The following is a 115,343-nucleotide window of genomic DNA, read 5'->3' on the forward strand; positions in this document are numbered from 1 at the left end:
GAACCTTGTTCAGGTTGATTAATTAGCCAAAATGCAGAAGCAATCACTGGATCTGCAAAACCTGAGGCATTGTTTAAATCAGTATCGCCAATTTGCGTATGCCGTACTGTTCCAAACGGTAAAATTATTTGAGGCGTTGCACGTAAACCAGCGATATCGGTGTAATGAATTAAGCGCGCGATACCGATATCCGATTTAGATTCAGCTCTGGTTTTTTCACCATTTTGGTAATAACCCTCCATTTGACTATGTTGATAATAGAACACACCTGCATTGGTGCCTTTTGGCAACGCGGTATAATCCCCCACGTTTACGTCAATCGCATGGCTATACTGTACAAACATGCCACTCAACATAAGAAGCAGGCTATTTTTATTGCTAAAACACATCATCTGTTCCCTTTAGTTTCAAGCATCCTTTTCACTACTCATTGCACTTGTTTAAATTTTGAATCAAAAATCAATCGATTTATCCATGACGAATCGACCATCTACTACACTTAATAAATCGATTGATAGATTTGTTTTAATCAAATATGAGCCATAGAATATTTGCAGTTAGCGTGCCAATATTTTTATAATTAATAATCATATACTTAAAATAATGTTACCTTTCCAATGTCCAATAAATGGACAGCATTGAGAATACACTGTCCAATCAATGGACAATCACTGGAAGCCTAAAACAAGGATGAGGGTTAGCGATGTTGACGAGTAGATGAAATATTCTCTAAACAATTAAATATGGCGTTTGTTGAACTGGCCGTGAACGATAAAGCGAAATTATGTTAATAAGACAAAAATTAAAATATAAGTTATTAAAAACATAATATATGACTAATCCTTAAATTTACTATTTTAATAAATCGTAAGATCAGAACATGAAAGCTATAACGAAGACTGCCATGAATTTGAGTAAATAAATCCAAATTATTAAATATAATTAAAAATTCAATTAAATTTGTCTTAATATAAGGTTTTATGTTTTAATCTCTATGTTCTTCATTCAATAACAATAATTGGACTCAGTATGACGAAACCTAAATTTTTACATGAATTACCAATTGAACAGTTAAAACAGATGTCTCAACAAGACATAAAGCAAACAATAAAAGCAGAACAGCTTTATTTTCGGCATAGGCCTAAAAAGATCTATTACCTTGCGGTAAATGGAGCTAAAAGCAAAAATGGTGGATTAGTTAAAGCGAGTGCATTGGTAGGAAGCTTCTTAGAGAATGGTGATGAGATTATCCATAGCCCTAACAACTCTGTAGCTATAAATATCTTTATCGGTAATAAGGCCCCAGAAGGCTTTTTGTACCAAGAAGGTGTTAATCATGGCTAAAGGTTTTGCAATTCATAACTCTATGACAAATCATGGAGGAATCATCCAAGCAACACAACAACGAACATCCCAAATGGGAAACCTATTTCTACGTGCTGGAGATGGTCACTTTTGCCCTAAGTGCAAATGTTGGTCTGAAATTGTTAAAAGCCATGATCATATTATTATGGATGGCAAAGCTGTTGCTTATGTTGATGACTTATTGACTTGTGGAGCTAAAATTTTACCTAAACAAGATCATGTTGTTGGAATAAGTCAAGGGGAAAACTATAGTAAGAATACAAATTCATCAAGCTTTTTAGCTCAAGGCTTAACTCTATATTCAGGTCAATATCAGTTAGTAAATAATTCAAATAATCAACCTTATAGCAATGTAAAATACATTGTTATCTATGCTGATGGTCATACTATTGAAGGTGTCACTGATGAAAATGGCATGACAGAAAAACTAGAACTTACAGAAAAAGCAGAAGATATTGAAATTAAACTTTTTGAGGCTGATTCATGGTAGATCGATATCAGACTACAACAACCAAAATTGCAAAAGTAGAAATTGTAAAATTAAAATCACCTATCCGCCTTATTATTTATGGTGGATCAAGGAAATCAAGTGATAATTCAGCATTTTTACATGCATCTAAAAACGTAATTAAAGATTATAAAAATGATTTACCTGTCAAAAGCTTTTTTATAAATAATGGTTCTAGGTCAGTGATTAGTGCATTAGAAACTCAAGAAAATAATACTGTTCAATCTCTTGATCTGTTTTGTCATGGCGATTCTGATGGACTTTACTATATTCTAGGCGCATCTTTAGATAAGACAATAACTCGCGAAGGGGTATTCAAGGGGAAGTTAGCGGCCAATATTTATAAAACTGTAATGATGGCTATTTGGCGAGGCTATGACTTTGATGGTAATCGAATTAAAAATCAAGCTGCTATTTCGAGCCTAAAACTTAGCGTATTTACAGAGCAGTCTAAAATTGAAATTCATGGCTGTAATACAGGTCGTGGCGACGATTGCTTTGCTTCTGAGCTATCATCCCAGCTATATAAGGCTGGGAAAAAACAAGGTGTTGTTATAGCACATGCTACATCGGCTAATCCAAATATTGATGGCACAACTACAGCCTCAGAGCAAGATTATCGACATGGTACTCGAATTATCTATTACAGAGGTAAAGCAGTTAAAACTGTAACAAATTCGGGGCGTATCACCGCAAATACTATAAAGGAAGCATTAGGTGGATAAATGTTAGGTTTAGAACTATCAGAAGCTCAATATTGGATTAATGTTTATGGCATTATTTTTTCTATATTAGTTATATCTCTGTCAATTAATTTTACCTTTTTTATTAACGACAAAATCAATAGATTCCTCTCAATCTTGATCTGTACTGCAATTATCACTCGTATCATAAATAGAGTCTTTGCTATTTCCTATATAGGTTTGATGGAACAAGAGCCATTATTGACTTTTATTTTCAAAGGAACAGATAAAAATATTTTTTCTGGAATGATTCCATTTGGTATCTCTTTAATTGCCTTAATCATCTTAATTGGACGATTAATCTATAACAGAAGAAAGAATATTTAACCTAACAAAAAACAATAGGGAGGCTAAATGGAAAGTTACGATTATTATATTACTGTTTATTCTGTAATTCTCACATTATTCATCGCTTCATTAAGTCTTAACTCTATTTTCTTTATAAAAGATAAAATTAATAAAGTACTCTCTTTTTTTGTCTTTACAGGTGTATATTCTTTAATTTTAAGTTACTTTTTTGAAAAATCTTCAATTGGTTATACACAACAAGAACTTTTACCAACGTTTATTTATAAAGGATATAATTCTCATATATTCCAAGGGAATACATATTTATTAATAACTTTAGTCCTTTTCATTCTATTAATTATAAGACTATTAATTAATAGAAAAACCCACATGGACAAGTAAAGGATAGAGCGTCTTGAATTTTTCAGGCTCTCTTTCAACTGAATTTATAAAAAAAGCTTTAGTATGGTGAAGTCGTGGAAAATTATGAATACTGGATTAACGTTTATTCTGCTGTTTTTTCAATATTAATTATATCTTTAAGCTTAAATTCTATTTTTTTTATAAAAGATAAAATTAATAAAGTTCTCTCTTTTTTTGTATTTACAGGTCTATATTCTTTAATTTTAAGCTACTTTTTTGGAAAAGCATTTATTGGTTACACTCAACAAGAATTGCCTTTTAAATTCATTTTTGAAGGCTATAGGGCTCACATCTTTCATGGAAATATATACCTATTAATAACTTTAGTCCTTTTCATTCTTTTAATTATAAGACTATTAATTAATAGAAAAAACGCACATCGACAAGTAAAGGATAGAGCATCTTGAATTTTTCAGGCTGTATTTCAGCTGAATCTATAAAAAATGCACTAGAGGACTGAATAAAAAATTACAATTAATTGCCAATATATTTATATATCGTTGTTCTTGAAATGTTTAAGCGTTTCGCTGTCCTTGCGATATTGCCATTTTCTTCTTGTAACACCTGCACAATCATTTGCTTGGTCAAGCTATTTAAGTTTTTATTTTCATCTAATATCAGTTGCTCACTTTGTTCATTAATCGCTAAATCAGCTTCAGGTAAATATAAATGATTTAAAATTTCACTGTCTTTAAACGCTGCGGATAGCTTCACCACATGAATTAATTCACGAATATTTCCTTCCCATGTGTGCCTATTAAATTGTTGTTCTACATGGCTCGACCATTGCGCTATGCCGAATTGATCCAGAACATGATGTAAAATGACCTGTTTATCTTGACGTAAGCGTAAGGGTTGTAAATGTACCTGAAAACCGCAAATACGATAATATAAATCACGGCGGAATGACTGCTGTTGTATTTTATTTTTTAAATCCTGATGTGTTGCACATAACAGTTTAAATGCTGATTTGATCGGTTTACGTCCTCCAACTCGATAGAACTGCTGATCTTGTAACACTCTTAAAATTTTCACTTGTAAATGTAAAGGCAAATCACCAATCTCATCGAGAAAGAGTATGCCTTGATCTGCCAGTTCAATTAAACCTTGTTCACCTTGCCGTTTAGCACCTGTAAAAGCGCCGCCTTCATAACCAAATAATTCTGCTTCAAGCAAATGATCTGGTATTGCACCACAATTAATTGAAATAAAAGGCAAATCCACATCAAGCCTCTGATGTAGCTGCTGAGCAAAATGATCCTTACCTGTGCCGGTTTCTCCGGTAATCAATACAGGAATATCGGCTTTTAATGCTTTCAGCGCTTGATCAAGCAAATGCTGTGTCGTGATTTTACTCGTTTTATTCTGCAACTGCCCATTCACACTACGTAGCTGGGCATAAAAAAATGCATGGTCAAAACTTTGAATTAAAAAACAATCACTCGAATTTAATGGATTCAAATGCTCAGTGAGTAAAAAATGATCCATTGGTTGCTGCAACAATTGCTCAATAGAGCAATTCAGCAATTTCAACGCCATTTGGTTGGCTTTGAGGATTTTTCCTGATTGATCCAGTACCATCATGCCCGTATAGGCATTGTCCAGCAAATCTTTGGAATGTTGAAAATAAAGGACCCGTTGATCAGGTTGTAGCGCTGCCTGAATAATCTTATTTTCCAAAATATAACTTTGGTAAAGTAAGTGACGCAACCAATTGCTCGCCAAAAGCCCTTGTGGTGAAGTGATATCTAAAGCGCCGAGCACATCACCACAGCCATTGAATATCGGAACCGATGCACAAGAATAATTTGAAAATTCGTCCAGATAATGTTGATGCCCTGTCATGATCATAGGCTGTTTAGACATCACACTACATGTCGGTGCAATCGCACCAAACACAGAGGGCTCAATAATACGACCCGTGCATAAATAATGATATTGGTCATCTAAATCAGGATTGTGACGTTCAGCAATAATTTTAAGCTGATGATTAATTAAGAAAACGATAACATCCTGTTGCCCAAATAAGCGCCAGACATCATTTAATACACCTTCAGCCAATGCGGCTAATTTTATATCGCCCTGTGAAAGGTCAGCGACAGGAAACTCGTGTAAGTCAGTGATTTTGGAGAAAGGACTTAAGCCCGAATTTTTTGCACTTTCCCAAAGCTGTAAAATAGGTGAATCTCGTTGCACAATCTCTGGTAGTTCTCCAGTATTGTAAAAGTTATATTTGATATTTTGCCAAGAAAATTCAGATAACCCATCCATAAGCCTATTCCAAATCCAGCAGTTGCTTTCGATCATCCCTTTGATGATCCCAATATAAAATCACCCTCTCTAGAATATGACAAGGGCTAAATACAATTAAATATGTAGCGCAAAATCTGCACCATCACAAAATCCCACACTGAGGTTTAAAATAAATATTGATGTAAATCACTTACGTTACACATTGGATACTGTCTTTAGATGCAGTCTAGACTTCATTCTTAAATGTTATTTTTCAATCTAAATAAAATGAAATCAAACAATATGTTTAATCAATGAAATCATAAATGGCGCAAATAACACCATGATGATCCCTGAAATAATCATGGATAGACTGGCAATCACCCCTTCTAACTCATGGCGTTGTCTTGCTCGCGCAATCCCCATCGCATGAGCGGCATTTCCTAGAGCAGCGCCTTGAGCAATACGGTTTTTATAGCGCATCCATAACAGTAAAAAATCACCAAATAACATCCCCACTAAGCCTGTTATGACCGTAAACAAGGGAATTAAACTGATTGAGCCGCCAATCTTTTCAGTCAACTCCAAAGCAAATGGAATAGAAATCGAACGTGCCAAAAGACTATTTTTCAAAATTTCGTCAAAATTGAATATACTTGCCAATAGCCAGCTACTTAAGATCCCCACCAGCATAGACACACTAGAACTGACGATTAAAACGAAAAAATACTGTTTGACGATCGCTCTATAACGAAATACAGGAATCGCAAATGCCACTGTAATTGGTCCTAACATGGCAACCAAATATTGGGTGTATAGGTAATAGTCTTGAAAGCGATGCTGAAATATAAAGATCAAAATAATACTGAGACTCGGTACCACAATAATCGGAGAAAAATATATTTTCTGGGTAAAAACAAATAAGTGCTTTGCCACGAAGTAACACAGTACCGTCCACAGCAAGTAAAAAATCCCCCACAACTCCGTCATTCCACATCATCCTGTTGCAAGAATATTTTCACCATCAACACAGAGCTTGCCATCACCAAAGCGGTACTGAGTAAAATCACCAGAAATATTTTCCAACCACTGATCAAAAGCAATTGCTGATACTGAATCACACCGACCACTGGCGGAATAAAAAACAGTAACAGCTCACCCAACAGAATATCTGCACCTAGACTCACCTTTTCCAAATTGAGCCATTGCATTTGCAATAAAATTAGCAATATAAAAAAACCTAAAACACCTGACGCAATGGGTAAATTCAACAGTTTTTGCAACATATATGCAAAACCCCAAATCGCTATAATCAAGCTGATTTGGTAGCTCGTGCGCTTGATGGTGGTTAACTCAGATATTGTATAAAACACTGTTATTTACATCCGTATATTCATCATGACTCAAGGTAAATTTAACGGTACATACCTTTTTCAACTTAAAATTGAGTGATATATCCGTAGTTTGCAGTGCATTAAAGAAAAAAAATAGCTACAAAAGCAGCCGATAAAAATATAACAGTTTAGCCATTTTTTAAAAATCTGTTATATTTTTTCTCCTCATTTTCTGTACCTACAGCCAATCTAAATTATGGTGCAAGATCATAGGGTCTGTTGAAAGGTCGGCGATAATTGCGACAACGCATGCCATTTATGAAATATCAACAAACCCTAACCATTATTTCTAAGTAGGTAGTTTTTATGGAACGATCTATTGTTTTTTCCAAACTTAATCATGACGGTCATGGGTCTATAGCGATCCAATGCCTCAAGCAACGATGGGGCATGCAATGAGTCTCGGATTAACTGCACTAGAACTGGCAAGAATTCAGTTTGCTTTCACTGTGTCTTTTCACATTATTTTCCCTGCAACCTCTATTGGTTTAGCCTGTTTCCTTGCACTGCTGGAATGGAAATGGTTGCGTACACAAAACCCTGTTTACAAAGACCTATTCAAATACTGGATTAAGATTTTTGCTGTTGCATTTGCTATGGGTGTTGTTTCAGGCATTGTCATGGCCTACCAGTTTGGTACCAACTGGAGTGAGTTCTCGCGTATCTCAGGGAGTGTGACGGGGCCATTACTCACCTATGAGGTTTTAAGCGCATTTTTCTTAGAAGCTGGCTTCTTAGGAATTATGCTTTTTGGTTGGGGCCGAGTCACCGCAAAAGCACATTTTTTTGCCACACTCATGGTCGCTATTGGAACCTGTATTTCAATGTTCTGGATTTTATCCTCCAACAGTTGGATGCAAACACCACAAGGTTTTGCAATTGAAAATGGCATCATTGTCCCGACGGACTGGTGGGCAATTGTATTTAACCCATCATTCCCCTATCGCTTTGCACATATGGCAACTGCTGCATTTTTAGTTTCCTCATTATTGGTTGTAGGCACAGCTGGCTGGCATCTGCTTAAAGGACGCCGTGATGAATTAATTAAAAAATCATTTTCTATGGGTTTATGGATGGTGTTGGTAACCTCTTGTTTACAAGTGGTTATTGGCGACAACCATGGTTTAAACACCTTGAAACACCAACCTGCGAAATTGGCAGCAATTGAAGGACACTGGGAAACCAACCGTGATCACGCGATGCCACTTTTGCTGTTTGCAACACCAGACATGCAACAAGAAAAAAATACGACTGAATTCGGTATTCCCTATTTAGGTAGTTTGATTCTAACCCACTCATTAGATGGCGAAGTTACTGGATTAAAGGATTTTGCAGCTGAAGATCGCCCAAATGTAGCTATCGTATTTTGGAGTTTCCGTGTCATGATAGGTCTTGGCATGTTAATGGTATTGCTATCCTTAACAGCCTTATGGCTACGCAAAAAGAATCGGCTATACGAGTCTACATGGTTTCATAAATTCGCCATTGTGATGGGTCCAACGGGTTATATCGCTTTACTCGCAGGTTGGGTTACTACGGAAGTGGGAAGACAGCCTTGGGTGGTTTATGGCGTGTTGCGTACCAAAGATGCGTTATCGCATACAGTAACAGCAGACCAAGTGGGACTCAGTCTGATCATTTTTGTACTGGTGTATACCGTTGTATTTGGTGCTGGGATTTATTATATGTTCAGACTCATGAAATCTGGACCTGAGTTTTTAACGCGTTTAGATCATGAAATAACCGGTTTAGGGCATTTTAAAACCCCATTACGACCACTCAGTGCTGTGGATGATCCAATCGATGGACAGCAACCGCCGCTAGATCAAAATAAGGAGAAACATCATGATTGATCTCGCTTTAATATGGGTCGGCATTATCGGTTTAGGTGTACTGATTTATGTGGTGATGGATGGCTTTGATTTAGGTATTGGAATTCTCTTTCCATTTATTCCAGACCGGCAAGAGCGTGATGTCATGATGAATACGGTCGCCCCTGTCTGGGATGGTAACGAAACATGGATGGTGCTTGGCGGTGCGGGATTATTTGCAGCCTTTCCGCTGGTCTATTCTACGGTACTCTCTGCTTTATACCTTCCCATTATCTTTATGGTGGTCGCATTGATTTTCCGTGGTGTTGCCTTCGAGTTCCGCTTTAAAGCAACTCGAACCAAATACTTATGGGATCAAGCCTTTATTTGGGGATCAATCTTATCTAGCTTTTTCCAAGGGGTTATCCTTGGTGCATATATCCAAGGTATTCAAACCACTGCGGGTATTTATAGTGGCGGTGTATGGGATTGGTTTACCCCTTTTTCACTTTTCACTGGTTTAGGTGTTGTGGTCATGTATGCCACTTTAGGTTGTGGCTGGTTGATTTTAAAAACGGAAGCGCGTTTACAAGACATCATGTATACGCTAATGCCAAAGCTGTTAATCACGTTAATGATTATTTTTGCTGCCGTCAGTATCTATACCCCGATCACACATCCTGAAATTGCCCAGCGCTGGTTTGCATCACCAAACCTTATCTATTTCAGCCCTGTGCCTATTTTAGTTGTACTCTTTTCTGGTTTAATTTTACATGCCTGTAAGCAACGACATGAGATCAAACCTTTTGTTTATACGCTGGCATTGGTTTTTCTGGCATTTACTGGATTTGTAATTAGTTTATGGCCAAACATCATTCCACCTTCAGTTTCAATTTGGCAAGCCGCTGCACCAGAATCAAGTCTTAAATTTACCTTGGTCGGTGCGGCAATTCTGATCCCAATTATTATCGCTTATACCTTCTTGTCTTATTGGGTTTTCCGAGACAAAGTCCGTATTGGTGATGAAGGCTATCATTGATCAAGGAGTTTTAGATGAACAAATACATCAAACAACTCAACCCTGCAACATGGTTTATTTTGTTGTGGTGTTTCGGTTTTGCAGCATTGGCTTTAATTGCGGGTTTGTTTAGATTAATGCTTAGTTTTGCCTATTAGGCATATACCTATTGATGATCTGACTAGCGAAGAAAGGATAAGCATTTAACTATGCTTATCCTTATTTATAGCCAAACCACCTAAATATTTATACAACTGATTTGCATCAAGTCATTGATCAGAAATGAAACTTAAGTATTTGTATAAACTTTTAGAAACTGCTGGTTATCAATTCACTTTTTGTGCTTTTGAAGCATAGATACTTATCCTACCGTGGGGCGACAAGGATGTCGCCGTTGAGCGGGGGTATATGAGCAAAAATAAAGCACTGCTTTGTTTGCAGCGCAAGAGCCCTGTTAAACGGAAGATTTTTGTCCCTTTTTATCTCTAAAAAGAGAGGCATCGCCTACGCAAAGATATTTAAACTTTGAATGTAAGGTGTGGCATTGCAAGCTTTTTAGAATCAAACAACTTATTTTCTCCATATAATTGATTTAATTAAAAATATTAATTAAGAGAAATTATATTCTTGTGTCTCAGTTTTTACAGGTTAACTATACTTGGACTCTTAAATATCCTGACTGCTAAAGATGATGCCCCTTATTTTTAATAGGGGCATCACTTGATTTATCGGATTAAGCAAAAATTAGAATTTAAAGGTATAGGTTGTGATAAAACGATTTTCCACAAAATCCTTGCCTGGCATATTTCCAACACCATATTTAATATCAGCATCAATATAGCGCCACTCTACCGCAAGACCTTTTAACCATCCTTCTGGAACAGTATAGTTTACAATCAAATTTTTCTCGGTTTCTTTATTATCCTTAAAACCAGCCCGATAAATGTCACTACCATTTAAATAACGCAAAGTTAACTTTAAGCCCGGTAGACCATGATCTTTAAAGTCATAACTATATAAGGCATGCCAAGTGAACTCTTTTGCTTTATAAAAAGCAATTGCAGACCAAGTCTGTAAATATCCTTGCGGAACATAACCATTTAAAAGAGGAATATTGTCCTCACCCATTTGTTTTTGTATACCAGCTAAAAATGTATTTGGGCCATTTTGCACACTCGCTTGTAATCCTAGAGATTGAACATCGATGTTTCCAAAATAAGCATCACCATCCTCTTTATAATTAAAATAGCGCGCATCTACTTTTAGCTTGGTCTCATTGACTTTTTCTGTATAAACCGCGTTGAAATAGTGTTGTTGATAAATATCTTCCAACTGACCAAACCAATATGAACCCGACAAGCTCGGCGTAAATTTATAGTCTAAGCCTATAAAATTTAAACCATCACTTCTTTTATTGGGATCTGTTGAGTTACCTAAAGTGAACTTTCTATATTCATCATCATCTCGGGCATTCACATGGGTAAAACGGCCTGCGGAAAGTTTTAAATTTTGAATGTCTTGACTTTCTAACATTGCTCCTGCATACGTCGTCACCAATTGCCGAGAATCATCAATAAATAAAACCGGTGTTTTTGGGAAAAGCTCACCGACTTTAAGTTCTGTATTTTGGTATTTAACTTTTAAGGTTGCACCTAATTTTAAATAATCTCGTGCTTGTTGAGCTTCGTCTTGATCATATTTAAAAACGGTATCTAAGCGCTCATCATAACGGTCATTTAAACGTAATGCATATTGGAAACCAAAATCTAAACCCACTTGCAAGGGTGTGTCGCTATAACCCGACTCAAAACGTCCAGATGCAGCCTGCGACCAACTCCCCAGATCATTCGTGGTATCTTCGAAGTCGCGCTCAATATAGAAATTACGTAAATAAATACTGGTTTTACTCTCTTCTAAAAACTCAGCATAAGCAGTATCTATACTCAAACATCCAAACAATGTATAAAGTGCAACTCGTTGAGTTCTATAAAGCAAATCTGGCTTTAACATGGGAAATCCTTTCCTGAATATTTGAAATTCTTGTTGTGTAAGTTCTAAGGTGATCTTTGTCTTATCCTCAAGACAAAGACTTTTGTACTCCCTTAAAATACAAATAAATTCAAACCGATATGGTTAAGGGAATTCATCACCACGATCAATTATCGGAATTATTAATGTAATTTTCCATGTACAAAGCGGTATATATTTATACCTTTTACATCATAGCAATGATATTTTAAAATAGATTAATGACTTCCACGTAGTAAACATCTATTAAGAAATTGAATTATAATAATTTATTAATTAATCAACTGCGTATTGAGATTACCATTATCAACAGGTAATTTCATAATAACAATTTTCCCCTTTGCTGAGATAAATATACCTTTTAAGTATTTAAAGATACCGAATTCAGTCTAGATAAGGCTATAACATTCAATTAAGGTATATAGAAGGATTCATCAACGAAGCAATATCAGGAGTGATGCTGGCTCAACTCATAACATCTCTTAAAAGTGATAACGTGATCCAGCATTATGGCAAGATTAAGGAGATAGCCATGACAGCCAATAATATTAGAATTTTCGAGACGGAAGAAGTACAGAATTTCATTAATCTACTCAGCGGACTTGAGCAAGAAGGTGGAAATCCTCGCACTAAGCAAATCGTTCATCGGGTGGTTTCTGACTTATTTAAGACCATTGAAGATTTAGAAATTTCTTCTGATGAATATTGGGCTGCAGTTGCATATTTAAACCAATTAGGCACCAGCCATGAAGCAGGCTTACTTTCTCCTGGTTTAGGCTTTGACCACTTCCTTGATATGCGTATGGATGCAATTGATGCTGCTTTGGGTATTGAGAACCCAACCCCGCGTACCATTGAAGGCCCACTTTATGTCGCAGGTGCCCCTGTTGCACAAGGTTTTGCCCGTATGGATGATGGCAGTGATCCAAATGGTCATACCCTGATTTTACACGGCACGATTTACGCGGCAGATGGCCAACCACTGCCAAATGCACAAGTAGAGATCTGGCATGCCAATACCAAAGGTTTCTATTCCCACTTTGATCCAACTGGCGAACAACAGCCTTTTAACATGCGTCGCACCATTATGACAGATGCTCAAGGTCAATATCGTGTACAAACCATTCTGCCTGCAGGTTATGGCTGTCCACCAGATGGCCCAACTCAACAATTATTGAATCAGTTAGGCCGCCATGGTAATCGCCCTGCACATATTCATTTCTTTGTAACAGCAGAAGGCCATCGCAAATTAACTACGCAAATTAACGTAGCTGGTGACCCATACACTTATGATGACTTCGCCTATGCAACACGTGAAGGTCTTGTGATTGACGCAATCGAACATACTGATGCAGCAACGATTCAAGCCAACGGTGTTGAAGGCCCATTTGCTGAAATGGTATTTGACCTCAAACTCAGTCACCTCGTAGATGGTGTTGATAACAATGTGGTTGACCGCCCTCGCCTACAAGCTTAATACAGCTAAAAGTCATATTGTGAATCTTGAAATCAGGCTAGCTGTAACGGTTTAGCCTGTTTTACTTTATGGAAAAGATATTTAAATGGATATTCATACTTTTGATGCAGCGACTAATCATGTTTTAGCCGCACTTCCTGAATACACGATACCATTGGCTCGGCTACGAGCCATTCTACAGGCAGGCCAATTTCCGACAGTGACAGTGATTGGTAAATATAATCATGGTAAAAGCCGACTGTTAAATGAGCTTATTGGTCAAGATATTTTCTCAGTAGCGGATAAACGAGAAACGGTAGCTCTCTCCGAACATCTGCAACATCATATCCGTTGGTTAGATGCACCAGGTTTAGATGCTGATGTGGCTACAATCGATGATCAACTTGCTCAAGATGCAATGTGGAATAAAGCCGATATTCGCCTAATGGTCCATTCAGTACGTGAGGGTGAGTTTGATCCTTATGAATTACATTTATTCCAGCAATTCGAGCAAGATGCAAAGCAAACTCAACGTCAAAGCTTACTGTTGCTTACCCAAATTGACCAAATTCCAGATCAAACCGTTTTAGCGCAGATTATCGATAGCATTCAAAATCAAGCACCAACTGCAACTGTACTACCTGTATCAGCTACACGGCACCGTCAAGGGATCGAAAATTCCAAACCTATACTGGTACAACGCAGTGGTATCCCCGAACTACAACACATACTTCATCAGATGCTTGAGCAAGTCCCCGCAATACGTCAATTTGAAAAAAAGCAGATCATTGTTGATCTAAAAATGCGCTTATCCCAGCAGCTAGAAAACATTCAAAGTAACATTCAGCAACTGACAGCAAGCTTACAGCAACAACGCCAAAATTTTGAGCGTGATCTCAATCAAATATTAGATAAAGTGAGTCAAGATTTACAGCCGGTCTTACAGATCTCTGGGCAGGATAATTCGCTAGAACCAGATTCTTTTGCCAATATGTATAAAGTGACCGCAGGCAAACGTGATCGTAACCGTATTCAAGTGGCTTATTCTCGTGCCTGTATCGAGATCAATAGCCATTTGGTGCGCTATGGTGTGATTGGTTTACCAGATACGCAAAAAAGTAATGTCCGTAGTCTAGATACGGTCATGGTTGCGGTGATGGGGGTCTCGGTCAAACTGCGTAAAGATCTCAATCTTATTTTTGTCGAAGAATCAGGTCGTGAACGTTTACGTAGTGAATTTGCCCATTATTTTGAATTGTCTTCTGATCGAATGGAGTTGCAACAACAATTACTTAACTTTCAGCAGCAACAGCAGCTCATCATACAAGCCCAGCAGGCATCAACCACTTTGGAGCTGGTATAATGACCGTCCATGATTCCCATGATTCGATTCAGACACTGATTGCGAGCACCCAAGCTTTTGATCAGCAGGAATCCGACATCATGCTACATTTAAATAAGATGCACACTTGGCATCAGCAACTGGCAATCAATCTCAATAAACAACGTATCAATCCGATTGGACTGACATCACATAGTCAGATTGCCCAAGACATTGCAACACTCAATTCGCAGCTTGAAAGTTATCTCAGCCATTGGGAAACACAATTAGAGACACTACATGCCGCCCAATCCATCGCAGATCATTTTGACGACAAGATTATTTTGCTGATTTTCGGAAAATTCAATGCTGGTAAAAGTTCATTCTGTAACGTATTGGCAGAGTGTTTTCATAGGCGTCAGGAAAGCATTGAATATTTTTATCTCGACTCAGGTGAAATTATTAAAAGTCAGGAGCGTTTTAAAGAAGGTGCCACAGAAACCACCACACGCTTACAAGGTGTTTGCTTAGCGGACAATCTCATTTTGCTGGATACTCCAGGACTCCATTCAGTTACGCCTGAAAATGCCGCATTAACTCAACGCTTTATGGATAGTGCAGATGGTGTCCTTTGGCTCAGTAGTTCCTCCTCACCCGGTCAGGTCAAAGAGTTAGCGGCTTTGGGTCAGGAATTACGTAGACATAAACCGTTATTGCCAGTGCTTACACGCAGTGATTATTTTGAAGAAGATGAAGTCGATGGTAATATTTGCCAGATTCTATGCAATAAAACGTCTGACCAACGTTATCTGCAAGAAACCGATGTTTATACTCGTGCTATTGACCAACTGATCGCAATGCAAGTTGATCCTGTACTGTTACAATCACCAATTTCAACCTCCTCTCAGATGTTGAAAAATGCGGATTTCAATGATCAGGCCATGCAAAATGCAGGTTTTAATCGTTTATTTGACGCTCTTCTACATTTAATCCAACCTGCTCTGGCTTATAAACAGCGTAAACCAGCGGAAGCCTTGTTACATCATTTACAAGAGCAAATTCTAGCCCCCTTACAACTTGAGGTTGTGCCACAACTACATCAATTACAACAGCAGCTAAGCAATGCCGTGAGCGCTTTAGCACAACATAAACAACAAATCATTACGCAAACATGGCGCAGTATGATTGCATCCCTGCCAAGCTTATTAGAGCAACATTCCGAACAGCAAGCATTGGATGAATTGTATAGTGAACTGACCCAACAGGCTCAACAGCTTCTATCACAACATATTGCTAATACTTTATCGGATTATCAACTGCAATATCCCCCTCTCAGTCCGTTACAGTTTGCTGAGCATCTGGCTTATGAAGTGATTTATGCCGATGATGCAACCGAGATCTTAGCCATTGGCCATGACCGTTTATATAGCGAGATCTCACATAGTTTGTGGCAAAAGCTTGATCTATATAGCGATGAAGTTATCGCACAATGCCAAGAACTGCTAAGCAATCTTCAAGAGCAAATTGCCACCATCCAGCAAGGCTTAATCAATGACGAACAGGAACTTCAATACATTGCGAATTCATTAAGAATGCAAGGATAAACACCGAAAATGTCATTTTAAAATCATTAACTCAATAGATCTCATTCATAAATCAAAAAAATGATCATGTTGAGTGAATCATATTGATATTGAAAGTCCCTTCTCCCGTTGGGAGAAGGCGAGGATGAAGGGATTTTATATTGATCTCAGTTCAAACATATACTCGATTAATCCCCATCCAGTTGAAGTGGAATCCCTTCTTCTTCAAAGACCTGTCGAATACACTCTAAAATCTTGGGTAAATAAGGGCTTTGATCCATATTTCTCACAGCTAATGAAATAGGACTATAGGCCTCTATATCCAAAATCGGAATATAGACCAGATTTTTCATGCCTATTTCACTGGCGCTTTCAGGAATAATGCATATCCCCTCCCCAGATGAAACCAAGCCCAAAGCCATATGGATTTCTCGAACTTCAACCATATCTTTCGGTACCAAGCCTAATTCGGTAAAAATGGATTGAATCAAGGTTGAAAAATTAGGCTTTTGTGTGGCTGGATAAGAAAAAATAGGTTCATTGATAATTTGCGATAAATAAATACCTTTATCAATATAACTGGTTAAATGATGATTTTTATGCGCGGCTAATTTTAATTTCTCTTTGTATAATAAAATGCGCTTAATCGATGGATCACTAATTCTTAAACGACCAAAGCCTAAATCTATTTTACCGAGTTTGAGTGCTTCGATTTGATCCTTGGTACTGTATTCAATCAGCTCAACCTGAATATCAGGGTTATTTTGACGAAATAAATAAATTACCTGAGGCAATAACGCATACAGCAATGAACTGACATAACCAATACGGACAATTGTATTCATTGAACTAATACGCTTCGCCATAGAGGTAGCTTGCGCAGTATGAGTCAAAATTTGTACCGCATGTTGGTAAAAGAATTGCCCTGCTTCTGTTGTTCTTACTGGACGTGTGCCACGCTCAAATAAAAGAATACCGAGTTCTTCTTCTAACTTTTGAATCTGACGGCTCAAGGGCGGTTGAGCAATACATAGTTTTTCTGCAGCTTTGGTAATACTCTGCTCTTCGACCACCGTAACGAAATAACGAAGATATCTTAATTCCATCTCTATAAATCCCTTTTATATACCTTTTAAGTATCTAAAAATACCAAAATCGGCCTAGTTAAAGATATTACATTAAATTAGGGTATATAAATAGATTGATACTTAAGAAATAACCACGATGTACAAGTCCATAGAAACGCTGTTAATCGAAATTCCAACGATACGTCCTCACAAGATGGCCGTTGCGACAATGCAAACCCAAACCTTGGTCCTGATTAAAATCACGACTGAAGATGGTTTAATTGGCTGGGGTGAAGCGACCACAATTGGCGGTTTAGGTTATGGCGAAGAAAGCCCTGAAAGTGTAAAAACCAATATTGAAACCTATTTTGCACCATTGTTAAAAACACTGTCTGGTGCCAATATTGCCCAAACAATGCAAGTGATCCATCGTAATATCAACGGTAATCGTTTTGCGAAATGTGCTGTTCAAACTGCATTATTAGATATTCAAGCGCAACGTTTAGGTCAACCTCTGAGTGAGATTCTAGGCGGTCGCTTACGTGACAGTATTCCTGTGCTTTGGGTTTTGGCGTCGGGCAATACCGAAAAAGACATTGCCGAAGCAGAAAAAATGATTGCGTTAAAACGCCACAATGTCTTTAAGTTAAAAATCGGTTCACGTCCTGTTGAACAAGATGTTGAGCATGTATTGGCAATCAAAAAAGCCTTGGGTGCAGACATCTCAATTCGTGTAGACGTTAACCGTGCTTGGTCTGAACTGAATGCAATTAAAGGGATTCAAATGCTTCAAGATGGTGGCGTTGACCTGATTGAACAGCCTTGTGCAATACATAATATTGATGCTATGCAACGTCTTAGCCGTAAGTTTGATATCGCGATCATGGCAGATGAGTCGTTAACTGGTCCACAAAGTGCTTATAACTTGGCAAAAAACAATGCAGCCTCAGTTTTTGCGGTAAAAGTTGCGCAATCTGGTGGTCTGATTGAAGCATGCGAAGTTGGCAAAATCGCCAATCTGGCAGGTATTGATCTTTATGGTGGCACTATGCTTGAAGGTCCTGTTGGAACAATTGCCTCAGCACATGCCTTCGCTACATTTAGCAATCTCGCAGCGGGAACTGAATTATTTGGCCCACTGCTACTGACCGAAGAGATTTTAAAAACACCGCTTCAATATGGCAATTTTGAGCTCAAAATTCCAACTGGTCCGGGCCTCGGCATTGAACTAGATGAAGACAAAATCGACAACCTACGTCGTCAATAATTCAAGGAGCTGACATGCTTTTCCAAGTACGAATGGATGTACACATCCCCCTCGATATGCCCGTCGAAAAAGCCAATGAAATTAAAGCAATTGAAAAGGCTTATTCACAAGATTTACAACGTCAAGGGAAATGGCGTCATATCTGGCGTATTACAGGCCAATACTCAAACACCAGTATTTTTGATGTAGAGAGCAATGAAGAACTCCACAATATTTTACAGGGATTGCCTTTATATCCTTATATGAATATCGAAGTGACTGCTTTAAACCGTCATCCGTCTTCAATTCGAGAAGATGACCATTAAGCAGCGGGTGTAAATTCATTGACCAAATAACTGTGAGATAAGTTCTTTCTCACAGTTTTTTAAGTTTCTATACATGTCTATCTTTGCTAATACGGCATGTATAGAAATTTAAAAACATGGATAAAAGGTTCGTCTTATGATTGATAAAAGTAAGCTCTCGTTGTCTGAGGTTCTATCTCAAATCAAAGATGGTGCAACCATTATGATTGGTGGCTTTGGAACAGCAGGACAGCCCGCAGAGCTGATCGATGGGCTGATTGAACTTGGCGTTAAAGATCTGGTGATTGTCAATAACAACGCAGGCAATGGCGATTACGGTCTAGCGAAACTGCTTAAATCAGGTGCAGTCCGTAAAATCATTTGTTCTTTCCCACGTCAGTCTGATTCTTGGGTATTTGATGAACTCTACCATGCAGGCAAGATCGAACTGGAACTGGTTCCTCAAGGTAATCTCGCCTGTCGTATTCAAGCCGCAGGGATGGGTTTAGGTGCAGTCTTTACCCCAACAGGCTTTGGTACATTATTGGCAGATGGTAAAGAAACCCGACATATCGATGGCAAAGACTACGTACTTGAATATCCGATTAAAGCAGACTTTGCACTGATTAAAGCACATCAAGGCGACCGTTGGGGCAACTTGGTTTATAACAAATCAGCACGTAACTTTGGTCCAATTATGGCGATGGCTGCAGATGTCACCATTGCACAGGTTTCAGAGGTGGTTGAACTGGGTCAGCTCGATCCTGAGCATATTATTACCCCAGGAATTTTTGTTCAGCATGTGGTTGCAGTTGATGCAGCCAATGGTAATGGAGAATAACAATGAGCTACCAAAAACTAAGCCGTGACCAAATTGCTGAACGTGTTGCCCAAGATATTCCCGATGGTGCATATGTCAATTTAGGTATTGGTTTACCGACCAAGATTTCAAAATACTTGCCAACAGACAAAGATGTATTCCTGCATTCTGAAAATGGTTTATTGGCTTTTGGTCCTCCACCCGCCAAAGGTGAAGAAGATCCTGAGCTGATTAACGCAGGCAAAGAATATGTCACCATGCTAACGGGTGGCTCGTTTTTCCATCACGGTGATTCTTTTGCCATGATGCGTGGTGGACATTTGGATATTGCTGTATTGGGTGCATTCCAAGTGGCGGCCAATGGCGACCTTGCCAATTGGCATACCGGTGCGGCGGATGCGATTCCTGCGGTAGGTGGTGCAATGGATTTGGCTGTAGGGGCCAAGAAAGTCTTTATCACCACAGACCATGTAACCAAGCAAGGTGAACCTAAGATTGTTGAAGAACTGAGCTATCCTGTGACAGGTAAGCATTGTGTTGATCGTATCTATACTGACTTATGTGTGATTGACGTGACCCCAGAGGGTTTAAAAGTGCTTGAAAAAGTTGCAGGTCTGAGCTTTGAAGAATTACAGGCTTTGACGGGTGCTCCATTGATTGATGCGACATAGGGATAATAAATCCCTCCCTTGCGGAATGATTAAATCTCCCCTAACCCCTCTTTATGAAAGAGGGGAACTTCTTCTTTTACAAAGAGGTGAGCTGCGGTAGTAGCAGCGCAAGGGAGATTATTTAAGGATATAAACAACATGAAAAACGCTTACATCATAGATGCCATCCGTACCCCATTTGGTCGTTATGCCGGTGGTCTTGCGCCAGTCCGTGCAGATGATCTTGGTGCTATTCCAATTCAAGCATTGATACAACGTAATCCAACAGTAGATTGGCAACAAGTCGATGATGTGATTTATGGCTGTGCCAATCAGGCCGGTGAAGACAACCGTAATGTCGGGCGTATGTCAGCATTATTGGCAGGTTTACCTTATCAAGTGCCAGCAACCACTGTGAACCGCCTATGTGGATCATCACTGGATGCGATTGCCATGGCAGCTCGCGCCATTAAAGCCAACGAAGCTGATTTAATCATTGCCGGTGGCGTAGAAAGCATGAGCCGTGCGCCATATGTGATGGGTAAGTCGGACAGTGCTTTTGGACGCAGTCAAAAGATTGAAGACACCACTATGGGCTGGCGCTTTATCAATCCAAAGCTCAAAGAATTGTATGGTGTGGACAGCATGCCACAAACTGCTGAAAACGTGGCAGAGCAATTCAATATTAACCGTGCGGATCAAGATCAGTTTGCGCTAAACAGCCAACAACGTACTGCGGCAGCACAAGCTCAAGGTTTTTTCAAAAATGAGATTGTGCCCGTCACTATTCCCCAGCGTAAAGGTGATGCTGTGCTTGTGGATACCGATGAACATCCACGTGCATCAACGACTTTAGCCGCACTGACAAAACTTAAAGGTGTGGTAAAAGCTGATGGCACGGTCACGGCGGGTAATGCATCGGGAATTAATGATGGTGCAGCGGCCTTATTGATTGCTTCAGATGAAGCTGTAGAAAAATACCAATTAAAACCACGTGGGAAAATTATTGCAGCAACCACTGTGGGGGTTGAACCAAGAATTATGGGCTTTGCACCCGCGCCTGCAATCAAGAAACTGCTTAAACAAGCCGATCTTAGTTTAGCGCAAATGGATGTGATTGAGCTAAATGAAGCCTTTGCTGCCCAAGCTTTGGCTGTCACCCGTGATTTAGGTTTGGCCGATGATGATGCACGCGTCAATCCCAATGGTGGCGCGATTGCTTTAGGTCATCCTTTGGGTGCATCAGGTGCCAGACTGGTGACCACTGCCTTAAATCAACTTGAACAGATCAAAGGTAAATATGCCCTATGTTCAATGTGTATCGGTGTCGGGCAAGGGATTGCACTCATTATTCAACGTGTTGATCAAAATTAAGGAACGAGCAATGCCAACTTTTCAATCAGCGGATGCACAGATTAATTATCAAAGTTTTGGAAACCCTAATTCCCCTGCACTGGTCTTTTCAAATTCCTTAGGGACCAACTATGGCATGTGGCAAAAGCAGTTCAATTATTTTAAAGAACGTTTTTTTGTCATTTGCTATGACACCCGTGGACATGGTTCTTCATCTGCGCCACAAGGTCCTTATACCTTGCCCCAATTGGCTGAAGATGTGATTCGATTACTGGATCATTTAAATATTGAAAAAGCCAGTTTCTGTGGCATTTCTATGGGGGGATTAACAGGTCAATGGTTAGCCATCCATTATCCACAACGATTTAATGCTGTTGTTATCAGTAATACCGCAGCAAAAATTGGACAAGAACAAGCATGGCTAGATCGTGCTCAACTAGTCCGAGAACAAGGTTTAACCAGCATCGCAGCAACCGCTGCATCACGTTGGTTTACAGGTCCCTTTATCCAAAGTCATCCTGCAATTGTCAATAATCTGTGTAACGACTTAAGTGCTGGCAGCGCAATAGGTTATGCCAATTGTTGTGAGGCTTTGGCTAAAGCGGATGTCCGCAATCAACTCAAAGATATCACGATTCCAGTTTTGGTCATTGCAGGGACGCAAGACCCTGTAACTACAGTTGCAGATGGGCAATTTATGCAACAGCACATTCCGCAATCCCAACTTGTGGAAATTCAAGCATCGCATATTTCAAATATTGAATGTCCTGAAGCATTCAATGCTGCACTTGAAAAATTCCTCTCTGAAATTCTTACGACTGAGTTTTGACACTTAATTTTTGACACAGCATAAAGGGATAGAACATATCCCTTTATTTTTTGGCATTTCACCAAGACTTGATAAAGCATATTTAAAATAAAATGATGAAATAAAACTCAGTACCAAACACTCTGAAATAGGCCTCTTTATTTAAAAGTATAAATATATACCCACAAAGTAATAGAAAATTACATATAAAAATAACAATCATTTTGTTTATTCAGGACCTGCATATCGATAAATCTGCTGTTTTTAGAAAACATCTAAAAGCATTTATTTCTCAACACTCTATTTCTCAACAATAATGAAAAGGATATTTCAATTGAAAAAAAAACCCTCAAATAATCAACTAAGCGATAGACACCACTTAATCAAATTAGGTGTTTTAAGTTGTTTATTGCTTGCGGGATGTAGTTCATCCTCTCGTTTAGAATCAAACCCAGTGCAAAAACAGGTCACGATTCAACGTGACAATTTTGGCACACCGCATGTCTATGCTAAGGACACTTATGGTCTTTTTTATGGCTATGCTTATGCAGTCGCAACTGATCGTTTATTTCAAATGGAAATGTCAAAACGTACAGGTTTAGGCACTGTTGCTGAAGTTCTCGGCCCTGATTATCTACAATATGATATTGCAACCCATAGTCGTTTTAATCCTGAACAGATTAAACAACAAATTGCCCGACTTTCTCCTGAAGATCGTGCCATTTTCGATGGCTATGCCGCTGGTTTTAATAAGCGTGTCCAAGAGGTCTTAGCCAATCCGGAGCTGTTGCCTAAAGAATTTATTGATTATGACTTTAAACCATCGACATGGCAGCAAGAAGATATCGCAATGGTCTGGGTGGGCTTAATTCTCAATCGCTTTTTTTCAGCCAGTTCAGAAGTCTCAAATTTAGATTTACTGACTCAACTACAAAAAGAAAAAGGTCCAGAAACAGGATTAAAAGTTTATCAGCAATTACGTTGGTTAGATGATCCGAGTGCTCCTACAATTATTCAATCTAAAGCAAAACCACAAGTTTTAGCACGTCAACAACACATGTTAAAAGGTATAGCCCCTATCTCAGACCAAGCAGCCAAAAACTATTTAGCTCAAGCGCGTATTGCATTGGGTAAAAGTGTGGTTGATGGCGTCCCTACAGCCAGTAATGCTTGGGTGGTCAAAGGAGATAAAACGGTAGAAGGCCAAACGGTTTTATATAATGGCCCTCAACAAGGCTGGTACACGCCTGCCATTACTTATGCGGTTGGGTTACATGGTGCGGGCTATAATCTCACAGGGATTACCCCTGTCGGTCTACCTGCAATTCTATTTGGAACCAATGGAAAAATTGCTTGGGGTTCAACTGTCGGTTCGCTTGATACCAATGACGTCTATCAACTCAGCTTAAATCCGAGTAATTCAAAACAGTACCGCTATCAAGGCAGTTATATTCCCTTTGAACATCAACAGATCAAAATTAAAGTCCGTAATCAACCAGACCATGTTTTAGATGTGTATCAAAGTAAACAAGGCTTTGTCAGCACATGGGATGAAAAAAATCATACCGCCTATGCACAAAAACGTAGCTGGGAAGGTGTAGAGATTGAAACATTACTGGGCTGGGCCAATGCAGCAAAAGCGAGCAACTGGCAAGAATTCCTAGATCAAGCCAAACGTGTCGCGGCTTCGATTACGTGGTTTTATGCCGATACCCAAAATAATATTGGTGTCGCTGCATTGGGTCGTTTACCGATCCGCCCTGAAAACCAGCATATTCAACTGCCTGCTCAAGGTGATGGCTCAATGGAATGGCAGGGTTTCTATGATTTCTCACATAATCCCAAAGCCTATAACCCTGAAAAAGGCTATATTAGCAGTTGGAACAATAAAGCTTATGCGGATTTACGTTCCGATTCCTCCAACTTCTCTCATGTTGACCGTGTCAATGAACTGATTGAACCCCTAGAAAGTAAAGCAAAATTAAGCCAACAAGACATTTGGGATATCAATAAAATGGGCGCTTGGTCGGATCTGAATGCGCGTTATTTTATTCCCTATATGGTCAAAGCTGCGCAAAGCCCGAACGCATCACCTTTAGCAAAGAAAATCGCACCGATATTGGCGAGTTGGGACTTCAAACTTCGTCCTGACAGTGAGGCTAAATTCTATCAAGGCGTAGCACCTGTCATTATGCGTACATGGCTCAATCAAATGATTGAATTGGTGCTTAAACCAAATTTATCTGAAAATATTTATGCGCGTTACACAGATACCCTTTACCCAGTAAATAATGACCCACGGAGTACACAACCTGCGAATGCATCTAAACTGATCTGGAATGCGCTGCAAGGCAAACAAGCCAGTGTTGCTCAAACCGTTGATTTCTTAAAAGGACAATCAGCAGATGATGTGGTGTTAACTGCCTTGGAAAACACCTTAATTCAGCTTTCAACACAATATCATTCAGATCAACCCAATGATTGGAAAATTCCTGTTGCCACAATGGGATTCTCCAACAAAAACTCAGTGGGTATTCCATGGGCTGATCAGGCGCATCAACAACAGCTGAGCACCTATGGGAATACAGGGAGTGCAACCTTTAGAGTGGTACTCAATCCCAATCACGTCAGCATGTGTTCAATTCTTGCACCAGGTCAAAGTGGATTTATTCATCGCAATGGAAAGACCGATGCACACTTTGCCGATCAGCTCCCATTATTTGAAAACTATCAATGTAAGGATGATGCGGTAAGCCAAAAGCAAATTGATCAAGCAACACAACAAAGTATGACTTTAACCTATTAATTTTTAATCGAAACAGCCCAATATATAGATATATTGGGCTGTTTCGATTTTAAAGCTTATCAAATCCATCATTTTTGAAAATGATGTACATACCGAAAAATCATACTGGTCCCTTGTGGTCGATTTTCTGCATCTTGTTCAAAATAAGCATTTGCAACAAGATGGTCATGGGGAGAAAAACTATACATCGCCCCTGGACCGATCGCCCATACCTGTTCACGTCGTCCTTTGACATTTTCACCATCCACCTGTGTATCTGTGATTTGATTGAGCCAATATCCATTTATTCCTAACCGAAGCTGTGGTGTGACTGCATAACTACTTTCAAAGTTGGCATGTAACGCTTGCCCAGCCTTTATGTCTTCAGCATTCCCAAAACTATAATTTGGATCATTATTCTTAAAGTTATAAAGATAGTGTAAGCGTGTCGAAAGTGTCCATTTGGGATTCAGCCAATAGGTTGCAGCCCAGTATGGATCAAGTGACACTGCATTGGCACCAGGGTTTATATCCTTATTATGATCATATTCACCTGTAGGTAAATTAATTTGAAATTCAAAACGATGGGAAAACTTAGGCCCGTCTTGCCCCATCACTGGATCAAATTGGATAAAAGGGCCGATAATAATGTCGCCTAGTCCCCTATTTGCTTTAATAGCTTGATTATTGAGGCCATCATCCACATCTACATGTGCCAGCACAGGAATCACCATATTTAAGCCAAGATTACCACTGCCCAATTTGATATCTGACATATAACTGATTTGCTGAACAATCGATTGATAATCAATCTCTGACTGAGGGAGTGCGATTTTGTTGCCATGTGTATCGCGAATACTATCCGCGCGATAATTCTGAAAATAGGTTTGTGCATACCAACCACTACCTGCTGGAACTGCACCGTCTACAAAACTCGATAGACCTAAATTCACAGTTGGCAGATCACTGGCAAAACTTGTATGCGTAATAAAAATCAGACCCAGTATTTTCTTATTCATCTTCAATATCCTTATTGTTGAGGCAAAATCCTCCTACAGGTAGCAATTGATGCTGCTACCTTTTTCTAACTGGATTTGCCAGTTTAAATAATATTGTGCATTTTTAATAACGGATCATCACTGACTTTAATTCAGTGTAATCCTCAATAAATGCGTCTGAAAATTCACGACCCAGACCAGACGCTTTGACACCACCAAAAGGAACGGCAGGATCAAGGAATGTGTGCATATTCACCCAGACTGAGCCTGCTTCAATTTGCGGAATGAGTCGCAAAGCTTTCGCCAAATCATTGGTCCATATACTTGCAGTTAAACCAAAACGAGAATGATTCATCATTGAAATTAACTCTTCATCACTTTCAAAAGCAATCACATCCACCACAGGTCCAAATGTTTCCTCAATAAATAATGGATCGTCAATACCCCGCACTGTTAATAAAGTTGGCTCTACAAAATAGCCTGTTCCTGCAATGACTTTACCACCACAAATGATTTGATTATTTTGATAAGCAAGATCCAGATAATGTTTAACCTTCTCAAAATGTGGCTTATTTGAAAGTGGACCAAACATAGAGGATTCATCCAGTGGTGAACCTATTTTAAATTGTTGAAGAGCTCCGGCTGCTTTTTGAATAAACTCTTCATATTTAGAGCAATGCACAAAAAAACGTTCTGGTGCTGCACACACTTGACCTTGATGGACAAAACTGGCTTGTAACAGTGTTGGTAAAATTTCATCGATTTGAGTATCCGCTAAAATCGCAGCTGCATTTTTTCCGCCTAGTTCTAAGCTGACACGGGTTAAATCGTTATGCATCGCTTGTTTACCAATCGCAATTCCTGTGGGTACAGAACCTGTAAACGAGACTTTTTTAATCTTTTTAGAGTCAATTAAATATTGGCCAGTTTCTCCTGTGCCTGTGACAATATTAATCACACCTGCGGGGATGCCTGCTTCTATTGCAAGCTCGGCTAAACGTAATAATGAAAGTGTTGTGAACTCACTAGGTTTAAGCACGATTGTACAACCCGTTGTCAATGCCGAACCAATCTTCCAACATCCGATCATCAAGGAAAAATTCCACGGCACGATTCCTGCCACAACCCCAACAGGTTGACGCACTGTATAAGCTGTATATTTTTCACCATTGGCTGAGGGAATAGAAGGTTGCATGGTTTGACCATGAATCTTGGTGGCCCAACCAGCAAAATATCTTAAAAACACGACAGTCTGAGCAACTTCTAAGTGTCGAGAAAGATTAATCAACTTGCCTGTAGTCAAAGTTTCTAGTTGTGCTAATTCCTCCGCATGCTGTTCAACCAGATCAGCAAGCTTATTCAGCTTTTGCCCACGCTCATAAGGTGATGTATTGGCCCAAGCATGTAGAAAAGCATCTTGCGCACTGTTTACAGCGGCCTCAACATCTAGTTTAGTCCCAATCGCAATACTTGAAACAGGCTGTTCCGTTGCTGGGTTAACCAGCTCAATTCGAGTACGCGTATCATCGACTTCAATATGTTGTCCATGAATAAAATGACCGTGTTGACGTTGCAAAAAAGTTTGGACACTCGCTAAAATTTGTACTTGGTTCATCTTGTTATCCTGTGTTCTATATAGAAATCTTGGCAATTTAGGTTCAGCAATCTCTATGAGATTCAATTATGCATTTAGAATAAAGTCAGCACCGCGCTCACCAATCATGATGGCAATGGCGTTGGTATTTCCACTTGGTACTTGTGGGCAAATGGAACAGTCAATCACGCGTAAATTTTGAAAACCATACACTTTAAGGGTTTGGTCAGTAACGGAGTCTTGTGAAGAATTGCCCATTTTACAGCTGCCTGCTGGATGGTAGACCGTTTTAATATTTTGACGCATCCACAGATCAATCGCAGCAATGTCATCGGGATCGATATTTGCTGGTTCAATAATATCTTTGACTATAGATTTTAATGCAGGCTGTTGTAGTAAACGCAGCCCTGCCTGAACCGCGCGAATATTGGCATCAATATCTTCTTGATGACCTAAATAGTTTGGATCAATGATCGGCAAAGCATTTGGGTCTTTACTGCTTAAACGTAAACTGCCTCGTGCTTTGGGTTGTACATGTCCAACCTTAATGGTGAGACCATGTTCTTGTGCCACTGCTTTTTCACCTGGCGTATTATCAAAATTATCCAGTACTGGCAAGAAATGGAACTGTACATCAGGTCGGCCATGGTTATTGGTATCAATAAAGCCACCGCCTTCTAAAATATTAGACGTTAATAAACCAGAACGGGTAAAGCGCCATTGTAAAAAGTGCCGTAGTGCTTTTAAACCTTGATCTTCCCCAAGCAAGCTATTCTTGGTTTTAACAGTTGCATTCACTGACATATGTAAATGATCATGAAAATTCTCACCCACAGGTAAGTCTTGAATACATTCAATGCCCAGTTCATTTAAATGCTGTTTTGGACCAATACCTGAGAGTAATAAAACTTTTGGACTACCAATTGCACCAGCACTGACAATAATTTCTTTGCTTGCGTGCACAGTAACAGTGGGTTTTCCAGCAATGCTATAGGTTACACCTGTCGCCCGACCAGCATGTGTTTCGATTTTATGAACCAGTGCATCGGTCACCACAGTAATATCTGCAAGATGTTCAACCGCTTTTAAATAGGTCTTTGCAGTGCTGGCTCTTTCACCATGCAGGGTTGTTGTTTGATAAAAGCCGACACCCGCTTGATCCCATCCATTGAGATCATTGACATATTTCATCCCCATTTGCTGACCTGCTTGAATACAGGCAAGTGTTAAAGGATGACGATAACGATTTTCACTGACAGGCAAAATACCCTCTTGTCCGTGATACTCATCCGCAAGGCTTTCATTTTTTTCAGCTTTTTTAAAAAATGGAAGCACATTTTGATAAGACCACTTGTTGCAGCCCCATTCAGATGCCCATAGATCATAATCCTGACGTTGTCCACGACAGTACACCATGCCATTGACAGAGCTCCCTCCGCCAAGGACTTTTCCTTGTGCAAGAATCATTTCACGATGATTACAATGTTTTTGTGGAACCGTCATATACGGCCATGATTTTTGTTGAAATACTTTGATCACTGTTGCTGGGATCGTATGGAACATACTATTGTCCTTCGTCCCCGCCTCTAAAACCAGCACTCGTCCTGCGTTTGCTTGTAATAATCGTGCTGCGACCACACAGCCTGCCGACCCTGCCCCAATAATAATATAGTCATATTCTGCTTGCATCATGCTTGCCTACTCATCCAATTCCTTGAATAAGATTTCACCATGATTGCAGCGGATGTTCTTGTTTAAACGTGACTCACTTTATGCAAAATTGTGACATTGACAGCAGATCTAAAAATTCATCGACTACACTTTTAAGCGATATTGTTTCGGTGAAAGCCCGATCATCTTACGGAACAATTTTGAGAAATGAGCACTGTCACCAAATCCCCACTTCAAAGCAATTTCAGTAATCGACAGACTTTTATTTTTGCCATCTTTTAATTCATACTGAATTTTTTCGATACGATGCATTTGAATAAACTTGTGTACAGATTGCTGTTGATGTTCAAATAATCGGTGTAAATGCCGAAGTGAAATCCCTAAGTGATTTGCGATCATTCGTGCATTTAAACTTTGCTGATTGAGATGCTCAAAAATAAATCGCTCTGCTTTTATTTTGAGATGACTGGAAATTTCAATATTTTTATAGTTAATTGTCGGTTTGATTAAAGCAATCAAGGCATCTTCAAAAGCATTACCATCCTCTTTTGCATACCAAAGTTCAATATTTTCAGGTGATAGGTTTTGCAACATACCTTTCAGCAAATGCCCACTCATATTAGAAGTATTTAATTTGCCAAAATGATCAACCGTAATGCCTTGCCTGAATAATTTCTCGCGCGATAAATGCACTGAAACATGACTAAATAAACCTTGTGGATACATATCAATCGTTTCATCAGGATCAAGTAAGGTAATCTCACCTTCATTTAAATCAATATTTTGATCTTTATAAACAATCCGCATCTTGCCTGTGTACTGAATCACCAAAAAGCAGAAACGATCTTTCACTCGATCAGGCATACCACTTTTTCTGCAAATATGACTGGCATTACTTTTTATAAAAGCAACCTCTGTCTCTCCCAGTAAAAAGAACTTTACTTCACCAATAAATAAATTATTCTGTTTATCAAAGGTCGTCTCAAAGTTACCACAAACCTTTTGAATAGATTGCTTCCACTGTACAATTTCATTTTCTTTAGCTTGATTCATATCCATTCCTCTTGGACAGATCGATTCAATAACTTGAATAGCTTTGCTTTGTCTTTTCCAACACCGTTAAAAATTCTATCTCAATCAATCCAAATAACCGACAAATTCATCTAGATGTTTGTCGGTCAGTTGATGATTATACAATCCCCGCAATATCCTTTAAAATTTTAATAAAAATTTCCTTTTCATTTTCAGGATATTTTTCAAAAACTTCATTTTGATGGCTATCGGCAATATCAAACAGATAATGTGCGGTTTTCTTGCCCTTTTCCGTTAACTTAAAAAAACCTTCCGTTTCAATCAATAAACCATCTTTTTTTAAGATAAGCGCAGCTTGTTCGATCTCACGCATCGGCATGGCAATATCACGTGGTAAATCTGCTTTATTGGATGCGGTACCACTGCCTAACACCAATAATAATCTTGCTTCACTGGTGCGAAATCCAGTGATTAACTGCTTCGGAATATAATCGGTCTGATAAAATTTAAACGCCCGACTCATTAAATAACAGACATTACTATATAAATGCCCTTGGTGTAATTCGCCTAAGTCTTCTGCTTCTACAGTATCTTTAAGCTGTAATAATGGATGAGGAATCACACCTGAATACGCTCCTTGGTGATACACCAACGGACTACGCCCTTGATCATGAAACTTAACGACTTTGCCAATAATAATCCAGTGATCACCACCTTCAATAATTTCATGTCGTTCACATTCAAACACTGCTGAACAATGGTCTAGAACTGGTGATTGACCTGCACCAACCTGATAACTTGTACCTTCATACTTATCGATATTGCGACGGGAAAATTTATTGGATAACTCAATTTGAGAACCCGATAAAATATTTACCGCAAAATGCGTAGCTTGCTCAAATACAGAAAAACTCGATGATTTTTTATCGATACTCCATAAAATGAGTGGCGGGTCTAAAGACACTGAGTTAAAACTATTTGCAGTGACTCCCACCTTCTCACCTTGTTCATTTTGTGCCGTCACAATGGTCACACCTGTGGCAAAATTACCCAATGCCCGTCTAAATTGCATTGGATCTATTTTGATTTCATCCATTGATTTTAATGAATTCATTATTCTCTCCTGAATCTTTTATCCTATTTAGCTCGGTATCTGAAATTGCTTAGTCCTGTTAAAAGCAATTAAATATCCAGTACCAATCGTGCTGACTTTGCACGGGAACAGCACACCAGTATTTGTTCATTACTGGCTTTTTCTTCATCAGTAAAATATACATCGCGATGATCAGGCTCACCTTCGATCACATCGCACATACAGGTTCCGCAGACGCCCTGTTCGCAAGACATTTCAATCTCAATCCCTTCACGTGCCAGTGCTTGCAGAATGGTTTCTTCGGCATTGACCATGATGATCTTGCCGCTACGCTCAGCAACAACTTCAAATGCATCACCGTTGGTTTCAACCTCAACCTGAAAATATTCCTTATGAATCTGTTGCTCAGGAAAATTTTGTGTCAAAGCCAAATTAATCACCCAATCCATAAATCCATTGGGACCACAGGTATAGATATGGCTTGCTTTGTCTATGTCCTGAATGGCAGATTGAAAAAACTCACGATGGCTGGCTCCTTCCGATTTAAAATGGAAGGTGGTAAAGGGCGCCAATACACTATTTCTAATTTCATCGACAAAGGCGCATTGCTCTGGGCTTGCCCCGCAATAATGCAATTCAAAAGATGCATTTTCTTGTACCAATTGATAGGCCATGGTGATCAAAGGAGTAATTCCAATCCCCCCACCCACCAGTACAGCATGTTTGGCTTTGACTAATGGAAACAGATTTTTTGGTTCACTGACCTGTATTTGCATACCATCTTTTAAATCTTCAAAAGCCGATACTGAACCACCACGCGATTCTGGATCACGTAAAATCCCCAGTCGGAATATGCCAACATCTTTTGGGTTTTGGCATAGTGAGTACTGACGCACCATACCATTGGGTAAGTGCACATCAATATGCGCACCTGCTTCAATTTTTGGTAATGTGGCAGAATTTGCAGATTCAAACTCCATGACTGCAACATTCCCACCTTCTATATGGCGGTTTCTGACAACCACGTTATAAAGTGTAGCCATGATTTATCTCCCTTTTATGCATCTCGCCCAAGGCTTAACGCATAAATAATCCACCGTTAATATCCCACGTCGCCCCAGTGACAAATGCAGCGCTTGGGCTTGCTAACAAGGCACAGGTTTCAGCAATAAATCCCATACTACCTAATGCTTTGACTGGGATATTTTGAATAAATTGCGCCATTTTTTCGTCAGATACCACACTGTGTACAATCGGTGATTCCATTGGCCCAGGTGCTATGGCGTTTACAGTCACGCCTTTAGCAGCAAACTCTTTGGCAAAGATTTTGGTCAAAGTCACAATTGCACCTTTAGTTGCAGCGTAGTGTGCTCCTGTTGCAGTACCTCCATTTTGTCCTGCCAATGAAGCCATATTGACGATACGACCATAGCCTTGATCAGCCATATATTTGCCAATAATCTGACACGCCTGAAAGGTTCCCCGCTGATTCACTTGGGTGATCCAGTCAAAGTCAGCTGCAGTAATCTCTAAAACTGGGGTTGCCTTGGTGACCGTCGCATTATTAATCAACACATCTAATTTGCTGAATTTTTGTTGAATCCACTGCACTGCGGCATGAAAATCTTGCTCAACTGAAATATCCAGTTTTAACGCAAACATATTCTCTGCATTAGGACTACGTGCTTTGGCATTTTCAGCCTTTTCTAAGCTGCTGGCAGAGACAATCACTTGATGCCCCTGTGCTGCAAAATATTCGGCGATCACATTCCCTAAACCAGATGCTGCGCCCGTGACTAAAACAACCTGTTTCATTTTTTGCGCTCCTAGAGGATGTAACTGATACCCGCCAAAGTATCGGTCGAGTTAACTAAGTTGATAATTTTACGATTGATCTTAAAGCCTTGTTCTGGATCACGAACCAAATGAAAAATCACATCTGCGGTGTAATGTTTTAAGCTTTCCTTACGGAATTCACGGAGGTTTTGTGCACAGCGTAAAATGATTTCACCATCCTCATCTTTTACGACACGGATACGTGACACGCTACGGACGGTATTGGCTTTGGGTGCAGTCGAAATCGCTTCACCATTTTCCAAACGTTCGACCCGTAATGTACGCATATGATTGTTGTCATAGGCATAGTTCAAATTGTTTTCATAATCCTTGAGTGTCGGATCAATCGGAATGATATACACGCCTTTTTCATTCCATAGATTGAGCCATTCACGGTATTCACTATGGTCTAACATGTCAGCTTCAGCCCAAACAAAAGCAGTCACTTCATTTAATAATTGCAAATTCATGTTCATGCTACTCTCCTTAAGCCGTCATCATCTTTTTCCACTGCTGATAAGCAGCGCGCATTCCAGTTTCTGCACTGACATCGCTTTTTAAGCCATCCTCAGTTTTTACTTCGCCGGGTAAACCACGGTTCAACATGATCCATAAATCCTGACCAGCATTGGCACCATGTTGCACACGTTCCCACGCTTCTGAGTCATCAGGCGTACCGAAACCAAATGGACCTTGGAAATGTTCATGTAGACGTAAGCGATATTGATTGGCAATCTGTGGACCACCATCCATCGTGATCACGGAATGATGAATTTCAGTTTCATTGACTGAAATCGGTTGCATAACACGGAAGAAGGCCATTGAACAGGCAATGTTCGGGAACAGGTTTAAGTTAAAACCAGAGCCCCCCACAGCGCGTACAATACGGCGTACTTCAAGTTCTTCATGCCCTTCATCACGTAACGCTTGTGCAAGCTCTTCAAAACGTTCCTGAATTGGGCGTTCCATCAACTCTTCATCTAAATCCACCAGCTCAGGAATCATCACCATGACACTGTGCCCATTACCTAAATCTTCAACATAGCCAGGTTGATTTTCAAAATTAAATAACTCTTCAGTCTTCTCATCGACTGAACTTAAGAATGACTTATGTACCAACGGAAAATGATAGGCATCGGTAGTATTTTCCAGCTGGATTTTCCAGTTGCCTGGGAAACGGAAACGATGTTCACCCAATACTTTAATTGGATAACCTGCGCCTTGTTTCATAAACAAATCAATCCATTTTTTCGCAGCGCCCAAGAAATCCGCTAAAGGTTCAATATCGTCTTTAAAGGTGGCGAAAATCATACCGTTGTATTCTTCAACACGTAGGCTAATCAATGGAAACTCTGATTTATCCAGACATTCACCATAACTTTCAGGTGAAGGTACACCACGTAATGAACCATCCAGTGCATAGCTCCATCCGTGATATGGGCAAACAAAACTGTTGGTTTTGCCTTTTTTATGTTCACATACCGTTGCTGCACGATGGCGACAACGATTGAGCAATACATGGACTTTTTTCTTACGGTCACGTACAACGACCACAGGTTGCTTACCAATATTAATAGTTTTATAGCTACCACCATCTGGAATTTCGCTGGCATGTGCCACCCAAACCCAAGTGCTGTAATAAATCTTTTCCATTTCATCATCAAAGACACGCGCATCTTTATATAAAGAGGTATGCGCACGATCACTTTGAACTAACTCGCTGTAATCAATATTAATATTCTGCATTGGAATAATACTGTTCATATCCATTATCCTTTTCAATTTATCCATAACTTATTGCTGAGACGGTACTGGCAATATCGCTGTACTGTTCCAGTGAGACACAGGGCGACTAAAAATATTTTCAGTCTGAAAATGTTTGATCTTCCATAGACCATCGGTTTGCTGTTTAAATTTCACGCTGAGTTTTGCGGCATTTAAATGGCTATCTCCATTGAGAAAGGTCGAGGTTTGCAACATCAACCAGCTTGCATTGGCCTGATCGCCTGCAATATAAATTTGTTCTGAGCTGACAAAATGCGCATTCATCAAAAAATGCGATTCGGTTTGGGTATAGCTTTTAAACATGTCAAAAATGGCTTGCCATGAAGCATGGCGACCAAAAGATTGCGCATATTTCTCACCAATTCCTTCCCAAATACTGTCCTGATCAAATAAATCCATTAATTCATTGAGGTCAGTCTTGGCATTTAATCCATCACAAATTTCCATGTAACGATGAATACAATTACGAATCGCATTTTGCGCTTCGAGCTGCTCTAAGCGTTGTAGGATAACGGTCAAATCCATTTGGCTATTCATGTCATATCATCCTTGGACATCTCGTGATTATTTAAATTCGGCTTATAAATAACCGGGTGCTGGCTGCATACCAAAGCTCACCAAAGCGGCATTTTGTAAAGTGGCATCGCCCATAAAGGCATGCTGAGTCACCACATTGGTATCATTCACAAAACGGCTAAATGGGTTATGGGTATAAATTGCAGTCATGCCCGCCAGCATTTGAATTTTGCGCGTTACGCGTGCGCAAACTCGAGCAACATGGGTACAAGACAAGCGCATATCACTGATCTGTTCTGGTGTTGGAGTCTCACCTGCAATAATTTCATTCCAAACGATTTGCATAGTGTCGTAGAACCAAACACGTGCTGCTTTAAACTCAGCTTCGACTTGGGCAAATTCATATTGGGTGACTGGGCGACTGGCAATTTCAGCACCACCTGTGATAGATGATTTACCAGGTGCTAATTTTTGGAATTCTTCCAACGCTGCTGCCGCAACCCCAATCCCGACCACAGTTAACACCTGTGTTGCCAATGACAGTGATGGATATTTAAAAAATGGTTCCGAAAGTTTGGAAGGTTCGCCACGGATAAAGGTCCAGTTATTGTTAACAAAGACATTATCCACCAGCAGATCATGACTCCCTGTTCCCTTTAAGCCGACCGTATCCCAAGTCATTTCGATTTGTGCTTGTTTTGCAGGGATAATTGCTAAACGTGGAAGACCTTGTGTGGTGTTATTGACCTGTGGGCTAATCCCCACCCCAATAATATCGGCCCCCATACAACCACTTGAAAATTTCCATCGACCTTTTACCACCACGCCATCAGCTCTTAAATCTGCGGGTTGCGGTGGAAAAATACCTGCTGCAAATACAATATCTGGGCTTTCTTTATATAATTCTTCAAGTGTCGCTTCAGGCAGGCTACCCAAATAAGCAGGGCTCATCCCAAAACTCGCAACCCATCCCACAGACCCATCCGCTTTAGACAGACGCTCAATCAATTCACAAAATTGTTGAGGTGACCATTCATTGCCACCAAAACGTTTTGGTACCAATGCACGATAAACACCAATCTGTTTCAACTTATCGATAATGTCTTGACTCACATACGCTTGGTTATCGAACTCGCCTGTACAAGCACGTTCTCGAATCTCCTGACAGAGTGCTTCTAATTCCGTTATTGTTGTGTCCATTACAAATTCCTTTGTCGATAAATTATTCATTACCCAACTCCTTGTCATTTATTGCGCTGCATCCACGATATATTTCGCAATTGCACAGACCAGCTCATCCGAATTTCGTTTCGCCACAATTTGTAAACCCACTGGTTGCCCTTCACTGGTTTTGAGCGGTATTGAAATTGCAGGATGTCCAGATAAATTGAATGGACGCACCAATGAAGTTAAGTTCAACAGTGCGACCATATGTTCTGCATCGATTAATTTGGGTGGGATTTGCGGAAGGGTTGGCAGTAACACAGCATCATATTTTTCCAATAAGCCATCAATTTCATTGATAAATTGTGCTTTGACCGCTTCCGCCTCTTTTACTTGTTGCACAGTGGTTTGCGCAGATTTAAGCAAGCGAGCATGGATATCGTCACCCAATAAACCAGTTTTGGTTAACTCGCCATACGCCTGCCAATTTTCATAATTAATGATCTGCATCCCTGCATCATAAGCAGGTTCAAACCATTCAGATTTCACTGGTGTAGCTGACAGATTCGCCTGAGCAAGAAAATGCTGAATACAGTTCAATACCGTTGGATTTGCATTTACCTCAAGCCAAGCCAGTTTTGGTGCATGCGCTAATTTTTCCAAAGTATGAAAGCTTGGATCAATTATCTGCATCGCGGTTTCAATCATTGCAACCGAAGCTGCAAATGGTCCCACGCAATCCAGCGAACTCATGGCTGGATGTATCCCTTGACGACTGACGCGATTGAATGTCGGCTTAAAACCATACACGCCACAACATGCCGCTGGCATACGAATTGAACCACCAGTATCGGTACCTAAAGTAAAATCAGCCAGACCTGCGGCTACGGCAGCAGCAGACCCACTCGATGAACCACCTGGAATTAGATCAGGATATTGAGGATTGATTGCAGTGCCAAAAACAGGATTGATCCCGGTAATTCCAAAAGCCAGCTCATGCAGATTGGTTTTTGCAGTAATTTGGCAATCCTCTGCCAAAATACGATCTACCACTTCTGCATTTTTTGTTGCAGAAGGCTTATCCATCAAGGCTTTGCTCCCGATCATGGTTTTAAGACCTTGAATATCAATGGAATCTTTCACCATGACTTTTAAAGCACCGCGTCCTATTTGTACGTCTTGTACAACAATATTCATTCACTTTTCCATGTATTTTTGTACTTAATACCAATATCGGAAAAAGTAATGTAATTGTCAAGATATTTTTATCAGAAAGAGCAAAGATTTTTTCTTTAATTTTTGTATAATGATGAATATTCATCTTTATAAAGTTATCACTTTGCTATGCTTACTCATTTAGAACAATTTCTACCTAATAATGAACCTAGCAGCTTACAAAGCTATCCTTTCTTTTGGATTTCTCAAGTGAATGGTAAATATACACAACTTATTGAAAAATCAATAAAAAAACTAGGTATCGACAATACACGTCGTAAAATTATTTTAAGTACCAATGCTTTGCAACAAGCCAGTATTACCGAAATTGCCAACCTCTCTACCCTTAAATTGACCACAGCAACCAAAGCCATTTATCGCCTAGTTGAGGATGATATTGTGCAGGTTTTTTCTTCAGAGTCTGATGAACGTATCTCGATGGTCAAGCTCACTGACAAAGGCAAAGAACTGGTGGAGCAGATTAATCAAATCAGCCAAGTGACTTTATCTGGGATTTTAAATGCCTTTGAAGATGAGGAATTGCATCAGTTAAATGCACAGTTGAAAAAGCTATTCAATTTGATGCCATCAAGCTAAAAGCTGTAAATAAATGCCCATTAGCTGAATGCAATGGGCGAATTGTTCGGTTCATCACGTTGCGGACTGTAAAATATTAAACGATGGTTTTAACTTACTTTTTTCAATTCGATCTGAAAAGGTGCGTAAGACATCTTGTTTATATTGATGAATATCCACATCCGCATAATTATAAAAGCCCTGCTTTTCACGAAGGCCATTACGCTGCTGCCGCATATTTTCCGCAATAATTTCAGGTGTACGAAAACGCTCACCCAGCTCTTTTTGCAAATATTGCGAGGCATAATACAAAATATCGCCACCGCCCCAATCAATAAACTCCAATAAGCCTAAAACAGAAAAACGCAAACCAAAACCGGTACGAATAGCAATATCAATATCTTCTGCCGAAGCGACTCCATCTTCAACCATACGTGCCGCTTCATTCATTGCCAAGGCCTGAATCCTTGGCACGATATAGCCCGCCTTGGCATTACAAACCACAGGTACCTTACCAATCACCTGTAGGAAATGCTTAAGCTGAGTCAGCACCTCATTTGAGGTCTGGTCAGAACGGCTTAACTCCACCAAAGGCATGAGATAAGCAGGATTTAGCCAATGTGCATTGACCACTCGCTCAGGATGCGAAATCATTTGCGCAATATCCGTCACTAAAAATGTGGATGTGGTCGAAGCCACAATACACTGCTGTGAAAGATATTGATCCAGCCAAGCAAAAATTTCTTGTTTGGCTTGTTTTACTTCTGGTACAGCCTCAAGGATCAACGCACAGCTTGGCAACATGCCTGTAGCAGCCTGTTTAGATAAAATCGCAATCTTATCCAAAACAAAAACTTGCTGCTCCGCTTGAATAAACTGAATTTTCTCAAGCAACTGTAACTCTTGCTGTAAATCAGCACGAATTTGAGTTTGATATTGTTCAAATTCAGCTTCACTACGTTGTTTTGCATCAATCAAATCAACGTTTAGTCCGGCATAGGCAAAAGCAATCGCAATGGCTTTGCCCATACGCCCAGCACCGAGCACTGCAATTTTTTCGATCATCTGCATTTTAGACTCCTTGTTGCAAAATCGCTTGCAGTTCTGCTGGGTTTTTATCCGCAAGACCTAAACGCTCAAAAGTACGTCCTTGTTGATATAAATCCTTACCCGTGACCGCTGACGCGATATTCAACAATCCTTCAGCAACAGGGGTTGCAACACCTGCCCAACGTCCCACAGAAACTAAAAAAGATAATCCTAAACGAGTGTCTTCTAACATATAGCGATGTGAATCTAAGTCGATATCCTCACGCCAGTCACCACTGTCAGTTAATTTTCCATGTGCCCCACGCCCATACATCCATTCATCACCCTCACCTTCATGATTATAATGATCCGCCAAAGGAAAATGTGGTGCGGCATATCCCAATGCTTCACGCAGTTGCATTCGTTCCGCATCGAGTTGATTGGTGACACGACGAATTGAGGGTTGAGTACCTTCGTTATGAATATCCCACGCTTCAAAATGTTCAAGTGGACCTGCATTCATCAAAATCAGAGGTGGATGAATAATCGGTCCAGCATTCATCAATGCACCACTTAAGCTGTCTTCAACGGGTTCAACGCTAGGATATGCCTGCTTAAGCACTTGAAATGCCTGTTGTGACAATACGCTTGGAAACACGCCTGTGGGTAACCGGGTCGCATAACCACTAATCACAATTTGATTCACCCCATGTTTACGCACCAAATAAGGCAAAGTTCCCGTTTCTGCAAATGCCACTTGCGCAGTGTTGCCTGCTTGTTGCATCGCCTTGGCAAAGATAAAACTACCAAATGTCGCTGGTGGTAAGTACACCACTTGCCCAGCTTTAAAAAATGGCGCTGCTTGATGGGCTAAATCATCATGTGTGGTCGCAGGTAATGGAATAATAATCAACTCAGCATGTTCCATGGCGCTTTGCAAATCATCAGACAAATTAATCTGACTCTTTTCAAAACCCACCGTCACAGTACGATCGCCCTGATAATCCTTAATCTTTAATTGCCCAGTGGCAGCAAGTTGTTGTAAAGCATCTGAATCACGGCGCCATAACAGCACCTCATGCCCTTTTTCAGCCATTTCTGCCGCAGCTGCATAACATCCATGGCCGCCACCTAAAACTGTAATTTTCATCATTGCTCTTCCTGATTTATTTCAATTCATCATAGAAGCGCAATAACCTGCTGGCTTATCCAAACACGCAACACCTGTTCGGGTTACGAAAGCATTGTACTCATTTGAACAGGACTCATTTTTAAAGTTTTAGAGGGCAAACACCCATAGCGTTTTTTATACAGCGTAGAAAAATGCCCTAAACTTTGGAAGCCATGACGCAGCACAATATCCGTCACTGTTTCATTGGTTTGTGCATGTTGTAAAGCCAAATGTACCCGTTCAAGTCGCTGATCACGGATATACTCGACTGGGGTTTGTTGTAAATAGTGACTAAAGCCTTTTTGCAATGTGCGGATCGACACCTCACAACACTGGCTTAAATCCGCTAATGAAATCGGTTGTTCTAAATGATTCTGAATATATTTTTGTGCTTTTTTTAGATAGCCGGGCAAAATATGCTGTCTTTGCAAATTAAGCTGGTCACTATAGTTATTTGGAATCTTTAATAAAATCAGTTCAATTAAATACTGGGTAAAACTTGCTGAGATAAAGCTCCAATTTTGAATATGATAATAGGCATGGCACAAATAATTGAGGGTTTCAATAATCGAGTCTATGCCTTCCTCGGTACAGGACAGACTCATATCAAAGATAACCGGTTCATGACTGGTATGCCCCAACATTTTAAACAATTGGGTTTCTACATCATGTTGAGCAAGTTTTAAAATAATATTTCGGCAATGCTGATTGGTCTGGATTTGCTGTTGAGTATGTGGATGCGTAATCGACATAATCCCGACTGACTGTAGCACCTGTTGGTCTTCTACACCAACTTTGCATTGGCCTTCCAGTGTCAAACGAAATAAATAAAAATCGGAAACTTCATCAATGGTAATTATCACAGGGGCACTATATTTAAGATCGTACAAGGCACAATTTCCAAAGCGAAAACCATTTAAACGGGTATTTAGCGGTTCACGTACTTCCACTTCAAAACGATGAGGGCTTAAATAATAGCTGACTTGATCTTTAATGGTTTGATAATCATCCGATTTAAACAACAGCAGCTCATTTAGATAATCCAACTTGAAAAACTGTTCCATCCTTTCACTCCCTGATTATGGATTGACCAAACAAGTCACGAAGCCCATTACAAAGAATGGGCGTTGTGACTGATTGAGAACACCATTGAATTAAGAGGCATGTTCCTGCTGCATACTGGCACTAAATGCCTTACAGCCCTTTTTCAATAAGATAAATGCCAACACACATGAAATCGTACCCACGATAGACAAAGACATCCCCACCATCAGTGGATTTTCAAAAATTTTATCTGTAATCAATGCCACCAACGTGGTACCAATTCCAACTGCAACCAAATTACTGATCAGCAAAAATACAGCTGAGATTTGTGCGCGCAACTGATTCGGTGCCAGCATTTGCATTGCTGTGGTTGAAATTGGCATTGGGAAAGAGGCAAAAAACATGGCAGGGACAAGAAATACCACAGAAAGCCACAGCTCATTGACTTGGGTAAAGACCATAATTGGTAAAATTAATCCCACAATTCCAATCACACCGGTAATCATTGGTGCGTCCTTACGTCCTTTTTGAATAAACCAGTCATTGAGCCAGCCTGCACAGAATACGCCAAGAATATTTGCCACCAATAACACCGTGCCTAGCATATAGCCTGCTTCTGTTGGTGTAAGGCCAAACTTACGCATGTAAAATGCTGGTGACCAACTAATCAAGCAATACAGCGCCATTGCATAGAAAGTAAAACCTAAATAATGGCAAGTAAAAGTACGACTATGTTTTTTGATAAACTTAAACGCATCTTTCATATTGGTCTTTTCAACTTGACCTTGTGCATTTAAACGCTGACCTTTGCGTTGCGGTTCTCTCACCGTAAGCAACACCAGTAAGCCAATAAACACCCCAGGTAAGCCTACGATAATAAATGCAGCTTGCCATGCTCTTAATGCACCAAATAAAGGAACCTGAATGGTGTCCATATTTTTAAGCAAGCCAATCACATAACCACCGACCAGAAAAGCAATCCCTCCACCGACAAATGAACCAATTGAATAGACTGCAACAGCACGGCCTAATTTGTCTTTACTGAACATATCACTAAACATTGAATACGCTGCTGGAGATAAAGCAGCTTCGCCCACCCCAACCCCCATACGGCTTAAAAACAGTTGAATAAAGTTTTTACTTAAGCCACAAAATGCAGTTGCAATGCTCCAAAACACTACCCCGACTGCAATAATTTTTGGTCGAGAAAATCGGTCTGCCAAATAGGCCAGTGGCAACCCCATAAAGGCGTAAAACAGTGAAAAGGCGAGACCATGCAATAGACTAAACTGGGTGTCTGACAATCCAAGATCAGCCTTAATCGGTTCAATCATCAATGCCAGTATTTGCCGATCTATAAATGAAAATATATAAGCCAACATGCAAAGTGAAACAACATACCATGCATATGTATTTGAATGAGAGCCTGTTGACTCTGGTGAATGAGTATCCATTTTTCTTCCTTGTCCATGCATTTTTATGATTGGTATCTTTAAGAAGATGTCGCGTATTTAAGGAAATATCCATTTCCTATCCACCTTCTTGATAAAAGCTTAACCCACTATAGTTATTTTTACATGGAATTTTCCATGTTATTTTAAGTATATAGTTATACCTTTTACTTCACAATGCTCAACTTGAACAAATTTATTTTATTTAAATTATTATATATCAATAAGATAATATATTTTACAAATTGGAAATTATTTTTTGGAAGGTTCTTGAAACATACGTTAAAAATTTAATTTTAAAATAATATTGAATTTTACATTTATTTTTACATAATATAGAAAATACACCTCTCATAGGAAATGGATATGCCGCTGTCAAAACAAGATGCAATTGAAAGTATACATAGCATGCACGTACTGATTGAACGTATTTTTAACGGGAAACATACAGAACAAGATCTTCCCCTACTTATTGAATATTTTTCCGATCATTTTGAGATGGTCGGTGCAGCTGGAAAGCGCTTGTCCTTAGCCGATGTCAAAGGTCTGTTTAGCAATAATCAGGGCAAGATGCCAGATCTACAGATCGAAATTTATGATGAACAAATTTTGATGCAAACTGAACAAAGCATTGTTCTCACCTATACTGAAAAACATACCAAGGAATCAGGAGTTCTAGTTCGACGTTCATGTGCGCTTATTGAAGAAATTCAAGGAAAAATGCAGTGGAGCTATTTACAGGAAACTTATTTACCTTAAATAATTGTCAGTCATAATAACTTCATTTTTCAATGCAACGCTTTAAGTTCAATAAGATATCAATTTAGAATATAAATGATCGAGTTGCGACTTAAAGCTTAGACACTGCTTTTAGCAAATACTTTGTCTGTTTTCATCCCCATCATTAAAAATTTTACTTAAAAACAAAATTACGGTGAAGTCCAATTCAAAATAGTCGCAAACATAGACGAATTGTCAACAGACCCTATTTATTTCAAAAGTATGCATCTTGTTATGTATAAAAGAGATTGAAAAATCCTGTCGCAATCTCCTCCACAAAAATGTATCCAAACATTTAATCTGCATAAAGTGGATAAACACATGGAAAATCTGGATAGAGCCCTTCTTTAAATCGCGGTTCAATCAAACAAAGGACTGATTGAATAGAGGAAGAGCCCATGACTGCACGTAACCTCGCCGAATGGCAAAATTTTGTACACAGCTGTATCGATTTTCGACCAAATGATGGTGTTTATCGAATAGCTCGCGATATGTTTACCGAACCAGAACTATTTGATCTCGAAATGGAACTCATTTTTGAAAAGGTCTGGATTTATGCTTGCCATGAAAGTGAAATTGCCAATAATAATGATTTCATTACAGTACAAATTGGCCGTCAGCCGATCATTATCAGCCGTGATGGTAAAGGCGAACTACATGCTATGGTCAATGCCTGTGAGCATCGTGGTGCAACCTTGACCCGTGTGGCCAAAGGCAATCAGTCTGTATTCACCTGCCCGTTTCATGCTTGGTGTTATAAGTCTGATGGGCGTTTGGTTAAGGTCAAAGCGCCAAACGAATATTGTGAAGATTTTGATAAATCCAGCCGTGGTTTAAAACAAGGCCGTATTGCCAGCTATCGTGGATTTGTTTTTGTCAGTCTGGATACTCAGGCCACAGATTCACTGGAAGACTTTTTAGGTGATACTAAGGTGTTCCTTGACTTGATGGTTGATCAATCACCAACCGGTGAGCTTGAAGTATTACAAGGTAAATCTGCTTATACTTTTGCAGGCAACTGGAAACTACAAAATGAAAATGGTCTGGATGGCTATCACGTTAGTACCGTGCATTATAACTATGTTTCCACCGTTCAACATCGCCAGCAAGTTAACGCAGCCAATGGCAGTGAACTTGACACACTTGATTATAGTAAATTAGGTGCGGGTGATGCCGAAACAGATGATGGCTGGTTTAGCTTTAAAAATGGACATAGTGTGCTGTTTAGTGATATGCCAAATCCAGCGGTACGTCCTGGTTATGATATGGTGATGCCTTATCTGCTGGAAAGGTTTGGGGAAAAACGCGCTAAATGGGCCATGCATCGTTTACGTAACCTCAACCTTTATCCAAGCCTGTTCTTTATGGATCAGATCAGTTCACAACTGCGTATTGTCCGTCCTGTGGCGTGGAATAAAACCGAAGTCATTAGCCAATGTATTGGTGTCAAAGGTGAATCAGCGGAGGCACGTCGAAACCGTATTCGTCAGTTTGAAGACTTTTTCAATGTATCAGGACTGGGTACGCCAGATGATCTAGTGGAATTCCGCGAACAACAAAAAGGCTTTCAGGGTCGTTTAGAACGCTGGAGTGATATCTCACGCGGTTATCACCAATGGAATTATGGCCCATCACAAAATTCACAAGATCTTGGTATTGAACCCGTGATCACAGGGCGTGAATTTACTCATGAAGGGCTATATGTCAACCAGCATGGTCACTGGCAACGCCTGCTCCTCAATGGGCTCAATAAAAAAGCACTTAAGATGCAAGAAGTCACTTTTTTAAATCAATCTGTTATGGATGAGGTGTAACCATGTCTCTAGAACTTCATTTTGCAGTGTCTCAATTCCTGTATAAAAAGGCAGAACTGTGTGATCGCTATGATTGGGATGCTTACCTCGAACTCTATGATGAAGACAGCGAATATCATATCCCACAATGGATTGATGACCATCACTACGTTCAAGATCCCAATCAAGGCTTGTCCTATATTTACTACCCCGATCGTTCAGGACTTGAAGATCGTGTGTTCCGTATCCGCACTGGAAAAGCAGCTTCTGCAATGCCTTTACCGCGCACTCAACATAATATTCACAATGTACAAGTAAAGACTCAAGAAGATGGTTTGGTTGAGGCAAAGGTAAGTTGGCGCACGCTTTATAATCGTCAGGGCCTTGAAGGATGCTTTTATGGTCATGCCACTTATTTGCTCCGTCCAACTGAAGATAGCTTCCGTATTCGTCGTCAACATAGCGTATTGCTTAATGACAAGATAGATTCGGTTCTCGATTTCTATCACGTCTAAGGAGAAATACAATGAGTCATTCTGTTGCACTCAACTTTGCCGATGGTAGAACATTTTTTATCGCGGTACAGGAAGACGAATTACTGTTGGATGCAGCGGTTCGTCAAGGAATCCACCTCCCGCTCGACTGCCGCGAAGGTGTTTGTGGAACCTGTCAGGGAAAATGTGAAACGGGTATTTATGAACAAGAATATGTCGATGAGGATGCATTAAGCGAACGTGATTTGGCTGAACGTAAAATGCTAGCTTGCCAAACACGGGTTAAGTCTAATGCCGCTTTTTATTTCGATCATAGTTCTGAAATCTGTAATGCGGGTGAAACTTTAAAAATTACCACGGTGGTTACTGCTGTTGAATTGGTTTCAGAAACCACCGCGATCTTGCATCTCGATGCCAGTAGTTTTGACAAAGAACTGAATTTCTTACCGGGTCAATACGCACATTTACAAATTCCAGAGACTGACGATTGGCGTTCTTATTCATTTGCCAATCGTCCCAATGCCAACAATCAACTTCAGTTTTTAATTCGTCTGCTGCCAGATGGTGTAATGAGTAATTATCTCAGAGAACGTTGTCAGATCGGACAAAGCCTGATGATGGAAGCACCTTTAGGTAGTTTTTACCTACGTGAAGCTGAACGCCCTCTGATCTTTATTGCAGGTGGTACAGGCTTATCGGCTTTTTTAGGTATGCTCGATAATATTGCGGATCAACCAAATCAACCCTCAGTGCAACTGTATTATGGTGTCAATACAGAAGCCGATCTATGTGAACAAAAGCGTTTGATCGCCTATGCAGAAAAGATCAAAGACTTTAGTTATTATCCGATCATTTCAAGCGCCTCAGAACGATGGCAAGGAAAATCAGGCTATATCCATCAACATCTGGATAAACAACAACTTCAACAACAACGCTTCGACATGTACTTATGTGGCCCGCCACCGATGATCGAAGCCGTTAAATCTTGGCTAGATGAGCAATCTATCGAAGATTGTTCGATTTACAGTGAGAAATTCTTACAGAGCAATACGGTTAGAACTTAGTTTTAACAACAAAATGCGTGTCATATCTTAAGATATGACACCAACTCACATCAGGGTTAAGCTCAAGATGATTCTAATCTTAATTGGGCAAAAAAACTTATTAAATAGCGAGATCATAGAATGATTTATTGATGGAATTTGGATATTTTTTCTACATGGCCTGAATATTTCAGTTTGGTGATATCCTGATATTTAAAATAATATGAGGATTTTTAATATAATTATATTATTCAATGAGTTAAGTCAATAAAAACAACCAAAAACAAATTGATCATTTTAGTCAGATTTGCTATACATAGAGATAGATCTTAAGGAATAGGATCATATAAAGAGTACAAAGCATGATCAACGCTATCCTTTATTTTTTTAAAAATACCATGACGTTTTTATTGATTTGATCACGCCAAACTAGACTAAAAATATGTTGTATCGAGGTATTTTACTTGGTCTATTTTTTGCTTAACTCTTTATATCACTGCCAGCCACTTAAAGTTTTAAGTATTGTTTAGTGCATTTTTAATCAGGTCATCATGTGACATAAAGATTAGCTGTAATAAACAAGCCAGCCAAAAGGAATATTTATGAGTCAGGTCGATCCTACTATGGAATTCAATGGACGTCATTTACAGCAATGCCCCATTTTTTCATCACAAAACTTAGTCTTTCACCATCAAGACTTGGGCGAAACCTGCAAAAGTGTTGGGCAAATCTTCAAACCACATCTATTAAAAATCGTACAACAGCAACATGATTTTCACTCATCCATGCACCATCTTAAAGCAGGACGATTATCCATCAGTCGTCTTGAATACAGTGCCGATGTCTATATTGAACCTGACCATTTAGAAAAATTTTATCTGATTCAAATCCCAACACAGGGATATGCAGAAATTGAAATGAATCAACAAAAATTTATTTCTTATCCGAAAGTTGCCTCTCTAATTTCACCCGAACAATCGCTAAAAATGCGCTGGCATGCCAACTCCCCACAGCTGATTCTCAAAATTGATAAAGATGACCTTTTACAGCACTGCCGCCAGCATCTTCCAGACGCACAGCAGCACCCTCCTATTTTTGAACCCAAGCTTGATCTTTCTACCCAAGGCGGTGCTTATTTTTTCCAATTGATGCGTACATTGATGGATGCACTTGCTTGTGAACAACATCCCTTACATCACCCAATGGCATTTAAGCAGTTTGAATCCAGTCTATTCAATGCCCTGATTTACGGCCAAGCAAACAGCTTATTGCATCAAATCGATCAGTACAGAGAAAAAGCCATTTCACCTTATTTTGTCAAACGTACTGAAGCCTATATGCGTGAAAATCTACACGCAAATTTAACCATTGAACAATTGGCTGAACAGGCAGGCGTAAGCGTACGTACATTATTTGCAGGATTTAAAAGCTTTTTAAACACCACTCCAATGTCATACTTAAAAGAATTGCGTTTTGAACAAGCGCATATGGAACTCCTACAAAATGAGCATGTCTCAGTCACAGATGTCGCGTTTAAATGGGGCTTTAGTCATCTTGGGCGTTTTTCTCAGGAATATAAACGTCGTTATGGTGAATTACCCTCTTGTACACGCCGTAGCACCCTTGAACAGCAAGATCTCAGGTTTAAGCCATATTCTTAAGCAACCGATGAGATTTAGTTAAAGAGATTTTATTGAATATAAAAAGTTAAAAACCTATTTAGACGTATCTAAATAGGTCAAGTATATCTGTCAGGATATTGCCATAGCGTTTCACATCAGAAGTGATGAATATAACGTAATTGCAAACGAGTTCCTTCAGGACGATTTTTTGCATCCTGTTCAAAATAGGCATTTGTCACGATATGATCATGTTTAGAAAAGCTATACATCGCCCCCGGTCCAATCGCCCACACTTGTTCACGTGTGCCTGTTAATTTTTCACCCTCTACTTCCGTGTCAGTAATTTGCTTGAGCCAGTAACCATTGATCCCTAAGCGTAATTGTGGTGTAAGCGCATAGTCTGTTGCAAAATTGGCATGGATTGCTTGCCCTGCCTGAATATCATCTGCAAGACCGAAGCTATAATTTGGATTATCATTTTTAAAATTGTACAAATAGTGCAGACGTGTAGAAACCGTCCACTTTGGATTAAACCAATAAGTTGCTGCCCAGTATGGATCAAATGAGACAGCATTATTGCCCGGATTAATATTTTTATTCTGATCATATTTCCCTGTCGGTAAATTGACCTGAAATTCAAAACGTTGTACAAATTTAGGACCATCTTTGCCCATGACTGGGTCAAACTGGATAAATGGCCCAATCATCAGATCACCAAAACCCCCTTGGGCTTTAATCGCAGCATTATTTAAACCATCCTCCATATCCATTTTGCTGACAAATGGAATCAGTAAATTCAATCCTAACGATGCGTGTTCACCTACACGCACATCGGACAGATAACTAACTTGTTCAACAATGACTTGAAAATTTAAGTCGGTCTTGGGTAAAGCTAACCGATGAGCTTGATTGTCTTTTAACTTGTTCGAATCATAATTTTGCAGATAAGTTTGAGAATACCATCCCGGCCCAGCAGGCAGTCCACCATCCAGAAAACTGGTCATGCCCAGATTCACCGTCGGCAAGTCATATGCCTGTGCTGCAACCGCTGTTAAGACCACTGTTCCAGCAAGAAAACCTCTTTTGATCACATTATTTTTCATTTTCGATCCCCGAAAAAAATCACGATCAAAATTGATCGTGATTGTTGCTGTTAAATACTCAGTTCTGGATGTGCTGCAGCAATACGATACTTGCCCGCATGAAACACCAAGGGCTCACCAATACGATGTTGATAATGTTCAATCTGACCAATAAAAATCAGATGATCCCCCCCTTCATATTGATTTACGTTTTTACATACCAATGTTGCCAATACATCTTCTAGTAACGGTAAACCGCGCTCACACTCACGATGTGCAATGTTGGCAAACTTATCCTCTGAACCACGGGCAAAATGCCCTGAAAGTGAGTGATGTTCTTGTGCCAGCATATGAATTGCAAAATATTCGGCCTCAGTAAAATCTAATAAACTTGGTGCAGTCTTTGACAAACTCCATAAAATCAGCGGAGGATCGAGTGATAGTGAAGAAAACGAGTTGGCTGTCATCCCAACTTTTCGTCCATCTCGTCCACGGGTTGTAATCACCGTAACCCCTGTAGCGAACTGCCCTAACAGGTTGCGGATTTCTCTTGGATTTTCCGTATCAATCGGTTTTAAATCCAGTTCCTGCGATGTGTTGATATTCATAACATTCACCTTTGACTTTGCTTCCCTGTTAAGCCACTTTTTGACAGCTTTTCGATTCGATAAAACGCTGCGCCTGTTCTGGATCAAACCACCATGGGGCAAAATTGCGTGGATTATCAAAATTATTGACAATACTCGAAGCAATGGCATGGTTCTGCTCAGCCGCCACCAAAAGCTCAATCATGTGCGGTTGTGGTGGCAACAATAAACTGTTGGTCCAAGCCACGACTTTTTCGGCATATGCCCAATAACGTTCAAATGTCTGTTGCATCCATTCATCTGTAAATGTTTGATTGTCATGCGCTAAAATGGCATCGAAATAAATTTTGCTACACTTGGCGGCATTGTTTGAACCTTGCCCAGTGATTGGGTCGTTCACCACTAACGCATCGGCCATACCAAAAACTTTACGACCAGATGGCAGGGTTAATATCGGTTTACGCACTCCCGGTGGAAAACGTCCAGACAGATAGCCACCAGCGTCGGTTAATTCAATATTTTCACAACGTGCTGCTTCCCAAGGCACATATTTGTTTAAAATATCTTTACTCATTTGCAAATGCTGTTCTGGTGTTTTTGCATCTTGCCAGCAATCCATCGGCCCACCGGGAATGCCTTCAAACACCATAATTTCACAAGCACCTGTAACTGTAAGCGCAGGAAAACAGAAATATTCACCCACTTCTGGAATTACGTTAAAAGTCACACGTGAATACGGCGACATTTGCTTCATACCTGTCACATAGGTCAAGGCAAGCGCGCGTTGTGGCTTATCAAAACAACTACGCGCTTCATCACGCTCGAACTGTTTAACTACTTCCCCCTTACCTGCGGCCAGTAAGACCAGCTCATATTCAGCAGTGAGCTGTTCCAGTTCCTCTATCCCAACATCTTGAATAATCAACTGACCACCACGATGCTCAAACATTTCCATCCAGTACGGCATCTTGACGCGCTGATCTACCGATTGTGCATAACGCTCCAATCGCGCACTCCATGCAAAGGCAGGCTGTTTTGTTTCTGGGTTGACCAGTGTAAATCCAATCCCTTCCACCGCTGGACATTGCTCTTCCCAAAAATTAAGTCCAACATCACGCTCTGTTTGCAAGGCTGTGTGAAACATACACTGACTTGACATGACTTTGCCCTGACGAATTTCATCACCAGTACGGTTGGTGACAATCGTCACCTCATAACCTGTGTCTAATAATCCTAAACCGAGCTGCAATCCAGATTGACCAGCTCCTACTATAGCGATACGACGCATCATGGTTCTCCCATATTTTTTAATTCATTGAGTGTTTTAAATGTTTGATTTGCTATCACGCGTCATCGGCTAAACGTGGAATAGCAGGTTGATTCCCTTCAGGCCCCATAACGGAGTAACCACCATCGACGGAATAATCTGCGCCTGTCACAAAACTTGCGGCTGGCGAGAGTAAAAACAGCACCACATTGGCCACTTCTTCGGGATGACCTAGACGTCCCAGCAAGTGGTAGTCAGCTGCTACGGCATCAGCTTTGCTTCGGTTATTGCCACTGACTTCAGCAATCACCCGTGACCATGTCCAACCAGGTGATACCGAATTAACCCGAACCCCATCTGCTGCAAAATCCATCGCCATGGACTGGGTAAGTTGTCGCATCGCTGCTTTTGAAACGGGATAAAGCCAGCGCCCTGTTTGCGCAAATTTGGCGGAGATCGAGGTGAAATTGACAATCGCACCATGCTTGGTTTTTAAATCTTGATAAAACGCACGGGTCAGTTCGACTGCTGAAAGCAGATTAATATTCAATGCTTGTAGCCAGTCTTCACGTGAGGATTTAAAGCCATCATCCAGATAGGTACAGGCCAGATTGACCAAATAATCAACTTTGCCAAAGCTGTCGTGAATTGTTTTTACTGCGTTTACAATCGCCACATCACTGCTTAAATCAGTTTGAATAAATTGCGCCTGCCCATGCATGGCATCCGCCACTTGCTGCCCTTGTTGGTCAATATCCAGAATAATGACTTTTGCGCCTGCATCGACCAATGCTTGAACCACGGCCTGACCAATCAGGGTGGCGCCACCACTGACCACAGCGATTTTCTGATTCAATTGAATATCCATATTCCACTCCTAGATAGTTAAAACGATTTGCCTTCGCTGCTTGACCAAGATGGCATGAGGGTATTGGATGGCAAATCTTCATCCAGTAGTTTTTGAGCAGTTTCTACACCAGCAACAGGTAGCCCTTTAGGATTGAGTAATCCAATTTGAACCAGAACGGATGCCTGATCCCAGTAGATATGTTCATGGCATAGTTTTGGACCACGGAACTGGATCACACCCAGCATAGGAATCTCAACATACTTTTCTGTTGGCGCGACACCCGGCAGTAACCAGTCAATTTCACTGTCATGGGTAAAACTCATAATGAATTCATCCACCACCTGTGTTGAACCAACAGTGCGTGAGATCGACGTGATCTTCATATCTTTAGGATTTTGATGAACGAAGTGATATTGATAGAAGCGGGCAAGTTGGCTATATCCCACACCACCTGTCAATGTTGGAATATGATTGACATAGGGTTGCGCCACCATGGTTGCCATAGTGGCAGGTACATCGCGTGTATCAAATTCATAACGGATATGCGCTTCCCAAAGTGCAACCAAATCATAAACTGGTCCGATACTTTGATGCAGTGCGGTAATACTGCGTTCATGAGCAAAACGTGCGGAGGGTTTGTGATAATGTTCGCTATTTGGTCGGGCAAAGGCATGATCTACACCCTCATAGACATAAGCCTGAACATTGCTATATTGGGCGGTAGCATCCAGAATCTTTTGGCGTGCCTCTGGCGGTGTAAACTTGTCTAATGCAGCAATATGTAAAACTACTCGCCCTTTGGCATTTTCAAGTTCATCGATTGTCTTCTCGATTCCTACCCCGTAATAACCCACAGCACAGGCCACTTCAGGAATACGACAACCTGCCAGATACGCCAGTTTTCCACCCAGACAATATCCCACGACACCTAAGCCTGCACTGGCATCGCAACTCTCTAAAGTTTTGAGAAAATTCAAGCTATCTTGAATATCTTCGACACCTTGATCTTCATCATAGTGTTGATAAAGCTCGAAGGCTTTTTGAAAATCTTGCTCGGTATAACCCAGTTCAATGCGGGGTGCAGTACGCCAGAATAAATCTGGAACCAATACGGTATAGCCTTCCTCAGCCAAAAAATCAGCCTTGATACGCATTGCTGCATTCACACCAAAAATTTCCTGACACAGTACAATTCCAGGCCCTTTTCCGCCTTCTGCACTTGCCAAATACCCAGCAAATGACTTCCCTGTTTGTGTTTTTACTTCAATATATTGACCTGACATTTCATCCATTCCAGACCTAACCGTTAGCGTTATCATGTCTGTGAAAGGTATTTAACGTCTGTCCAAAATCTGCGAGGATTATCCAATCAGTGCGGAATACTATGAAAGATGCAAATTCATTGCATAAAATTTATTTTAGAAATCATTAGATCTTTTTCATAAATCAAAAAATGAGCATATTGAGCGAATCGTTTTGATATTGAAATTACCTTTGGGCTGAGACGAGGATGAGAGGGCTTTTATGTTGAATTATGGTTTTAATAAGGACTTATGATAGAAGCTGATTGTCACTTTTTATAAATATCTTGTCATCTACTATTCTGAACAACATTATCTTAAACAAGATTTTGCTCACCAGATCAGAAAGCCATAGTTAAATAAATAAATCTGCAATTTTGCAAAACTTCTCAATAGAACTCATTATTAAAACCATCTCACTTAGCAATACATTGCAACAATACCCTGTTGTTCAGTAAGCTATGTCTAACGCTACATGTAATGCACGCTTCTGTGTGATTCGTCCCAACTTCTATAAAGCTGATTCTACCAAGCTGAGTGAATATATTAGACATGGTTTCTGATTTATTAAATTCTAATATGCAGCCTGCATTTTCTGACAACAATCAAGTTCGTGTAGTAACGACTTTTTCAGAACTTATAAATACGACATTTCAAGGCGAGATAAATGCTATTTGTTGGAACAGAGATTTGCTGGGTAATTTTAAAGAAATTGTGTCTAAACTTGAATTAAAAGAAAATATTACCGAAGTTTCTACTGAAGATCTTTTAGCATTACAACTTTCAGAAAAAGGCATTCTAGCAAGAGATATCATCTTAAGGGATATACAGCTTCTAACTGATTTCGGCGCATCGCCTTCACTGAATTTACTTAAACATTATGAACAGGACCAAGATCTGGATTTCATTTCTACAGATGTGTATTCGTTTCATGTTGATCGTTCGCCCATTGAAACAGATACTTTTTTATGTACCTATCATGGCACTGCCAGTGACATCATCTCCAATGATCAAGTAGAACAAAAGATTTTAATTCCAGAAATCAGGGAAAAGCTTAAAGCATTACATGACGGTCCTGAAGCAGAATTTGAAACCTTTCTGCAAGAGTATTTTTTTGATCTGCATTACCAGCCAAAACCCGACTCAGAACCTGTAAACTTAGGATCAGGATATCTTTGGCGCTTAGCAGTAGATCATCCAACACAACAGGTTTTACCTTGCGTTCATCGAGCGCCCATTGAAAAGGATGGCGAGTATAGGTTGTTGTTAATTTGTTAGATCAGCATCTGATCTATAGAGAAAAATTGCTTCTCGATATGACAAGTTTAAAAAGAATGATTAAAGCACCAGTTTGTAAAGAATGCTGATTAATTCCATTTTAAAATAATCAACGACTCGTACTTTAAGTAAGAGATTAAAGTAGTTTATTAGCGCTTTTAAATTTTGGATAAAATCAGTTTAAAAGCACGAATATATTAACAAATTATATTTTTACTCGATTCTTAGTTTCACTTGGATTCTCTCCAAATTCTTCACGATATTCATGTGAAAAACGGCCCAAGTGATTAAATCCCCAATCAAAAGCTAATTTTGAAATGGAGATATGTTTATCCATAGAGGTACTTAAAGTCTTATAAACTTGTTGTAAACGATATCTACGTAAAAAAGTCAAAGGACTTGTTCCATAATACTGTTGAAATTCAGCATATAATTTAGACTTTGATACGCCAGCTAATCTTAGCAGATCTTCTGCACGAATCTCTTCATGGGCATACTTCTGAATATAGTCGCACACCTTACGTAAGTATTCTGGCGCTTGTTGATCAGATAAGGATCTTAACAAGCTCGAATAATTATTTTCTTGCGAGAGTAATAAAGCTTTAATCAGGAAATTTTCATAATCCTCTGACCAAAGTTGTAAGCCCTGCATACTTTTGTATTGAGATCGAAGCAACAAAAAATGATCAATATTTTGCCACCACATCCCGATCCCCTGATCAATATTCAAACTCATTTCAGGATTGAAAACCACGGGCTCTTCAACAGACTGTCGTAGTAATTCGCCTAACACCTTCTGCATACTATTCTCAGGAATAACCACTTGATATTTTTTACAATCTTTATCAATCGCTAAATCTTGTAAATCTGCATTAGATAAAATTAGCCCTTTATCGGTACTAGAAATATAATTGGTACCATTTATGGCTAAAGTCTGCTTACCTTGGATCGGTAAACTAATACTATATGCTCTTAAATTAGACGTGTTAATGAGTACATTTGCGCCATAACTGACCTTACCGATTGCCATACGCTTGTGGGGTAATCGAATCCCTTCATAATGAAAATCTAAGACATTTCGACCACATGTATCTAAATGGTGCTCCCCACATATTGAGGACATTAAACTGTGTGCAAATTCTGCCTGACGGGAATAGTGATTTAGATCCATCTCTTGGCTTAGTGATAACATATTCTTTTCACCTAGCTAACACTCAATATTTGTTTTAATTAGCAAATTATGCGCCAATCTCTTTTATTTAAAATATTGAGTAGTATCCATTTATAAACAATGTACAAAATCAATTTTGTATCATTCTTTATAACAAATTTAATTGAGAACTTATATACTATTTGGGTATGTAATTTTCACGTAAAAGTACCCTTTGAATAGACTCCAAAATTCTAGACATATACAACTAAAAGGTGTCTAAAAAATCAGTGGGTATTCAGTGTTGTGGTTCCATCAGCATATAAATTTTTGTATTTTTGTCATAACCAAACACATCATTGACAATCAATTTTATCTATAATATTCAATAAAAAATGGATTTGTGAAATGAAAATTGATGAAGAGTTAACCTTAAAAAAAATCCAGATATTTCTCGCTTTTATGCGTTGTGGTAGTTTATCTAAGACCGCTGCTGAAATGGACCTCAGTAATGTCAGTGTACACAAAGCCCTACATTCCTTAGAAAGTGCATTGCATTGCCCTCTGTTTAAAAATGAAGGGCGTCTACTTATTCCATTAAAAAGTGCCTATGTTTTACAAGAACACGCACAAAAAATTGTGCAAGATATTGTCATCACAGTAAATAAAACTCGTGAAGCAGCAGGCTTTGCTGCTAAAGTACTCAATCTAGGCTCGCTCTACTCGTTAACAGTCAATACTTTACCAAGTGTGATCAGTGGTTTAAAACTACGTCGCGGTGAACTGGATATTCAACTGTTATTAAGTTCTAATCGTGACTTGGTTAAAAAACTTAAGGCGACCGAACTGGATGCGATTATTGTTGCACTCAATGAGACGACGCAAGATCAAGTTTTTGAACATTTATCTATGTTTGAAGATGAAATTTTTTTAGCAGTCAATAAAAATTCAACTTATGCCCAATATCCAGAAATTGATTTAAGTCTTCTTAAAAATGAAACTTTTTTGACCTTAGCAAAAGGGTTTGCTACTCGCAGTGATAGTGATGTTATTTTTGAGAAAGCAGGAATTGACCCAAAAGTTTTCTTAGAAGTCAGTGATATATTCACCTTGATTAGTATGGTCAGCTCGGGGGTTGGGTTTGCTTTATTGCCAGGACGTATTTCTACCATTTATGAAAGTTCCGTCAAACTTATCCCACTACACACTTCTTATAAAATTAAGCAAGAGATTGGCTTGGTATTTTTAAAAAGTAAAGAACGTGATCCAAATTTACTGGCTCTGATCGCTGAATGCCGAATGTTTACCAAAAAGCTGCGACACTAAAAAATAAAGGCAGTTCACCTTGTCAGGAGAATTGCCTTTTTTAATTTTACACGGTGGATTTTAGCCGACCAGTAGTTTGACACATAAGTATAGAATTGTAGGTCCCATCAAACAACCTAATCCTGTATGAAAAGTTGCAGTTAATGCACCATATGGAACTAAACGGCGATCTGTTGCTGCCAAACCTGCGGATACACCACTCACAGTTCCTGCAAGGCCACCAAAAATCATAGCAGAACGAGGATTATCTAAGCCCATAAATTTGGCAGTCATTGGAGTAGACACCATCACACAAATTGCTTTAACCAAGCCTGTCGCAATAGATAAAGCCATCACTTCTGAACTTGCACCAATTGCAGCCCCCGTAACAGGACCAACAATATAAGTCACTGCACCTGCACCAATGGTAGTGATACTGACTGCATCACGATAACCAAATAACCATGCAAAAATACACCCTACGATAAATGGTAAAATCGTGCCTAAAAATAGTGCGAGGACACCAATAAAGCCTGCTTTCTTTGCTTCTGATGCTTGCACTTCAAATGCAGTCGCAACAATTGCAAAATCACGCAGCATTGCCCCCCCCATCAAACCAACACCTGCAAATAATGCAATATCGGTGATACCCTTTTGACCGCCTGTGACACTACCACCGACATAAGCCAGAATTAAACCAATCACAATTGCGATTGCAGATGCATGTACTCGCCCTTTGGTCAAATATTTAGAAAGCTTTGTAGAGAGCCACATAATCAATGCGACTAGAGCAAATGCAGTGACTAATCCAAGATGAGTTAAACCGCTTAAAATCGTTTCAGCCATGAGCTTTGCCTCCTAACTCTGCCAAATTAAACTCTTCTTCTTTTGGAAGAGGCTCACCTTTTTTATAATGACTCAGACCTGCAATTGTGAGGGTGCAAACGATAACAGTGGCGACGGCAGCAAAAATTGCCATATGCCCACTTGAAACTGCTGAAATCACATTTTGTTGTGCTGCCATTGCAACCACAATCGGGATATACATGGTTCCCCAAAATACCACCCCTTTTTCAGTTTCTATGGTCATTAGACCACGCTTATCCATCCATATACGAATAAAAATAAGTAAAATCATGGCAATACCAACACCACCAACATTAGATTTTACGCCAAATAATACGCCCAACATATCACCTACAACGACACCAACCAGTGTACAGAGTGCAAGCAAACCAACTCCATATATAATCATGATAAATTCCTTGTTTCCTTTGACATTTTTGTCCGTTCACTGCTTTAAATTTTGACTAAAACGTGTGAGCGCGTTCCTTTTGCATTTCAACGATTAACGTATCTAAACGTGTTCCTTGAAAAGACATGACGGTTCCATCTGTAAATATTTTTTTTGCCAAACCTGTCAGCACAGTTCCTGGCCATGCTTCGATTTGTAAGCGTACTCCTCTTTCCCATGCAGATTGAACGGTACTTTCCCAATCAATCATTCTGCTCATGTTAAATGTGATGTCATCGATAATTTGGTCCTGATGCACCAGTAGCCGTGCAGTCGTCCCACTTAAATAACGAATTTTTGGTGAACCTGTGCTGATTTTTTTAACCTCAGCATCAAGAGCTTCAGCTTGGTTCTTTAATAGCTCACAATGCGATGGGACTGCTACGCTCAGCTTTTTGCTCAACACACCCTTTTGGCGTGCGATGTCAGCGACATGTTGCATCGCAATGTCTACTCCTGAAATCACGATCTGGTTTACAGAGTTGATATTGGCAACAAATACATCTTGTTGATCTTGCTGCACCTCCTTTACCCACTCGCTTACACTGGCTTTATCCGCCCCAATCAATGCCATCATTCCATATCCTGTCGGATATGCGTCTTGCATTAGGGTTGCCCGGCGAGCAACCAGCTTTAGACCATCTTCAAAACTGAGTACTTCCGCAACTGTAGCTGCGGCCCATGCACCAATTGAGAGTCCAGCAACATAATCAGGTTTGAGTTGCTGTTCAGACAATAAATGTCCACTGACCACACCCGCGATATAAAGACAAAGTTGTACTGCATAAGTCGACTGTAAAGCTGCTTGCTGATCTAGAAGCAACACATCCTGACCCAAAATATCTGATGCACGCTCAAGATATTGATGCACCGACTTTATCTGAGGTAGGTCATGTAACATGTTAGGCTTTTGCGCACCTTGCCCCGGAAACACCCAAATCGAACTCATTGACTTGCCTTATCCTTGCCAAGGGTTATTGACTAAAACAGCACCTTGGTTGCGTTTGAGTAGGACCTTCCCTGTTGCTCTCACCCAATCTTTTAATGCCACACCACCCAAAGGCGTTTGTAACTGAACATCCAAGGGCAAACCCGTCAGTTGCAATTGTTGCCATATTTTCAAAGCTCGCGCTTTAGTCAAATCTTTAGGCGTACGAATCAGTACATCGAGATCGCTCTGTGCAGTCACAGTTTTACGCCCCGTGGCTAACTCGAACCCCATACTGCCCGTGTAGCCCCATGGCAACAAAAGCACGTTCATCTGCATTTGTAAGTGCAGAATTTGCATTGCCCAATGCGGAAATTGCGAAACTCCCAACTTACAAAGTTGTTCAGGCTTTATGCATTTTTCAATTTGCTGCTCAGGCATCATCAAAGCATAACGTTGGGATTTTTGCCGCCCCCGAACCCCAACAGGAATCATCCCTGATACACAAACTGCACGACGAACTACTACAGGATCGCCACTTTGAATCACATGACTCACCCAATCTGGCACATCCAAAGGAAGATATTGCTCTGTCAGCCCCCAGAGGAGATCATGTGCCTGTGGCTGCATTAGATCGACCACTGTGCACGCATTAACTCACGTACACGCTTTGACATTTGTCTATTTTCACCATTCAAACGTTGCTCTAGCCCAGTCGAGTTTTGCTGTTGAATGTCAGTGATTGCTTGTGTGATCACCTGTTTTACATGGGTCAGATCATTTGCTGTAGGCTGATCCGCATTTTCAACATCAAGACATGCTGTCAACAATCCTAGCGTGGCATAGCTTTGAATGTCATACGCCATTGGTGGAATACTGGCTGCCAATTTTTCTAACTCTTCTACAGTCCGAAGTGTGACACGAGCTGCCGACTCTTTACCCATGGCATGAACCATGACACCATCATCATGGAGTGCAAAAATACGATTGGCTTGATAACCATGAGCTAAAAATGCCCCTGACATGGATTTGCCCACTAACAAGCTGATCACAGGATGTCGTGCTAGCCGAGCACGCGCATAACTATCTACTGCACCGGCAAGGGCTTGATGTATGCCGAATAACTCTTCACGTCGTCCATAGGCCTGACTTGGTACATCAACAATTGCAACAATCGCGCGTTTCTGAGTGGTATGCTGATCTACTTGTATCACCTCATCTACCGCTTTTGCCAAAGTCCAACCTTCCAATAAACCGACTTCGCCTGCACGTGCGCGAGGGAATTGGTTCTCCGTATTTGCAACTACTACAATCAAACGAGTAGGCTGATCACCCAATAGACCATCAGCCACCCAAACAGATTTGCTATATTGTGTTTGTTGCTGAAAACCTTCACTCAGTGCAATAAACCAGTGTTCACCTCGAAGAGAGGCTTTCACTGAACGAACATCCATATTCATACCTGTTCTCCTCGATATGTATCCAGTACATTTTGTGGGGTTGCTTGTTGTTCCGTTGCAAGCTGCTGAAGTTTTGGCAAATAGAACGCATAGTTTGAACTACGATGAAGTTGCGGAATGCCTTGTTCCAAATAGTCGATAATGTGTTGCTTAATCTGCTCACGATCATCTTCGAGGAAAGCATCAGCTAAACCTGTTTCTACTCGCTGTTCGCCACCAGTAATACTCCAAATAAATGGGCGATCTTTTGAATCGTACTCGTTCACACCAGCTTCTTGCTCAATGACTTGTGGACCATTCAATCCCAAGCGACCTTCTTGAGTCATGATCAAATAACTACACAATGCAGCGGCAATTGACATTCCGCCAAAGCATCCAACACTCCCAGCTATGATGGCAACAACAGGTTGATACTGTCTTAACGCAACAATAGCGGCTTGAATTTCGGCGATTGCAGCAAGCCCAAGATTGGCTTCTTGCAAACGAACACCACCTGTTTCCAATAACAAAATAGCTGCAGTTGGAATACCCTTTTGATTGTCTTCAACAGCAAGTTCAAGCGCACTCGCAATTTTTGCTCCACCGACTTCACCTAAGCTTCCCCCCTGAAAACCACCTTCAATTGCCACAACAACCACAGGACGATTTTCTAAATAGCCTTTCGCAACCACTACACCATCATCTGCTTGCGGTACAATATTTTGTTGGATCAGCCACGGTGACATCACTCTTGAAAAGGGATCAAGTAACTCTCGAAAGGTTCCCTGATCAAGTAAAGCTTTAGCACGTTCTCGTGCACCTAGTTCGATAAAGCTTTGCTTGTTCAGTAAGATTTCTAAATTAGCCACAGTTCACCTCCTCAAAAGCTTGCTCTAAACGTAAACGTACAACCCCTGGTGTTGCGCCAAAATCATGGATCTCAATATGTACTGCTGGCGGAGTTTGCTCTGTAAACATACGTTCAAATACATTTTTCCAGCGTTGTTCACTGCCATCGACTGAAGTTGTCACTGCGATTGAAAGTTTTCCTGCCAGATTAGGTTCCATTAAAATTTCAAGGTCTCCTGAACCCACACAGCCCACCAATACCTGCTTACCTGGTGCTGAGCCAGCAACAAATTCAAATTTGAGTATTTCCATTACGTTCCTTCCTCATTAAGATTATGCTCAACCCAATCCAAAAATAAGGTTGCTGCAAGTAAATCTGCTGCTCCACCTGGCGAAGCACGAAGTCGCATTAAATCCATTTCTAAAAAATTCAGCGCAGATTGCCCTGCAACAGTTGCATATCCGCCACAACGAAGTACATAACGTGCACCTTTTTGCATACGGTTTAGCCCAATTCGCCCTGCACGGTACAGTACACAGGTATCGTCCAAAATGCTCATCAAAGCCAATAAGGCATCAACTCGAGCAGCAAGCTCGTTACCAGAAATCTTTCGACTGTAGTGAAGTTGAGGTAATGCATGCTCGACAATCGCAGGAAAACCCTCTTGTGCTTGAGCTTTAGCTCCTTTTATACCGAGTTTTTGCTGTACCTGTTGCCCATGGCTTGACTGTTGTAGAGGAATCAACCTATCTTCTAATTTTGCAATTTTTCCAGCAACCTGACATAAATCATAAGCATAAAGAGAATACTGATTATGTATTGCTAGCGCTGTCGCCGTGACCAAAAGCCCCAAAGCCCAAATTGCACCACGATGCGTATTTACACCGTATGTGGTTTCGAGCATTGCTACTTCACCAGCGCGTCCTATTGCACCAATCACTTCTCGTAAAGTCTGCAAACAGTCAGCATGTAGAAATGCAGCTTGTGCCATTTGTAAAAACATAGGTCTTAAGCTATACGCAGATTGCTCCATCAACACTAGGCTTAAGTCATCATGTGCTCCGCTACCACGTCGATCAACCAACGCAGGCTTCGGCGTTAAATTAACTTCGGCAATCAATGCATTTACAGCTAAATCTGCCAACAATGCACATTGTTGTTGTGAGTATGATTGAACATAGGCATTCATTACCAACTCCTGAATTTTGCAGGCGGTTGATATAAACCATCTGACCAAGTGACTAAATCAGCAATATTTTTAGCGGCCAATAACTCACGTGTGGCATCAGTACGACGAATACCTAAATCTTCTGGAAATGCAACCAGTCCTTCTCGTCTTAAGCGTTCCGTAGTTTTTGGATTATGATTGAGGCCAATATCAGTCACTCCTGCAACGGCGGCAATCATGTCTTGACGTTCTTGTAAACTGCTGGCTTTGTATAGGTACGCAATACCATCTTCAGTCAACAAATGGGTAACGTCATCTCCATAAATCATAATTGGAGCGAGTGGCATTCCTGCTTTTTTCGCAACATCCACAGCATCAAGCGTATTTACAAAAGTAGGTTTGCCACCTTCTTGAAAGGTTTCCACCATTTGTACCACCAACTTTTTACCACGTGCCAAAAAGGTATCAGTCTCATTTACCTGAGTAGGACGCATATCCATCCATGCGGGTGTGGCATGTCGACGACCCCGCGGATCATGTCCCATATTCGGTGCACCACCAAAACCAGCTAAGCGTCCTTTGGTAACTGTAGAAGAATGTCCAGAACCATCAACTTGTAAAGTTGCACCAATAAATAAATCTACTGCATATTGTCCCGCAAGCTGGCACATCATCCTGTTGGACCTTAGTGAGCCATCACGACCTGTAAAAAATATATCTGGACGAGCAGCAACATATTTTTCCATCCCTAACTCAGTACCAAAGCAATGCACACTTTCCACCCAACCTGTTTCGATAGCAGGAATGAGTGTAGGATGCGGATTGAGTGTCCAATTTCGACAGATTTTGCCTTTTAGTCCCAATGACTCACCATAAGTTGGTAGAATCAATTCAATCGCAGCCGTGTTAAACCCGATACCATGATTGAGTGATTGCACATTGTGGCGTTCGTAAATTCCCCGAATCGCCATCATTGCCATTAATATATGCACAGGCTTAATATGTTTGGGATCACGTGTAAACAAGGGTTCAATATAAAATGGCTTATCCGCAACCACGACAAAGTCAACCCACGATGCTGGAATATCTACCCGTGGTAAATCCTGTACGTCATCAACCAATTCATTGACTTGAACAATAACAATGCCATCACTAAATGCAGCAGGTTCGATTAAAGCAGGTGAATCCTCAGTACTTGGGCCTGTATAAATATTGCCATGGCGATCAGCCATAAAGCCTGCTGACAATACAACATTGGGAATTAAATCAACCAATAACCGCGAATAGAGTTCGATATAAGTATGAATGGCGCCGACTTCTAATAAACCATCTTCGATTAACTGGCTGATGCGTAAACTCTGTGTCCCAGCAAATGAAAAATCCAGTTTTCGGGCAATCCTTTTTTCAAATAAATCTAGATGCTCTGGACGCCCAACACTGGGCATGATCATATGTAAGTCATACAAAACCGAAGCATTGGTTTGTGCCAGTGAACGTGATAAAAAATCAGCTTGTTTTTGATTGTTCCCTTCAAGAACGACACGATCGCCTGGCGTAATCAAAGTTTCCAAGACCTTGATAATGTCCTGTGTAGGTATAACCACCCCATCGGTATATTTACGTGCCATATCAACTTTGAGTTGTTTTGCGTGTCGACGTGTATTCCAGACACGTTCTTTGTTTTGAACTGATCCTTCCATGTGACTTATCCTGATGTTGTATTTTGCTTTGAATCTATAAAAGCTTTTTCTTAGATTTTGATCAATCAACCTCAATAAGAGTTCATTAACTTTAAGTTAATATAAAAACATCAAAAATAGACTCAATACTCATGACTTAATTTCGAAGTTTGAAACAGCCCATTTATTTTATTTTTTATAAAAGTATTTTAATTCAACCTATTTATTCAGAATAAAGTGCTTATTTAAGTATTTATTTTTCAAAGATTTTTTTAATAATTTTAGCCACGTACTTTTTTTATTTTTAATTTCAAGGGGCTTTGTTGCACAAACCTATCTCTAAAGGCTGATTCCACACTATAATTTTCAAATGAATAAGCCTCGCCCTAAAGTTTACCGTACTCTTAATTGGTCTTCATACAACCGAGCTCTCATTAATCGTGGAAATATTGCCATTTGGTTTGATCCAAATACTCAGTGGTATGAACAACCGCATGGCAAACAAGGTCGAAATCAAACCTATTCAGATACAGCAATCCAATGTTGTTTAATGATTAAATCATTATTCCGTCTGTCTTTACGTATGGTCACTGGCTTTGTTCAAAGTCTCATTCAACTTTTTGGCTTGGATTGGGCAGCACCAGATTACTCCACCCTTTGTAGAAGACAAAAGCATATTGATATTTCGATTTGCTATCAAAGAAGTAGTGGTGGACTCCATCTATTCATTGACTCTACAGGTTTGAAATTTTTAGGTGAAGGTGAGTGGAAACGTAAGAAACATCAGCCTGAATATCGTCGACAATGGCGTAAATTACATATTGGTATCGATGCTGAAACCCTGCAAATACGTGCAGTTCAGCTCACTACAAACAACGTCAGTGATTCCCAGGTACTCGGTGATTTACTTAATCAGATTCCACCAGCTGAACCAATTGATTCCGTTTATACTGATGGAGCTTATGATACGAAACAATGTCGAGAAGTGATTTCCGATCGGCAAGCTCATGCAGTAATCCCATCCAGAAAAAATGCTAAACCTTGGAAAGATACAAAAATTAGCTCGTTAGAACGCAATGAACTGCTTCGAACAGTTAAACATTTGGGTAGGACTATATGGAAAAACTGGTCTGGCTATCATCGCCGAAGTTTGGTTGAAACCAAGATGCATTGCGTCAAATTATTAGGGGACAAACTGACTGCAAGACATTTTCAAAGTCAGGTCAATGAGATTCACTTTATGTTGATAGCAGTTTTAATAATCTCAGCAATGGTTCTAATTTTGGTATTCAATTAGAGTCATCTTGGTAAATATTAGAACTGAAACTATTCTAAATTTTGTGTAAGTGCTTAATTTTCATTTATCCTTCAGAGGATAATTACATAAGGTACTTCACATGGCTGAAGCAACAATCAAAGGTATGGCTGCTGAATTGGCTAAAGGTCTAAAAACTCCAAAAGACTTAAACCAAATAACAGCAGCTTTTAAAAAATTCATGATTGAAACTGCAGTCAATACAGAACTTTCAGATCTTGGACTGCTCACTGCATCCTTCCATTCAGTTGAACAAATCTCACCTCTACTTGCACCAGTCTAAAGAGCTATATGTCATATACTTTTATGATGTTTAGAAAACCCAAATATAGGTAACCAAGCAAGCACCTGTTTAAGTTCGAAATCAGATAATACTCTTGTGCGTTTACTAGAGGTAAGTTTTATTCCCGTTTGCTTTAAACTAGATTTGGCTAGCAAAGCTGGATTAGCAAAACTCTCAGAAAAACAACCTAAACCGATTGCATAATCATAGGCAATGATTAACTCTGATAACCGACACCCTGCTTGTACCTGAGCTCCACGATCAATAGTTTTTTAATAAAATCGACAATGTCCTTTCTCATTACACGGTCAGCTTGTTTATGACCTAAAACCGTAACTACATCAGCATATAAAGTACGTCTTGTTTCAATTTGTTCTTTGAGTTTTCGTGCCCCAACAAATGATAGGATAGTTATCCAGTGTAATTTTTTTCAATGAATTATCTATTGGGCTCCTATCGCGGTAGACGAAACTTTTCAATCTAGTCTTTCCGCAAATCACTATCAAATCATAATATTCACCAATATCACTCTTTACGGCATTCTCCTCTTCATTTTATCAATAGTACGAGCAGATAATGCCACTTTCTTTTTGTTGCTAATTTCCGCACTCATCTTCTGATTCCTTTTTGTGAATCAGCCTCAATTTGTTAAGATGGCGATCGAGAGAAATCAATTTGTTTCCTCACACATTGTTGACTCAATTTTGGCACTAATAAAAGTAAACTAAAGCTATGCTTTTTCCTTTACTTAGGTCAGATTTGCACAGAAGTTGTTAGAATTGGTTAGATAGCCAAACTTTCAAAATAAACTTATTTATTATTTAAATTTAGAGATTTAATATACATGAATAGCATGGAAACAATGGCTGACTTATCCTCCCACACTCCAATGATGCAGCAATATCTAAAAGTCAAAATGCAGCATCCACACTCTTTAATGTTCTATCGCATGGGCGATTTTTACGAACTGTTTTTTGACGATGCAAAAAAAGCCGCAAAACTTTTGGGGATTACCCTCACTCATCGTGGTAAAGCCAATGGTGAACCTATTCCAATGGCGGGTGTTCCATACCATGCGGCGGAAGGTTACTTAGCTCGTTTGGTTAAAAAAGGCGAAGCTGTCGTTATCTGTGAGCAGATTGGTGAAGTGACTGGTAAGGGTCCTGTCGAACGCGGTGTGGTACGAATCATTACCCCTGGAACATTGACCGATGATGCCCTCTTAACCGCAACCCAAGCATCTAATCTTGTTGCAATATGCTTTCAACAAAATCAAATTGGGATGGCACTGCTGGATTTAAGTGCGGGTATTTTTAAAGTTCAACAGCAAGATTTCAAGTCTGAGAGCTTGGCAATTGAATTGGCACGTTTAATGCCAAGTGAAATATTGGTGGATGAAGATATTGTTGACCCCAATATTATTGAAGACATTAAAAGACAAATTGAATGTCCAATTACCAAACGGCCAAATGTCGATTTTAATTTAAATAATGCACAAAAAACCTTATGTGACCAATTCTCAGTTTCTACACTTTCTGGTTTTGGTATTGACCACTTACCACTGGCTAAGGCAGCTGCTGCTGCATTGATTCATTATGCCAAAGAAACTCAAAAAACGGCATTACCGCATATCCGCTCAATTAAATTAGAACAAAGCTCGGATTTTATTGCACTTGACCCAGTTACACGCCGCAATTTAGAAATTATTGATCCTTTGTTTGAGCATGGTACGTCACTGTTTAGCTTGATCAATGACTGCCAGACTGCAATGGGTGGACGATTGCTAGCACGTACATTGATGCAACCGATCCGTAATACTCAAATTTTAGATTCACGTTTAGATGCGACAGATACTTTACTCAAAGGCTATCATGAAAGTCCTGTTCGCTTAGTTTTAAAAGAAATTGGGGATATTGAACGTGTTTTGAGTCGCATTGCGCTTGGCAGTGCGCGTCCTCGTGATTTGGTACAGCTTCGTCAAGCTTGTGCACAAATCCCGTTCCTAAGAGATGCTATTCGACCTATTCTTGAGACGCAACAATCTAAATTGATCATTCAATTAAATGAAGAATTAGGCGATTTTAATGGGTTACATCAACGATTGCTGTCCGCAATTGTTGAACACCCGCCTGTATTATTACGCGACGGCAATGTAATTGCAGAAGGCTTTGACGCTGAGCTTGATGAATTGCGTAAAATCCGTGATCACGCAGGTCAATTCCTGATTGATTTAGAAATCCAAGAACGAGAAAACACGGGCATCAATACCCTGAAGATTGGTTATAACCGTGTCAGTGGGTACTATATCGAACTTACCCGTGCTCAAGCTGAACAAGCACCTGATCATTACATCCGCCGTCAGACGCTGAAAAATGCCGAACGTTATATCACGCCTGAGTTAAAATCCTTTGAAGATAAAGTTCTTTCAAGTGAATCGCGTGCGCTTGCTCGAGAAAAACTACTCTTTGAAATGTTGTTAGACGAGTTAAGAGCTGATATTGGCAATTTACAAATGATGAGCGCATCAATTGCCCATATCGACTTATTGGCAAACTTTGCTTATCAAGCCCGTTTGAATAATTGGAATCGGCCAGAGTATAGCCCAGAAATCGGGATTAAAATTACAGCAGGTCGTCATCCTGTAGTCGAATCACTCAGTAAAACGCCATTTACCCCCAATGATACCCTACTCGATTTCAATCATCGAATGGCGATCATTACCGGGCCGAATATGGGCGGAAAATCAACCTTTATGCGTCAAACTGCACTCATTAGTTTACTAGCCTATTGTGGCAGTTTCATTCCTGCTAAAACGGCTAAGTTAGGACCGATTGACCGTATATTTACTCGAATTGGCTCTGCTGATGATTTATCTACAGGTAAATCTACCTTTATGGTGGAAATGACAGAAACTTCTCAAATTTTACATCATGCAACCAATCAATCTTTGGTACTTATGGATGAAGTTGGTCGTGGTACAAGTACTTATGATGGGCTATCTCTAGCTTGGGCATGTGTGCTTGATCTGACCAAACGAATCAAATGTCTATGCCTCTTTGCCACGCACTATTTTGAATTAACTGAGCTTTCAAAAGAAGTGGCTATTGATAACTACCATGTGACGGCCAAAGAGTTAAATGGTAATTTGATTCTATTGCATAAAGTGCAACAAGGTCCTGCCAGTCAAAGTCATGGCTTACAAGTTGCTAAACTTGCAGGAATTCCTGCAGGAGTGATTAAAGAAGCCCAAAAGCGGTTAAAGATTTTAGAGAAACAACAACAGCAACAGTTGCAATCCGTTGTGCAAAATGACTTATTTGCTGAAGTTGAAACCGTTGAACCTGAAAAGTTTGAACAAATCATTGAAATTGAAAAAGTCGTCGAAGTTGAAAAGTCATCACCTATACTCGATGCTTTAGCAAATATTGATGTCGATGATTTAACGCCTCGCCAAGCACTTGATCACCTCTATGCATTAAAAGCGGCACTAAATGCATAAGCAATAACAACTACCCAGTCTAAGCAGGTTTAAAATTCCTTTACTTAGACTGGAAATAACTTGAGTCTATTGATCTTTAAATACCAATCTAGACGATAATTAAAAGCACTTCATACTAGGTGATTGAGTGCTAAGTTTTAGGAGAATAATATCAATATTTCACTCAAGCCCCTGCAGCTTTCTGACATAGACTTCATTTGGAAGCACATTGATCGACGTGAATTAATCACTCAAATGTATCTACAACAAAAGCAAAAATTACATTTAGTCGATTGTTTTTATGATGTGCAAAGTTGGGATGAATATCATTTAGCAAATGATCCCCCTGTATTAAAGCAACATCTTATTCAAGGTGGGCTATGTGTGGGTGCATTCAATCAATTGAATAGATTAATTGGTGTCCAACTGGTATCTAATCAAGTCATCGCAGATTATCCAGAAGCAAAGCTATTACAGTATTTTTATGTTGATGCAAATCATCAAGGCCTTGGTCTTGGTACACAGCTGATGCATTCAGCGATAAAATCAGCCGATCAACTTGGTGCAAAACAATTATATATTTCAGCAACACCAACCCAGCGCACTGTCGACTTTTATCTTAAACAAGGCGCGCTTGTCTTAGAAAAACCTGATCAGCAGTTATTGGAATTAGAACCTGAAGATATTCATCTTATCTATACGTTGTGATGACATTACTGATCCTGAAAATACAGTTCCAAATAATTCTAAAAATGATAGCTGACTAAAAAAACAACACATAAAAGTAATTACCCCATTTCACTTATGTGATTTAGTCTCATATTTATGTTCTTTTTTGAATATGTTTAGCATTTTTTCACCTATGGCGACATCAAAATAATAGCGCCTATTTTTAAAAATGTATAATTCATCACAAGTTAGAAGAATTTTCTATAAAAAAAATTGATTTAGCAGGTTCTTCTATATTAAATATCAATAAAAGCAATTGTTAGTTTGCGACGTTTTCCCTAAAATACAGCATTATTAATTAGAACCATATTTTTAGGTAGCTGACGCCATGACCTTTGTTGTCACTGAAAATTGTATTAAGTGTAAATATCAAGACTGCGTAGAAGTATGTCCAGTAGACTGTTTTTATGAAGGTCCAAATTTCCTAGTCATTAGTCCAGACGAATGTATTGACTGTGCGCTATGTGAACCTGAGTGTCCTGCAAATGCAATTTTCTCTGAAGATGAACTCCCTGAAGGTCAAGAGGTATTTATTGAATTAAATGCTGAACTTGCTCAAAAATGGCCAAACATTACTCAAATCGGTGATCAACCTGAGGATCGTGAAGAGTGGAATGGTAAAGCCGATAAATTACAATACTTAGAAAAATAAGTATTGTATAAAAAAGATCAGCTTAGGCTGATCTTTTTGCATTTTAATATGTAAATTGTACATTTATTTGCAATTTATCCATATTACACGCACCAAACTAGACTAAAATAACCCGTTACTTGCTTTTAGCTAATATTGAGAATGAAATTTATTTTGAAAGGTTTACTTGCTGTCGGTGTTACTACAATGATTCTGGCTGGATGTACATCTTCCCCTCAAAAGAATCCAACAATTAGCACGTCGCATGGTCAGCGTATTTACATTCCCGAAGAAAAAATTACGATTGAGCGACCAATTCCTCCTAAAACGATGCCTTCATCTTATCGCCAATGGTTGATCTATGGAGACAATCAGTCACGTGCACGTGATTATGAACGTTTCCTTGAACAAAATAATGCTGGAAATATTATTCCTAGTTTCGAGTTATTTAAAACTGCGCGTGATTGGGACAAGTGTGGTAAGTCTGAATATATGATTCCAAGCCGTGAGCTTTGGAGTAATCAATTACCGACATTAAAAGTATTTAAATATTTGGTTGCATCTAAAGTTCTGACTGATTTTACCGTAACCTCGGTATATCGAGACTTACCTTTAAACCAATGTGCGGGTGGTGCTGGATCTTCACGTCACTTATTCAATTCAGCCATTGATTTCCGTATTGGGCCGGAAAATCCGCAACCTCAAGATTATGCGTATATTGAACATACAAAATTCAAATTATGTCAGTTCTGGTCGCAGTATGGCCAAAGTTTAAACATGGGCTTAGGCTTATATGCTTCAGGACAAATCCATATTGATACTCAAGGTTATCGTACTTGGGGACCTGATCTTACCCGTAATAGCTCAATGTGTAATTTTTAACGCCCCATACTCAATAAAAGAGATCGATGAGATCTCTTTTTTATGAACAAGCATTTGATCATAAATAAAGCTTATGTTTCTGTATGAACTTTAAAAACTAGGTTATCAATTCGTTTTTTGTTCTTTTGGATTCTAGATGGTTATTCTACCGTAGGGCGACATGGATGTCGCTGTTGGGTGGAGGTACAGGATGTACCTCTCACCCAACAAAAGATTTTTGTCATCTTTTCATCTCTGAAAAGTGAGGCATCGCCTACGCAAAGGTATTTAAACTTTGAATGTAAGATGTAGCATTGCAAGCTTATTTATAAGCAAATAATTCATTCTTACAGGCAATTGATTTAATTAAAAGAGATTATATTCTTGCTTCTAAGTTTTTGACAGATTGACTATATTTTAGATCAAAACACCCTTAAATAAAAAACGCCCAATGAAATACATTGGGCGTTTTTTTAAATAAAATCAATCAATTTCAAGCATCAAAATCAACTGGATATCAATCTAGTCAATTGCAGGCGTATAAGTACCATCAGCAATCGCATCTTTAATTCGGTCAGCTTCTTCTAACACCAAGGCAAGAAGATTCTTAACGTTTTCTAAAGTTGCAACTGGACTTAAAGTCGTCATTTTCAAAGATTGAAGCTGTCCAACTTTAGTTACACCGATATTGGCTTCACCGCGCGCAAATAATTCATCTGCAACGTTTTGGTTCAAAGTATCAAGCAATTCAACTGGATAATTATCAGGTATTACACGGAATAATACCGATGCAAATTGTGGATCAACCAGCATTTCCAAGCCAGCAGTAGCATTAATGTAATCTGCTACTTCACGAGTTAGCTTAACGCCATGGTCAATCATTGAACCATAAAGCTCTTCACCTAGATTTTCAATCGTCATCCACAATTTCAACGCATCAAAACGACGTGTAGTTTGTAGAGATTTAGACACTAGATTCGGTACACCATGTTCTTCATCATAAGCAGAATTTAAATATTCAGCTTCATAATGCATGAAACGATAGTTTGCTTCATCTTTCAACAAGAAAGCACCACATGAAATACTTTGGAAATAATGCTTATGGAAATCCAATGTAATCGAATCAGACAATTCAATACCATCAAGCATTGAACGGTAGTCATTCGATAAGATCAGTGCACCACCCCATGCTGCATCGATATGCATCCACGCGCCGTATTTATTGGTGATTTCACGCACTTTCTTCAATGGATCAATCGCACCAGCGTCGGTTGTCCCAGCAGTCGCAACAACACAAGCAACAATTTTGCCTTCAGCCTGTAAATGCGCCATGGTTTTTTCTAGCGCATCAACATCCATCTGTGCATTTTCATTGACTGGAACAGTCACAACTGACTGGAAGCCCATGCCCATCATCGCCATGTTCTTTTGTACAGAAAAATGTGCATTTTCAGAACAGATCACTTTGACATTACGCATGGCGTCACTTGGAACACCATCACGTTGCACAGACCAAGGCAGACCATTTTCGTCTTTCCAGTTCTTGGCAATACACCAGTCACGTGCTAACAATACACCCATCAAGTTAGATTGGGTACCGCCAGAAGTGAATACACCTGCCTGACCTGCACCATAACCTACTTTTTGACGCAGCCAGTCGATCAATTGAACTTCCATCAAAGAACCTGCTGGGCTTTGATCCCATGAGTCCATTGATTGGTTAGTCGCATTGATCAATACTTCAGCAATTTGACTTGTCACCATAGTTGGGCAATGCAAATGTGCCAAAGAGTGCGGATGATGTACTTTTAGACTTTTGTTCAGGAAAAGCTCAACCATACGCTCAAGCGATTGGTGTAAACCTAGACCTTGTTTAGATGGTGCAAAAGAAATCGCTTCACGAAGTTCTTTAATGCTCCCACCTGTGTACATTTTGTCATTTTGCAACCATGCTGCGACCGCTTTAGTCGCCTCACCCATTGCTGACTCATAGTCAGCAATAGATTGAGCATCATTGCAGAGTAACGCTTTACGATGTTCTGCAAAATCTACCATGAATTAAGCGCCTCGAACTGCAATAAGAGCCTCTGCAACTGCTTTCTTAAAGCGCGCAATAGCTTCTTCACATTCTTCTTGGGTAATGATCAATGGGCAAAGTAAACGAATCACTGTACCGCTACGGCCGCCCTTTTCTAACAATAATTTATTGTTAAAACATGCTGTTTGAATTGCAGCAGCCAATTGTGAATCCGCAGGAAGAGAACCCATATGATCCGCTTGCTTACGTTCATCCACAATTTCGATACCGATCATTAAACCGCGACCACGAACATTACCAATACATGGGAATTCTTGCGCTAATTTTTTCAATTCAGCTTGTAAGAAATCACCACGTTGTTGCGCATTTTGTGCAAGATTTTGCTCTTTAATGGTATTGATCGTTGCAAGACCAGTACCCATTGCAAGTTGGTTACCACGGAAAGTCCCTGTGTGACCTGCAGGTTGCCAAGCATCGAACTTCCGTTTAATACCCAAAACAGCCAATGGTAAGCTACCACCCACTGCTTTTGACATCACCACAACATCAGGTTCAATACCAGCATGTTCAAAAGCAAACATTTTGCCTGAACGTGCAAAGCCCGCTTGAACTTCATCCAAAATCAAAACAATGTTATGACGCTCAGTCACTTCACGGATTTTTTGCAACCATTTCGCTGGTGCAGTAACCACACCGCCTTCACCTTGAATTGCTTCAAGAATCACAGCTGCAGGTTTAGTTACTCCGCTTTCGACATCTTCAATGAAGTTTTCGAAATAATAAGTTAAGGCATCAACACCTGCTTCACCGCCAACACCCAATGGGCAACGGTATTCATGCGGGTATGGCATAAATTGTACGCCTGGCATTAAGCCATTTACCGCATTTTTAGCAGATAAATTACCTGTCATCGCTAACGCGCCATGAGTCATCCCGTGGTAACCGCCAGAGAAACTGATAACTGTATTGCGACCTGTATAGGTTTTCGCCAATTTAATCGCTGCTTCTGTACCATCTGCACCAGATGGGCCACAGAATTGTAAGCAATACTCTTCTTGCCCACCCGGAAGTTGTGCAAGCAATGCTTCAGTGAAAGCATCTTTTAAAGGCGTTGTTAAATCTAAAGTATGTAAAGGGAGACCACTCGCTAAAGTGTCTTGAATACTTTTAATCACCGCAGGATGGTTATGGCCTAATGCCAATGTTCCTGCCCCAGCTAAACAATCGAGGTACTTTGTACCTTCAACATCGGTAACCCAACAACCATGTGCTTCCGCTATCGCTAACGGTAATTTACGTGGATAACTACGAACATTCGATTCCATCTGACTTTGGCGAGTCAAGTAGTATTCGTTTGTGGAAGTGGCAGCAGGATTTACAGAAGTAACGCTCATATCGAATTACCATCTCTGATATGGGTTGAAAGAAATAAGTCGGGTGACTTGTGGTCCTTTGACTCGGTGCTTTATAGAAATCTAGTTAGAGTGCTTTTAATCTTCATAACTAGGAGCGCGATAATACAGTTTTTTACAAGAAAATAAATATCTTTTATGTACTTATCCACACTCCATTTATCGAAAAAAACATTTAGCTAAATCTAATTAGTTATTATCATCATACTATGTGACAAAGCAAAGAAAAGCCGATAATTAAAATGAATTTCTAAATCTAGCTCAATTCCACAAATTTCCATTACAACGAAACTCGATAAGCTTTTAATTTTTAAAAAATTTTAAACAAAATAAAATTGCAATTTATATGCAAATTATTACAAATGCACCACAAAATCTGCCATAGTTTTCCGCAAACCAGATTTATGATTAAAAACAGATTCAATTTAAACAATATATCTTTAGGTCATAAATTTTAGTCAAACAATTTTAAGGATTCATTATGCGTTATTTAGCGTTAACTACTTTACTCTTGGGAACTACACTGAGCACAATGGCGATGGCAGCAGAAAATGACCCGTTAAATTACAATATTGTCAATGTTCAAGCAGATGCGACACGTCAAGTGTCTAATGATGAAATGCATGCAGTACTTTTTATTGAGAAAAACAACAAGCAACCTGCTGAGTTATCTTCTCAAATAACCCAATTAATGAATCAAGCCATTAGCATTTCAAAAAAGTATCCACAAGTTAAAGTCGAAACAGGCTCACAAACTACTTACCCAGTTTACGACAATGACAATCAAAAACTGAAAGAATGGCGTGGTCGTGCAGAAATTCAAATTGAAAGTAAAGATTTTAAAGCAGCAAGCCAGTTAATCAATGAGTTGCAAAACAGCTTTCAAACACAATCAATTAATTTCACAGTGTCTGATGAACAACGTAAAAAAGTTGAAAATGAATTGATGGTTGAGGCTTCAAAGAATTTCCAACAACGTGCGCAAATTTTAACGCAAGCGTGGAATAAATCATCTTATAACTTGGTCAATATCAACATCAATACTAGCAACTCTTATCCACAACCTGTTTATGCAGCGCGTGCATCTATGGCTAAGTTTGAAGCTGCCGATGCCGTTGGTGGTCAGAATATGGCCGCTGGTGAATCAAAAATCACAGTCAATGCTAATGGTTCGATCCAGTTTAAATAAGTTTTTGATCAGGGTCTGTAGACATTTCATAAATGGCTTGCGTTGTAGACGAATTATCAACAGACCCTAATATAAAGACCGTGCTTATGCACGGTTTATTGCTATTGCGCTTTATAAATTTGCCATTGCAAAATAAAAAAGTGAATATTTGATTAAAAAATCTATTAATTTGAATTAAACAATAGTTTTAAATGATAATCATCCTGATTTAAAAATATGTTTGAAGAGATTAAGATACGCACAATTCCAAATGCCTATTTTTTTATGAAAATTTCAAGCCAAAGAACACCTGACTTCACTCTGTTTAAACCCTCACATCTCAGCCTTGCAATTGCTGTTTCACTTAGCTTTATATCCAATGCTGCCTTTGCCGAAGACAATCAAGAAACGTCAACACAAACACTTAAAACAATCACAGTACAAGCTGAAGGAAACTGGCTTGAAGCTGCCAATGCTGAAAAAGTTCACAAGCATGCAGGTGCACGTACCATTATCGATCGCAAAAAAATGGACGAATCTGCGGTAACCTCTATCCGTGATGCGTTAAAACAAGTGCCAGGTGTTCAGGTTCAAGACAGCAATGGCACAGGGGGTAGTGATGTTTCTCTCAATCTAGGTGTCCGTGGCTTAACCTCTCGCCTATCACCTCGTTCTACAGTATTGATGGACGGTGTCCCTCTATCCTTCGCACCTTATGGTCAACCACAATTGTCTATGGCACCTGTTTCAATGGGCAATATTGAATCTGTAGACGTTGTTCGTGGCGCAGGTTCAGTCCGCTTTGGGCCTCAAAACGTGGGTGGGATTATCAACTTTAATACCCGTGCAATCCCTGAAAAACTATCAGGCTCTGTTGGTTTAACTACAGAATTCGCCACAGGTACCGATCAACTCAAGTACAGTCCAAACCTCTTTATCGGCGGTACTATGGATAATGGTTTAGGCCTTGCGCTACTTTATTCAGGAACCAAAGGAAATGGCTATCGCGAAGCCAATAACGACATAGATATCGATGACGTGATGTTAAAGTCGTCATATCAATTTACAGATGCGGATTCGATTGCACTTAGTCTGCATCACTATGAAGGCCGTGGCGAAATGCCCGAAGGCTTAACAACTGCAGATTATGCCAAAAACCCATACCAGTCGAACCAATACCGTAACTATTTTGCAGGTCGTCGTTCAGATGTTTCTGTTAAATATAGCCATAAAGATGAATTAAATAACTTTGAAATCCTTGGTTATTATGTCGATTCATTTCGTACCAGTGATCTGGAGTCTGCTGTAGAAGGTACTGCAAATAGTCGAATTAGTAACTCTCCACGTGATTATAAATATTTTGGCATTGAACCGCGTTATTCACGTGCCTACACTTTGGGCAATATGAATAATGAAGTCACGGTAGGTTATCGCTACTTGCAAGAAGACAGTTCAGAGTTTTCTGGTCGTACAGCACAATATAACACTGTTACAGGCACACCGGGTGAACGCCTTGCCAACACGAGCAGTGAAGGTGGAACTAAAGCCCATGCTGTGTATATTGATAACCGTTTTGGTCTCGGTGCATTGACCCTTACTCCAGGTGTTCGTTTTGAGTCAATTAAAACCCATAATGATTATACCGCGTACCAAAATGGTAAATTCATAAATACGGTGCATCCAAAAATTAATTCTGATGAGTTTTTACCAAGCCTTGCAGTGCAATACAATTTCAATGAACAATGGAATGTCTTTGCTAATGCAGCGGTTTCTTTTGGTCCTCAGCAATATAACCAGTTGGCTAAAGTCGAAAGCAACAAAGCTATAACCACTTTAGATGGTCTCCATCCTGAAAAATCCAACAACTATGAAATCGGTACCAAATACCTAGGCAATGGTTTAAATGCAGAATTTACAGTGTTCTATTTAGACTTTGATAAAGAATTATTACTTGAACGCCCTGATAATATTGGTACGGGCATATGGACCAATCTAGGTGCAACCAGTCATAAAGGAGTAGAGCTTGGTCTCAGTTATGACTTTGGTAATCTCTACGACTCGCTGCAAGGCTTAAAAGTCTACAGTAACTATACATTTACCAAAGCAGTGTCTGAGGCAGGTAAATTTGATGGTAAGGACTTACCTTATTATTCAAGACATGTTGGAAATTTAGGCCTTGGTTATAGCTTTGACAAATGGTCTGTCAATGCTGATATGTTTGCTCAATCTAAACAACATGCGCCGGGTTCAGGCAATGTTTACCAAACTGTTGAAACAGCAGATGGCCGTAATGGTGATATCCCTGGTTATTCAACTTTTGCGGTACATACAGCTTATGATTTTGGTCAAGATTTTTACGGTTTAAAAGTGGCAGGCGGGATTAAAAACCTATTTGATCAAGAATATTTTACTCGTTCCTCTGACTCTACAGGTGGTAAATATGTAGGACAGCCGCGTACTTTCTATCTACAAACGTCTGTTGATTTCTAATTTTTGAAAAACGTGTAAATTTACAAAGCATTTAAAACGAAAGCGCTAATCTCATAGATTGAGATTAGCGCTTTTTAATTACTTTTATTTGAATATATTCTATGATTATTCTCTTAAATAACAGTTAGAACAATCTGTAATGGAATACGAGACAATACTTCTGAGTTTAGGCTTCTTCGCTTTTTGTGCTGGTTTAATTGATGCTGCGGTGGGTGGAGGTGGATTAGTTCTACTCCCAGCGCTAATGCATGCCTTTCCCAATCAAAGTCTCGCCACAGTTTTTGGAACCAATAAAATCATTGCCATGGCAGGTACTGTATCTTCTGCATTTGCTTACTTTAAGAAAGTTACGATCAATTGGAAACTTATACTACCGACAATGTTGGCAGCATTTATATTTTCTTTTTTAGGTGCAATGTCCGTTTCGTTGATTCCTAAAGAGTTGATGCGTTATATCGTATTCTTTTTACTTATCTTGATTGCAATCTACACCTTTGCCAAAAAAGACTTAGGTAAAATCCATACTGTTTTACAGACGGGTAAGAAAGAAATTGCGTTAGGTTTATTTTTTGGCGCCTTAATTGGATTTTATGATGGAATTTTTGGCCCAGGGACCGGCAGTTTTTTGCTCTTTCTGTTTGTGAAAGTATTTGCTTTTGATTTTTTAAATGCTTCTGCATCTGCAAAATTGGTCAATGTCGCCACTAATATTTCTGCCATGTTCTTCTTTATTCCTTCTGGTCATATTTTATGGATGGCAGGCATCATTTTAGCAGTTTGCAATGTTTTAGGCTCTCTTGCGGGTACTGCTTTAGCATTTAAATATGGAAGTGGTTTTATTCGTATTTTCTTTTTAATTCTACTGGTATTTTTAATTAGTCGCATGGGCTATGACTTATTTATCAATTAGTCATTCATACTAAATATACAAATTGAAAGAAGCCCGCCAAAATTCTATAGTTAAACCACCTAATTATTCATAGAATTAATTTTAATCAATTCATTGAGCATAAATAAAGCTTATGTTTTTGTATGAACTTATGGAAGCTATTGGTTATCAATTCGTTTTTCGTACTTTTGAATAAAAGATGGTTGTCCTACCGTGCGGCGACATGGATGTCGCCGTTGGGCGGGGGTATATGAGCAAAAATAAAGCACTGCTTTGTTTGCAGCGCAAGAGCCCTGTTAAACGAAAGATTTTTGTCATCTTGTATCTTGTTCTTTGTAGTGATTAGCTATCACTACACGTAAATTGTAGAGTTTGGTTTGTCATCAAAACTTCGAGTTTCCTGAAAAGATTAAACCTACAATTTACACCTAACCACTGACATAAATCTGGACGGTAACTAAGCACTTTGATGCTGCATTCACAAGAAAAGACTGTGGTTTTTTAATATTAATTCAATCAATAATTAGGTGAAGCTATGTTTTATCTTGGCATTGATGTTTCTAAAGCTAAATTCGATTGTTGTTTATTTCTTGATGACTCTAGTGGAAAAATAAAAACTAAATGCTTTTCCAATAGCAATAAAGGATTTCATCAATTATTATCATGGTTAAATCGTTTTGGTCTTGTTGCTGAAGAAACTAGAGCCTTAATGGAAGCAACATCCGTCTATCATGAAATGTTAGCTCAATTTTTATTTGATTTAAAATTTCAAGTTTGTGTGGCTAACCCAGCCCGTACTCGATATTTTGCTCAAAGTATCTCTAAGCTTAATAAAACTGACAAAATCGATAGTGAAGTATTGGCGCGATTTGCAATGACTGTAGATTTACATTTATGGCAACCCACTCCTGATAATATCCGATTGCTCAATGCTTTATTAGATAGAAGGTCAAGTCTTGCGAACGACTTAAAACGTGAACAAAATCGTTTGGAAAAAGCAAACTCCACTCTAATAGTTGTACCAATTTTAAAGTCTATTAAGACTAATATTAAATCATTAACTCGGCAAATTCAGAATCTAGATACACAAATTCAAAACCATATTGATCAAGACCATGAGCTTAAACGTGATCAAAAGCTTCTTGAAAGCATTCCAGCAATTGCTGAGCGTACCAGTTTATTAATGCTTGTTTTTTTACGTGCTCATTCTTTTGAAAAAGCAAGCCAAGCTGCTGCATTTGTGGGTTTAGTTCCCATTCATAGACAATCTGGTAGTTCTGTGCTTGGAAAAAGTCGCTTATCTAAAGCCGGTTCACCTAAAATTCGATCGGGTTTATATATGGCTGCCATTGTTGCAACTCGGTACAATCCTCACATTAAAGAGTTGAGCGAACGGCTCTTAGCGAAAGGGAAAACTAAAATGGTAGCGATTGCTGCTGCTATGCGAAAGTTAATTCATCTTTGCTATGGTGTTCTTAAAAACCAACAACCTTATCAGGCAAATTATAAGGCATGAATCCTTAAATAATTTGCTTGACAGTTAAGACGGTATCTTTTCATCTCTGAAAAGTTAGGCATCGCCTTCGCAAAGGGATTTAAACTTTTATTGTAAGGTGTGGCATTGCAAGCTTTTTATAATCAAACAATTTATTTTTCCATGCAATTGATTTAATTTAAAATATTAATTAAGAAGAATTATATTCTTGTGTCTGAGTTTTTGACAGGTTGACTATATAATTAATGATCAAATGCTTGGTCATAAAAAATGTTCAATAAACATTTTTCCAAAAATTTAAATCTTTTCAGCTTTATCTAAAAAGTATTGTGTGGCTTCAGTTAAATCCATATCTAATTCATTGGCAATAATGGCTAACCACCAGACACATTCACCTAACTTATGCTGCAACTCTTGCTGAGCATCGCCTTTGTGTAACCACTTCCCCGTCTGCGCCATCACTAATCTCCCAACCAATCCAGCATCAGATAAAAATGCCAACGCATCCTCTTGCACTGTCCATTCAGCATGATGATTTATTCGCTCTAGCTCATGATAACGTTCTCTGATTTTTACTGAACGTGCTACAACCTCACCAACCGTTATTTTATGATCCATCATTTTGCTCGTTTAAAAATTAGAGCTTACTTGATTTTGTAAAATTGATTCGATTAGAAATGTAATGCGTTCAAAATTGAGTGTGTAGCAATAATCGCCATTGATACACTTTTTACTAGTAAAGCTTTCAAACATAATTTTATAAAATGATTTTTCTAAAAAAAGCTAAGTAAAATCAGGACGCGCCCAGCGTTCACTCATATGCCAATTGACCAGATCAATAGCTGCATCACTTTCTAAAAACTCATTTTCATCTTCTAAAGCATCTTTATTCAACTGATATAAGTCATTGTCTAAATCATCTGAAAATTGTTGAAGAAAATTGGTAATTGAGTTAGCGACCAAAATCCCAACATCATATTCATGATCAATAAAGATCACTTGTCCAATTTGACCTACGGCGGTGGGTACTAAATCCACATACAAACCTGTTCGCCCACCATCGTGCGCAAACTGAACCCAATCTCGATGGTGGGCATTGGTTGGATTGATTTGTGGGTCAGCATGTTGAAGTACAAACAACTCATCAACGAGATCTGCAAGATCGTCGCGTTTAGTTTCAATATTAGTGAGTGATAAAAATTCCATGCCATAAAATAAACTGCCTAAATTTTCCTCTTCATTCATCCCATTATGCCAACAGTACAACTGTTTAAAATCATCAGGTAAGTGTTTAGAAAGCCTTTGTTCAAATTGTTCTATATCAGCAATACTTGCCGCGGGATTAAGTGATTGATTTGCAATCTTTGCCGCATGTTGCACTAACCAATTTTGTATATTTTCTAATTGTTTTTGAATCATGTTCTTCTCATTAACCCTAGTAACAGTCAAATAAACTTTACTGAAAAACCCAATCATTAACAATAAAAAAGCCACTTAAAAGTGGCTTTGGCTTTAGTAAATCAACTACTTTTTAAATGGAAATGCATATTTCACAATACGTCCAAGGACTTGACCATACTGCTTAAACAAACTTGCATTGTTGTAGTTTAAGCCATACTTTTTACATACCGCTTCAACTTTGGGCGCCATTTTACGATAGCGACGAGCAGGTACTTCAGGGAATAAATGATGCTCGATTTGATGACTCAAATGTCCCGTCAAAATATGAAATGCTTCTGAACCGGTTAAATTCGAAGAACCGCGAATTTGGCGCATATACCAATGTCCACGACTTTCATCCTGTAAAACAGTTTTAGGGAATACTTCAACATCTTTGGTAAAGTGACCACAGAAAATGATACTAAATGTCCAAATATTACGGATACCGTTGGCGACTAAATTACCTGTAAATACAGGTAAAGCTGCGGGGCCAGCAATCAGAGGGAAGAACAGATAATCTTTAAAAAATTGTCTACCAATTTTCTTCTGGGTCGGCTTCCACTCTTCTTTAAACTGCGCCCAAGTTTTGCGTTTATAAACCAATTTACCAATTTCAAGATTTTGAATCGCAACGCCCCATTGGAACAATAGACAGAACGGAATTGCATATAAAGGCTGCAATAAAAAACCCGGTTTCCAGCGTTGTTCTGGGAATAAACGCAATAAACCATAGCCGATATCATCATCCATCCCTTTGATATTGGTATAGGTATGATGCTTATAATTATGGGTCTGGCGCCAGTTGTCAGAGGTTCCAACAATGTCCCATTCGTAAGTTGTACCTTTAAAGCGTGGATCATTCATCCAATCATATTGCCCATGCATAACATTATGACCGAGTTCCATGTTTTCCATGATCTTGGCAAAGCTCAGTAAGCCTGTACCAAGTAACCATGCAGGTGGAAACCAACCCGCAAATAAGCATGCTCGGCCTAAAATACTGCTATAACGAATCGCGGCATATACTTTTTTGATATATTTGGCATCTTTTTCGCCAATATCATCTAACACTTCTTGCTTAATTGCATCCAACTCACGCGCTAAAGCATCCAGCTCAGTCTGGGTCAGTTCACGGTTTTTGGTGTTTTTAAAATATTGAATTTTAACTGGCATATTCATGATAAAACTCGCTTAAAGATCAATAACTAAATCAGTTTTGGCAGTATTCACACAAATTCTCAGTAAATTATTCGGTTCAAAATTTTCTTGACCATTGACTAAGTTTTTTGTGGCACCCTGTGCTTTATTACACGCGCATTTATTGCAAATCCCCATTCTGCAACCATGTTCTGGTTTGATATTTTGTTGTTCTAAGCCAACTAAAATGGCTTGACCTTTAGGGATTACAACCACTTTATTGGATTTGGTTAAAGTGACATTGATAAAGCCTGTGTCATCAGAAATCGCTGGACTTAGACTAAATGCTTCGCTTTTAAGTACTTTGGCCTGTTGAAACAATTGTTCAGCTGTTGCCACAAAACCTGAAGGGCCACATACATACACTGTGCTTTGCTCAAGATTTTTAATAATATGTAAATATTCATTATTTAAACGTGCATCCGCAGGTACTTCTTGGGTATAAAATACATCAAATTTAAAATCGGGATGTTGTTGGGCTAATTGCTCAAACTGTTGTTTAAAGGCAACGTCTGCATTTTTTTTAACCCAATACATTAAATGTACTGGTTGACGATCAAGCTGCTGGTTCGCTGCCAATGCCTGAATCAAACTATACATCGGTGTAATACCGCTGCCCGCAGCGACCAGAATCAATGGACTGACAACTTGAGGCAATAACATATCACCATAAGGTCGGCCAAATTCAATCACCTCACCCACTTGGGCATGTTCAAATAACCAGTTACTCACAACGCCTTTTTCTACTTTTTTTGCCGTGAGTAATACATGTTGCGTATCTAATTGAGTCAGACTATAGGTACGTTCATAACGACGACCATTGATTTCGACAGTGATCGGATGATGTTGCCCTGCTAACCCCATTTCAAACAAGCGGTTAATTTTGATGGTTAAGCTGATCGTATCTGCAGCGGATTGTTCTTTTTCAACAATTTTCCCCAAAGCTTGTTGAACTGACCATAATGGATTAATTTTCTGTAGCCAAAAATTAGTCGCATTATTACCTAACACCATATCAAATATAGTGTTTACGGGAGATTTTTGCTTTTCAATAGCGTGCATACTAGGCTCACCATCTGAGTGATTTTTAATTATTATACACATGTATATATATTTGTATATACGTGTGTATTGTATCTAGACATTTCATTTATGTAATGACAAAGGCTATAATGAAAAAAATATTTTAACTATTTGATACTTTATGAATCCAACGTCCGTATTACCTCAGAACCCAGCTACCCTTCAAGATCAAATTCATGAGCTTGAAAAAGTTTCTGTACGTACTGTTGGACGCAAAGCGACTATTACTAAAGAAGAATTATTCCAAGCTGCCTTAAATCTGATTGGACCGCAAAAAAGTATTTCCTCTTTAAGTTTAAGAGAAGTTGCCCGTGAAGCTGGGATTGCGCCAAATAGTTTTTATCGTCACTTTAAAGATATTGATGAGTTGGCGATTGAACTGATTGATCGTTCAGGTGTGGTGCTCCGTCAAATTTTGCATGAAGCTCGAATTAAGGCAATCAGACAAAGCAGTATTATTCGTAGTTCAGTTGAAGTATTTATTGAACAACTCGATGCCGATGAAGGTAATTTGAGCTTACTCCTGCGTGAAGGTTATACAGGATCAAAACAATATAAACTTGCTGTAGACAAACAACTTAATTATTTCCAACAAGAACTCCAAGAAGATTTGATTCGAATAGAACGCATCAATCACAGTAAATTAACCCATCCTGATTTAGTCGCCAAAGCTATTACTCAGTTGGTATTTAATATGGGTGCCAAGGTGATTGATTTGCCGATTGCTGAACGTAAAGAAGTCGCTGAACAAACCATGGTGATGATTCGTATGTTACTCGAAGGCTCACGTCATTTAGACGAAGCGCAAATTAAATAATACCTATTCTTTCATAGCCTATTAAATACAAGTATCAGTACCCTATGATCAATCACAATCAACAAAACATTCGTGTAGGCATACTTGGTGTGACTGGTCGCATGGGACAAATGCTGGTTCAGGCCTGTCTCAATGCAGGACTAAACATTACTGTTGCTACAGCAAGAGTTGCAAGTGCAGCGATTGGTCATGAACTAGGTCAGTATCTCAATCTAGCACCATTAAATGTGCTTATTTCAGGTCGTTTGGAAGACATCATTCAGCATTGTGATGTGGTGATTGATTTCACTACAGCAAAGGCATTATCGCAACATTTAAAAATTTGCCAGCACGCTAAAAAACCGATGATTATTGGTATCACTGGTTTATCTGAGCAATTAAATCAACACATTGCTCAAGCCGCGCAAGATATTGCTATCGTTCATTCAGGCAATTATTCCATTGGCGTCAATCTCAGTGTTGATCTGGTTCGAGTTGCTGCCCAATTATTAGGTGCAGGATTTGAAGCTGAAATCATCGAAGCACACCATCGACAAAAAGTAGATGCGCCATCAGGCACTGCATTGATGTATGCAGAAGCGATTGCTCAAGTCAGAGCGCAATTGCTCAGTAATTTAGTGGTCTATCAACGCCATGCTGTGGTAGCTGAGCGAGTACCCCAACAGATCGGTTTACAAGCTATACGTGGTGGTGACATTGTTGGTGAACATAACACGATATTTTATGGTCATGGGGAACAGGTCGAAATCAAACATATTGCAAGCAATCGGATGAACTTTGCGACTGGTGCAATTCGAGCCGCAATGTGGTGTATTTCTCAACCCGCTGGCTTATATAACATGCATGACGTGATTCATTTGAACCACTCACTTTAATAGCGTTCTATGTACTATTCAATATACTGCTCAATGTACGCAGCATTGAAATTTTTCTGATCAATCTCACGATAGTGATCTTTTATCTTTATAACGTTTTTAAAGACTTTTCACACAGTATTCAGGCCAAATATTTTCACATTGAATTAAGCTTTGTATTTAAAAATAGCTATCTCGCCGCGAGTTAGAGTGATATAAATCTAACTTGGTATTTTTATATTCCCCTATACATCAATTGTATAATTGAGCTCTATTCACATGAAACTGTTAAATGATCGTCAAAGTATTATTGCAAGTTACTTACTCATGCTGATCTTTTTGTCTTTACTGATTCCCTTGCATCTTTTAGCGTCATTTTTTGCAGGTTTTGTTGTTTTTGAAATTATCAATAGTTTAGGTAGCATTACGGAGAGATATATTGATGGTCAAAGAGCTCGCTTGACCATCAGTATTATTCTAGCCATCTTTATTATTTCTTTGATTGTGCTCAGCATCACAGGCTTAATCAGCTTTGTTCAACATGATTTGCAAGGTGCGGGAATCAATGCCATCAGTGACCAAGTCGATAAAACCTTACAAAAGCTACAACTTGAAGTGGCACAATATATTCCCGGATTTATTCCTTATTCACTCACTGAATTAAAAGATCAAACTTTTGACTTAATCAAAGATAATTTATCAACCTTAAAAAGTACCGGAACAGGCTTTTTACATAATTTAGCCACCATGTTGATTGGTATGATTGTGGGGATCCTTGTCTCATTAAACCAACTGCGCCCACAGCCGGATCAGCCAGAATTTAAACGTGCCATGATCACACGTATTGAAAATCTTTCGTCATCTTTTAAAAATGTGGTGTTTGCTCAGTTTAAAATTTCTTTAATCAATACATTTTTATTTTTGATTTTCTCTCACCTGATCCTCCCTGTTTTTGATATACATTTACCTTTTGCCAATACCTTAGTGATCCTGACTTTTATTTTTGGATTAATTCCAATTGTCGGAAACTTACTCTCCAATACTATTATTGTTATGGCAGGTTTAACCATTTCAGTATCTACCGCAGGTATCGCATTACTTTATCTAATTTTTATCCATAAACTAGAATACTTTATTAATGCCAAAATTATTGGCACAAAAATCCATGCAGCATCATGGGAAGTCTTATTGGCAATGTTAGTCTTTGAGTCGTTCTTTGGCTTAGCGGGTTTAATTGTTGCACCCATTTTCTATGCCTATATCAAGTTAGAACTTAAACAAGCCGAAATGATTTAAAGCGCAATTCACTTGTGTCATCAAGAACCCCTTCTTTTAAAGGTGTGCAGTATTAATTTGTAAAAGAAGAGAATTAAAAAGCCTGAACTGATCAACGTTACAATTCAGGCTTTTTTCCTAATAATACGAATGCAGTTAAAAACTTTTATTCCCAGACCACTTCTCGTTTCTGTTGTGCCCAAGCATCTAAAAATGGCTCATAACGACTTTCAATTTTATTACGTTTAATTTTCATCGTTGGGGTAAGTAAATCATTTTCCATGGTCCATGGTTCATTGACTACGACAAAGAAGCTGATTTTTGCATGGGGCTCAAGTTCTTCATTGATCTTCACTCTTAATGCTTTTAAGGTGTTTTCAATTTCATCTCGCTTCGGGTTCTGCTTCAGACTGTTACGAATATCTTCAGCCAACATAATAAAGGCAACTGGTTGTGGTTGGCTTGAACCACCAATACATACAGATTCAATTAATGCCTGATTGCCGATTTTTTGCTCAGTCGGAACTGGCATGATGTATTTGCCTTTGCTTGTTTTAAAAATATCTTTAATTCGACCAGTAATTTTTAACCGCCCTTCTGCATCGATCTCGCCCAAATCCCCAGTACGTAAAAATCCATCTTCGGTCATATCTTCTGCAGTTTTTTCAGGATTTTTATAATAGCCCAACATAGTTCCTGGGCTTTTTACCAGAATTTCACCATTTTCATCAATTTTACACTCCACTTTAGGTTGGGCATGCCCCACATAACCACTGGCAAACTGCCCCACACGTGTCACATGCGAATAACCACAATTTTCAGTCATACCATAGACTTCAAGTAACTCTAAACCTAAATTTCGATACCATAAAATAATATCTGTAGGTAATGGTGCAGCAGCAGTAAATGCATAACGGACATGATTTAGCCCGAGCTTGGTGAGTAATTTCTTTTTAACCAATTTACCCAACACAGGTATTTTGAATAAAATCTTTTGTATATGGAGCGGTATTTTTTCATTAACGCCCAAATAGAACTTGGTCCATAAGCGTGGTACCGAAAAGAATAGTGTGGGTTTGGCACGATTCAAATCTTCGACAAAGGTTTCAATTGAATTTGCAAAATACACGGTAAAACCGCAAACCATCAGTGAAGATTGAATAAAAATACGCTCAGCAACATGTGCAAGTGGTAAATAAGATAAGGCCCGATCAGATGTTGTCACTTGATAAGTCAATCTGAGTTCACGAGCGCCAGATAAAAGCGTCGCAAAACTTTGCATAACCCCTTTAGGTACACCAGTACTGCCAGACGTATAAACGATGGTCGCTAAATCATTTTTATTGGGTAATACTGGGTTTTCTAGTGGCGCAACAGATTGCACAATATCATTCCATTGCGGTGCGTCGAATTCAGGTGATAATGCCAAACGCACACAAGCTAAATCTTGTGGAATGATTGTTTTTACCTCATTCCAGCTATCCGCTTTACCGTCCAATTTTCCAATAAATAAGAGTTTTGCTTCACTGTGGTTGAGTACATAAGCTGAACCTTCCGCATTGAGTGTTGGATAGAGTGGGACTGAGATATGACCTGACATCCAGATCGCTAAATCTGCCATAAGCCAATGCGCACTATTTTTACCATAAATTGCGATCGCACTCTTTTCAGGCAAGTTTAAAGACTGTAAATAACTCGCCATACTGCGAACTTGTTGTGCAACTTCCGACCATGTGTAATGCACCACATTGCCATTGGCCAATGGTTGTACAAACACATCTTTTTGCGGTAATTGCTTTTCCCAATGAAGTAGATAGTGCACATGGGTATCATGAAACTCAACAAAATCCTTGTTTTCCATATCATTTCTTCCATTATTTTAAGTTTTTATCTTGGCTATAGACGGTTGCTTTCGAACTTGTCTATTTGGATACACAATACTAAATGATCAAATTACATGGGTGAGTAAACTTTATCTCTAAGGAACAAATCGAGATCAAAGTACACTATTTTAATAGCATAAAAACGGTTGCGATGTATACAACAAACTCCCTGTAAATCCTTCATTGATTATTGTTGTAAAGTAGATCTCATCCAATGATACATGGCGTTTCTATCGCGTGGTGACATTGATGCATGGTCTATAGCCCTTCATACAAGATATGACCATATAAATGGTGCAATAATAGGAATTAGTTTTTATAAATGGTTATAACTTTTACATTTAAAATCAAAAAATAAAAATAACCCAATAATTGATTATTTAAATATGCATAACATATACATCAAAAAAGCTCCCAAAGGAGCTTTTAGAATCTAGATAAAATTACACTAAATTAAGGTTTAACCACAACCAATACCTGAATCGCTTCTGGCGTCACAGAAATACCTTCCAATAGACTTAAACCTTCTTTCTGGAATTTCTGTAAACGTTCAATTTCATCTGCACGAATACTTGGATTAAATTGCTTTAAGTAGCTTAAACGATCAATTTCATATTGCCATTTGCTACCGTAAATTTCTTTAGCTTGCTCTTTTAACTGCGGTAAAACACCTTTAGCAATATCTAAAGCTTGTGCATAGCGTTCTTCAATCACTTCACGACGTGCTTTCACCACTTGACGACAGCTATTGCTATCTAAATGATGTAAATACGGCTTAATAATTTCTGGATTAAGCTTGGCAGTAATATCTTGGCCCGTTTCAGTCAATAACACTCGAATCAATTGTGTTGGTAAGCTAGAAGGTAAATTTAATGCTTTAGGCGCAACCACATCCACTTTAAACCAAACTTCCAACAAAATCGTGCCTTGTTTAAGTGCATTGGTTTTTAGAATCGCAACATTGGTACTACCAAAAGATTGGGTACGGATAATTTCCATCACACTTTCAGTAAACGGATGTTCAAGTGTTAAATATTGCGCGTCTTCACGGATCTGTGCCTGATCACGATAGAAGGTTGCAGTCATACCCTCTTCGTCAATATCCAAGCCTTGCACTTGCATTTGATCGGTTGGTTTAATAATCACCGTACCATTACTTTGCTCATCAAAGTCAATGTTGGTTGATGCCATAAACCGCTTCATAAACATTGGCAACAAAGTATTGTCATCATAGTCTTCAAGCGCTGTAACAATTTCTTGTGCCACGATCGGACGACATGAGTTGTATTCCAATAAACGGTCACGACCATCTTGCAATTCAACTTCAAGTGCTTGACGCTGTACATTGACCGCTTCAAGAAGCTCTTCAAAAACTTGCCCTTTATCATCCAATAAGCAATCTTTTAAATCGACAATAAAGTTTTCTTGTAAGGTTTGTGCTGTAGGCGAAATATTACTGAAAATATTTAGCGCTTCATTATACCAACGGAACATACGCTCTTGCGCTGTACCTACAAGATAAGGCACATGAATCTGAATACGATTTTCCTGACCAATACGGTCTAAACGACCAATACGCTGTTCAAGTACATCTGGATTTGCAGGCAAATCAAACAACACAAGGTCAGAAGCAAACTGGAAATTACGCCCTTCTGAACCAATTTCAGAACACAGTAAAATCTGTGCACCATAAGAATCTTCAGCAAAATAAGCCGCTGCTTGGTCACGTTCCAATAAGCTCATGCCTTCATGGAACATTGCGGTGCGGATACCCGCGTGGATGCGTAAAGCATTTTCAAGTGCTTCAACAACTGGACCACTACGTGCAATCAGCAATACTTTTTTATGTTTTAAATCAGAACGTAATCGTTCCATCAACCACATAACACGTGGGTCTGTTTCCATCCATGCGCCATCAAGTTGCAGCTCTTCTGGCCACATTTGTTCGCGTAATTTTCCATCTTTAGACCAATTTTCTGGTGCTGGTAATGGTGCTGGTTGGCAATCACGTCCAGGGAAACCTTGAATTGCTTCACGGGTATTACGGAACAAGATACGACCTGTACCATGACGGTCTAAAAGCTCATGAATTGCACGGAAACGATGTTCAGGCTGATCTTCAATCGGATGACCTAATAATTTTTCAACTGCTGCTAAATGTTCCGCTTCGAGTGGCAAATCTGACATCAACACTTCAGCAATTTTAGCGGTATGATGATATTGTTCTTCTTCATCAAGGAAACGATCAAGCGAACTAAAACGTTGTGGATCAAGTAAACGTAAACGGGCGAAATGGCTTTCTACACCTAGCTGTTCAGGTGTTGCAGTTAAAAGCAGCACACCTTCAGTTTTTTCAGCAAGCTCTTCAACCAGATCATAACGGTCATTACCGCCTTCCTCTTCACTCCACATCAAATGATGCGCTTCATCGACCACCAGCAGATCAAAACCAGCTTCAATGGCTTGCTCACGCAAATCATCATGGTCAATCATCAAATCTACTGAAGCAATGATACATTGTTCAGTCAGGAATGGATTGAGTTCAGGATCATGCTCTTTGATTGAAGCTGTACGAGTAAGATCAAACAATGAGAAATTCAAATTGAAACGGCGACGCATTTCAATCATCCATTGATATTGTAATGAATCTGGTACAAGAATCAGAATTCGCTCAGAACGACCCGTTTTAAGTTGTTGATGGATGATGAGTCCCGCTTCGATTGTTTTACCTAAGCCAACTTCATCAGCAAGTAATACACGAGGTGCAAATCGTTTACCCACTTCATGTGCAATATACAACTGGTGTGGAATCAATCCTACACGCGCACCGACCAAACCACGTAATGGTGACGTTTGCATATTGGCTTGCATTTGCATCGCTTCAATACGTAAGTCATACCATTCTTTATAGTCAATTTGACTTGCCAATAAACGCTCTAAAGGCTTTGATAATTGGATTTGTGCGCCAATACGCGTTTCGTTTAGCGCTTTTTTCTCTTGTTCGCCACTGTCCAATGTACGAATAACATTGTAACGAATTACTCCACTGCGATCATCTAAAGACTCAACAATCCACTTGATGCCTTCTTGGTCTTGAACTTCATCATTGATATTAAAAACAATACGAGATAATGGTGCATTATTACGTGCATAGACACGAGTTTCGTCACTTTTTGGAAAAAGAATACTGATTGAACGTTCATCGACATCAATCAGTACACCTAAACCTAACTCAGTTTCTGTGTCCGATAACCAACGTTGACCTATAGCAAATTGTTGCAATTTTTCCACCTTTATCTCATGTTAGGGCTAAAACATGGTTGCTCAAATCAGGAGAATATTTGAACAAAGTTTATACCCATTACGCAATACTTTTTGACATAAAGCTCATTAAATTTTGAGCCACTTAATTTCAACTTAAAAATCTAAACTAAAACGGAACTGGACAATCAAATTGTACAAGCTCCTCTTTTTTAGGATGATGAAAACTCAATTGTTGTGCATGTAAACAAAGTCTTGGCATAAGTTGCTGTTGCTCTACAGTGGCATATAAAGTATCACCAATAATTGGATGACCTAAATATTGCATATGCACACGTAACTGATGTGACCGCCCAGTAACTGGTGTTAACTCAACACGAGTCACCGCCTGTCCTAGAATTTGAAAATGTTGAATTGCTTTCCAATGCGTTAATGCAGGCTTGTTATGTTCTGGAGCTGCAATATGTAATGGAGGATGTTCTGGATCATAAATCACAGGCACATCTACTGTACCTTCACCCTGTAAAGTTCCAACAACAACAGCTTGGTAGGTTTTAGAGGTTTGACGTTCTTGAAACTGTCTAGAAATACTTTTTTGTCCCCATTTACTCAAGCCAAATACCAAAATGCCAGAGGTATCACGATCTAAACGATGAATGAGTAAAGTATTCGGTTCGATTTTTAATAATCTATTGATTACACAATCTTGTAAGTCTGCTGTTTTTCCTGGAACTGTGAGTATGCCTGCTGGCTTATGGATCACCATAAAATCATCATCACGATGGATCAGGTGTTCGGTTAGAAAATTACTCAAGGTTCAGTTCCAATGATCACGCAAACAAGCAGGCAATTCTAAGAATCTTGGAATGAAATTACAATCAAAATTATCTGATTTATTCGATTATTCTAAATAAAGAATAATAAATCGTACAATCGGTTTAAATTCATTGGCATTTTACAAAGTAATCAAAACCTATAGATACATTTTGCCAATCAATTGTGAGGAAATAGGATTAATTCATTGAAAGAATAAATTTTTGTCAGTTTTTTGGTAGCCTAGAAACTTAACAGCTTATTTTTTTAATGGTATAAACAATACCTTAAGGTTAAATGAGCAGAATATGAATAAATTAAATTATAAATCTACATTGTCCATTTGTATTATTTCAGCATTTTCCATGACAGGCTGTGCCACTTCAACCCTTTTAAATAAAGACAATGGCGTTCGCACCCGTAACGTTCAAACTGTATTGGTCAATGATTCTGTTTTAGCATTTGGCAAACCCTCACAGGCTATTTCTGCACTACCTTCAGACAGCATTGTAATTGCTGGACAAAAAAATAGTTATGTCATTACCAATGGTGGTACTCGATTTGCTAAAGTGATTACAGGACTAGATCCAAAATTTATTCAAATTGATAAAGCGCTTACCTTCAATTCAGAAAAAAATGATGGTCATTTTTCAGGAACCCTGCCACTCAAATATGTCAAACTTTCTGAGGATGTCACTAAACAAGATCGTGCATTCTTTATTGAAAATGGCGCAGAAGAATGTACCACCTCAAGTGATCACCGTCTAAAAGCACAACGCTTCTGTTTTAACATTGCCCTATCTGGTCTAATTTATCCTTCTGCTTCTAATATTTCATCCCTAAAAGCACTAAGCAAACCCTATCAAGTCAGTATCTATAGCACCCAAGAGGTAAAAGATTACTCAAAGGCAGGCAGTAAAACTGCAGATAAATTAGTGTTATTTCCATTTGCAGTCGCTTTTGATGTGGTGACGTTACCATTCCAAGCGCTTCATAAAATTTTTGATTGATTCAAAAGATTCAGGATAATGCATATAATATCCTGAATCTTAGCAAATATAAAAATACGACTCTCAATCGCATGATTCCACTTTCTTTTAACTATCTTTGGATTTTCTTTGTCGCTGGCTTTGGGACCATTATTTTTAGTCTATTTGCGATTGGATTAATATCTAGCTCAAAATTCAGAAATACCCTTAGGCATGGCAATATTTTTATTCAGTCTCTATTTGTCTGTAGTGTACTCTGCGTTTTTTTGAGCTTGATACTTTATTTCCTTGTTCTATTTACAAAAAATGAGATTGAAAAAGAGCATCATTCCATACATAAAACATTAAGTTCGCCTGAGAAAATTTTAGGCATTCAAATGCCACAAGGGACTGAACTTGAATTATTTGCACCCGATCAATTGACCTCATTGAGACAAGCCAAATTTCCCCAACCCGTATTATTTGGAAAGCTGCAAATTAACAGCATGAAAATTCCTCGTGGTATTGATTTGGAACTTTTTGATGATCGTTCAACCACATTAATGGGTACAGGTAAGGATACGATCGAAGGTTGGAATTGTCAGCTGATGAGCTATATTCAAGTCTATTTAGATGATGCTGGCAACATCATTGGTTTAGAGCACTGTAATCTTGCTCAAGATACGCAGCTAGAAAATATTATACTTGTGGCACAGGCAGATATTGAACGTTCTAAATATCAAAAATATCCAGACAACTTTGTTTCTACAGATTACTGGCGGATTCACAATCCTCTCACCCAATACAAAGCTGTTTCCCTACAATGGGCAAATGTCTATTTGGATCAAAATAAACAACTCATCGGAATTGAAAATGGCACACTGACAGAAAAATTAACCTTAGGCGATATTCAATATCCAGCAAATACTGAATTCAATTTATTGGTTCATCCTTTAACACAAAATGAAACTTGGTTATTTACCCCGCCCAATGATCAAAATGCGGTTGCTCGCAATGGCAAAGTCTATACGCATGATCAAACGATTCTTCAGCGCCCTAATGGCAAAATTGAACAAATCCTCAATAGCAATGATCCTAGAATTTTACCCCGAAGAATGAATCACTAATGCTTAAATATTGATATTCCCAACAGTATAGGCATTTTTCAAGGTCTTTTATTTTTATCTCTAATATTTATTTACAATTATTCATTTCAATTTTCAAATTCTTGACCACACGCTTCGTGTATAACAACTCACTGCCATTTAAAGATAAATAGGAGTCTGCTAGCCTAACCAACAAGGTCCATAACTGATTTTTAAACTAGATCATTGCCGATAAAATTAAACGCAAAGTACCAAAAATTAGATATTTTTTTTAACCTTTAAGTCGATTGATAAAAAAACAAACAAATTCACAAAGATTCTGTTGTAAAAAACAACAAAATCTTTATAATCCAACTAAACAGACAAGTCTGTATAATTTGCTGAGAAAAACGAATGACATGTGCATTCAGAGGGTATAAGAATAAATATAAGAAGATGCTTGAAGCATCTCTTTACCTGATGATTTATCGTTATAACAATAAATGATCAGGTATATAAAAAACTTATCAGCAAAGCGCGATTCACTTCACGTGATCGCGCTTTTTTATTTTCAAGTTTAAGTGGTGAATTAAACAGATCAGCAAACGCAAATCAATATTGCTTACGCTTGCAATCTGCGATTACTCAACAAACTTAAACTCTAAACTGAACTCGGTTGGTCTAAAGCCAATTCCATCTGAATCAGGGTTTCTACCCGTCTCCAGTAATCATCCAAACACACTTGCTGAGGATCTATTTGCGCCTGAATCGTCATTCCGTCAAGAAGACTTGACAAGAAAGAAGCAAGTTGAATATCTTGCTTGACACCTAAATGGCGCAACGCATTACTCAAATGCCCTTTTAACCACTCTTTATAATCAGTTGCAGGTTGGAGTGATGATGGGTAAACTTTTGAAATCTCTTCTACGGCCTTTTGGAACATACAACCATTAAAGTCTTCTGTATGAAACCATGCATTATACCAAGTGAAGATGGCTTTTATATGAGATAAATAATCTTGTGGATCACATTTAGCGATTGCAGCATCTAACGATTCTTGCAAATTGAGATTTCTCGTAATCAAACATTCTTCAATCAATTTAGCTTTAGATGGAAAATATTTATAAAAAGTCATTTTTGCAACGCCAGACTCACTAATAATTCGGTCTATACCGATAGAATTATAACTATATGTATTAAAGAGATTCAACGCTGTATTAATGATGTCCTCTTTTTTTGACATTTGTTTTTACCTGATGTACAAAAATTTAAGATTAAAATTAAAGCATTAGCTTATAAGAACAGCACATAAATACGAATTACTTCAAGTGTATGCTAAGAATTATATCTTAAATTCATATGAATACTGAGTTTTTATAGAAAAACATCAAAACTACAAAGGCAAGTATATGAAATATAAAATATTAAACCTGCATAAATACTAGCAAAACATATTGTTTTTTACTATTATAAAAACGGCAAAATTAAAATTTTAATGCAGCATATGAGCATATTATCTTTCACGCAATCTGAACATACTCGTTTCGAGTTGCTGCATTTCATTCAAAATTCCTTACAACCTGAATTATGGCAGCAAAATACTCAAGCTATCGCAAACTTAAAGCGACAAACACACTGTCATGTCCTATTCAAGCATCCAATACTAGTACAGTTGAATCAAAGTCAACTGACGCTTGAACAGCTTAAATTTATTCATATTAATTATTTTACCGCCATTGTTAAAAATTTTACAGATGCACTAAGCATGGTGATTTATCAAGCCGTCAGTCTTGAGAAAAACAATAATATTCATCCAGAAAATAGGATTGCAGCTAAAATATATGCACGCTACTTACTGTCGCTAAACTTAATTGATGAACTGGGTTTCAATACACACCAACTCGAAAAAAGCGCTGCATCCAAATCACATCTGGTTTATTTTTTAAAATTGATGCAGCAGTTGGAATTAGATCCATTAGATCAGCAACAGACTGAAATAGAAGCTTTCGCATTGGCTCAATTTATTCACCAACATATCAATTCTTATACAGAATTATTGCTCATTTTGGCTTGTACAGAATTGCAAGTCATAAAGTTTAGTGAAGCACTCCGCAACAACATGTCCATTTACAACAGTAAATTTATTGAAGGTTATTATGCTTGTCATGGGCTGGCTGATCAGAATGACGCGACCCTTGCCAATGATGACAACCACCAAGATGACATTTGGACCCTACTGATACAATGCTATGATCAAAACAACCAACAGTATTTGGACCAAGTCCAGTCTGAGTATTTAGAACTCTGGAATAATTTTTGGAGCAAAATGGCAACACGTATAGTTGAAATTTAAGTACTTGCTTCATGATGATTTTTTGATCCCATTGCTGAGATCAAAAATACCTTATTGTGGTTTAGATGAGCGTCATTGTAGTACTTGTTGAGTCGGCATATTTTGTTTACGTTCTTGTAATGCTTTCTTCATCACCTGATAACCGCCTGTTAAGCCTAAAGTCGCCATAATCACAGCCACAATAATATCTGGCAACATGCTTCCTGTACCAAACACCCCAATTGCTGCAAAGATTACTGCGACATTTCCAATCGCATCATTACGACTACACAGCCAAACAGACTGCATATTGGAATCCCCATCTCTAAAAGCGTAAAGCACAAGGGCTGAAATCACATTGGCGATTAAAGCCAATACACCAATCGCTCCCATGGTAATCGCTTCTGGAGGGATCCCTTTCGTATAGGCATAAATCGTTTTGCCAATCACGACAAAACCAAAAATTGCCATGATTGCCCCTTTAAATAAGGCAACGGTCGCACGCCAGTACAGACTTGCGCCTAACACGGCTAAAGAGACGGCATAATTGACCGAGTCACCAAAAAAATCCAGAGAATCCGCCCAAAGTGCAGAAGAATGTGCATACGCCCCACCAATCAATTCAACAAAAAACATGGCAAGGTTAATAAACAGTGCAATCCACAAAGCCGTTCTAAACTTGCTATTCGGTTTCTGTGGTGCAGGTTCATGACTACACGTACACACCATGACACTTCTCCTTGATTCAATATAAATGGACTTATCTGCTTATTTTTCAGTCATGTTGGCGTTTTAAAGAAAATCAGCACATGCGTCAAAAATGATGAAAAAATCAGCTATACTGCTATTTAAAACTATGGAGTTAGTCCAAGGTCAAGTTGATTCAGGAAAATAAGCCATGCAGCAATACTTAATTAGTGACCTCGCTAAAAAAACTCAGCTGTCGACGGATACTGTGCGTTTTTATGAAAAAAAAAATTTGATCAGATCCAGTTACCGTGCAGATAATAATTATAAATATTATGATGATGAAACATTAAAGCGGCTTATTTTTATTAAACGTTGCCGCGCATTAGATATGACCTTACATGAAATTACTCAACTTTTAGAGCATCTACAACATCCTGAACAAGGTTGTAAAATCATTGACCAATTGATTGAAGAACATATTCGACATGTAGAAACTCGAATATATGAATTACAGCATTTTAAATCGCAACTGCATGAATTACGTCAATCCTGCTCTTCGAACACCACCATTGATCATTGTCAGATTGTCAAAAAACTTGAAGCATCGGAATAATTTATAGTTAAATCAACCAATTATTCATATAAGTGATTTAAATCAAATCATGGATCATCAATAAAGCGTATATTTTTAAATGAACTTTTAAAAACCATTAGTTATTAACTCATTTTTCCTTTTAAATCATACAAGGTGCAGCTATCACATGACGACATGGATATCGACATTGAGTGGGGGGATATAGGATGTCCCTCTCGCTCAGCATGAGCAAACACAAAGCAAGGTTTTGTTTGCAGCGCAAGGTTTGTCATCCCCTAAGAAAAGGGAGACATTGTCTTCGCAAAGTTATTTAAATTTTGAATAAATGGTGCGGCATTGCAAGCTTTAAAACCTAAAACCCCCCATACAATTGATTTAACTAAAAATATTTATTAATAAAAATAATATTCTTGTACCTAATTTTTTGACAGTTTGACTTTACATTGTGTTAAATAAGTCTTTCGACTATTTCTGTTACTGATTGTGCCAATACATTTATCTAAAAACAGTTTTACGCAGCCATAGCGATACACTGACCAAGGCAATCAATATGGGAACTTCAACCAAAGGACCAATAATCGTGGTAAATGCGACAGGTGAAGCCAATCCAAATGTTGCAATCGCGACAGCAAGCGCCAATTCAAAGTTATTTCCTGCTGCAGTAAAAGAAATCGCTGTGGTTTTAGGATAATCATTGCCCATCCATTTGCTCATAAAAAAGCTCAGGAAAAACATCACCACAAAATACAGTGTTAATGGGATGGCAATTCGCAGTACATCGAATGGTAAGCTAACTACATCCGCCCCTTTTAAACTAAACATCGCCACAATGGTAAATAACAATGCCAATAAACTCAGCGGACTGACTTTAGCGATAAACGTATGTTGATACCAATCTAATCCTTTACGTTTAACTAAAATGATCCGGCTTAGAAAGCCCAATAAAAATGGGATACCTAGATAGATTAAAACCGCATGTGTAATCGTCCAGAAGCTAACATCAATAACTTTTCCTGCTACACCAAAATACGGTGGTAGAACTGTTAAAAACAACCAAGCATAAGTACTAAAAAAGACAATTTGGAAAATACTATTAAAAGCAACCAAAGCTGCGACATATTGGTTATCACCACATGCTAAATTATTCCATACCAAGACCATCGCAATACAACGTGCTAAACCAATAAGAATTAAACCCGTCATATATTCAGGATAAGCATGTAAAAACACAATCGCTAAGGCAAACATCAGGCACGGCGCGATTAACCAGTTTTGTAGCAAAGATAAAGTCAGCGTTCGTTTATCTTTGAAGACTTGCGCTAAGGTCGCATAATCCACTTTGGCAAGTGGCGGATACATCATCAAAATTAAACCTATCGCAATGGGTATATTGACTGAATCTAGGCTTAAACGATTTAAAGCCACCGAAGCCTGCGGGAAATATACGCTGATGCAGATCCCCAATCCCATCGCAATAAAGATCCACAAAGTTAAATTCCGATCTAAGAAAGAAAGCCGCGAAGTTGGCTGATTTGAGTTCATAACAGCTTACTCACAACAACTGTTGATTTGGATCAAGTCTGAACGACCCACAACTGAATTCGCAGTTTGCGCAGCAATTATGTTTAATACTGCATTGGCCCATTCTGGTAATTCAGGATTTAAACGGTAATACACCCATTGGCCTTTGCGTTGATCAATTAAAATGGACAAATTTCTCAACAAGGCCAAGTGTCTAGAAATCTTTGGCTGACTTAAATTTAACGCTTCAGTGATTTCACAAACACAAACATTCCCCTGTGCCAAGACAATTTTTAAAATATCCAAACGAGTTGGATCTGATAAACACTTAAAGAAATCGGGTTGATCCATCACAATTACTCAATTTTATGGTTTAGTATATTCACTATTGCGAATATACGCATATCCATATATAAATGCAATATTGCTTTTTAACAGAGAGTCGATCGATGTCATCTCAAATTAAGATTTATCATAATCCTGCCTGTGGGACTTCACGCAATACCCTTGCACTCATTCGAAATGCAGGTATCGAACCTGAAGTGATCGAATATTTACTGTATCCACCTAACAAAACTCAGCTCATCGATTTAATTCAGCAATCTGCTTTGTCGGTACGAGATGCACTGCGTAAAAATGTTGATGTTTATAAAACCTTAAAACTAGATCAAACAGAGTGGACTGACGATCAACTGCTTAATTTCATGTTGCAATACCCGATTTTAATCAATCGCCCCTTTGTCGTGACTGAATTGGGTGTTCGTTTATGTCGACCCTCTGAATTGGTTTTAGATCTCTTATCTGTGCCACAGCGTGCTGCTTTTAGTAAAGAAGATGGTGAAATTATTATCGATCAGCAATTAAAAAGGCTTAAATAATTTTTTAGGGTTTTTCAAAAAACCCAATTAATTAAATATAAGATATTGAATAATATATATTTTAATACAAATTAACCCGATTAATCCTGAGTGTTTTACTAGGTTGAATCTTATTTTTAAACCCTTACAATAAAACCATATTTTTAGTATGCCTTTTAAATTTATATGAGCATCTCACATATTACTGAACTCTTATCACCAGCAGGATCATTGAAGAATATGCGTTATGCATTTGCTTACGGTGCCGATGCGGTGTATGCAGGTCAACCTCGCTATAGCTTACGAGTTCGTAATAATGAGTTTGATCATGATCATTTAAAAGTGGGTATTGCTGAAGCGCATGCCTTAGGCAAAAAATTTTATGTAGTGGTGAATATTCAACCGCATAATGCTAAATTAAAAAATTTTATTCGCGATCTTGAACCTGTGGTCGCCATGCAACCTGATGCACTGATCATGTCAGATCCTGGCTTGATCATGCTGGTTCGAGAAAACTTCCCACAAATATCCATCCATCTCTCTGTACAGGCAAATGCGGTCAATTGGGCAACCGTAAAATTTTGGAAAAATATGGGACTCACTCGTGTCATTTTGTCACGTGAGTTATCTATCGAGGAAATTGAAGAAATTAAACAGAATGTACCCGATATGGAAATCGAAGTTTTCGTACACGGTGCACTCTGTATGGCTTATTCCGGTCGTTGCTTACTTTCAGGCTATATGAATAAACGTGATGCAAATCAAGGCGCTTGCACCAATGCATGTCGCTGGGAATACAATATTCACGAAGCAACAGAAGATGCATTTGGGGATGTCATTCCAGTCCAACAACTGGAGACAGCATCAGACTGTTGCAACAATAAAGATGCCGACGAGCAACACGCCATACAACAACATCAATTTGGCGAACCGGTTTTATTACAACGTCATAAAGAAGACATGTTTGCTGCTGAAGAAGACCAACATGGCACTTACTTTATGAACTCTAAAGACTTACGTGCAGTTCAGCACGTAGATCGTTTAACCAAGATGGGCATTCATTCCTTAAAAATCGAAGGACGCACCAAATCTTACTTTTATTGCGCTAGAACAGCACAAATTTATCGCAAAGCGATTGATGATGCTCTACAGGGAAAATCTTTTGATCGGGCGTTAATGTCACAACTCGAAGGTTTAGCCAATCGAGGTTATACCGAAGGTTTCTTACGTCGCCATGTCCATACCGAATATCAAAACTATGCAACTGGCTCTTCTCAGTTTGACCATCAACAATTTGTTGGTGAAGTACTTGAACGCAATGATGATTACATCAAAATTGAGGTAAAGAATCGTTTTGTTGTGGGTGACTCTATGGAACTCATGACCACATCTGGCAACATCACATTTATTCTTTATGAAATTTTAGATAAAAACAGACAACCGATCATAGAGGCAAAAGGCTCAGGATATATTGTAGAAATTCCAATTCCGGCTGATATTGATATGAAATATGCCTTATTAATTAGAAACTTACCAAATTCGACTACTGATATTTCAGCATCATCATTGGCTTACCAAGCAGTTTAGGATATCGAAATGGCTTTAATGATTACAGACCAGTGCATCAATTGTGATATGTGTGTACCAGAATGCCCCAATCAGGCAATTTTTGAGGGAGAAAAGTTCTATGAAATTGATACACAGCGTTGTACTGAATGTGTCGGGTTTTATGAACATCAAACCTGTGTGGATGTCTGTCCGATTGAATGTATTGTTCAAAATCCACAACATATAGAAAGCAAAGCGCAATTATTAAATCGCTTTCATTATCTAAGTTTGTTTGGCTAAGACAAAATCCGACACCAATTCTAATCTTGGAACGTATTTTGCTTAGTTAACGCATTGGTCCAAATAACAATAACAATAAAGAAAATGGAGCTGAGCTGTATGGCAACACAGCTCATAAAAAGGGGAAAACAACAATATTAGGGAAAAGCCAAGGTGTATTTGGGGAACACTTTGGCTTTTTTCTTATTGAAAAAATCATGTTTGATTTAAATTTTAATTTCAAGATAGGTAATATAAGCAAAAAGCTAAGCGACGAAAAAACTCATAGATCTTCATTCATGGGCAAAATTTTGCGAAAACTTCTCCTTACACCACTGTTTGACTTCATTTACAATAAAATCAGCATCTGGCAAAGTTAAAAAATAGTAATTCCATGCAGTTTCAACACATGGAGATACAATTTTCAGCCGCCCTTGTTGTAAATCATTGGCAATTGAAATGCGGCTTAATAATGCAATACCCTGTCCAGACAATACAGCCTGAATTGCATGACTTTCTTGTGTATAAAATACCTGCGCTTGCCCTGCTTGAATATGTAAGCCTTGTTTTTCAAACCATTTCTGCCAATTGACTCGATTTGGACAGTATTCGTCTCCCCAGGTAAAGTGAATCAATGGCACAGTCGTCCAGTTCATAGTTGCAATATCCAAAGAAGGATGCCCGACTGCAACATATTCATCAACTGCTAATAATTCCGCATCAACATCTTGATAGCCCCCTGAACCATACCGAATCGCCAAATCATAGAGACCTGAAGTCATATTAACGAGGTCATAACTTGCATGTACCCGAAACATAATATTGGGAAAGCGACTTTGTAACTCTGGCAAATAAGGAATAATCCACTCACTTGCAAAGGATGGTGTTGTGGTAATGGTCAATAATCTTTGTTTATTTTGCTCAAGTTGAAACAAAGCCGTTTGAATCTGCCCAAAACCTGATTGCACATGCTTAAGTAAATACTCTCCTTCTGGCGTTAGGCTGATCGAGCGTGTACGTCGTTCGAATAATTGAATATTCAATTGCTGTTCCAGCTTCTTAATACGATGACTTAAGGCGGTAGGTGTTAAAAACAATTGGTCTGCTGCTTTTTTAAAGCTGAGTTGTTCAGCGACATGCTGAAAAGCCAACAATTGCTCCAAGGAATTATGCAAAATCACAGAAGATCACCGCGCAAAATATAAATGAATTGGATTCAGTTATAACATGTATTTTTATCGTTTGTTGTTTTTTTCATATTCGATAAAAATCAATTTGAACAAACAACAAATTGAGTAACAATCATGGCAAATATACTAAAAATAGATACTAGTTTAAGAACAGGTATCTCAGGTACGCACCCACATGGTTCTTTAAGCCGACGCTTAACCGAATTATTTATTGATCAATGGAATGAAATTGATTCATCTGTACAAGTTAAACATCGTGATTTAGGTCGAAATCCACCCCCTTATATTGATGAAGAGTGGATCATTTCTGAATTTGGCTATGCAGAATCTGAAGAAAAGGCACAACAACGCCTACAACTGAGTAATGAGTTTATCGAAGAATTATATTGGGCAGATATTATTGTGCTTGGCGTACCGATGTATAACTTTGGGACACCTGCTCATCTAAAAGCCTATATTGATCACATCGTGAGAATGAATAAAACCTACTCATTTGATCTTAGCAAAGAGCAACCGTACTCAGGGCTTTTGGATCATCAAAAAACTATGATTATCCTTTCTGCCCGTGGTGGGCATGACTTTGATTCAGCTGATGCGCCATTTCCCAATCATGCTGAACCTGCAATAAAAACAGCATTCAATTTTATAGGTATCGAAAAATTTCATGAAATCGCAATTGAGTATCAGGAATTTGGTGGCGAGTTGTTAGCGCAATCGATCCAAGCCGCAGAACGAAAAACCATTGCGCTTGTTCAAGATTTACAACATTAACAAAGCTTATTTTTGCAAGCTCTATTCAATAGTATTCAACCTTCAACACAAAAAAAGGAATTGAGCTGTTAGCAACTCAATTCCTATTAAGGGTAAAATATGGGATAAATGTTAAGGCAAGCCAAAGTTGTCATTACGGCACTTTGGCTTGCTTTTCAACGTGTAATCATTGAAAGATTATTGACCTGAACGAATGATGTAATCGAATGCAGATAAAGACGCTTTTGCACCCTCACCAGCTGCAATTATGATTTGTTTATAAGGTACTGTTGTACAGTCACCCGCAGCAAATACGCCTTTTACATTGGTTTCATTACGATCATTTACCACAATTTCATTCCGGTTTGAAAGCTCTACAGCAGTTGCTTTTAAGAAATCTGTGTTTGGCAATAAACCAATTTGTACAAAGATTCCCGCAAGTTCAATGGTATGTAATTCGTCTGTTGCACGGTCTTTATACTTCAACCCTGTCACAATCGAACCATCACCAATCACTTCTGTAGATAGTGCATTCAAAATCACAGTGGTATTTGGCAAACTATTCAATTTATCTTGAAGCACTTGGTCAGCCCGAAGTTGAGTATCAAACTCGATCAATGTGACATGTTCAACAATACCAGCAAGATCAATTGCGGCCTCTACACCTGAGTTACCCCCACCAATCACGGCAACCTTCTTGCCTTTAAATAATGGACCATCACAGTGTGGGCAATACGCAACACCACGTGTTTTGTACTCTTTCTCACCAGGTACATTCATCTCTCTCCAACGTGCACCTGTAGATAAGATGACCGTTTTTGATTCAAGTTTTGCACCATTTTCCAATTCAACTTCAACTAAACCATTAGTTGTTTGATCAGCACCAACAATGTTTTTCACTTTTTGTAAATTCATAATGTCCACACCGTACTCACGAACATGTGCTTCCATATCTGAACCAAACTTAGGGCCTTGTGTTTTTTGTACTGAGATAAAGTTTTCAATATCCATGGTGTCCATGACCTGACCACCGAAACGCTCAGAAACAATACCTGTCCGAATCCCTTTACGTGCAGCATATACCGCAGATGTTGCACCAGCAGGTCCACCACCAATCACCAATACATCAAACGCTTCTTTAGCATTCAGCTTTTCAGCATCTTTAGCCGCAGCACCACTGTCCAATTTCGCAACGATTTCTTCCAAAGTCATACGACCTTGACCAATATGTTCACCATTTTGGAAAACCATAGGTACAGCCAAGATTTTGCGCTCTTCAACTTCATCTTGGAAGAATGCACCATCAATCATGGTTGCCGTAGTGCCAGGATTATTAATTGCAATCAAGTTAAGTGCTTGAACAACATCTGGACAGTTATGGCAACTTAAAGAAACGAATACATCAAAATTCGCAGTCAAATTTAAACCTTTGACTTGAGCCAAGATTTCATCAGAAACTTTTGGCGCATAACCTGATACTTGTAATAAAGCTAAAATTAATGAGGTAAACTCATGCCCCATCGGTAAACCAGCAAAGAATACACGAGGTTGTTCACCTACTTTTGCAATACCAAAGCTCGGTTTACGATCATTCTGACCATCGTAACGGGCAGTCACTTGATCTGACAGTGCAGCAATTTCGGTCACCAATTCTTTAATTTTATCTGACTTATCAGAACCATTTAAAGAAGCAACAATTTCAATTGGGCTTTCAAGGCGCTCTAACAAGGTTTTTAATTGAGCAGAAGTATTTGTATCTAACATGCTAACAATCTCCAAGGGAGTAAATTTCTTTCGTTGAATGTATATTACGTCTATTTAAAAAATAGATAAAACAGTTTGTTTTTATTAAATCAATCGGTTTTTTAGTTTAACAAAAATCAGCCACCTTCTCATCAGCATATCCCCCTATTTTCAAATTTAAATTCTCTAATGCTGGTATATATGGGCATTGGCAAGAAAATCAATAGACATCACCGACTTCCTCGAAACTTAAAATTAGATTAATTTTCAACAAAAATAATATTTTCTTCGACCATCTCTCTACAAAAAATCATGCGCAGCTAAGCCACAAAGTTTTAAGCTAAATTTATGTTGTGGTTTCTCCAATTAAGTACAACAAGGTGTACTTATTCACAATTCCTGTATAAATAAGTGAAGAGGTAAAACAATGAAAATAGAGTTCGTATTCGATATCGTCTATCCAATGAGTTATGTGGCGTTTGAAAAACTCAAACAACATTGGAATCAACCGATGGCGAAAAAAATCGAATTATTACCTGTGCAAGTTTTACCCGAAATTCCAGAACAAGGCTTAGATGTTTATCAATACCTGACTGAAAGATATGGAACCAAAGAAGCCAATCGTAAACTTGATATGGCAAAATTTGCTGCTTATAGTCAAGATTTAACCGTGGATATTGAGCATATGAAGCGTATGCCCAATAGCCGTTTAGCCCATCAGGCGATATTGGCTTTAGACAATATCTTTGACCAATTCGCATTAACGCAGGCTTTATTCCACGCCATATTCGCCCATGGTAAAGACATTGCCAACCCTGAAGTTCTGAAACAAATCATTGAAGGTATGGGCTTGGATGGCACGAAAGTTCTACGTTCTATTCAACATAAGGAAATCGCAGACAAACAAACTGAGATCACCCAGTATGTACAAGGTTTCGGTAAACATCCTACTCCCTACTATATTGTAGATGGTGAAATCTGGGATAAAACCTTTGACACCTTAGAACTGAAAGACCTGATTACCAACAGAGCGAAAGATGTCGCTTAGTACAACAAGATTTAATTTTCGAACAATAAAAAGCACTTTTGTGATCAGCAAAAGTGCTTTTTATCAAGATTTTTACAAAGCATAAGCTTTGTGGCTTACATTAACCGATGCGATGGCCAATTCGATGTAAACGTTTCGCAATTCGACTTGCCACCCAATAAATCATCAAGCTAAAAAATAAACTGAGTGCTGAAATTCCCCATAAAACCTTTTCAACAATGTTCGACCAGAAGCTTGCACGATTCACTTGCGCTTCAACACCTTGCGCAATCGGGGAAAGCGCTCGATTAAATACCTGATATTGAATTGTCCATAATTGCTCCGGTTTAAAGCCGTATTCTAAAAAGCGGGAATCAAATTGCTCAGCTTTAATTAATTTTTCTGCGTAAACCGTAGCCACAACCTTATCAATAGGTTTATGCATCAAGGCGGTTTGTGCCAATAAATAGCTTTGTACTGTATCAGGCGCATCCGATCTTTGCAGATATTGATAAATGTCGCTTTGCTGAATGTTTTGATCATACTTTATAAATGATTTTAACTCTTTATCTTCATCATCTTTTAGATCATATTGTACATAAGTCAAACCAGACCATAGCACAATCAAGGATAAAAGCCATGCAACAAATTTAAGGATAAAAGATTGCAAGCGCACCTTAAAAAAGCGAATTTTTCTTAATATACCAACAATAATAAATGCACCAATAAAAGATACAATTAATTTTAAGATCAGCCAACCAAACCATGACAATGCATTCATAAGATAGTCTGGTTGATGGATATATTCTCTTAATTGCTGATCTAGAATATATGGCAAATGTAACTGATGAACCTGTTGTGCCACACCGAACAAGTTAAAAACCAATTCCTGTTGAAAAAAAACAGAAACAAAACTTGCGATACCGACAGAGGATAAAACCACAGCAGAAACCATCAAATTCCGTTTTCGATGCTGAAGTATTTTTAGTCCGTGTTCGATCTGTTGAATATCTACAGGATATTGCGTTTTTTCAGTCAACCTTTACACCTTTAGATGAGATTGTGCCAAGATTTAAAATTTGGCTTAGGATTGATGCGTACTGGTATCTAATACCAACTGTTGCAAATTCGATTGAAGCGCTTTAATCCGAGTCGAAGCCTCTTCACGTTTTTGCATACCCTCTTTCTGAATTTGAATAACATCATTTACAGTTTTAATCAGGGTATTTTGAACATGTTCAAGCGTTTCAATATCAATCACTGAACGTTGATTGGCTTTGGCAGTATCCACAGAATTTTGATGAAGTAAATCTGCATTGCGTTTTAATAGCTCATTGGTTGCATCATCAATCGTGTTGGCAAGCTGCACACTATTTCGTTGTTCATTTAAAGAAATCGCTAAGCTGATCTGGTTTTTCCATGCAGGTAAAGTAATATTTTTTATGGCATAAAATTTATCGACCAACATCATATTATTGGATTGAATAATACGAATCATCGGTAAGGTTTGCATTGCAGATTGTTGCAAGACTTGTAAATCACTCACCCGCTTTTCTAGATTGTTGGCTAAATGGTTAAGGTCATAAACACGCTGATTGATTTTAGGATCTTGCTCTTGCTGAGATAAAGTCGCAATTTCTTGCTGCACTTCTACTTGCTTAATTCGACCTGCGGCAATATAAACACCCAGCTGTCGATATTCCTCTTGAACACCATTAAACATACGATCTAATGTTTCTACCCGTGCTTTTAAACCTGTTTGTGATGTTTCAATTTCTTTGACCAATGAATCTATTTGCTCTTTGGTGGTATTAAAATGTTGATCGAAACTTTGTTTAGCACCTTTAAACTTACTGAGTATGCTTCCAATAAATCCTGAATTTTTTGATTGATTTAAAATACTCGATGTATTCAATTGCTGAGCAACTTGAACGACTTCATTTAATTTTTGCCCAGTGACATCTAAGTCTTTATTTTTGACTAAGTTGAGTAATTCATCAGTATATGAAGATGTTTTGGTCGCAATATTTTTACCGTATTCAGCAACGGAAGCATGATTAATATTGGCCAAGTCTTTATGCGCATTTACAACCTCATTAAAATCTTCAGTATTTAAACCTATTTCTTTCAAATTCAATTGTTCAAACTTTTGTAATTCCAATGGCGTATTGGATTGTGCGCTTAATGCTTGATAATTCGAATCGCTCATACATGTATCCTATTTATTTTCTAATGATTTCTTTAATGATTGAATTAATTTATCACGACTTTTATCAAGTTCTTCCGTCATTGTAAAAGAATTCTGGGTACTGCTCTGTTTTACATGATACTGCCATGCAGGAATCAGAACATTTTGGGCTTCATTAAATCGATCAAGTAAGCTCAAGGAAAGCTGTTGTGTTAACTGCATTTGTGCTAACGCAATATCATTACTGGATTGTAGCGTTTGTAACGTGTTGACTTTTTTAGACAGCCGATCAGAAAAATTATCTAAAGGATGGCGATGGTGTATAAAATCAGGATATTCATGTAAAAATTCCTGAGCGGCGCGAATATATTTCGCCATTTGCTCTCTTAAGCCATTGGCTTGTTGAAATCTTGCTTCCGACTTTTGAATTTCCACTTGTAATCTTTGACTCAAATGCTTTGCTTCATCAATTAAACTTTCTAATTCATGTAAATATTTGACTTGTCCAACGCTAAACTCTAAATCTAAACCTAACCATTTTTGTATAGCATTAAATTTACGTTGATTGAGTTTTTTTTTGGATGTAGATAATTGATGAATGATTTGTGCAATAATTTGACTCAGTTTTTGCGTTAAACTTGGATCAATAGCTTTTAACAGAACCGATTGTGCTTGAATTAACTGATCAGCATATAAATTCAGTCGTGTTTGATTGTCGAGTAATGGAACCAAATCATTTCTTTTAATCGAAAGTAATTCATCAGAACTACATGGGATCTTTTCAAGGGGTGTAAGTACAGTAAATTGTTTCATATCAGTTCAAAATGAATAACTTTTCAATGATTTAAGGGAAATCAATTAACAAACCCTTCCTACTTAAAACTTATAATACAAATTATGAAGAAAGCCTATATAAATAGCAAAAAACATACAGATACAAAAAAACCAGTTTCTAAAAACTGGTTTTTTTGTATACACTAAGTTGTAAAATTCATTAATTTGCCAGTTTATTTATTTGCCTATTATTGCTTTGGTTGTCTATTTGTTTGATAGCGGCGATATCCTGTCAACCCTAACAGTCCAAGAAGACTGAGCCAACCCAATGCACCACCACCACTTGTACGCGTACTTCCGGGCGCTGTACCTGAGTTTTCTAATTTTACCGTCGCAGTATTGGAAATTACACCATCTGCATCATACACATAGTAGGTAAATTTGTAGCTAAATGGGTCCAATGTGTTTCTGAGTTGGATATGAATTTTGCCACCATAGCAGGTATATTTACTATCAACACCTGGGCAAGGACCACTACGATCTGCAGTAATAACTATTGGGTCAATATTTGTACCTATTCGGATAGGTAATTCAACACCATCTGCATTGATATAAAATTTTGGTTTATTGGGTTTTGCAGTTAAAGCTGCTGCATTACCATCACCATCATCATTGGCATATTGGAGTAAATCCACATCAATTGCTTTAGTTGAACCATATTCAACTTTAAAACTACTATCCTCTACGATGGGTGCAATGTTAGCAAAGGTTCCAATCACATAAGCTGAAGATGTAATATTTGGTTCAGATTTTAACTGTAGTTGATAACTACAGAATTCATTATCACCTGATGGGGTTATGCTGTCGTCTATACGCCATAACATAATTCTTTTTAAGTTGGCATTCCATTCACACTTAAAGTTTGGATCTTCCTTACCCGCAAAGACCTTATCGCTATTCAATAAACCCACACCAAGTGGCTTAACAATCACATCATAATTGTCAACGCTTAGATGTTTTACAACCCTAATATCTTTGCCATCCTGCCCTTTAGTAATGATTTCTGCTGGCAGATTGGCAGCAAAAGGGTCAACAAAGATGGTGCGATATTTCTGATCTGATTTGGTGTATTTTATTAGATTACTATATAACTCTGATTGAAATTTATAAAAAGGAATAAAGTCTTGGTTGGTTGCTGGGTCAGCAATCAACTTATTATAATTATCCAATATGTTCTGATAATTGCTAAGTGCAGCAACCACTGATGCATTGGTCGAGCTTAAGTTATTTGCTGTAAGACGTAAAACCTCTGTAGAACCGATATCACATGAGTTCGCTACATCATTTTGACCATTAGAGTTTTCCGCAACCACTCGGGTGACACCTCGCTGATCAGATCCACTACACCCAGTATAACCAATATCAACTAAATCTTTATCTGTGCCTAAGTTTTTAGGGAAATACATCGGCATAAAACCAGTGGATTCACTCGGTTGCTCTAAGTCATTTAAAATAGATGAGAACTCAATATTACTTACATCAAATGAATGGTCTTTACCCTCTTTAGTCACTGCCTCTGCAACTTCACACTGATCATTACCAGCAGTAAGCTTTAAAGCATTATAGCCCAGCACTACACCTGAGCCTTCAACTTTACTGACATCACCATCTGCATAACGACAAGATTTCCCATTATTATAAGCCAGTATATTATTGCTTAAAGTTTTTAAACCATTGTATCCATATAGTAGTGTTGCCCAAGCATCATTCTTTACAATAGTATTGCTGAGCAGTGATAAAGAAGAACTATCACTAAAATTAACCTTTCCTTGTGGTGTTAATTGGCTAAATTGAATGATGCTCCCTTGACTCATACTTGCAGTATTCTTTGTCAATGTATTTGCAGTAAATGTCACAGAAGGCTGTCCACAAAAACTAAACATACTTAAGCTATTTGCAGATCCATTATTAATGAAAGTTGTGCCATTCACTGCGATACTTCGTGTTGTAAAAACCAAATTATCAGAGCATGTCATTCCAAGTACACTACCTTGATCAGCTTTATTTGCGTCAAACACGCCATAGTTGACTGTAAGTGAACTTGAAGCATCATTTAGATAAATTGCACCACCAGTTTTCGCATTTGAATTGATAATTGTTACATTGGTTAAGGTTGTTGCACCGCCTGCATAAATCGCTCCGCCCACGCTGCTATTGGTGTCATTCAAGCTAGAGCCATCTTTTAAAATCACATCTTTCAGCGTTAAACTTGGCTTATTTTCATAAATGGTATTGAAAATACGCGAGGTCCCTTGGCCTGAAATTGTAGTTTTTAATGGCGTTGAAGCAGGGAAATTATTAGTTAATACATCTGGCCGACTATAATCACCAGGTTCTTTACCAACAATGGAAATATCTGAATTAGGTCTTAACTCTTTCGTCAGCTTATATTCACCCGCTTCTAATTGAATCACATTGGGCACTGTCGAATAAACTTGTCCTGCACTGCAACCACCATAAGCTTTATGTGTAGCAGCAGCTCGTAAGGCTTCTCTGATTGAACACTTGTCAGGATTTGTTCCATCCTCATCTTCAAAGGTAGTCACATAAATTGTTTTATCTTCTGCCGCCATCAGAGACATGGTCGACAAAATAACAAGTGTTAGAAATCCCTTTTTATAATTTTTCATATCCGATCCTTTACTTATATTTTATCCGTCGATAGCCTGCTAAACCGACCAGTCCAATGATTGAAAGAAACCCTAAACTTCCACCTGAAGTCTTTACTTTAGAGTTCTTAAAATCATCTGGCTTTCTTTGTACAATTCGTGCGGGGATCGTAATATAAGGATTATCTGATTTATTAAAACTTGTGGTTGAGGTCACCACATTGATTTTAAATTCATCTGAACCTTGCCAACGACTATTTGGGGTATACACAATATCACCAGCCTGGTTTATCGACATTGTTCCTTTAGATGGGGTATTTGTTTGGATGACTTTTAAACAGCCAATTTGCCAAGGCTTACCATTGTCATCCAACTCTCGATTAAAAATCTGCTTACACTTTTCAACACTAACCAACTCACCATCTT

Annotated in this window: 104 protein-coding genes and 1 pseudogene (2 of these 105 running past the window's edge); 48 read left to right on the forward strand and 57 right to left on the reverse strand. The window is 38.8% G+C overall.

The window, feature by feature from the left end; translation table 11 throughout:
* Positions 1-389: the start of a transporter gene (locus tag AC2G3J_RS12430; RefSeq protein WP_336954167.1), read on the reverse strand. It extends 493 nt beyond the left edge of the window; 389 of the gene's 882 nt are visible here — the first part of the coding sequence; the start codon lies at positions 387-389; its stop codon lies off the left edge, out of view.
* A gap of 640 nt (positions 390-1,029) precedes the next feature.
* On the opposite strand from AC2G3J_RS12430, the gene AC2G3J_RS12435 reads away from it, so the two are divergent.
* From AC2G3J_RS12435 to AC2G3J_RS12455, 5 genes are all read left to right on the forward strand, one after another.
* Complete coding sequence (locus AC2G3J_RS12435; protein WP_419329207.1) at positions 1,030-1,344, forward strand: hypothetical protein; 315 nt, start codon at positions 1,030-1,032, stop codon at positions 1,342-1,344.
* Positions 1,337-1,855 carry a PAAR domain-containing protein gene (locus AC2G3J_RS12440; protein WP_419329208.1) on the forward strand — a complete coding sequence of 173 codons (519 nt, stop codon included), beginning with the start codon at positions 1,337-1,339 and terminating at the stop codon, positions 1,853-1,855. The genes AC2G3J_RS12435 and AC2G3J_RS12440 overlap by 8 nt, the downstream gene beginning before the upstream one ends.
* Positions 1,849-2,598 (forward strand): hypothetical protein, encoded by a 750-nt coding sequence (locus AC2G3J_RS12445; protein ID WP_419329209.1) that lies wholly within the window; start codon positions 1,849-1,851, stop codon positions 2,596-2,598. The genes AC2G3J_RS12440 and AC2G3J_RS12445 overlap by 7 nt, the downstream gene beginning before the upstream one ends.
* A complete protein-coding gene (locus tag AC2G3J_RS12450; RefSeq protein ID WP_419329210.1) occupies positions 2,599-2,943 on the forward strand; it encodes a hypothetical protein in 345 nt (114 codons plus the stop codon).
* A gap of 437 nt (positions 2,944-3,380) precedes the next feature.
* The gene (locus tag AC2G3J_RS12455; RefSeq protein WP_419329211.1) at positions 3,381-3,734 is read left to right on the forward strand and encodes a hypothetical protein; all 354 of its coding nucleotides are present in this window, start codon (positions 3,381-3,383) and stop codon (positions 3,732-3,734) included.
* 67 nt (positions 3,735-3,801) lie between these two features.
* Here the strand turns inward: AC2G3J_RS12455 and AC2G3J_RS12460 are convergent, their stop codons facing one another.
* The 3 genes from AC2G3J_RS12460 to AC2G3J_RS12470 form a co-directional block, all read right to left on the reverse strand.
* A complete protein-coding gene (locus tag AC2G3J_RS12460; RefSeq protein WP_483770062.1) occupies positions 3,802-5,598 on the reverse strand; it encodes a sigma-54-dependent Fis family transcriptional regulator in 1,797 nt (598 codons plus the stop codon).
* Positions 5,599-5,853: 255 nt separating this feature from the next.
* Positions 5,854-6,549 carry an LrgB family protein gene (locus tag AC2G3J_RS12465; protein ID WP_483770063.1) on the reverse strand — a complete coding sequence of 232 codons (696 nt, stop codon included), beginning with the start codon at positions 6,547-6,549 and terminating at the stop codon, positions 5,854-5,856.
* A complete protein-coding gene (locus AC2G3J_RS12470) occupies positions 6,546-6,938 on the reverse strand; it encodes a CidA/LrgA family protein (RefSeq protein ID WP_483771078.1) in 393 nt (130 codons plus the stop codon). Before AC2G3J_RS12470 ends, AC2G3J_RS12465 begins: the two co-directional genes overlap by 4 nt.
* Before the next feature lie 410 nt (positions 6,939-7,348).
* On the opposite strand from AC2G3J_RS12470, the gene AC2G3J_RS12475 reads away from it, so the two are divergent.
* Genes AC2G3J_RS12475 through AC2G3J_RS12485 form a run of 3 tightly spaced genes read left to right on the forward strand, consistent with a single transcriptional unit; the run spans position 7,349 to position 9,940 of the window.
* On the forward strand, positions 7,349-8,806 hold the full coding sequence (locus tag AC2G3J_RS12475; protein WP_483770064.1) for a cytochrome ubiquinol oxidase subunit I: 1,458 nt from the start codon (positions 7,349-7,351) through the stop codon (positions 8,804-8,806).
* Positions 8,799-9,803, forward strand: a complete 1,005-nt coding sequence (cydB, locus tag AC2G3J_RS12480) for a cytochrome d ubiquinol oxidase subunit II (protein ID WP_419329217.1) — start codon at positions 8,799-8,801, stop codon at positions 9,801-9,803. The genes AC2G3J_RS12475 and cydB overlap by 8 nt, the downstream gene beginning before the upstream one ends.
* A 14-nt stretch (positions 9,804-9,817) precedes the next feature.
* On the forward strand, positions 9,818-9,940 hold the full coding sequence (locus tag AC2G3J_RS12485; protein ID WP_004721553.1) for a DUF2474 family protein: 123 nt from the start codon (positions 9,818-9,820) through the stop codon (positions 9,938-9,940).
* A 586-nt stretch (positions 9,941-10,526) separates the two neighbouring features.
* Here AC2G3J_RS12485 and AC2G3J_RS12490 read toward each other — a convergent pair.
* Positions 10,527-11,792 (reverse strand): OprD family outer membrane porin, encoded by a 1,266-nt coding sequence (locus AC2G3J_RS12490; protein ID WP_483770065.1) that lies wholly within the window; start codon positions 11,790-11,792, stop codon positions 10,527-10,529.
* Between the two features lie 550 nt (positions 11,793-12,342).
* On the opposite strand from AC2G3J_RS12490, the gene catA reads away from it, so the two are divergent.
* From catA to AC2G3J_RS12505, 3 genes are all read left to right on the forward strand, one after another.
* Positions 12,343-13,287, forward strand: coding sequence for a catechol 1,2-dioxygenase (catA, locus tag AC2G3J_RS12495; RefSeq protein WP_336954088.1), 945 nt, complete (start codon positions 12,343-12,345; stop codon positions 13,285-13,287).
* An 85-nt stretch (positions 13,288-13,372) separates the two neighbouring features.
* Positions 13,373-14,629 carry a GTPase gene (locus tag AC2G3J_RS12500; RefSeq protein WP_483770066.1) on the forward strand — a complete coding sequence of 419 codons (1,257 nt, stop codon included), beginning with the start codon at positions 13,373-13,375 and terminating at the stop codon, positions 14,627-14,629.
* Entirely contained in the window at positions 14,629-16,191 is a 1,563-nt protein-coding gene (locus tag AC2G3J_RS12505) for a dynamin family protein (RefSeq protein WP_419820608.1), read from the forward strand. Before AC2G3J_RS12500 ends, AC2G3J_RS12505 begins: the two co-directional genes overlap by 1 nt.
* A 167-nt stretch (positions 16,192-16,358) precedes the next feature.
* Here the strand turns inward: AC2G3J_RS12505 and catM are convergent, their stop codons facing one another.
* The gene (catM, locus tag AC2G3J_RS12510) at positions 16,359-17,276 is read right to left on the reverse strand and encodes a cis,cis-muconate-binding transcription regulator CatM (protein ID WP_034617960.1); all 918 of its coding nucleotides are present in this window, start codon (positions 17,274-17,276) and stop codon (positions 16,359-16,361) included.
* 118 nt (positions 17,277-17,394) lie between these two features.
* Here catM and AC2G3J_RS12515 point away from each other — a divergent pair, with 118 nt between their 5' ends.
* From AC2G3J_RS12515 to AC2G3J_RS12545, 7 genes are all read left to right on the forward strand, one after another.
* Positions 17,395-18,504, forward strand: a complete 1,110-nt coding sequence (locus AC2G3J_RS12515) for a muconate/chloromuconate family cycloisomerase (protein WP_419360190.1) — start codon at positions 17,395-17,397, stop codon at positions 18,502-18,504.
* A gap of 14 nt (positions 18,505-18,518) precedes the next feature.
* A complete protein-coding gene (gene catC / locus AC2G3J_RS12520; protein ID WP_004820442.1) occupies positions 18,519-18,809 on the forward strand; it encodes a muconolactone Delta-isomerase in 291 nt (96 codons plus the stop codon).
* Between the two features lie 136 nt (positions 18,810-18,945).
* Positions 18,946-19,629: a 3-oxoacid CoA-transferase subunit A gene (locus AC2G3J_RS12525; protein WP_327858467.1), complete on the forward strand. Its 684-nt coding sequence runs from the start codon at positions 18,946-18,948 to the stop codon at positions 19,627-19,629.
* A 2-nt stretch (positions 19,630-19,631) separates the two neighbouring features.
* Positions 19,632-20,279: a 3-oxoacid CoA-transferase subunit B gene (locus AC2G3J_RS12530; protein WP_483770067.1), complete on the forward strand. Its 648-nt coding sequence runs from the start codon at positions 19,632-19,634 to the stop codon at positions 20,277-20,279.
* A 138-nt stretch (positions 20,280-20,417) separates the two neighbouring features.
* Positions 20,418-21,632 carry a 3-oxoadipyl-CoA thiolase gene (gene pcaF / locus AC2G3J_RS12535; protein WP_483770068.1) on the forward strand — a complete coding sequence of 405 codons (1,215 nt, stop codon included), beginning with the start codon at positions 20,418-20,420 and terminating at the stop codon, positions 21,630-21,632.
* 10 nt (positions 21,633-21,642) lie between these two features.
* Positions 21,643-22,440, forward strand: a complete 798-nt coding sequence (gene pcaD, locus AC2G3J_RS12540; protein WP_483770069.1) for a 3-oxoadipate enol-lactonase — start codon at positions 21,643-21,645, stop codon at positions 22,438-22,440.
* Between the two features lie 295 nt (positions 22,441-22,735).
* Positions 22,736-25,225, forward strand: coding sequence for a penicillin acylase family protein (locus tag AC2G3J_RS12545; protein ID WP_483770070.1), 2,490 nt, complete (start codon positions 22,736-22,738; stop codon positions 25,223-25,225).
* A 68-nt stretch (positions 25,226-25,293) separates the two neighbouring features.
* On the opposite strand, the gene AC2G3J_RS12550 is transcribed toward AC2G3J_RS12545, so the two are convergent.
* The 12 genes from AC2G3J_RS12550 to AC2G3J_RS12605 all read right to left on the reverse strand — a co-directional run bounded on the left by AC2G3J_RS12550 (position 25,294) and on the right by AC2G3J_RS12605 (position 38,090).
* The gene (locus tag AC2G3J_RS12550) at positions 25,294-26,223 is read right to left on the reverse strand and encodes a SphA family protein (RefSeq protein WP_419820614.1); all 930 of its coding nucleotides are present in this window, start codon (positions 26,221-26,223) and stop codon (positions 25,294-25,296) included.
* Positions 26,224-26,326: 103 nt separating this feature from the next.
* Positions 26,327-27,817, reverse strand: a complete 1,491-nt coding sequence (locus AC2G3J_RS12555) for an aldehyde dehydrogenase family protein (protein WP_224965224.1) — start codon at positions 27,815-27,817, stop codon at positions 26,327-26,329.
* Between the two features lie 66 nt (positions 27,818-27,883).
* Complete coding sequence (locus tag AC2G3J_RS12560; protein WP_336954168.1) at positions 27,884-29,485, reverse strand: GMC family oxidoreductase; 1,602 nt, start codon at positions 29,483-29,485, stop codon at positions 27,884-27,886.
* A gap of 126 nt (positions 29,486-29,611) precedes the next feature.
* Positions 29,612-30,520, reverse strand: coding sequence for a transcriptional regulator FeaR (feaR, locus tag AC2G3J_RS12565; protein ID WP_483770071.1), 909 nt, complete (start codon positions 30,518-30,520; stop codon positions 29,612-29,614).
* Positions 30,521-30,656: 136 nt separating this feature from the next.
* Entirely contained in the window at positions 30,657-31,616 is a 960-nt protein-coding gene (locus tag AC2G3J_RS12570; RefSeq protein WP_390883196.1) for a p-hydroxyphenylacetate 3-hydroxylase reductase component, read from the reverse strand.
* A gap of 65 nt (positions 31,617-31,681) precedes the next feature.
* Positions 31,682-32,635, reverse strand: a complete 954-nt coding sequence (locus AC2G3J_RS12575; protein ID WP_483770072.1) for a PDR/VanB family oxidoreductase — start codon at positions 32,633-32,635, stop codon at positions 31,682-31,684.
* A gap of 34 nt (positions 32,636-32,669) precedes the next feature.
* Positions 32,670-33,407: an SDR family NAD(P)-dependent oxidoreductase gene (locus AC2G3J_RS12580; RefSeq protein ID WP_419360181.1), complete on the reverse strand. Its 738-nt coding sequence runs from the start codon at positions 33,405-33,407 to the stop codon at positions 32,670-32,672.
* An 11-nt stretch (positions 33,408-33,418) separates the two neighbouring features.
* Positions 33,419-33,904: an aromatic-ring-hydroxylating dioxygenase subunit beta gene (locus tag AC2G3J_RS12585; protein WP_004721595.1), complete on the reverse strand. Its 486-nt coding sequence runs from the start codon at positions 33,902-33,904 to the stop codon at positions 33,419-33,421.
* Between the two features lie 10 nt (positions 33,905-33,914).
* Positions 33,915-35,192, reverse strand: a complete 1,278-nt coding sequence (locus AC2G3J_RS12590; RefSeq protein WP_419328754.1) for an aromatic ring-hydroxylating oxygenase subunit alpha — start codon at positions 35,190-35,192, stop codon at positions 33,915-33,917.
* Between the two features lie 30 nt (positions 35,193-35,222).
* Positions 35,223-35,750, reverse strand: a complete 528-nt coding sequence (locus AC2G3J_RS12595; RefSeq protein WP_483770073.1) for a nuclear transport factor 2 family protein — start codon at positions 35,748-35,750, stop codon at positions 35,223-35,225.
* Positions 35,751-35,792: 42 nt separating this feature from the next.
* Positions 35,793-36,959, reverse strand: coding sequence for an acyl-CoA dehydrogenase family protein (locus AC2G3J_RS12600; RefSeq protein ID WP_412676242.1), 1,167 nt, complete (start codon positions 36,957-36,959; stop codon positions 35,793-35,795).
* An 18-nt stretch (positions 36,960-36,977) separates the two neighbouring features.
* Positions 36,978-38,090: an amidase gene (locus AC2G3J_RS12605; RefSeq protein ID WP_483770074.1), complete on the reverse strand. Its 1,113-nt coding sequence runs from the start codon at positions 38,088-38,090 to the stop codon at positions 36,978-36,980.
* A gap of 147 nt (positions 38,091-38,237) precedes the next feature.
* On the opposite strand from AC2G3J_RS12605, the gene AC2G3J_RS12610 reads away from it, so the two are divergent.
* Positions 38,238-38,705: a MarR family winged helix-turn-helix transcriptional regulator gene (locus AC2G3J_RS12610; protein WP_004721604.1), complete on the forward strand. Its 468-nt coding sequence runs from the start codon at positions 38,238-38,240 to the stop codon at positions 38,703-38,705.
* Positions 38,706-38,759: 54 nt separating this feature from the next.
* Here AC2G3J_RS12610 and AC2G3J_RS12615 read toward each other — a convergent pair whose 3' ends face one another.
* The 4 genes from AC2G3J_RS12615 to AC2G3J_RS12630 form a co-directional block, all read right to left on the reverse strand.
* Entirely contained in the window at positions 38,760-39,755 is a 996-nt protein-coding gene (locus AC2G3J_RS12615) for a 3-hydroxybutyryl-CoA dehydrogenase (protein WP_483770075.1), read from the reverse strand.
* A gap of 1 nt (position 39,756) precedes the next feature.
* The gene (locus tag AC2G3J_RS12620) at positions 39,757-40,863 is read right to left on the reverse strand and encodes an NAD/NADP octopine/nopaline dehydrogenase family protein (RefSeq protein ID WP_483771079.1); all 1,107 of its coding nucleotides are present in this window, start codon (positions 40,861-40,863) and stop codon (positions 39,757-39,759) included.
* 83 nt (positions 40,864-40,946) lie between these two features.
* Entirely contained in the window at positions 40,947-41,948 is a 1,002-nt protein-coding gene (locus tag AC2G3J_RS12625; protein ID WP_483770076.1) for an AraC family transcriptional regulator, read from the reverse strand.
* Positions 41,949-42,038: 90 nt separating this feature from the next.
* The gene (locus AC2G3J_RS12630; RefSeq protein WP_004721612.1) at positions 42,039-43,382 is read right to left on the reverse strand and encodes a spinster family MFS transporter; all 1,344 of its coding nucleotides are present in this window, start codon (positions 43,380-43,382) and stop codon (positions 42,039-42,041) included.
* A 363-nt stretch (positions 43,383-43,745) separates the two neighbouring features.
* Here AC2G3J_RS12630 and AC2G3J_RS12635 point away from each other — a divergent pair, with 363 nt between their 5' ends.
* From AC2G3J_RS12635 to AC2G3J_RS12655, 5 genes are all read left to right on the forward strand, one after another.
* Entirely contained in the window at positions 43,746-44,138 is a 393-nt protein-coding gene (locus AC2G3J_RS12635; protein WP_483770077.1) for a DUF4440 domain-containing protein, read from the forward strand.
* 419 nt (positions 44,139-44,557) lie between these two features.
* Positions 44,558-45,973 (forward strand): anthranilate 1,2-dioxygenase large subunit, encoded by a 1,416-nt coding sequence (antA, locus tag AC2G3J_RS12640; RefSeq protein ID WP_419328771.1) that lies wholly within the window; start codon positions 44,558-44,560, stop codon positions 45,971-45,973.
* 2 nt (positions 45,974-45,975) lie between these two features.
* A complete protein-coding gene (gene antB / locus AC2G3J_RS12645; RefSeq protein WP_336954107.1) occupies positions 45,976-46,467 on the forward strand; it encodes an anthranilate 1,2-dioxygenase small subunit in 492 nt (163 codons plus the stop codon).
* An 11-nt stretch (positions 46,468-46,478) separates the two neighbouring features.
* The gene (gene antC, locus AC2G3J_RS12650) at positions 46,479-47,510 is read left to right on the forward strand and encodes an anthranilate 1,2-dioxygenase electron transfer component AntC (protein ID WP_419328773.1); all 1,032 of its coding nucleotides are present in this window, start codon (positions 46,479-46,481) and stop codon (positions 47,508-47,510) included.
* Between the two features lie 581 nt (positions 47,511-48,091).
* Complete coding sequence (locus AC2G3J_RS12655) at positions 48,092-49,150, forward strand: AraC family transcriptional regulator (protein WP_483770078.1); 1,059 nt, start codon at positions 48,092-48,094, stop codon at positions 49,148-49,150.
* A gap of 116 nt (positions 49,151-49,266) precedes the next feature.
* On the opposite strand, the gene AC2G3J_RS12660 is transcribed toward AC2G3J_RS12655, so the two are convergent.
* The 5 genes from AC2G3J_RS12660 to AC2G3J_RS12680 are packed head-to-tail and all read right to left on the reverse strand — an operon-like array spanning position 49,267 to position 54,180.
* Positions 49,267-50,214, reverse strand: a complete 948-nt coding sequence (locus AC2G3J_RS12660) for a SphA family protein (RefSeq protein ID WP_483770079.1) — start codon at positions 50,212-50,214, stop codon at positions 49,267-49,269.
* 50 nt (positions 50,215-50,264) lie between these two features.
* Positions 50,265-50,801: a flavin reductase family protein gene (locus AC2G3J_RS12665; RefSeq protein WP_419360162.1), complete on the reverse strand. Its 537-nt coding sequence runs from the start codon at positions 50,799-50,801 to the stop codon at positions 50,265-50,267.
* A gap of 28 nt (positions 50,802-50,829) precedes the next feature.
* Positions 50,830-52,068 (reverse strand): styrene monooxygenase/indole monooxygenase family protein, encoded by a 1,239-nt coding sequence (locus AC2G3J_RS12670; protein ID WP_483771080.1) that lies wholly within the window; start codon positions 52,066-52,068, stop codon positions 50,830-50,832.
* A 55-nt stretch (positions 52,069-52,123) separates the two neighbouring features.
* Positions 52,124-52,915, reverse strand: a complete 792-nt coding sequence (locus AC2G3J_RS12675; RefSeq protein ID WP_336954113.1) for an SDR family oxidoreductase — start codon at positions 52,913-52,915, stop codon at positions 52,124-52,126.
* 17 nt (positions 52,916-52,932) lie between these two features.
* Positions 52,933-54,180 carry a dienelactone hydrolase family protein gene (locus AC2G3J_RS12680; protein ID WP_483770080.1) on the reverse strand — a complete coding sequence of 416 codons (1,248 nt, stop codon included), beginning with the start codon at positions 54,178-54,180 and terminating at the stop codon, positions 52,933-52,935.
* A gap of 597 nt (positions 54,181-54,777) precedes the next feature.
* Here AC2G3J_RS12680 and AC2G3J_RS12685 point away from each other — a divergent pair.
* Positions 54,778-55,476, forward strand: coding sequence for a DUF1826 domain-containing protein (locus AC2G3J_RS12685; RefSeq protein ID WP_483771081.1), 699 nt, complete (start codon positions 54,778-54,780; stop codon positions 55,474-55,476).
* A gap of 205 nt (positions 55,477-55,681) precedes the next feature.
* Here the strand turns inward: AC2G3J_RS12685 and AC2G3J_RS12690 are convergent, their stop codons facing one another.
* Positions 55,682-56,668 carry an AraC family transcriptional regulator gene (locus AC2G3J_RS12690; protein WP_336954116.1) on the reverse strand — a complete coding sequence of 329 codons (987 nt, stop codon included), beginning with the start codon at positions 56,666-56,668 and terminating at the stop codon, positions 55,682-55,684.
* A gap of 366 nt (positions 56,669-57,034) precedes the next feature.
* Between AC2G3J_RS12690 and AC2G3J_RS12695 the strand changes: the two genes are divergently transcribed.
* Entirely contained in the window at positions 57,035-57,952 is a 918-nt protein-coding gene (locus AC2G3J_RS12695; RefSeq protein ID WP_336954118.1) for a LysR family transcriptional regulator, read from the forward strand.
* Between the two features lie 60 nt (positions 57,953-58,012).
* Here the strand turns inward: AC2G3J_RS12695 and madM are convergent, their stop codons facing one another.
* Genes madM through mdcA form a run of 9 tightly spaced genes read right to left on the reverse strand, consistent with a single transcriptional unit; the run spans position 58,013 to position 65,310 of the window.
* Positions 58,013-58,777, reverse strand: coding sequence for a malonate transporter subunit MadM (madM, locus tag AC2G3J_RS12700; RefSeq protein WP_336954119.1), 765 nt, complete (start codon positions 58,775-58,777; stop codon positions 58,013-58,015).
* Positions 58,770-59,186, reverse strand: a complete 417-nt coding sequence (madL, locus tag AC2G3J_RS12705; RefSeq protein ID WP_336954121.1) for a malonate transporter subunit MadL — start codon at positions 59,184-59,186, stop codon at positions 58,770-58,772. The genes madM and madL overlap by 8 nt, the downstream gene beginning before the upstream one ends.
* A gap of 55 nt (positions 59,187-59,241) precedes the next feature.
* Complete coding sequence (mdcH, locus tag AC2G3J_RS12710; RefSeq protein ID WP_419360159.1) at positions 59,242-60,174, reverse strand: malonate decarboxylase subunit epsilon; 933 nt, start codon at positions 60,172-60,174, stop codon at positions 59,242-59,244.
* 9 nt (positions 60,175-60,183) lie between these two features.
* Positions 60,184-60,783: a malonate decarboxylase holo-ACP synthase gene (locus tag AC2G3J_RS12715; RefSeq protein WP_336954124.1), complete on the reverse strand. Its 600-nt coding sequence runs from the start codon at positions 60,781-60,783 to the stop codon at positions 60,184-60,186.
* Complete coding sequence (gene mdcE, locus AC2G3J_RS12720) at positions 60,783-61,613, reverse strand: biotin-independent malonate decarboxylase subunit gamma (RefSeq protein ID WP_336954125.1); 831 nt, start codon at positions 61,611-61,613, stop codon at positions 60,783-60,785. The genes AC2G3J_RS12715 and mdcE overlap by 1 nt, the downstream gene beginning before the upstream one ends.
* Positions 61,610-62,461 carry a biotin-independent malonate decarboxylase subunit beta gene (locus tag AC2G3J_RS12725; protein WP_336954127.1) on the reverse strand — a complete coding sequence of 284 codons (852 nt, stop codon included), beginning with the start codon at positions 62,459-62,461 and terminating at the stop codon, positions 61,610-61,612. The genes mdcE and AC2G3J_RS12725 overlap by 4 nt, the downstream gene beginning before the upstream one ends.
* Positions 62,454-62,753, reverse strand: a complete 300-nt coding sequence (locus tag AC2G3J_RS12730; RefSeq protein ID WP_419820624.1) for a malonate decarboxylase subunit delta — start codon at positions 62,751-62,753, stop codon at positions 62,454-62,456. Before AC2G3J_RS12730 ends, AC2G3J_RS12725 begins: the two co-directional genes overlap by 8 nt.
* Positions 62,753-63,631, reverse strand: a complete 879-nt coding sequence (locus AC2G3J_RS12735) for a triphosphoribosyl-dephospho-CoA synthase (RefSeq protein ID WP_336954129.1) — start codon at positions 63,629-63,631, stop codon at positions 62,753-62,755. Before AC2G3J_RS12735 ends, AC2G3J_RS12730 begins: the two co-directional genes overlap by 1 nt.
* Positions 63,631-65,310 carry a malonate decarboxylase subunit alpha gene (mdcA, locus tag AC2G3J_RS12740; protein WP_336954130.1) on the reverse strand — a complete coding sequence of 560 codons (1,680 nt, stop codon included), beginning with the start codon at positions 65,308-65,310 and terminating at the stop codon, positions 63,631-63,633. Before mdcA ends, AC2G3J_RS12735 begins: the two co-directional genes overlap by 1 nt.
* Positions 65,311-65,659: 349 nt before the next feature.
* Here mdcA and AC2G3J_RS12745 point away from each other — a divergent pair, with 349 nt between their 5' ends.
* The 6 genes and pseudogenes from AC2G3J_RS12745 to AC2G3J_RS12770 all read left to right on the forward strand — a co-directional run bounded on the left by AC2G3J_RS12745 (position 65,660) and on the right by AC2G3J_RS12770 (position 72,607).
* Positions 65,660-66,586 (forward strand): IS5 family transposase, encoded by a 927-nt coding sequence (locus AC2G3J_RS12745; protein ID WP_483770081.1) that lies wholly within the window; start codon positions 65,660-65,662, stop codon positions 66,584-66,586.
* Between the two features lie 100 nt (positions 66,587-66,686).
* Positions 66,687-66,821, forward strand: a pseudogene (locus tag AC2G3J_RS12750) (IS256 family transposase); the annotation flags it as partial.
* Between the two features lie 910 nt (positions 66,822-67,731).
* A complete protein-coding gene (gene mutS, locus AC2G3J_RS12755; protein WP_483770082.1) occupies positions 67,732-70,386 on the forward strand; it encodes a DNA mismatch repair protein MutS in 2,655 nt (884 codons plus the stop codon).
* A gap of 156 nt (positions 70,387-70,542) precedes the next feature.
* Complete coding sequence (locus tag AC2G3J_RS12760; RefSeq protein ID WP_419328971.1) at positions 70,543-71,073, forward strand: GNAT family N-acetyltransferase; 531 nt, start codon at positions 70,543-70,545, stop codon at positions 71,071-71,073.
* A gap of 349 nt (positions 71,074-71,422) precedes the next feature.
* On the forward strand, positions 71,423-71,746 hold the full coding sequence (gene fdxA / locus AC2G3J_RS12765; RefSeq protein ID WP_004721686.1) for a ferredoxin FdxA: 324 nt from the start codon (positions 71,423-71,425) through the stop codon (positions 71,744-71,746).
* A 141-nt stretch (positions 71,747-71,887) separates the two neighbouring features.
* A complete protein-coding gene (locus tag AC2G3J_RS12770) occupies positions 71,888-72,607 on the forward strand; it encodes a D-Ala-D-Ala carboxypeptidase family metallohydrolase (RefSeq protein ID WP_004721687.1) in 720 nt (239 codons plus the stop codon).
* A 501-nt stretch (positions 72,608-73,108) separates the two neighbouring features.
* On the opposite strand, the gene AC2G3J_RS12775 is transcribed toward AC2G3J_RS12770, so the two are convergent.
* Together AC2G3J_RS12775 and AC2G3J_RS12780 are read right to left on the reverse strand one after the other, a co-directional pair.
* Positions 73,109-74,641: a pyridoxal phosphate-dependent decarboxylase family protein gene (locus tag AC2G3J_RS12775; RefSeq protein WP_419328965.1), complete on the reverse strand. Its 1,533-nt coding sequence runs from the start codon at positions 74,639-74,641 to the stop codon at positions 73,109-73,111.
* Between the two features lie 3 nt (positions 74,642-74,644).
* The gene (locus AC2G3J_RS12780; protein WP_004721690.1) at positions 74,645-76,018 is read right to left on the reverse strand and encodes a diaminobutyrate--2-oxoglutarate transaminase; all 1,374 of its coding nucleotides are present in this window, start codon (positions 76,016-76,018) and stop codon (positions 74,645-74,647) included.
* A 499-nt stretch (positions 76,019-76,517) separates the two neighbouring features.
* Here AC2G3J_RS12780 and AC2G3J_RS12785 point away from each other — a divergent pair, with 499 nt between their 5' ends.
* The 4 genes from AC2G3J_RS12785 (at position 76,518) to AC2G3J_RS12800 (ending at position 82,099) form a co-directional block, all read left to right on the forward strand.
* The gene (locus AC2G3J_RS12785; RefSeq protein ID WP_419328963.1) at positions 76,518-77,225 is read left to right on the forward strand and encodes an SIMPL domain-containing protein; all 708 of its coding nucleotides are present in this window, start codon (positions 76,518-76,520) and stop codon (positions 77,223-77,225) included.
* A gap of 264 nt (positions 77,226-77,489) precedes the next feature.
* Complete coding sequence (locus tag AC2G3J_RS12790; protein WP_483770083.1) at positions 77,490-79,694, forward strand: TonB-dependent receptor family protein; 2,205 nt, start codon at positions 77,490-77,492, stop codon at positions 79,692-79,694.
* A gap of 139 nt (positions 79,695-79,833) precedes the next feature.
* Positions 79,834-80,604 carry a sulfite exporter TauE/SafE family protein gene (locus AC2G3J_RS12795; protein WP_336954166.1) on the forward strand — a complete coding sequence of 257 codons (771 nt, stop codon included), beginning with the start codon at positions 79,834-79,836 and terminating at the stop codon, positions 80,602-80,604.
* Positions 80,605-81,118: 514 nt separating this feature from the next.
* Positions 81,119-82,099, forward strand: a complete 981-nt coding sequence (locus AC2G3J_RS12800; protein ID WP_483770084.1) for an IS110 family RNA-guided transposase — start codon at positions 81,119-81,121, stop codon at positions 82,097-82,099.
* A gap of 276 nt (positions 82,100-82,375) precedes the next feature.
* Here AC2G3J_RS12800 and AC2G3J_RS12805 read toward each other — a convergent pair whose 3' ends face one another.
* The 4 genes from AC2G3J_RS12805 to AC2G3J_RS12820 form a co-directional block, all read right to left on the reverse strand.
* A complete protein-coding gene (locus tag AC2G3J_RS12805) occupies positions 82,376-82,696 on the reverse strand; it encodes a nucleoside triphosphate pyrophosphohydrolase family protein (protein WP_419360286.1) in 321 nt (106 codons plus the stop codon).
* A 165-nt stretch (positions 82,697-82,861) separates the two neighbouring features.
* Positions 82,862-83,497, reverse strand: a complete 636-nt coding sequence (locus AC2G3J_RS12810) for an SMI1/KNR4 family protein (RefSeq protein ID WP_336954689.1) — start codon at positions 83,495-83,497, stop codon at positions 82,862-82,864.
* Between the two features lie 105 nt (positions 83,498-83,602).
* The gene (locus AC2G3J_RS12815) at positions 83,603-84,697 is read right to left on the reverse strand and encodes a fatty acid desaturase family protein (RefSeq protein ID WP_336954690.1); all 1,095 of its coding nucleotides are present in this window, start codon (positions 84,695-84,697) and stop codon (positions 83,603-83,605) included.
* A gap of 12 nt (positions 84,698-84,709) precedes the next feature.
* Positions 84,710-85,777, reverse strand: coding sequence for a ferredoxin reductase (locus AC2G3J_RS12820; protein WP_419360289.1), 1,068 nt, complete (start codon positions 85,775-85,777; stop codon positions 84,710-84,712).
* Positions 85,778-85,919: 142 nt separating this feature from the next.
* On the opposite strand from AC2G3J_RS12820, the gene fabR reads away from it, so the two are divergent.
* From fabR to AC2G3J_RS12835, 3 genes are all read left to right on the forward strand, one after another.
* The gene (gene fabR, locus AC2G3J_RS12825) at positions 85,920-86,615 is read left to right on the forward strand and encodes an HTH-type transcriptional repressor FabR (RefSeq protein WP_004721706.1); all 696 of its coding nucleotides are present in this window, start codon (positions 85,920-85,922) and stop codon (positions 86,613-86,615) included.
* Between the two features lie 44 nt (positions 86,616-86,659).
* Positions 86,660-87,490: a 4-hydroxy-tetrahydrodipicolinate reductase gene (gene dapB / locus AC2G3J_RS12830; RefSeq protein WP_483770085.1), complete on the forward strand. Its 831-nt coding sequence runs from the start codon at positions 86,660-86,662 to the stop codon at positions 87,488-87,490.
* A gap of 258 nt (positions 87,491-87,748) precedes the next feature.
* A complete protein-coding gene (locus AC2G3J_RS12835; RefSeq protein WP_096733677.1) occupies positions 87,749-88,765 on the forward strand; it encodes an AI-2E family transporter in 1,017 nt (338 codons plus the stop codon).
* A gap of 145 nt (positions 88,766-88,910) precedes the next feature.
* Here the strand turns inward: AC2G3J_RS12835 and AC2G3J_RS12840 are convergent, their stop codons facing one another.
* The 3 genes from AC2G3J_RS12840 to AC2G3J_RS12850 all read right to left on the reverse strand — a co-directional run bounded on the left by AC2G3J_RS12840 (position 88,911) and on the right by AC2G3J_RS12850 (position 94,702).
* Positions 88,911-90,605, reverse strand: coding sequence for an AMP-binding protein (locus AC2G3J_RS12840; RefSeq protein ID WP_336954694.1), 1,695 nt, complete (start codon positions 90,603-90,605; stop codon positions 88,911-88,913).
* Positions 90,606-91,080: 475 nt separating this feature from the next.
* Complete coding sequence (gene rapA / locus AC2G3J_RS12845; RefSeq protein WP_336954695.1) at positions 91,081-93,918, reverse strand: RNA polymerase-associated protein RapA; 2,838 nt, start codon at positions 93,916-93,918, stop codon at positions 91,081-91,083.
* 139 nt (positions 93,919-94,057) lie between these two features.
* Positions 94,058-94,702 (reverse strand): RluA family pseudouridine synthase, encoded by a 645-nt coding sequence (locus AC2G3J_RS12850; protein WP_483770086.1) that lies wholly within the window; start codon positions 94,700-94,702, stop codon positions 94,058-94,060.
* 307 nt (positions 94,703-95,009) lie between these two features.
* On the opposite strand from AC2G3J_RS12850, the gene AC2G3J_RS12855 reads away from it, so the two are divergent.
* Entirely contained in the window at positions 95,010-95,711 is a 702-nt protein-coding gene (locus AC2G3J_RS12855; RefSeq protein WP_419328949.1) for a YidX family protein, read from the forward strand.
* Between the two features lie 356 nt (positions 95,712-96,067).
* Positions 96,068-96,796 carry a hypothetical protein gene (locus AC2G3J_RS12860; protein WP_336954698.1) on the forward strand — a complete coding sequence of 243 codons (729 nt, stop codon included), beginning with the start codon at positions 96,068-96,070 and terminating at the stop codon, positions 96,794-96,796.
* A gap of 619 nt (positions 96,797-97,415) precedes the next feature.
* Here the strand turns inward: AC2G3J_RS12860 and AC2G3J_RS12865 are convergent.
* Positions 97,416-97,997 (reverse strand): TetR/AcrR family transcriptional regulator, encoded by a 582-nt coding sequence (locus AC2G3J_RS12865; RefSeq protein WP_483770087.1) that lies wholly within the window; start codon positions 97,995-97,997, stop codon positions 97,416-97,418.
* Positions 97,998-98,258: 261 nt separating this feature from the next.
* Between AC2G3J_RS12865 and AC2G3J_RS12870 the strand changes: the two genes are divergently transcribed.
* Complete coding sequence (locus AC2G3J_RS12870; protein WP_483770088.1) at positions 98,259-99,107, forward strand: hypothetical protein; 849 nt, start codon at positions 98,259-98,261, stop codon at positions 99,105-99,107.
* 72 nt (positions 99,108-99,179) lie between these two features.
* Here AC2G3J_RS12870 and AC2G3J_RS12875 read toward each other — a convergent pair whose 3' ends face one another.
* A complete protein-coding gene (locus tag AC2G3J_RS12875) occupies positions 99,180-99,815 on the reverse strand; it encodes a cation efflux transmembrane domain-containing protein (protein ID WP_483770089.1) in 636 nt (211 codons plus the stop codon).
* Between the two features lie 169 nt (positions 99,816-99,984).
* Here AC2G3J_RS12875 and AC2G3J_RS12880 point away from each other — a divergent pair, with 169 nt between their 5' ends.
* Entirely contained in the window at positions 99,985-100,389 is a 405-nt protein-coding gene (locus AC2G3J_RS12880; protein ID WP_004721728.1) for a Cd(II)/Pb(II)-responsive transcriptional regulator, read from the forward strand.
* Between the two features lie 477 nt (positions 100,390-100,866).
* On the opposite strand, the gene arsB is transcribed toward AC2G3J_RS12880, so the two are convergent.
* Complete coding sequence (gene arsB, locus AC2G3J_RS12885; RefSeq protein WP_419328941.1) at positions 100,867-101,913, reverse strand: ACR3 family arsenite efflux transporter; 1,047 nt, start codon at positions 101,911-101,913, stop codon at positions 100,867-100,869.
* A gap of 6 nt (positions 101,914-101,919) precedes the next feature.
* Positions 101,920-102,243 carry an ArsR/SmtB family transcription factor gene (locus tag AC2G3J_RS12890; RefSeq protein WP_483770090.1) on the reverse strand — a complete coding sequence of 108 codons (324 nt, stop codon included), beginning with the start codon at positions 102,241-102,243 and terminating at the stop codon, positions 101,920-101,922.
* Between the two features lie 98 nt (positions 102,244-102,341).
* On the opposite strand from AC2G3J_RS12890, the gene arsC reads away from it, so the two are divergent.
* From arsC to AC2G3J_RS12905, 3 genes are all read left to right on the forward strand, one after another.
* Complete coding sequence (gene arsC / locus AC2G3J_RS12895) at positions 102,342-102,770, forward strand: arsenate reductase (glutaredoxin) (RefSeq protein ID WP_483770091.1); 429 nt, start codon at positions 102,342-102,344, stop codon at positions 102,768-102,770.
* Positions 102,771-102,935: 165 nt separating this feature from the next.
* Positions 102,936-104,336 (forward strand): prephenate-dependent tRNA uridine(34) hydroxylase TrhP, encoded by a 1,401-nt coding sequence (gene trhP, locus AC2G3J_RS12900; protein ID WP_483770092.1) that lies wholly within the window; start codon positions 102,936-102,938, stop codon positions 104,334-104,336.
* Positions 104,337-104,345: 9 nt separating this feature from the next.
* Positions 104,346-104,597, forward strand: coding sequence for a YfhL family 4Fe-4S dicluster ferredoxin (locus tag AC2G3J_RS12905; protein ID WP_004721738.1), 252 nt, complete (start codon positions 104,346-104,348; stop codon positions 104,595-104,597).
* 272 nt (positions 104,598-104,869) lie between these two features.
* Here AC2G3J_RS12905 and AC2G3J_RS12910 read toward each other — a convergent pair whose 3' ends face one another.
* Entirely contained in the window at positions 104,870-105,727 is an 858-nt protein-coding gene (locus tag AC2G3J_RS12910; protein WP_419328935.1) for a LysR substrate-binding domain-containing protein, read from the reverse strand.
* Positions 105,728-105,880: 153 nt separating this feature from the next.
* Here AC2G3J_RS12910 and AC2G3J_RS12915 point away from each other — a divergent pair, with 153 nt between their 5' ends.
* Complete coding sequence (locus AC2G3J_RS12915; protein ID WP_336954710.1) at positions 105,881-106,537, forward strand: FMN-dependent NADH-azoreductase; 657 nt, start codon at positions 105,881-105,883, stop codon at positions 106,535-106,537.
* A 177-nt stretch (positions 106,538-106,714) separates the two neighbouring features.
* On the opposite strand, the gene ahpF is transcribed toward AC2G3J_RS12915, so the two are convergent.
* Positions 106,715-108,280: an alkyl hydroperoxide reductase subunit F gene (gene ahpF, locus AC2G3J_RS12920; RefSeq protein WP_419328931.1), complete on the reverse strand. Its 1,566-nt coding sequence runs from the start codon at positions 108,278-108,280 to the stop codon at positions 106,715-106,717.
* Positions 108,281-108,686: 406 nt separating this feature from the next.
* Here ahpF and AC2G3J_RS12925 point away from each other — a divergent pair, with 406 nt between their 5' ends.
* Positions 108,687-109,307, forward strand: a complete 621-nt coding sequence (locus tag AC2G3J_RS12925; RefSeq protein ID WP_336954714.1) for a DsbA family oxidoreductase — start codon at positions 108,687-108,689, stop codon at positions 109,305-109,307.
* 100 nt (positions 109,308-109,407) lie between these two features.
* On the opposite strand, the gene AC2G3J_RS12930 is transcribed toward AC2G3J_RS12925, so the two are convergent.
* The 5 genes from AC2G3J_RS12930 to rbtA all read right to left on the reverse strand — a co-directional run.
* Positions 109,408-110,325, reverse strand: a complete 918-nt coding sequence (locus AC2G3J_RS12930) for a hypothetical protein (RefSeq protein ID WP_336954715.1) — start codon at positions 110,323-110,325, stop codon at positions 109,408-109,410.
* Between the two features lie 45 nt (positions 110,326-110,370).
* The gene (locus AC2G3J_RS12935) at positions 110,371-111,495 is read right to left on the reverse strand and encodes a toxic anion resistance protein (RefSeq protein ID WP_419328929.1); all 1,125 of its coding nucleotides are present in this window, start codon (positions 111,493-111,495) and stop codon (positions 110,371-110,373) included.
* A 9-nt stretch (positions 111,496-111,504) separates the two neighbouring features.
* The gene (locus tag AC2G3J_RS12940; protein ID WP_336954717.1) at positions 111,505-112,287 is read right to left on the reverse strand and encodes a tellurium resistance protein; all 783 of its coding nucleotides are present in this window, start codon (positions 112,285-112,287) and stop codon (positions 111,505-111,507) included.
* Positions 112,288-112,496: 209 nt separating this feature from the next.
* Entirely contained in the window at positions 112,497-114,938 is a 2,442-nt protein-coding gene (locus tag AC2G3J_RS12945; protein ID WP_419820639.1) for a CSLREA domain-containing protein, read from the reverse strand.
* 10 nt (positions 114,939-114,948) lie between these two features.
* A protein-coding gene (gene rbtA, locus AC2G3J_RS12950; protein WP_419328926.1) for a rhombotarget A crosses the window boundary here: on the reverse strand, positions 114,949-115,343 show its 3' portion. It continues 1,417 nt past the right edge of the window; only the last 395 of its 1,812 coding nucleotides appear in the window; its start codon lies off the right edge, out of view; its stop codon occupies positions 114,949-114,951.

This window comes from Acinetobacter legionensis, from assembly GCF_057165765.1.

Coding starts and splice junctions, on each gene's coding strand:
- AC2G3J_RS12745 (WP_483770081.1), top strand. CDS start 65,660: ATGAATAAGCCTCGCCCTAAAGTTTACCGTACTCTTAATTGGTCTTCA.
- pcaF (WP_483770068.1), top strand. CDS start 20,418: ATGAAAAACGCTTACATCATAGATGCCATCCGTACCCCATTTGGTCGT.
- AC2G3J_RS12440 (WP_419329208.1), top strand. CDS start 1,337: ATGGCTAAAGGTTTTGCAATTCATAACTCTATGACAAATCATGGAGGA.
- AC2G3J_RS12795 (WP_336954166.1), top strand. CDS start 79,834: ATGGAATACGAGACAATACTTCTGAGTTTAGGCTTCTTCGCTTTTTGT.
- AC2G3J_RS12665 (WP_419360162.1), bottom strand. CDS start 50,801: ATGAATATCAACACATCGCAGGAACTGGATTTAAAACCGATTGATACG.
- antC (WP_419328773.1), top strand. CDS start 46,479: ATGAGTCATTCTGTTGCACTCAACTTTGCCGATGGTAGAACATTTTTT.
- AC2G3J_RS12505 (WP_419820608.1), top strand. CDS start 14,629: ATGACCGTCCATGATTCCCATGATTCGATTCAGACACTGATTGCGAGC.
- AC2G3J_RS12615 (WP_483770075.1), bottom strand. CDS start 39,755: ATGCAGATGATCGAAAAAATTGCAGTGCTCGGTGCTGGGCGTATGGGC.
- AC2G3J_RS12865 (WP_483770087.1), bottom strand. CDS start 97,997: ATGTCAAAAAAAGAGGACATCATTAATACAGCGTTGAATCTCTTTAAT.
- AC2G3J_RS12670 (WP_483771080.1), bottom strand. CDS start 52,068: ATGCGTCGTATCGCTATAGTAGGAGCTGGTCAATCTGGATTGCAGCTC.
- AC2G3J_RS12445 (WP_419329209.1), top strand. CDS start 1,849: ATGGTAGATCGATATCAGACTACAACAACCAAAATTGCAAAAGTAGAA.
- AC2G3J_RS12785 (WP_419328963.1), top strand. CDS start 76,518: ATGCGTTATTTAGCGTTAACTACTTTACTCTTGGGAACTACACTGAGC.
- AC2G3J_RS12730 (WP_419820624.1), bottom strand. CDS start 62,753: ATGGAAATACTCAAATTTGAATTTGTTGCTGGCTCAGCACCAGGTAAG.
- antB (WP_336954107.1), top strand. CDS start 45,976: ATGTCTCTAGAACTTCATTTTGCAGTGTCTCAATTCCTGTATAAAAAG.
- catA (WP_336954088.1), top strand. CDS start 12,343: ATGACAGCCAATAATATTAGAATTTTCGAGACGGAAGAAGTACAGAAT.
- AC2G3J_RS12780 (WP_004721690.1), bottom strand. CDS start 76,018: ATGAGCGTTACTTCTGTAAATCCTGCTGCCACTTCCACAAACGAATAC.
- pcaD (WP_483770069.1), top strand. CDS start 21,643: ATGCCAACTTTTCAATCAGCGGATGCACAGATTAATTATCAAAGTTTT.
- AC2G3J_RS12635 (WP_483770077.1), top strand. CDS start 43,746: ATGCCGCTGTCAAAACAAGATGCAATTGAAAGTATACATAGCATGCAC.
- AC2G3J_RS12515 (WP_419360190.1), top strand. CDS start 17,395: ATGTACAAGTCCATAGAAACGCTGTTAATCGAAATTCCAACGATACGT.
- AC2G3J_RS12840 (WP_336954694.1), bottom strand. CDS start 90,605: ATGGAAAACAAGGATTTTGTTGAGTTTCATGATACCCATGTGCACTAT.
- AC2G3J_RS12675 (WP_336954113.1), bottom strand. CDS start 52,915: ATGGATATTCAATTGAATCAGAAAATCGCTGTGGTCAGTGGTGGCGCC.
- AC2G3J_RS12685 (WP_483771081.1), top strand. CDS start 54,778: ATGCAGCCTGCATTTTCTGACAACAATCAAGTTCGTGTAGTAACGACT.
- madM (WP_336954119.1), bottom strand. CDS start 58,777: ATGGCTGAAACGATTTTAAGCGGTTTAACTCATCTTGGATTAGTCACT.
- antA (WP_419328771.1), top strand. CDS start 44,558: ATGACTGCACGTAACCTCGCCGAATGGCAAAATTTTGTACACAGCTGT.
- AC2G3J_RS12715 (WP_336954124.1), bottom strand. CDS start 60,783: ATGCAGCCACAGGCACATGATCTCCTCTGGGGGCTGACAGAGCAATAT.
- AC2G3J_RS12775 (WP_419328965.1), bottom strand. CDS start 74,641: ATGGTAGATTTTGCAGAACATCGTAAAGCGTTACTCTGCAATGATGCT.
- AC2G3J_RS12465 (WP_483770063.1), bottom strand. CDS start 6,549: ATGACGGAGTTGTGGGGGATTTTTTACTTGCTGTGGACGGTACTGTGT.
- AC2G3J_RS12485 (WP_004721553.1), top strand. CDS start 9,818: ATGAACAAATACATCAAACAACTCAACCCTGCAACATGGTTTATTTTG.
- cydB (WP_419329217.1), top strand. CDS start 8,799: ATGATTGATCTCGCTTTAATATGGGTCGGCATTATCGGTTTAGGTGTA.
- AC2G3J_RS12905 (WP_004721738.1), top strand. CDS start 104,346: ATGGCTTTAATGATTACAGACCAGTGCATCAATTGTGATATGTGTGTA.
- AC2G3J_RS12695 (WP_336954118.1), top strand. CDS start 57,035: ATGAAAATTGATGAAGAGTTAACCTTAAAAAAAATCCAGATATTTCTC.
- fdxA (WP_004721686.1), top strand. CDS start 71,423: ATGACCTTTGTTGTCACTGAAAATTGTATTAAGTGTAAATATCAAGAC.
- AC2G3J_RS12610 (WP_004721604.1), top strand. CDS start 38,238: ATGCTTACTCATTTAGAACAATTTCTACCTAATAATGAACCTAGCAGC.
- AC2G3J_RS12555 (WP_224965224.1), bottom strand. CDS start 27,817: ATGAACCAAGTACAAATTTTAGCGAGTGTCCAAACTTTTTTGCAACGT.
- AC2G3J_RS12820 (WP_419360289.1), bottom strand. CDS start 85,777: ATGCACGCTATTGAAAAGCAAAAATCTCCCGTAAACACTATATTTGAT.
- AC2G3J_RS12815 (WP_336954690.1), bottom strand. CDS start 84,697: ATGAATATGCCAGTTAAAATTCAATATTTTAAAAACACCAAAAACCGT.
- catM (WP_034617960.1), bottom strand. CDS start 17,276: ATGGAATTAAGATATCTTCGTTATTTCGTTACGGTGGTCGAAGAGCAG.
- AC2G3J_RS12630 (WP_004721612.1), bottom strand. CDS start 43,382: ATGGATACTCATTCACCAGAGTCAACAGGCTCTCATTCAAATACATAT.
- AC2G3J_RS12735 (WP_336954129.1), bottom strand. CDS start 63,631: ATGAATGCCTATGTTCAATCATACTCACAACAACAATGTGCATTGTTG.
- AC2G3J_RS12575 (WP_483770072.1), bottom strand. CDS start 32,635: ATGGCTACACTTTATAACGTGGTTGTCAGAAACCGCCATATAGAAGGT.
- mutS (WP_483770082.1), top strand. CDS start 67,732: ATGAATAGCATGGAAACAATGGCTGACTTATCCTCCCACACTCCAATG.
- AC2G3J_RS12805 (WP_419360286.1), bottom strand. CDS start 82,696: ATGGATCATAAAATAACGGTTGGTGAGGTTGTAGCACGTTCAGTAAAA.
- AC2G3J_RS12770 (WP_004721687.1), top strand. CDS start 71,888: ATGAAATTTATTTTGAAAGGTTTACTTGCTGTCGGTGTTACTACAATG.
- AC2G3J_RS12690 (WP_336954116.1), bottom strand. CDS start 56,668: ATGTTATCACTAAGCCAAGAGATGGATCTAAATCACTATTCCCGTCAG.
- AC2G3J_RS12925 (WP_336954714.1), top strand. CDS start 108,687: ATGAAAATAGAGTTCGTATTCGATATCGTCTATCCAATGAGTTATGTG.
- AC2G3J_RS12810 (WP_336954689.1), bottom strand. CDS start 83,497: ATGATTCAAAAACAATTAGAAAATATACAAAATTGGTTAGTGCAACAT.
- AC2G3J_RS12655 (WP_483770078.1), top strand. CDS start 48,092: ATGAGTCAGGTCGATCCTACTATGGAATTCAATGGACGTCATTTACAG.
- AC2G3J_RS12530 (WP_483770067.1), top strand. CDS start 19,632: ATGAGCTACCAAAAACTAAGCCGTGACCAAATTGCTGAACGTGTTGCC.
- AC2G3J_RS12855 (WP_419328949.1), top strand. CDS start 95,010: ATGAATAAATTAAATTATAAATCTACATTGTCCATTTGTATTATTTCA.
- AC2G3J_RS12880 (WP_004721728.1), top strand. CDS start 99,985: ATGCAGCAATACTTAATTAGTGACCTCGCTAAAAAAACTCAGCTGTCG.
- AC2G3J_RS12625 (WP_483770076.1), bottom strand. CDS start 41,948: ATGGAACAGTTTTTCAAGTTGGATTATCTAAATGAGCTGCTGTTGTTT.
- AC2G3J_RS12915 (WP_336954710.1), top strand. CDS start 105,881: ATGGCAAATATACTAAAAATAGATACTAGTTTAAGAACAGGTATCTCA.
- AC2G3J_RS12660 (WP_483770079.1), bottom strand. CDS start 50,214: ATGAAAAATAATGTGATCAAAAGAGGTTTTCTTGCTGGAACAGTGGTC.
- AC2G3J_RS12800 (WP_483770084.1), top strand. CDS start 81,119: ATGTTTTATCTTGGCATTGATGTTTCTAAAGCTAAATTCGATTGTTGT.
- AC2G3J_RS12590 (WP_419328754.1), bottom strand. CDS start 35,192: ATGAACAGTATTATTCCAATGCAGAATATTAATATTGATTACAGCGAG.
- mdcE (WP_336954125.1), bottom strand. CDS start 61,613: ATGAATATGGATGTTCGTTCAGTGAAAGCCTCTCTTCGAGGTGAACAC.
- AC2G3J_RS12435 (WP_419329207.1), top strand. CDS start 1,030: ATGACGAAACCTAAATTTTTACATGAATTACCAATTGAACAGTTAAAA.
- AC2G3J_RS12940 (WP_336954717.1), bottom strand. CDS start 112,287: ATGAAACAATTTACTGTACTTACACCCCTTGAAAAGATCCCATGTAGT.
- dapB (WP_483770085.1), top strand. CDS start 86,660: ATGATCAATCACAATCAACAAAACATTCGTGTAGGCATACTTGGTGTG.
- AC2G3J_RS12860 (WP_336954698.1), top strand. CDS start 96,068: ATGCCACAAGGGACTGAACTTGAATTATTTGCACCCGATCAATTGACC.
- AC2G3J_RS12545 (WP_483770070.1), top strand. CDS start 22,736: ATGAAAAGGATATTTCAATTGAAAAAAAAACCCTCAAATAATCAACTA.
- AC2G3J_RS12595 (WP_483770073.1), bottom strand. CDS start 35,750: ATGAATAGCCAAATGGATTTGACCGTTATCCTACAACGCTTAGAGCAG.
- AC2G3J_RS12605 (WP_483770074.1), bottom strand. CDS start 38,090: ATGAATATTGTTGTACAAGACGTACAAATAGGACGCGGTGCTTTAAAA.
- AC2G3J_RS12600 (WP_412676242.1), bottom strand. CDS start 36,959: ATGAATAATTTATCGACAAAGGAATTTGTAATGGACACAACAATAACG.
- AC2G3J_RS12475 (WP_483770064.1), top strand. CDS start 7,349: ATGAGTCTCGGATTAACTGCACTAGAACTGGCAAGAATTCAGTTTGCT.
- catC (WP_004820442.1), top strand. CDS start 18,519: ATGCTTTTCCAAGTACGAATGGATGTACACATCCCCCTCGATATGCCC.
- AC2G3J_RS12490 (WP_483770065.1), bottom strand. CDS start 11,792: ATGTTAAAGCCAGATTTGCTTTATAGAACTCAACGAGTTGCACTTTAT.
- AC2G3J_RS12580 (WP_419360181.1), bottom strand. CDS start 33,407: ATGAAACAGGTTGTTTTAGTCACGGGCGCAGCATCTGGTTTAGGGAAT.
- madL (WP_336954121.1), bottom strand. CDS start 59,186: ATGATTATATATGGAGTTGGTTTGCTTGCACTCTGTACACTGGTTGGT.
- AC2G3J_RS12620 (WP_483771079.1), bottom strand. CDS start 40,863: ATGAAAATTACAGTTTTAGGTGGCGGCCATGGATGTTATGCAGCTGCG.
- AC2G3J_RS12585 (WP_004721595.1), bottom strand. CDS start 33,904: ATGAACATGAATTTGCAATTATTAAATGAAGTGACTGCTTTTGTTTGG.
- feaR (WP_483770071.1), bottom strand. CDS start 30,520: ATGAATCAAGCTAAAGAAAATGAAATTGTACAGTGGAAGCAATCTATT.
- mdcA (WP_336954130.1), bottom strand. CDS start 65,310: ATGGAAGGATCAGTTCAAAACAAAGAACGTGTCTGGAATACACGTCGA.
- arsB (WP_419328941.1), bottom strand. CDS start 101,913: ATGAACTCAAATCAGCCAACTTCGCGGCTTTCTTTCTTAGATCGGAAT.
- AC2G3J_RS12500 (WP_483770066.1), top strand. CDS start 13,373: ATGGATATTCATACTTTTGATGCAGCGACTAATCATGTTTTAGCCGCA.
- AC2G3J_RS12870 (WP_483770088.1), top strand. CDS start 98,259: ATGAGCATATTATCTTTCACGCAATCTGAACATACTCGTTTCGAGTTG.
- arsC (WP_483770091.1), top strand. CDS start 102,342: ATGTCATCTCAAATTAAGATTTATCATAATCCTGCCTGTGGGACTTCA.
- AC2G3J_RS12560 (WP_336954168.1), bottom strand. CDS start 29,485: ATGCAAGCAGAATATGACTATATTATTATTGGGGCAGGGTCGGCAGGC.
- AC2G3J_RS12875 (WP_483770089.1), bottom strand. CDS start 99,815: ATGGTGTGTACGTGTAGTCATGAACCTGCACCACAGAAACCGAATAGC.
- AC2G3J_RS12680 (WP_483770080.1), bottom strand. CDS start 54,180: ATGTCAGGTCAATATATTGAAGTAAAAACACAAACAGGGAAGTCATTT.
- ahpF (WP_419328931.1), bottom strand. CDS start 108,280: ATGTTAGATACAAATACTTCTGCTCAATTAAAAACCTTGTTAGAGCGC.
- AC2G3J_RS12525 (WP_327858467.1), top strand. CDS start 18,946: ATGATTGATAAAAGTAAGCTCTCGTTGTCTGAGGTTCTATCTCAAATC.
- trhP (WP_483770092.1), top strand. CDS start 102,936: ATGAGCATCTCACATATTACTGAACTCTTATCACCAGCAGGATCATTG.
- mdcH (WP_419360159.1), bottom strand. CDS start 60,174: ATGAGTTCGATTTGGGTGTTTCCGGGGCAAGGTGCGCAAAAGCCTAAC.
- AC2G3J_RS12890 (WP_483770090.1), bottom strand. CDS start 102,243: ATGGATCAACCCGATTTCTTTAAGTGTTTATCAGATCCAACTCGTTTG.
- AC2G3J_RS12835 (WP_096733677.1), top strand. CDS start 87,749: ATGAAACTGTTAAATGATCGTCAAAGTATTATTGCAAGTTACTTACTC.
- AC2G3J_RS12790 (WP_483770083.1), top strand. CDS start 77,490: ATGAAAATTTCAAGCCAAAGAACACCTGACTTCACTCTGTTTAAACCC.
- AC2G3J_RS12550 (WP_419820614.1), bottom strand. CDS start 26,223: ATGAATAAGAAAATACTGGGTCTGATTTTTATTACGCATACAAGTTTT.
- AC2G3J_RS12460 (WP_483770062.1), bottom strand. CDS start 5,598: ATGGATGGGTTATCTGAATTTTCTTGGCAAAATATCAAATATAACTTT.
- AC2G3J_RS12450 (WP_419329210.1), top strand. CDS start 2,599: ATGTTAGGTTTAGAACTATCAGAAGCTCAATATTGGATTAATGTTTAT.
- AC2G3J_RS12935 (WP_419328929.1), bottom strand. CDS start 111,495: ATGAGCGATTCGAATTATCAAGCATTAAGCGCACAATCCAATACGCCA.
- fabR (WP_004721706.1), top strand. CDS start 85,920: ATGAATCCAACGTCCGTATTACCTCAGAACCCAGCTACCCTTCAAGAT.
- AC2G3J_RS12945 (WP_419820639.1), bottom strand. CDS start 114,938: ATGAAAAATTATAAAAAGGGATTTCTAACACTTGTTATTTTGTCGACC.